This is a genomic window from Sphingomonas phyllosphaerae (assembly GCF_029623345.1).
Taxonomy (GTDB): Bacteria; Pseudomonadota; Alphaproteobacteria; order Sphingomonadales; family Sphingomonadaceae; genus Sphingomonas; species Sphingomonas phyllosphaerae_C.
Genome location: NZ_JAPYKH010000012.1, coordinates 1 through 113,542, shown reverse-complemented (window position 1 = coordinate 113,542; position 113,542 = coordinate 1). Strand labels below are relative to the sequence as shown.

General features: G+C 70.3%; 106 protein-coding genes and 1 tRNA gene (1 of these 107 cut by a window edge). 54 read left to right on the top strand and 53 right to left on the bottom strand.

All coding sequences use genetic code 11. The features are described from left to right. A protein-coding gene (gene hmgA / locus QBJ89_RS12985; protein WP_277980900.1) for a homogentisate 1,2-dioxygenase crosses the window boundary here: on the top strand, positions 1-1,147 show its 3' portion. 140 nt of this gene lie to the left of the window's left edge; only the last 1,147 of its 1,287 coding nucleotides appear in the window; the start codon falls outside the window, past its left edge; it ends in the stop codon at positions 1,145-1,147. Continuing rightward, the gene (locus QBJ89_RS12980) at positions 1,144-1,512 is read left to right on the top strand and encodes a Rieske (2Fe-2S) protein (protein ID WP_277980899.1); all 369 of its coding nucleotides are present in this window, start codon (positions 1,144-1,146) and stop codon (positions 1,510-1,512) included. The genes hmgA and QBJ89_RS12980 overlap by 4 nt, the downstream gene beginning before the upstream one ends. 248 nt (positions 1,513-1,760) lie before the next feature. On the opposite strand, the gene QBJ89_RS12975 is transcribed toward QBJ89_RS12980, so the two are convergent. The 8 genes from QBJ89_RS12975 to QBJ89_RS12940 all read right to left on the bottom strand — a co-directional run bounded on the left by QBJ89_RS12975 (position 1,761) and on the right by QBJ89_RS12940 (position 11,364). Then, the gene (locus QBJ89_RS12975; protein WP_277980898.1) at positions 1,761-3,869 is read right to left on the bottom strand and encodes a TonB-dependent receptor; all 2,109 of its coding nucleotides are present in this window, start codon (positions 3,867-3,869) and stop codon (positions 1,761-1,763) included. A 156-nt stretch (positions 3,870-4,025) separates the two neighbouring features. Continuing rightward, positions 4,026-5,933 carry a sulfate adenylyltransferase subunit CysN gene (cysN, locus tag QBJ89_RS12970; protein WP_277980897.1) on the bottom strand — a complete coding sequence of 636 codons (1,908 nt, stop codon included), beginning with the start codon at positions 5,931-5,933 and terminating at the stop codon, positions 4,026-4,028. Between the two features lie 85 nt (positions 5,934-6,018). Then, complete coding sequence (gene cysD / locus QBJ89_RS12965; protein WP_246617175.1) at positions 6,019-6,915, bottom strand: sulfate adenylyltransferase subunit CysD; 897 nt, start codon at positions 6,913-6,915, stop codon at positions 6,019-6,021. A 13-nt stretch (positions 6,916-6,928) separates the two neighbouring features. After that, positions 6,929-7,747: a 3'(2'),5'-bisphosphate nucleotidase CysQ gene (gene cysQ / locus QBJ89_RS12960; protein ID WP_277980896.1), complete on the bottom strand. Its 819-nt coding sequence runs from the start codon at positions 7,745-7,747 to the stop codon at positions 6,929-6,931. A 367-nt stretch (positions 7,748-8,114) separates the two neighbouring features. Further along, positions 8,115-8,237 (bottom strand): hypothetical protein, encoded by a 123-nt coding sequence (locus QBJ89_RS12955; RefSeq protein ID WP_277980895.1) that lies wholly within the window; start codon positions 8,235-8,237, stop codon positions 8,115-8,117. A gap of 183 nt (positions 8,238-8,420) precedes the next feature. Then, positions 8,421-8,828: a cytochrome c-type biogenesis protein gene (locus QBJ89_RS12950; RefSeq protein ID WP_277980894.1), complete on the bottom strand. Its 408-nt coding sequence runs from the start codon at positions 8,826-8,828 to the stop codon at positions 8,421-8,423. Next, positions 8,825-9,412, bottom strand: a complete 588-nt coding sequence (locus QBJ89_RS12945) for a DsbE family thiol:disulfide interchange protein (protein WP_277980893.1) — start codon at positions 9,410-9,412, stop codon at positions 8,825-8,827. The genes QBJ89_RS12950 and QBJ89_RS12945 overlap by 4 nt, the downstream gene beginning before the upstream one ends. After that, positions 9,409-11,364 carry a heme lyase CcmF/NrfE family subunit gene (locus tag QBJ89_RS12940; RefSeq protein WP_277980892.1) on the bottom strand — a complete coding sequence of 652 codons (1,956 nt, stop codon included), beginning with the start codon at positions 11,362-11,364 and terminating at the stop codon, positions 9,409-9,411. The genes QBJ89_RS12945 and QBJ89_RS12940 overlap by 4 nt, the downstream gene beginning before the upstream one ends. 228 nt (positions 11,365-11,592) lie before the next feature. Between QBJ89_RS12940 and QBJ89_RS12935 the strand changes: the two genes are divergently transcribed. Next, positions 11,593-13,911, top strand: a complete 2,319-nt coding sequence (locus QBJ89_RS12935; RefSeq protein WP_277980891.1) for a TonB-dependent receptor domain-containing protein — start codon at positions 11,593-11,595, stop codon at positions 13,909-13,911. A gap of 154 nt (positions 13,912-14,065) precedes the next feature. On the opposite strand, the gene QBJ89_RS12930 is transcribed toward QBJ89_RS12935, so the two are convergent. Next, positions 14,066-14,935 (bottom strand): S-methyl-5'-thioadenosine phosphorylase, encoded by an 870-nt coding sequence (locus tag QBJ89_RS12930; RefSeq protein WP_277980890.1) that lies wholly within the window; start codon positions 14,933-14,935, stop codon positions 14,066-14,068. Positions 14,936-14,959: 24 nt separating this feature from the next. On the opposite strand from QBJ89_RS12930, the gene QBJ89_RS12925 reads away from it, so the two are divergent. Next, a complete protein-coding gene (locus QBJ89_RS12925) occupies positions 14,960-15,388 on the top strand; it encodes a DUF2147 domain-containing protein (protein WP_277980889.1) in 429 nt (142 codons plus the stop codon). Between the two features lie 71 nt (positions 15,389-15,459). Beyond that, positions 15,460-15,765, top strand: a complete 306-nt coding sequence (locus QBJ89_RS12920; protein ID WP_277980888.1) for a hypothetical protein — start codon at positions 15,460-15,462, stop codon at positions 15,763-15,765. 16 nt (positions 15,766-15,781) lie between these two features. Here the strand turns inward: QBJ89_RS12920 and QBJ89_RS12915 are convergent, their stop codons facing one another. Together QBJ89_RS12915 and QBJ89_RS12910 are read right to left on the bottom strand one after the other, a co-directional pair. Further along, complete coding sequence (locus QBJ89_RS12915) at positions 15,782-16,621, bottom strand: DUF2306 domain-containing protein (RefSeq protein ID WP_277980887.1); 840 nt, start codon at positions 16,619-16,621, stop codon at positions 15,782-15,784. A 59-nt stretch (positions 16,622-16,680) separates the two neighbouring features. Then, positions 16,681-17,511, bottom strand: a complete 831-nt coding sequence (locus QBJ89_RS12910) for a DUF6454 family protein (protein WP_277980886.1) — start codon at positions 17,509-17,511, stop codon at positions 16,681-16,683. A gap of 351 nt (positions 17,512-17,862) precedes the next feature. Between QBJ89_RS12910 and QBJ89_RS12905 the strand changes: the two genes are divergently transcribed. Beyond that, positions 17,863-18,675: a hypothetical protein gene (locus QBJ89_RS12905; protein WP_277980885.1), complete on the top strand. Its 813-nt coding sequence runs from the start codon at positions 17,863-17,865 to the stop codon at positions 18,673-18,675. Between the two features lie 5 nt (positions 18,676-18,680). Here the strand turns inward: QBJ89_RS12905 and QBJ89_RS12900 are convergent, their stop codons facing one another. Then, entirely contained in the window at positions 18,681-19,307 is a 627-nt protein-coding gene (locus QBJ89_RS12900) for a DNA-3-methyladenine glycosylase family protein (RefSeq protein ID WP_277980884.1), read from the bottom strand. Between the two features lie 54 nt (positions 19,308-19,361). Between QBJ89_RS12900 and QBJ89_RS12895 the strand changes: the two genes are divergently transcribed. Beyond that, on the top strand, positions 19,362-19,679 hold the full coding sequence (locus tag QBJ89_RS12895) for a 2Fe-2S iron-sulfur cluster-binding protein (protein WP_277980883.1): 318 nt from the start codon (positions 19,362-19,364) through the stop codon (positions 19,677-19,679). Between the two features lie 18 nt (positions 19,680-19,697). On the opposite strand, the gene rlmB is transcribed toward QBJ89_RS12895, so the two are convergent. Then, positions 19,698-20,447 carry a 23S rRNA (guanosine(2251)-2'-O)-methyltransferase RlmB gene (rlmB, locus tag QBJ89_RS12890; RefSeq protein WP_277980882.1) on the bottom strand — a complete coding sequence of 250 codons (750 nt, stop codon included), beginning with the start codon at positions 20,445-20,447 and terminating at the stop codon, positions 19,698-19,700. Between the two features lie 212 nt (positions 20,448-20,659). Here rlmB and QBJ89_RS12885 point away from each other — a divergent pair. Continuing rightward, a tRNA-Tyr gene (locus QBJ89_RS12885) sits at positions 20,660-20,745 on the top strand. 228 nt (positions 20,746-20,973) lie between these two features. Here QBJ89_RS12885 and QBJ89_RS12880 read toward each other — a convergent pair. The 4 genes from QBJ89_RS12880 to QBJ89_RS12865 form a co-directional block, all read right to left on the bottom strand. Continuing rightward, on the bottom strand, positions 20,974-21,750 hold the full coding sequence (locus QBJ89_RS12880; protein WP_277980881.1) for a Crp/Fnr family transcriptional regulator: 777 nt from the start codon (positions 21,748-21,750) through the stop codon (positions 20,974-20,976). 35 nt (positions 21,751-21,785) lie between these two features. Further along, a complete protein-coding gene (locus QBJ89_RS12875) occupies positions 21,786-22,046 on the bottom strand; it encodes a hypothetical protein (RefSeq protein ID WP_277980880.1) in 261 nt (86 codons plus the stop codon). Positions 22,047-22,132: 86 nt separating this feature from the next. Further along, entirely contained in the window at positions 22,133-23,521 is a 1,389-nt protein-coding gene (locus QBJ89_RS12870) for a methyl-accepting chemotaxis protein (protein WP_277980879.1), read from the bottom strand. 936 nt (positions 23,522-24,457) lie between these two features. Next, positions 24,458-25,699 (bottom strand): hypothetical protein, encoded by a 1,242-nt coding sequence (locus tag QBJ89_RS12865; RefSeq protein ID WP_277980878.1) that lies wholly within the window; start codon positions 25,697-25,699, stop codon positions 24,458-24,460. A gap of 152 nt (positions 25,700-25,851) precedes the next feature. Here QBJ89_RS12865 and QBJ89_RS12860 point away from each other — a divergent pair, with 152 nt between their 5' ends. Beyond that, complete coding sequence (locus tag QBJ89_RS12860) at positions 25,852-27,657, top strand: methyl-accepting chemotaxis protein (protein ID WP_277980877.1); 1,806 nt, start codon at positions 25,852-25,854, stop codon at positions 27,655-27,657. Positions 27,658-27,772: 115 nt separating this feature from the next. Here QBJ89_RS12860 and QBJ89_RS12855 read toward each other — a convergent pair whose 3' ends face one another. The 8 genes from QBJ89_RS12855 to QBJ89_RS12820 form a co-directional block, all read right to left on the bottom strand. After that, positions 27,773-28,966: a multidrug effflux MFS transporter gene (locus QBJ89_RS12855; protein ID WP_277980914.1), complete on the bottom strand. Its 1,194-nt coding sequence runs from the start codon at positions 28,964-28,966 to the stop codon at positions 27,773-27,775. Between the two features lie 225 nt (positions 28,967-29,191). Then, positions 29,192-30,331, bottom strand: a complete 1,140-nt coding sequence (locus QBJ89_RS12850; protein WP_277980876.1) for a metallophosphoesterase — start codon at positions 30,329-30,331, stop codon at positions 29,192-29,194. Between the two features lie 49 nt (positions 30,332-30,380). Next, positions 30,381-31,367, bottom strand: coding sequence for an NAD(P)H-dependent flavin oxidoreductase (locus QBJ89_RS12845; protein WP_277980913.1), 987 nt, complete (start codon positions 31,365-31,367; stop codon positions 30,381-30,383). Positions 31,368-32,012: 645 nt separating this feature from the next. Then, on the bottom strand, positions 32,013-32,276 hold the full coding sequence (locus tag QBJ89_RS12840) for a hypothetical protein (protein WP_277980875.1): 264 nt from the start codon (positions 32,274-32,276) through the stop codon (positions 32,013-32,015). Between the two features lie 134 nt (positions 32,277-32,410). Beyond that, positions 32,411-33,448 carry a response regulator gene (locus tag QBJ89_RS12835; RefSeq protein WP_277980874.1) on the bottom strand — a complete coding sequence of 346 codons (1,038 nt, stop codon included), beginning with the start codon at positions 33,446-33,448 and terminating at the stop codon, positions 32,411-32,413. A gap of 8 nt (positions 33,449-33,456) precedes the next feature. Beyond that, positions 33,457-33,906, bottom strand: a complete 450-nt coding sequence (locus tag QBJ89_RS12830) for a response regulator (protein WP_183921667.1) — start codon at positions 33,904-33,906, stop codon at positions 33,457-33,459. Then, positions 33,903-35,426, bottom strand: coding sequence for a sensor histidine kinase (locus tag QBJ89_RS12825; RefSeq protein ID WP_277980873.1), 1,524 nt, complete (start codon positions 35,424-35,426; stop codon positions 33,903-33,905). Before QBJ89_RS12825 ends, QBJ89_RS12830 begins: the two co-directional genes overlap by 4 nt. Positions 35,427-35,481: 55 nt before the next feature. Next, complete coding sequence (locus tag QBJ89_RS12820) at positions 35,482-37,866, bottom strand: PAS domain-containing protein (protein ID WP_277980872.1); 2,385 nt, start codon at positions 37,864-37,866, stop codon at positions 35,482-35,484. 248 nt (positions 37,867-38,114) lie between these two features. Between QBJ89_RS12820 and QBJ89_RS12815 the strand changes: the two genes are divergently transcribed. From QBJ89_RS12815 to QBJ89_RS12805, 3 genes are all read left to right on the top strand, one after another. Next, positions 38,115-39,443, top strand: coding sequence for a PQQ-dependent sugar dehydrogenase (locus tag QBJ89_RS12815; protein ID WP_277980871.1), 1,329 nt, complete (start codon positions 38,115-38,117; stop codon positions 39,441-39,443). Between the two features lie 56 nt (positions 39,444-39,499). Further along, positions 39,500-39,640 (top strand): lmo0937 family membrane protein, encoded by a 141-nt coding sequence (locus tag QBJ89_RS12810; RefSeq protein WP_219756004.1) that lies wholly within the window; start codon positions 39,500-39,502, stop codon positions 39,638-39,640. A 98-nt stretch (positions 39,641-39,738) separates the two neighbouring features. Further along, a complete protein-coding gene (locus QBJ89_RS12805; RefSeq protein ID WP_183921672.1) occupies positions 39,739-39,882 on the top strand; it encodes a lmo0937 family membrane protein in 144 nt (47 codons plus the stop codon). A 149-nt stretch (positions 39,883-40,031) separates the two neighbouring features. On the opposite strand, the gene QBJ89_RS12800 is transcribed toward QBJ89_RS12805, so the two are convergent. The 4 genes from QBJ89_RS12800 to QBJ89_RS12785 form a co-directional block, all read right to left on the bottom strand. Continuing rightward, entirely contained in the window at positions 40,032-40,865 is an 834-nt protein-coding gene (locus QBJ89_RS12800) for a protein phosphatase 2C domain-containing protein (protein WP_277980870.1), read from the bottom strand. A 28-nt stretch (positions 40,866-40,893) separates the two neighbouring features. After that, a complete protein-coding gene (locus tag QBJ89_RS12795) occupies positions 40,894-42,333 on the bottom strand; it encodes a dihydrolipoamide acetyltransferase family protein (protein ID WP_277980869.1) in 1,440 nt (479 codons plus the stop codon). A 6-nt stretch (positions 42,334-42,339) separates the two neighbouring features. After that, on the bottom strand, positions 42,340-43,344 hold the full coding sequence (locus QBJ89_RS12790) for an alpha-ketoacid dehydrogenase subunit beta (RefSeq protein WP_277980912.1): 1,005 nt from the start codon (positions 43,342-43,344) through the stop codon (positions 42,340-42,342). Positions 43,345-43,543: 199 nt separating this feature from the next. After that, a complete protein-coding gene (locus QBJ89_RS12785) occupies positions 43,544-44,821 on the bottom strand; it encodes a 3-methyl-2-oxobutanoate dehydrogenase (2-methylpropanoyl-transferring) subunit alpha (RefSeq protein ID WP_277980868.1) in 1,278 nt (425 codons plus the stop codon). Between the two features lie 357 nt (positions 44,822-45,178). Between QBJ89_RS12785 and QBJ89_RS12780 the strand changes: the two genes are divergently transcribed. The 6 genes from QBJ89_RS12780 (at position 45,179) to QBJ89_RS12755 (ending at position 53,965) form a co-directional block, all read left to right on the top strand. Then, a complete protein-coding gene (locus tag QBJ89_RS12780; RefSeq protein ID WP_277980867.1) occupies positions 45,179-45,928 on the top strand; it encodes an ImuA family protein in 750 nt (249 codons plus the stop codon). Next, positions 45,843-48,359 (top strand): Y-family DNA polymerase, encoded by a 2,517-nt coding sequence (locus QBJ89_RS12775; RefSeq protein WP_277980866.1) that lies wholly within the window; start codon positions 45,843-45,845, stop codon positions 48,357-48,359. Before QBJ89_RS12780 ends, QBJ89_RS12775 begins: the two co-directional genes overlap by 86 nt. Before the next feature lie 46 nt (positions 48,360-48,405). After that, positions 48,406-52,080: an error-prone DNA polymerase gene (locus QBJ89_RS12770; RefSeq protein ID WP_277980865.1), complete on the top strand. Its 3,675-nt coding sequence runs from the start codon at positions 48,406-48,408 to the stop codon at positions 52,078-52,080. A 228-nt stretch (positions 52,081-52,308) separates the two neighbouring features. Beyond that, positions 52,309-52,461: a hypothetical protein gene (locus QBJ89_RS12765; protein ID WP_277980864.1), complete on the top strand. Its 153-nt coding sequence runs from the start codon at positions 52,309-52,311 to the stop codon at positions 52,459-52,461. Between the two features lie 183 nt (positions 52,462-52,644). Next, positions 52,645-53,538 carry a DUF535 family protein gene (locus QBJ89_RS12760; RefSeq protein ID WP_277980863.1) on the top strand — a complete coding sequence of 298 codons (894 nt, stop codon included), beginning with the start codon at positions 52,645-52,647 and terminating at the stop codon, positions 53,536-53,538. 136 nt (positions 53,539-53,674) lie between these two features. Next, a complete protein-coding gene (locus tag QBJ89_RS12755) occupies positions 53,675-53,965 on the top strand; it encodes a hypothetical protein (protein WP_277980862.1) in 291 nt (96 codons plus the stop codon). Positions 53,966-53,974: 9 nt separating this feature from the next. On the opposite strand, the gene treF is transcribed toward QBJ89_RS12755, so the two are convergent. From treF to QBJ89_RS12740, 3 genes are all read right to left on the bottom strand, one after another. Beyond that, entirely contained in the window at positions 53,975-55,549 is a 1,575-nt protein-coding gene (gene treF / locus QBJ89_RS12750; RefSeq protein WP_277980861.1) for an alpha,alpha-trehalase TreF, read from the bottom strand. A gap of 146 nt (positions 55,550-55,695) precedes the next feature. Continuing rightward, the gene (locus QBJ89_RS12745) at positions 55,696-56,697 is read right to left on the bottom strand and encodes a fumarylacetoacetate hydrolase family protein (protein WP_277980860.1); all 1,002 of its coding nucleotides are present in this window, start codon (positions 56,695-56,697) and stop codon (positions 55,696-55,698) included. Between the two features lie 65 nt (positions 56,698-56,762). Next, the gene (locus tag QBJ89_RS12740; RefSeq protein WP_277980859.1) at positions 56,763-58,874 is read right to left on the bottom strand and encodes a hybrid sensor histidine kinase/response regulator; all 2,112 of its coding nucleotides are present in this window, start codon (positions 58,872-58,874) and stop codon (positions 56,763-56,765) included. A 260-nt stretch (positions 58,875-59,134) separates the two neighbouring features. Between QBJ89_RS12740 and QBJ89_RS12735 the strand changes: the two genes are divergently transcribed. Beyond that, positions 59,135-60,532, top strand: a complete 1,398-nt coding sequence (locus QBJ89_RS12735; protein WP_277980858.1) for a DEAD/DEAH box helicase — start codon at positions 59,135-59,137, stop codon at positions 60,530-60,532. 87 nt (positions 60,533-60,619) lie between these two features. On the opposite strand, the gene ruvA is transcribed toward QBJ89_RS12735, so the two are convergent. The 3 genes from ruvA to QBJ89_RS12720 form a co-directional block, all read right to left on the bottom strand. Beyond that, complete coding sequence (gene ruvA, locus QBJ89_RS12730; RefSeq protein ID WP_277980857.1) at positions 60,620-61,216, bottom strand: Holliday junction branch migration protein RuvA; 597 nt, start codon at positions 61,214-61,216, stop codon at positions 60,620-60,622. A gap of 186 nt (positions 61,217-61,402) precedes the next feature. Continuing rightward, positions 61,403-63,880: a TonB-dependent receptor gene (locus QBJ89_RS12725; RefSeq protein WP_277980856.1), complete on the bottom strand. Its 2,478-nt coding sequence runs from the start codon at positions 63,878-63,880 to the stop codon at positions 61,403-61,405. A gap of 337 nt (positions 63,881-64,217) precedes the next feature. After that, a complete protein-coding gene (locus QBJ89_RS12720; protein WP_277980855.1) occupies positions 64,218-65,210 on the bottom strand; it encodes an adenosine kinase in 993 nt (330 codons plus the stop codon). A gap of 89 nt (positions 65,211-65,299) precedes the next feature. Here QBJ89_RS12720 and QBJ89_RS12715 point away from each other — a divergent pair, with 89 nt between their 5' ends. From QBJ89_RS12715 to QBJ89_RS12675, 9 genes are all read left to right on the top strand, one after another. Then, a complete protein-coding gene (locus QBJ89_RS12715; RefSeq protein WP_277980854.1) occupies positions 65,300-65,968 on the top strand; it encodes an EI24 domain-containing protein in 669 nt (222 codons plus the stop codon). After that, the gene (locus tag QBJ89_RS12710; protein ID WP_277980853.1) at positions 65,965-66,348 is read left to right on the top strand and encodes a hypothetical protein; all 384 of its coding nucleotides are present in this window, start codon (positions 65,965-65,967) and stop codon (positions 66,346-66,348) included. Before QBJ89_RS12715 ends, QBJ89_RS12710 begins: the two co-directional genes overlap by 4 nt. Positions 66,349-66,508: 160 nt before the next feature. After that, the gene (locus QBJ89_RS12705) at positions 66,509-67,423 is read left to right on the top strand and encodes an ABC transporter ATP-binding protein (RefSeq protein WP_277980852.1); all 915 of its coding nucleotides are present in this window, start codon (positions 66,509-66,511) and stop codon (positions 67,421-67,423) included. Beyond that, positions 67,420-68,661, top strand: a complete 1,242-nt coding sequence (locus tag QBJ89_RS12700) for an ABC transporter permease (protein ID WP_277980851.1) — start codon at positions 67,420-67,422, stop codon at positions 68,659-68,661. Before QBJ89_RS12705 ends, QBJ89_RS12700 begins: the two co-directional genes overlap by 4 nt. A 190-nt stretch (positions 68,662-68,851) precedes the next feature. Continuing rightward, a complete protein-coding gene (locus QBJ89_RS12695; protein ID WP_277980850.1) occupies positions 68,852-72,148 on the top strand; it encodes a TonB-dependent receptor in 3,297 nt (1,098 codons plus the stop codon). A gap of 99 nt (positions 72,149-72,247) precedes the next feature. Further along, entirely contained in the window at positions 72,248-73,411 is a 1,164-nt protein-coding gene (locus tag QBJ89_RS12690; protein WP_277980849.1) for a sensor histidine kinase, read from the top strand. After that, positions 73,411-74,214, top strand: a complete 804-nt coding sequence (locus QBJ89_RS12685) for a LytR/AlgR family response regulator transcription factor (protein WP_277980848.1) — start codon at positions 73,411-73,413, stop codon at positions 74,212-74,214. Before QBJ89_RS12690 ends, QBJ89_RS12685 begins: the two co-directional genes overlap by 1 nt. After that, positions 74,211-75,137, top strand: coding sequence for a rhodanese-related sulfurtransferase (locus QBJ89_RS12680; protein ID WP_277980847.1), 927 nt, complete (start codon positions 74,211-74,213; stop codon positions 75,135-75,137). Before QBJ89_RS12685 ends, QBJ89_RS12680 begins: the two co-directional genes overlap by 4 nt. Before the next feature lie 301 nt (positions 75,138-75,438). Next, entirely contained in the window at positions 75,439-77,301 is a 1,863-nt protein-coding gene (locus QBJ89_RS12675) for an ABC-F family ATP-binding cassette domain-containing protein (protein ID WP_277980846.1), read from the top strand. A gap of 174 nt (positions 77,302-77,475) precedes the next feature. Here the strand turns inward: QBJ89_RS12675 and QBJ89_RS12670 are convergent, their stop codons facing one another. From QBJ89_RS12670 to QBJ89_RS12655, 4 genes are all read right to left on the bottom strand, one after another. Continuing rightward, the gene (locus QBJ89_RS12670) at positions 77,476-77,754 is read right to left on the bottom strand and encodes a DUF3297 family protein (protein ID WP_277980845.1); all 279 of its coding nucleotides are present in this window, start codon (positions 77,752-77,754) and stop codon (positions 77,476-77,478) included. A gap of 81 nt (positions 77,755-77,835) precedes the next feature. Next, on the bottom strand, positions 77,836-78,219 hold the full coding sequence (locus QBJ89_RS12665; RefSeq protein ID WP_277980844.1) for a hypothetical protein: 384 nt from the start codon (positions 78,217-78,219) through the stop codon (positions 77,836-77,838). A 157-nt stretch (positions 78,220-78,376) separates the two neighbouring features. Continuing rightward, on the bottom strand, positions 78,377-78,832 hold the full coding sequence (locus tag QBJ89_RS12660) for a nucleoside deaminase (RefSeq protein WP_277980843.1): 456 nt from the start codon (positions 78,830-78,832) through the stop codon (positions 78,377-78,379). Between the two features lie 63 nt (positions 78,833-78,895). Continuing rightward, positions 78,896-79,123, bottom strand: coding sequence for a hypothetical protein (locus QBJ89_RS12655; protein ID WP_223011192.1), 228 nt, complete (start codon positions 79,121-79,123; stop codon positions 78,896-78,898). A gap of 175 nt (positions 79,124-79,298) precedes the next feature. Between QBJ89_RS12655 and rpmB the strand changes: the two genes are divergently transcribed. Further along, positions 79,299-79,595 (top strand): 50S ribosomal protein L28, encoded by a 297-nt coding sequence (gene rpmB, locus QBJ89_RS12650; protein ID WP_277980842.1) that lies wholly within the window; start codon positions 79,299-79,301, stop codon positions 79,593-79,595. A 69-nt stretch (positions 79,596-79,664) separates the two neighbouring features. Here rpmB and QBJ89_RS12645 read toward each other — a convergent pair whose 3' ends face one another. Further along, complete coding sequence (locus QBJ89_RS12645; RefSeq protein ID WP_277980841.1) at positions 79,665-80,630, bottom strand: esterase-like activity of phytase family protein; 966 nt, start codon at positions 80,628-80,630, stop codon at positions 79,665-79,667. A gap of 150 nt (positions 80,631-80,780) precedes the next feature. Here QBJ89_RS12645 and QBJ89_RS12640 point away from each other — a divergent pair, with 150 nt between their 5' ends. Next, on the top strand, positions 80,781-81,146 hold the full coding sequence (locus QBJ89_RS12640) for a glycine zipper 2TM domain-containing protein (RefSeq protein WP_223011195.1): 366 nt from the start codon (positions 80,781-80,783) through the stop codon (positions 81,144-81,146). 137 nt (positions 81,147-81,283) lie between these two features. Here QBJ89_RS12640 and QBJ89_RS12635 read toward each other — a convergent pair whose 3' ends face one another. Further along, positions 81,284-81,634, bottom strand: a complete 351-nt coding sequence (locus tag QBJ89_RS12635; protein ID WP_277980840.1) for a hypothetical protein — start codon at positions 81,632-81,634, stop codon at positions 81,284-81,286. After that, positions 81,634-82,077 carry a hypothetical protein gene (locus QBJ89_RS12630; RefSeq protein WP_277980839.1) on the bottom strand — a complete coding sequence of 148 codons (444 nt, stop codon included), beginning with the start codon at positions 82,075-82,077 and terminating at the stop codon, positions 81,634-81,636. Before QBJ89_RS12630 ends, QBJ89_RS12635 begins: the two co-directional genes overlap by 1 nt. Before the next feature lie 233 nt (positions 82,078-82,310). Between QBJ89_RS12630 and obgE the strand changes: the two genes are divergently transcribed. The 10 genes from obgE to lptG all read left to right on the top strand — a co-directional run bounded on the left by obgE (position 82,311) and on the right by lptG (position 92,228). Further along, on the top strand, positions 82,311-83,363 hold the full coding sequence (gene obgE, locus QBJ89_RS12625; RefSeq protein ID WP_277980838.1) for a GTPase ObgE: 1,053 nt from the start codon (positions 82,311-82,313) through the stop codon (positions 83,361-83,363). Between the two features lie 130 nt (positions 83,364-83,493). Next, on the top strand, positions 83,494-83,649 hold the full coding sequence (locus QBJ89_RS12620; RefSeq protein ID WP_277980837.1) for a hypothetical protein: 156 nt from the start codon (positions 83,494-83,496) through the stop codon (positions 83,647-83,649). Further along, the gene (locus tag QBJ89_RS12615; protein WP_277980836.1) at positions 83,631-84,056 is read left to right on the top strand and encodes a Uma2 family endonuclease; all 426 of its coding nucleotides are present in this window, start codon (positions 83,631-83,633) and stop codon (positions 84,054-84,056) included. Before QBJ89_RS12620 ends, QBJ89_RS12615 begins: the two co-directional genes overlap by 19 nt. Positions 84,057-84,091: 35 nt before the next feature. Further along, positions 84,092-85,195, top strand: a complete 1,104-nt coding sequence (gene proB / locus QBJ89_RS12610; protein ID WP_277980835.1) for a glutamate 5-kinase — start codon at positions 84,092-84,094, stop codon at positions 85,193-85,195. After that, positions 85,192-86,097 carry an NAD-dependent epimerase/dehydratase family protein gene (locus QBJ89_RS12605; RefSeq protein ID WP_277980834.1) on the top strand — a complete coding sequence of 302 codons (906 nt, stop codon included), beginning with the start codon at positions 85,192-85,194 and terminating at the stop codon, positions 86,095-86,097. The genes proB and QBJ89_RS12605 overlap by 4 nt, the downstream gene beginning before the upstream one ends. 43 nt (positions 86,098-86,140) lie before the next feature. Then, positions 86,141-86,383 (top strand): acyl carrier protein, encoded by a 243-nt coding sequence (locus tag QBJ89_RS12600; RefSeq protein ID WP_277980833.1) that lies wholly within the window; start codon positions 86,141-86,143, stop codon positions 86,381-86,383. Positions 86,384-86,388: 5 nt separating this feature from the next. Next, complete coding sequence (gene spt / locus QBJ89_RS12595) at positions 86,389-87,663, top strand: serine palmitoyltransferase (RefSeq protein WP_277980832.1); 1,275 nt, start codon at positions 86,389-86,391, stop codon at positions 87,661-87,663. Between the two features lie 49 nt (positions 87,664-87,712). After that, complete coding sequence (locus QBJ89_RS12590) at positions 87,713-89,629, top strand: ATP-binding protein (protein ID WP_277980831.1); 1,917 nt, start codon at positions 87,713-87,715, stop codon at positions 89,627-89,629. 329 nt (positions 89,630-89,958) lie between these two features. Beyond that, a complete protein-coding gene (gene lptF / locus QBJ89_RS12585; RefSeq protein WP_277980911.1) occupies positions 89,959-91,137 on the top strand; it encodes an LPS export ABC transporter permease LptF in 1,179 nt (392 codons plus the stop codon). A gap of 35 nt (positions 91,138-91,172) precedes the next feature. Continuing rightward, entirely contained in the window at positions 91,173-92,228 is a 1,056-nt protein-coding gene (lptG, locus tag QBJ89_RS12580) for an LPS export ABC transporter permease LptG (protein WP_347342832.1), read from the top strand. A 256-nt stretch (positions 92,229-92,484) separates the two neighbouring features. Here the strand turns inward: lptG and QBJ89_RS12575 are convergent, their stop codons facing one another. Further along, positions 92,485-93,576 carry a fatty acid desaturase family protein gene (locus tag QBJ89_RS12575; RefSeq protein ID WP_277980829.1) on the bottom strand — a complete coding sequence of 364 codons (1,092 nt, stop codon included), beginning with the start codon at positions 93,574-93,576 and terminating at the stop codon, positions 92,485-92,487. A 120-nt stretch (positions 93,577-93,696) separates the two neighbouring features. Between QBJ89_RS12575 and QBJ89_RS12570 the strand changes: the two genes are divergently transcribed. Next, positions 93,697-94,848 carry an N-acetyltransferase gene (locus QBJ89_RS12570; RefSeq protein WP_277980828.1) on the top strand — a complete coding sequence of 384 codons (1,152 nt, stop codon included), beginning with the start codon at positions 93,697-93,699 and terminating at the stop codon, positions 94,846-94,848. 75 nt (positions 94,849-94,923) lie between these two features. Here the strand turns inward: QBJ89_RS12570 and QBJ89_RS12565 are convergent, their stop codons facing one another. After that, a complete protein-coding gene (locus QBJ89_RS12565) occupies positions 94,924-95,187 on the bottom strand; it encodes a hypothetical protein (RefSeq protein WP_277980827.1) in 264 nt (87 codons plus the stop codon). 275 nt (positions 95,188-95,462) lie between these two features. On the opposite strand from QBJ89_RS12565, the gene QBJ89_RS12560 reads away from it, so the two are divergent. Beyond that, positions 95,463-95,639, top strand: a complete 177-nt coding sequence (locus tag QBJ89_RS12560; RefSeq protein ID WP_277980826.1) for a hypothetical protein — start codon at positions 95,463-95,465, stop codon at positions 95,637-95,639. Continuing rightward, positions 95,636-95,911 carry a hypothetical protein gene (locus QBJ89_RS12555; protein ID WP_277980825.1) on the top strand — a complete coding sequence of 92 codons (276 nt, stop codon included), beginning with the start codon at positions 95,636-95,638 and terminating at the stop codon, positions 95,909-95,911. Before QBJ89_RS12560 ends, QBJ89_RS12555 begins: the two co-directional genes overlap by 4 nt. Positions 95,912-96,069: 158 nt before the next feature. Here the strand turns inward: QBJ89_RS12555 and QBJ89_RS12550 are convergent, their stop codons facing one another. The 4 genes from QBJ89_RS12550 to QBJ89_RS12535 all read right to left on the bottom strand — a co-directional run bounded on the left by QBJ89_RS12550 (position 96,070) and on the right by QBJ89_RS12535 (position 99,474). Next, on the bottom strand, positions 96,070-96,879 hold the full coding sequence (locus QBJ89_RS12550) for a transporter (protein WP_277980824.1): 810 nt from the start codon (positions 96,877-96,879) through the stop codon (positions 96,070-96,072). After that, entirely contained in the window at positions 96,876-97,646 is a 771-nt protein-coding gene (gene xth, locus QBJ89_RS12545; RefSeq protein ID WP_277980823.1) for an exodeoxyribonuclease III, read from the bottom strand. Before xth ends, QBJ89_RS12550 begins: the two co-directional genes overlap by 4 nt. Positions 97,647-97,696: 50 nt before the next feature. Continuing rightward, positions 97,697-98,035 (bottom strand): iron-sulfur cluster insertion protein ErpA, encoded by a 339-nt coding sequence (gene erpA, locus QBJ89_RS12540; RefSeq protein WP_277980822.1) that lies wholly within the window; start codon positions 98,033-98,035, stop codon positions 97,697-97,699. Between the two features lie 305 nt (positions 98,036-98,340). Further along, positions 98,341-99,474, bottom strand: coding sequence for a M23 family metallopeptidase (locus QBJ89_RS12535; protein ID WP_277980821.1), 1,134 nt, complete (start codon positions 99,472-99,474; stop codon positions 98,341-98,343). Positions 99,475-100,118: 644 nt separating this feature from the next. On the opposite strand from QBJ89_RS12535, the gene QBJ89_RS12530 reads away from it, so the two are divergent. From QBJ89_RS12530 to tatC, 5 genes are read left to right on the top strand one after another with little or no spacing between them, the layout of a single operon-like run. Beyond that, the gene (locus tag QBJ89_RS12530; RefSeq protein WP_277980820.1) at positions 100,119-100,853 is read left to right on the top strand and encodes a segregation and condensation protein A; all 735 of its coding nucleotides are present in this window, start codon (positions 100,119-100,121) and stop codon (positions 100,851-100,853) included. Then, positions 100,850-101,431 carry an SMC-Scp complex subunit ScpB gene (gene scpB, locus QBJ89_RS12525; RefSeq protein WP_277980819.1) on the top strand — a complete coding sequence of 194 codons (582 nt, stop codon included), beginning with the start codon at positions 100,850-100,852 and terminating at the stop codon, positions 101,429-101,431. Before QBJ89_RS12530 ends, scpB begins: the two co-directional genes overlap by 4 nt. A 26-nt stretch (positions 101,432-101,457) precedes the next feature. Continuing rightward, positions 101,458-101,697: a twin-arginine translocase TatA/TatE family subunit gene (locus QBJ89_RS12520; RefSeq protein WP_277980818.1), complete on the top strand. Its 240-nt coding sequence runs from the start codon at positions 101,458-101,460 to the stop codon at positions 101,695-101,697. Between the two features lie 26 nt (positions 101,698-101,723). Beyond that, a complete protein-coding gene (gene tatB / locus QBJ89_RS12515) occupies positions 101,724-102,140 on the top strand; it encodes a Sec-independent protein translocase protein TatB (protein WP_277980817.1) in 417 nt (138 codons plus the stop codon). Beyond that, positions 102,137-102,925 carry a twin-arginine translocase subunit TatC gene (gene tatC, locus QBJ89_RS12510; protein ID WP_277980816.1) on the top strand — a complete coding sequence of 263 codons (789 nt, stop codon included), beginning with the start codon at positions 102,137-102,139 and terminating at the stop codon, positions 102,923-102,925. Before tatB ends, tatC begins: the two co-directional genes overlap by 4 nt. 278 nt (positions 102,926-103,203) lie before the next feature. Here the strand turns inward: tatC and QBJ89_RS12505 are convergent, their stop codons facing one another. The 3 genes from QBJ89_RS12505 to QBJ89_RS12495 all read right to left on the bottom strand — a co-directional run bounded on the left by QBJ89_RS12505 (position 103,204) and on the right by QBJ89_RS12495 (position 105,386). Continuing rightward, positions 103,204-103,338, bottom strand: a complete 135-nt coding sequence (locus tag QBJ89_RS12505; RefSeq protein WP_277980815.1) for an entericidin A/B family lipoprotein — start codon at positions 103,336-103,338, stop codon at positions 103,204-103,206. 273 nt (positions 103,339-103,611) lie between these two features. Next, positions 103,612-105,222 carry a sensor histidine kinase gene (locus QBJ89_RS12500; RefSeq protein WP_431522535.1) on the bottom strand — a complete coding sequence of 537 codons (1,611 nt, stop codon included), beginning with the start codon at positions 105,220-105,222 and terminating at the stop codon, positions 103,612-103,614. Positions 105,223-105,227: 5 nt separating this feature from the next. Further along, positions 105,228-105,386, bottom strand: coding sequence for a NepR family anti-sigma factor (locus QBJ89_RS12495; RefSeq protein WP_258047785.1), 159 nt, complete (start codon positions 105,384-105,386; stop codon positions 105,228-105,230). 258 nt (positions 105,387-105,644) lie between these two features. On the opposite strand from QBJ89_RS12495, the gene QBJ89_RS12490 reads away from it, so the two are divergent. From QBJ89_RS12490 to QBJ89_RS12480, 3 genes are all read left to right on the top strand, one after another. Next, the gene (locus QBJ89_RS12490; RefSeq protein ID WP_277980814.1) at positions 105,645-106,439 is read left to right on the top strand and encodes a response regulator; all 795 of its coding nucleotides are present in this window, start codon (positions 105,645-105,647) and stop codon (positions 106,437-106,439) included. Between the two features lie 380 nt (positions 106,440-106,819). Beyond that, complete coding sequence (locus QBJ89_RS12485; RefSeq protein ID WP_183945210.1) at positions 106,820-106,957, top strand: hypothetical protein; 138 nt, start codon at positions 106,820-106,822, stop codon at positions 106,955-106,957. 112 nt (positions 106,958-107,069) lie between these two features. Next, positions 107,070-107,717: a sigma-70 family RNA polymerase sigma factor gene (locus QBJ89_RS12480; RefSeq protein ID WP_277980813.1), complete on the top strand. Its 648-nt coding sequence runs from the start codon at positions 107,070-107,072 to the stop codon at positions 107,715-107,717. 276 nt (positions 107,718-107,993) lie between these two features. Here the strand turns inward: QBJ89_RS12480 and QBJ89_RS12475 are convergent, their stop codons facing one another. Further along, a complete protein-coding gene (locus tag QBJ89_RS12475; protein WP_277980812.1) occupies positions 107,994-108,167 on the bottom strand; it encodes a hypothetical protein in 174 nt (57 codons plus the stop codon). 39 nt (positions 108,168-108,206) lie between these two features. Between QBJ89_RS12475 and QBJ89_RS12470 the strand changes: the two genes are divergently transcribed. Together QBJ89_RS12470 and QBJ89_RS12465 are read left to right on the top strand one after the other, a co-directional pair. Further along, positions 108,207-110,858 carry a bifunctional [glutamine synthetase] adenylyltransferase/[glutamine synthetase]-adenylyl-L-tyrosine phosphorylase gene (locus QBJ89_RS12470; protein ID WP_277980811.1) on the top strand — a complete coding sequence of 884 codons (2,652 nt, stop codon included), beginning with the start codon at positions 108,207-108,209 and terminating at the stop codon, positions 110,856-110,858. Continuing rightward, positions 110,831-111,280 carry a peroxiredoxin gene (locus QBJ89_RS12465; protein WP_277980810.1) on the top strand — a complete coding sequence of 150 codons (450 nt, stop codon included), beginning with the start codon at positions 110,831-110,833 and terminating at the stop codon, positions 111,278-111,280. The genes QBJ89_RS12470 and QBJ89_RS12465 overlap by 28 nt, the downstream gene beginning before the upstream one ends. Positions 111,281-111,531: 251 nt before the next feature. On the opposite strand, the gene QBJ89_RS12460 is transcribed toward QBJ89_RS12465, so the two are convergent. Beyond that, positions 111,532-112,533 (bottom strand): glycoside hydrolase family 3 N-terminal domain-containing protein, encoded by a 1,002-nt coding sequence (locus QBJ89_RS12460; protein WP_277980809.1) that lies wholly within the window; start codon positions 112,531-112,533, stop codon positions 111,532-111,534. 126 nt (positions 112,534-112,659) lie between these two features. Between QBJ89_RS12460 and QBJ89_RS12455 the strand changes: the two genes are divergently transcribed. After that, positions 112,660-113,542, top strand: an 883-nt coding sequence (locus QBJ89_RS12455) for a MipA/OmpV family protein (RefSeq protein ID WP_277980808.1), incomplete at its 3' end; no start/stop codon positions are given.

The window sequence follows — 113,542 nt, the reverse complement described above, 5'->3', positions numbered from 1 at the left end:
GCCGCGCCACGAGAACCGCCGCTCCTGGTTGTACCGGCTGCGACCCACCGCGGAACACCCGCCCTACAGCCGCTACCATGGCGCGCCGCTGTTCGCCCCCGGCACCGACGTCGCGCCGCTCGCCCCCAACCGGCTGCGCTGGGATCCGCTCGCTGCGCCCGACGCGCCGACCGACCTGATCGACGGCATGGTGACGATGCTCGCCAACCGCGATCCCGCCGACCTCGAGGGGGTCGCGCTCCACGTCTATGCCGCCAATCGCGACATGACCGACCGCGTCTTCATGGATTCGGACGGCGAGCTCCTCTTCATTCCTCAGGCGGGTCGGCTGCGGCTCGACACCGAGCTCGGCCGCATCGACGTCGCGCCCGGGCAGGTCGCGCTGGTGCCGCGCGGGGTGCGGTTCCGCGCGACGCTGCCCGACGGCCACGCCAGCGGCTATGTCGCGGAGAACCACGGCGCACTGTTCCGCCTGCCCGATCTCGGCCCGATCGGCGCCAACGGGCTCGCCAACCCACGCGACTTCGAGACGCCCGTGGCGCGCTTCGAAGACGAGGACCGCCCCACCGAGGTGGTGCAGAAGTTCCTCGGCACGCTCTGGAGCACCACGCTCGACCACAGCCCGCTCGACGTGGTGGCGTGGCACGGCAACCTCGCGCCGTGGCGCTACGACCTCGCGCGCTTCATGACGATCAACACGGTCAGCTTCGACCACCCGGATCCGTCGATCTTCACATTGCTCACCAGCCCGAGCGACGTGCCCGGCCGGGCCAACGCCGATTTCGTGATCTTCCCGCCGCGCTGGATGGTGGCGGAGGACACGTTCCGCCCGCCATGGTTTCACCGCAACGTGATGAGCGAGGCGATGGGGCTGATCACCGGCGCCTATGACGCCAAGGCGGAGGGCTTCCGACCCGGCGGCGTGTCGCTCCACAATATGATGGCGGGGCACGGGCCGGACCTGGCGAGCTGGCGCGGTGCGTCCGAGGCCGAGCTCAAGCCGCACAAGATCGAGGGGACGATGGCGTTCATGCTGGAGAGCTGCTGGCCGTACCGTCCGACGTCACACGCGCTGGCGCACGCGCAGCTCGACTATGACGCGGTGTGGAAGGACTTCCCCAAGGCGCAGGTACCGCCGCGCGCGTGAGCGAGGGGGAGCCAGCGGGCGGGCGCGTCGCGGCGACGCCCCCGGGGGTGACGCTGGCGCCGCTGGCCGCAATCGCGGACGGCGCCGCGCGCAACTTCGTGCTCCAGCTGCGCGCGGGGCGGTTCCACGGCTTCGTGGTGCGGCACGGGGAGGCGGTGTTCGGCTATGTCGATCGCTGCCCGCACGCCGGGCTGCCGCTGGCGCAGCGGCTCGACGATTATTTCGCCGCGGGGCACGTGCGCTGTTCGTGGCACGGCGCGCTGTTCGGCGTGGAGGACGGGATCTGCGTCGCGGGACCGTGCGTGGGGGCGCGGCTGGCGGTTTGGCCGGTGTCGGTGCGCGATGGGATGATCGTGACGGCGTGAGGCTCCGGTCGGAGGGGTGAAGCTGCCTCTCTCTCCCCTTCAGGGGAGGGTCGGGGTGGGGCGCTTCCTCAGGCGATGCGTCCGCGGATAGGGTCCACCCCCGTCCCCTCCCCTGAAGGGGAGGGAAGCTGATGGCTGACGTTTCCCTGCTTTCAGGATTTCCCGTGCGACGCCGCGAGACGAAGGTTCTGCAACGTTCCCCTTGGGGCGACGGGGTTTACCTCCGTCTCCGATCGCCGCTCTTCCCTTCAGAGACGCGACGCTCGCCCGCCCCGGAAGCGCAGCCCCAGCCACAGCGTCCGCGGGGTGGCGCGCTCGACCACGTCGGCGCCGCTGATCCCGGCCTCGACGCGCGCGTCGAACAAATTCTCCGCGCGCGCTTCCACCGCCACCGTCCGCGTCAGCGGCAGCGCCAGGTAACCGTCGAGCGTGGTCGCCGGCGCCAGCGCGCGCAGATTCTGGTCGTCCTCGAACTGGCGCGCGACGTGGCGCAGCGTCGCCGACGCCGCCAGCCGGTCGCGCCGCCAGCCGAGCGTCGCGGAGAGCTGGTCGAGCGGCGTCTGCGCCGGGCGTAGCCCGTCGAGCGCAGCGGCCGCGCCGCTCGCCGACACGCGCGGGTCGACATGGCTCCACGAGCCTGAGGCAGTCACCGCGCCGAGCGTCCAGCGCGCGTCGAGCTCGACCCCGCGCGAGCGGATCGAGTCGAGATTCTGCCGCACGCGATACGCCCCCGCGACGAAGCCGACGCCGGGGAAGGTCCCCGGCCCGGTGCCCGCGGTGACGTTGGCGATGGCGTCGTCGAGCCGGTTCCAGAAGACCGTCGCGGTCAGCGCCACCCCGCCGAGCGGCGTCACCGTGACGCCGCCGTCGACGCCGGTCAGCGTCTCCGGCGACAGCGCGGCATTGGCCGCGGTGGCGTCGGCGCCGACGCGGAACGGTCGGTAGAGTTCGTTGAGCGTCGGCAGCCGCCAGCCGCGATAGCCCGCCGCGCGGAACGTCACCGCGCTCACCGGCGCCCAGGCCGCGCCGACGCGACCGGTCGCCTCGCTGCCGCTGCGGTCGGCGAAGCGTGCGTCGCTCAGCGCCGCGCCCGCCGCCAGCGGGGTCTCGCGCAGGAAGCCGTTGTCGATCTTCCACCAGTCGACACGCCCGCCCGCGGTCAGCGTCAGCGTGCCGAGCGTCGCACTGGCGTCGGCGAAGGCGCCGAGCGTGCGCTGGTCGCCGCCCGCGACCCGGCGCCGCGTCGGCGCGGCGTTGACGAACGTGTACAGCTCCTGCGTCCGCCCGCTGACGTCGCGCCACTCCGCGCCGAGCCGCAGCTCACGCCCCTCGCCTACCGGCGGCGCGATCTCGAGCCGCGCGCCGGTGCCGGTCGCAGGCGTATTATATTGGTCGAGTGTCTGGGTGGCGCGGGTGCGCGCGATGTCGACGCTGGCGAAGCGCGACGCGAAGGCGCGCGTCTGGAGATAGGCCAGCGCGGTGAAGCCCCAGCTGCCGCGCCCGACCAGGCGCAGGCTGGCGTCGGCGCCCTCGCTGCGATTGTCGGTGAAGGCGGTGCCGCGCTCGCGCGTGTCGGTGAAGGCGGACACATTGGCCTGGAGCTCGATCGCGGGCGCCAGCGCGATCACGCCGCGCACCGCGCCCGAGGCCTGCTCATAGGGCGCCGGCCGGTCGGCGGGGCCGCGGTCCTCGCGCACGGTGGGGGTGAAGCCGTCGCCGCGCTGGTACGCGCCCGAAATCGTGGCAAAGCCGGCCCCGCTCGTCAGCGTCGCCGAGGCATTGGCGTCGACGGAGTCGCGGCTGCCGTAAGCGACCGACGCCATCACCGGGGCGAGCTGGCGCGGGTCGGCGCTCTCCAGCTCGACCGTACCCGCCAGCGCGCCCGCGCCGAGATAGCCGCTGCCACCGCCGCGCGTCACGCGCACGCGGCCGAGCCGGTCGGTGGCATAGGCCGGGAACGGCACCCAGCCGCCGAACGGATCGGTCTGCGGCACGCCGTCGAGCAGCAGCAGCGCGCGGCTCGACGCATTGCCGCCGATGCCGCGCAGGCTGATCCCCTGGCTGGTGGGGTTGGCCGAGCGCGAGTCGGAGCGGCGGAACTGCTGCAGCCCGGCGACGTCGGCGAGCACGCTCTCGAGCCGGTCGCTGGCGTTGGCGCGGAGCCGGTCCTGATCGATCGTGACGATCGAGAAGGCGCGGTCGCCGGCGCGCTCGTCGAGCCCGCGGCCGGTGACGACCACGTCGGGGGTGGCGGCGGTGGGGGCGTCCTGCGCTGCCGCCGGAGCGTCCTGCGCTGCGGCCGGGGTGGCGGCGAGAAAGGCGACAGGGATCGCGGCGGGAATCAGGAGCTTGCGCATGTGCGGCGGGGGTAGCGGAGCGCGCGCGCGGGGGCGAGCGAGATGTGATTGATCGCGATCGTGGTGGGGACCGATCCTCCCCGCCATGCGGGGGAGGATCTCAGGAAGAACTCGCCGCCTGCCTCATCCGCTTCCGCGCGCGCCAGCCGCCCCCCCTTACCCTTCCTCGCGCTCCAGCAGCCACGCCACGATCCGCTCCGCCGCGGCGTCGGCGCTCTCCGCCGCGGTGTCGACGCGCAGCTCGGGCGCTTCGGGTGGCTCGTACGGGCTGTCGATCCCGGTGAAGTTGGCCAACTGCCCGGCGCGCGCCTTGGCGTACAGCCCCTTGACGTCGCGCGCCTCCGCCGCCTCCAACGACGTGTCGACATGCACCTCGACGAACTCGCCCTCGGGCAGCATCGCGCGCACCATGTCGCGCTCGGCGCGGAACGGCGAGATGAAGGCGGTCAGCACGATCAGCCCCGCGTCGGTCATCAGCCGCGCCACCTCGCCGATGCGGCGGACGTTCTCCACCCGGTCGGCGTCGGTGAAGCCGAGATCGCGGTTGAGCCCGTGGCGCACATTGTCGCCGTCGAGCAGGAAGGTGTGGCGGTTCATCCGCGCCAGCTTCTTCTCGACGAGATTGGCGATGGTCGACTTGCCCGCCCCCGACAAGCCGGTGAACCACAGCACCGCGGGCCGCTGATTCTTGAGCGACGCGCGCTTCTCGCGCGTCACGTCGGTCGGCTGGCGGTGGACGTTGCTGGCACGTCGCAGCGCGAACCGGATCATCCCCGCCGCGACGGTGGCGTTGGTGGCCTTGTCGATCAGGATGAAGCCGCCCAGCTCGCGGCTCTGCTCATAGGGCTGGAACACGATCGGGCGGTCGAGCGACAAGGTCGCCACGCCGATCGCGTTGAGCTCCAGCGTGCGTGCGGCGGTTTGCTCGAGCGTGTTGACGTTGACCTGATATTTCGGCTGGCGCAGCACCGCCGAGGCGGTCTGCGTAGCGAGCTGGAAGGCATAGCTACGCCCCGGCAGCATTTCCTCTTCCGCCATCCATACCAGCGTCGCCTCGAACTGGTCGGCGACTTCAGGGGGATCGTCCGCGGCGGCGATGACGTCGCCGCGCGAGCAATCGACCTCGTCGGCGAGCGTCAGCGTCACCGCCTCGCCCGCTTCCGCCGACGCGCGGTCGCTGCCGAGCGCGACGATCCGCTTGACCGTCGTGGTCCGCCCCGAGGGGACGATCCGTACCGCGTCGCCGGGGCGCACCGCGCCGCCCGCGATCGTGCCCGCGAAGCCGCGGAAGTCGAGGTCGGGGCGGTTGACCCATTGCACCGGCAGGCGGAACGGCGCGCGCGCGGCGCGATCGGCATCGACGGGCACTTGCTCGAGATGCTCGATCAGCGTCGGCCCGTCATACCAGTCCATGTGCGTGCTGCGCGTCGCGATATTGTCGCCGCCCAGGCCCGACACCGGGATGGCGCGGAAGTCGGTGATGCCGATCTCGCTGGCGAAGGCGCGATAGGACAGGCGGATACGGTCGAACGCGGCCTGGTCGTAGCTCACCAGGTCCATCTTGTTGATCGCGAGCACGATGTGGCGGATGCCGAGCAGATGCGCGAGATAGGAGTGGCGCCGCGTCTGCGTCAGCACGCCCTTGCGCGCGTCGACCAGAATCACCGCGAGATCGGCGGTGGAGGCGCCGGTGACCATGTTGCGTGTGTATTGCTCGTGGCCCGGCGTGTCGGCGACGATGAACTTGCGCGTCTCGGTGGCGAAGAAGCGGTAGGCGACGTCGATCGTGATGCCCTGCTCGCGCTCGGCGGCGAGCCCGTCGACCAGCAAGGCGAAGTCGATGTTGCCGCCCTGCGTGCCGACGCGCCTGGAATCGTCCTCGAGCGCGGCGAGCTGGTCCTCGAAGACGTGCTTGCTGTCGTAGAGCAGCCGGCCGATCAGCGTCGACTTGCCATCGTCGACCGAGCCGCAGGTGAGGAAGCGCAGCAGCGACTTCTCGTCGTGCCGCGCGAGATAGGAAGCGACGTCGGCGCGGATCAGCGCATCGGGCTGGTAGCTGGTCATGCGCGGGGTTCCGGCTGTTCTGCAATTCTACCCGTGTCGGGGAGGCTTTTAGGGACCGCTCGCGGCCAGATCTGGCTCACCCCCATCAGAAATACCCCTGCTGCTTCTTCTGCTCCATGCTCGCGCCGGCATCCTGGTCGATCGCGCGGCCCTGGCGCTCGCTGGTGGTGGTGAGCAGCATCTCGCGGATCACGTCGTGCAAGCTCGCCGCCTCGCTCTCCACCGCGCCGCTCAGCGGGTAGCAGCCGAGCGTGCGGAAGCGGATCGAGCGTTCCACCGGCACCTCTCCTGGCGCCAGCGGGAAACGCTCGTCGTCGACCATCAGCAGCAGCCCGTCGCGCTCCACCGTCGGGCGCGGCGCCGCAAAATAGAGCGGCACGATCTCGATCTTCTCGCGCGCGATATATTGCCACACGTCGAGCTCGGTCCAGTTGGAGATCGGGAAGACGCGCATGCTCTCGCCCTTGGCGTGGCGCGCATTGTACAGCTGCCACAATTCAGGGCGCTGCGCCTTGGGATCCCAGCGGTGCGTCGCGCTGCGAAACGAGAAGATGCGCTCCTTGGCGCGGCTCTTCTCCTCGTCGCGGCGCGCGCCGCCGAACGCGGCGTCGAAGCGGTGGAGGTCGAGCGCCTGCTTGAGCCCCTCGGTCTTCCACAATTCGGTGTGGAGCGCGCCGTGGTCGAAGGGGTTGATCCCGCGCGCGAGCGCCTCGGGGTTGCGGTGGACGATCAGCTCCATCCCCGCCTCGCGCGCGGCACGATCGCGCAGCGCATACATCGCCTGGAACTTCCATGTCGTGTCGACGTGGAGCAGCGGGAACGGCGGGGGCGCGGGGTAGAAGGCCTTGCGCGCGAGATGGAGCATCACCGCGCTGTCCTTGCCGATCGAGTAGAGCATCACCGGCCGCTCCGCGACCGCGACCACCTCGCGCAGGATATGGATGCTCTCGGCCTCGAGCCGGTCGAGGTGGGTCAGCGTCATCGTCGGGCGGCTCTCAGCGGAGGTAGGGGCGCAGCGGTGCGGGCTGGTACCCGCCGGTGGCGACGAAGCCGGCGTTGCGATAGCCCGGCTTGCCATAAGTGAAGGGCGCGCCGTCGACGTCGAGCGTGCGCCCGCCCGCGGCGCGCAACACCGCGTCGCCCGCGGCGGTGTCCCATTCCATCGTCGGCCCGGTGCGCGGGTAGACGTCGGCCTCGCCGCACGCCACCAGCGCGAACTTGAGGCTGGAGCCGACCGCGACGCGCTCACTCACCCCGCCCGCGTCGAGCCATTCGTCGAGCCCCGGCATGGCGTGGCTCTTCGACGCCACCGCGCAGGGTTTGCCGCCGCAGCGGCGGACGCGAATGGGCTGTGCCGCGCCGCGGTCGCCGCCCGGCGCGCGCGCGGCGGTCCAGGCGGCGCCCTGCGCGACGTCACCCCAGTAGAGCGCGTCGCGCGCGGGAGCATAGACCACGCCCATCGTCGGCACGCCATGCTCGACCAAGGCGATGTTGACGGTGAAGTCGTCGCCGCGGCGGACGAATTCCTTGGTGCCGTCGAGCGGGTCGACCAGGAAGAAGGCGTCCGCCACCGCGGGGATGTCGCCCGCCGCGGCCTGCTCCTCGGCGACCACGGGAATGGCGGGGGCGACGATCGCGAGCCCGGCGAGGATGGCTTCCTCCGCGTCGCGGTCGGCGGCGGTGACGGGGCTTTCGTCGCTCTTGTGCATCACCGCGCAGCCGGCGGTGAAGTGGCGCCACACGATGTCGCCCCCCGCCTCGGCGAGCGCGACGATCGCGGCGAGCAGCGCGGGACGGTCGGTGATCTCGGTCATGGGCGTCATATGTGGCGTGGCGGGGGCGCCGCGACCAGCAAGAATAAGCGCGATCCTCCGCAAGTTGGGGTTGGGCGCGCGCGACGGGGCGGGCGGGGTACGCCGTTTGGGAGGTCACGCGAGTGACGGCGCGCGATCTCTCTTCGCGCCAGCGCGTAAGGTCGATTGCGCCGATCTGAGAGCTATTCTCAGGAGCGCGCCGCCCCTGAACCGCGGGCCCGACCTAAAATGAAACCGAGGGAGACGAGGCACCGCCCCGCCCGCTCGATGTCACACCCTTCTCGCACGCGCTGCTGATCCCCGCGCTCGGCTTGCGCCACCCCGCTTACGCGCCGCGCACCAACGGCTGGCGGTGGGACCTCAACGGCTAGGAGCTGTCGAGCGAGCTCATCGGCCAGATCTGCTGGTCGATGTCGATCGAGATCTGCCTGATCGCGGTGCTGGCGAAGCGCTGGGGCGCGGCGCGGGCGGGGTAAAGCTCGGCGCTCACGGGCGTCATCCTGAGGTCGTTTCAGGATCCACAGTGCCGCTTGCCCAGAGGCGACGGCGGCCGCGCGACGGTGGATCCTGAGACGAGTCCAGGATGACGGCAGCAAAGGGCCGTTGCGATCGACCCTGGCGTCGCTGCCCGCACACTTTAGCGTCGGCGCCGACGCCACTACCGCCCCCGCCCTTACCGCCACCGCCGCCGCCGCCGGAACGAGCCGCGCGCCACCACCACGCCGATCGCGAGCAGAAGCAGCGGCGCCAGCCACAAGGGCAGCGTCGCGCGCGACACCGGCGGGTCGTAGCTGACGTAGTCGCCGTAGCGCGCGATCAGCCAGTCGCGCACCGCGCGCGGCGTCTCCCCCGCCGCGACGCGCTGGCGCACCAAGGCGCGCATCTCGCCCGCCATGTCGGCGTCGCTGTCCGCAATCGACTGGCCCTGGCAGACGAGGCAGCGCAGCGTCTCCATGAGCGCGCGCGCCTGGCGCTCCTGCTCGGGGTCGCGCAGCTGGGTGTAGGCGAGCGGCGGCAGCGCGGTCTGCGCCATCGCCGGCATCGCGCCCCACAGCGCCAGCAGCGCCGCGGCGCGCCTCACCGCGCCGCTCCCGCCCCGCGCGCCGCCGCGAGCGCCTGGAGCAGCTGCGGCACGTCGTCGGCGCGGATGTCGCCGACGTGCTGGAGCCGGATGATCCCCTGCCCGTCGACCACGAACGTCTCGGGCACGCCCGACGAGCCGAGCGCGAGCTGGAGCCGGCTGTGCGGGTCGCTGCCGACGCTGGCATAAGGGTCGCCGTGGCGCTGGAGGAAGGCGGCGACGTCGGCCGGCGTGTCCTTGATCGCCACCGCGTCGATCGGCACGCCCGCGGCCTTGAGCGTCAGCAGCTGCGGCGCCTCCGCGACGCAGGGCACGCACCAGCTGGCGAAGACGTTGAGCAGCCGCGGCGCGCCGCGACGGAAGTCGGCGCTGGTCACGCCCGGCTTGCCCGGCGCGATCGCGGGCAAGGTGAAGTCGGGGAGCGGCTTGCCCACCATCGCGGAATAGACGGTGCGGTCGGCCGGGCGCCACAGCCCCCATAGCACCACCGCCAGCACGATGCCGAAGGCGCAGAGCGGCAGCCACAGCAGCCAGCGCGCATGGCGCGGCCCGGCGCCCGGTGCCGATCCCCTCCCCCCACTCACGCCGCGCTCCAGGCCGCCGTCTCGGCGACCGCGTCGGCACGACGGCGCTGCTGCCACAGCCGCCACTGGTGCCCCACCAGCGCCAGCGCGCCGCCCAACGCGATCAGGAAGCCGCCGAACCAGATCAGGGTCACCATCGGCTTCCACCACAACCGCAGCTGCCAGCGCCCGTCCTCGCCCAAGGTGCCGAGCACCGCGTAGAGCTGCCCGTCCCAGCGCGTGAGGATCGCGCTCTCGTTGGTGGTGGTCACCGGCGTGGTGAAATAGCGCACCTGCGGGCGCAGCACCGCGATCGCCTCGTCGTCGAGCGTCACGTTCAGGTGGCCCTCGAGCGCGGTCCAATTGTCCCCCACCAGCGGTCGCACGCCCTCCAGCCGCACGGTGAAGCCCGCGACGCGCGCGGGGTCGCCGGTGCCGACCGCGACCAGCCGCTCCTGCGTATAGGCAGTGCTCGCCGCCATGCCGATCAGCGACACCGCGACGCCGAGATGCGCCACCACCATGCCCCACAGCTGAAGCGGTGCACGGCGCAGGTTGCGCTTCGCCAGCGGCGCGACGCTCGCCACCGCCAGCCCGACGCCGAGCGCGATCCCGAGCAAGGGCAGCGGCGCGATCGGCCCGCCTAGTACGAAGGTGCCGACGCCCGCGAACAAGGTGGCGGCGATCGCGGGGAACAGCCGCTGCGCCACCTCGCCGGGGTCGTCGCGCCGCCAGCGCATCACCGGCCCGGCGGCGAGCACCGCGACCAGCAGCAGCGCCACCGGCCCCGCGGTCGAGTCGAAGAAGGGCGGCCCGACCGAGAGCTGCACCCCCATCGCCGCGGCGACGATCGGGTAGAAGGTGCCGATCAGCACGATGCCCAGGATCACGGTGAGCAGCAGGTTGTTCGCCACCAGCGCGCCCTCGCGGCTCACGCCCTCGAACAATTTGCCCTGCCGCACCGTGCCGATTCGCAGCCCGAACAGCAGCAGCGCGCCGCCGATGTAGATCACCAGCAGCGCCAGGATGAAGGCGCCGCGGCGCGGGTCGACCGCAAAGGCGTGGACGCTGGTGAGGATGCCCGAGCGCACCAGGAAGGTGCCGATCATGCTCATCGAAAAGGCCACCACCGCGAGCATCACGGTCCAGGCGCGCAGCCCGTCGCGCGTCGCCAGCACGCTCACCGAGTGGAGCAAAGCGGTCGCGGCGAGCCACGGCATCAGGCTGGCGTTCTCGACCGGGTCCCAGAACCACCAGCCGCCCCAGCCGAGCTCGTAATAGGCCCAGTAGCTGCCCGCGGTGATGCCGAGCGTCAGGAAGATCCAGGCGCCGAGCACCCACGGGCGCATCGCGCGCGCGAAGGCGGCGCCGACGTCGCGCGTCACCAACGCGCCGACCGCGAAGGAGAAGGCCACCGACAGCCCGACATAGCCGGCGTAGAGCGTCGGCGGGTGGAAGGCGAGCCCGGGGTCCTGCAGCAGCGGGTTGAGCCCGGCGCCGTCGGCGGGCGCGGGGTCGAGCCGCGCGAACGGATTGGAGGCGAACAGCAGGAAGGCGTAAAAGCCGAGCGCGATCGCCGCCTGCGCCGCCAGCGTCGCCACCAGCGTGTCCGCGCGCAGGCGGTGCTCCAGCCGCGCCACCGCGGCGCCGGCGAGGCCGAGGATCGTCACCCACAAGAGCATCGAGCCCTCGTGGTTCCCCCACGCGCCCGCGAACTTGTAGAGCGTCGGCTTCATCGAATGGCTGTTGGCGGCCACCAGCGCGACCGACATGTCCGAGGCGAGGAACGCCGCGATCAGCGCCGCCATCGCGGCGAGTGCGAGCGCGCCCTGCACGGTAGCGACTGCCCGCACGGTCGGCGCCGCACGCGCGGCGTCGGCGCCGTTCTTGAGCGCGAGCGCGCCGAGGACGAGCTGCGCGAGCGCGAGCGCGGCGGCGAGCCACAGCGCGACGAGGCCGGTCTCGGCGGTCATGCGGGAGGGAACGCGGGCGACACGCGCACGGCTTTAGCGGCGCGGTGGCGGAGCGTCGAGGCGGAACGGGTGGGCTCGGCGGTGCCGCACAAGATCCTTCCCGGCACGGGGAGAATATCTCCCACCCATCTCCTCCATTCTGGCGACGGCCTTGTTTCCGCCACGCTTCGGCTGCGATCCGGCGCGCTTTGGCGGCTTGGCTGCGCGCGGGCGAACGGAGCAGTGCCGATGACGGGCGAGCGGATGACGATGCTGATGCTGGGCGCCGCCACGCTCGCCACCCCCGTGGTCGCGCAGGAGCGCGCGGACGAGCCGCCCGCGGGTGCCGAGCCCGACGTCGTCGTTGCGGCACGGCGACCACCCGGCTCGGCGATCGGCAGCAACGAGCCCATCGCGGTGCTCGACCAGCGCGCGCTGCGCTCGCTCGGCGTCACAGGGCTCAAGGAAGTGCTCGACCGGCTGCGCCCGCTCACCGGCGGGATCGGCGGTGTCGAGCCGGTGATCCTGCTCAACGGCCGGCGGATCAACGGCGTCGCGCAGATCCAGTCGATCCCGCCCGAAGCGATCGAGAAGGCCGAGATCCTGCCGGAGCAGGACGCCGCGCGCTTCGGCTACCCGCCCACCGCCCGCGTGCTTAACCTGATCACCGCGAAACACTTCCGCTCCACCGTAGCCCAGCAGCTCGCCGGCCCGACCACGCGCGGCGGCGGCGCGACGCAATATGCCGAGGCGACCGCGACGCGGATCGACCAGTCGCGCCGCGCGACGTTGCAGGTCTCGCACTTCCGCCAGCTGCCGGTACGCCAGTCGCAGCGCGCGATCGCGCCCGAGCCGGTGCCACTGCTCGGCGGCGGCAGCGCCGACGTCGGCGCGGGGCGCTATCTCCAGCCGCTGACCGACACGGTGAAGGTCGACGCCACCGCCGCGCGGCCGATCGCGGCCAAGCTCGACGCCGACCTCAACGTGACGATGGAGGCGACCCGCAACCTGCGCCGCAACGGCCTCGCCCCGCTGCTCGGCGAGGACGTGGCGACGCCCGGCCGCTATCTCCCCGGCACCTCGCTGCGCCAGCGCGACACCGCGCTCACGCTGCGCGGCAATGCCGGGCTGCACGGCAGCGCGGGGCGGTGGATATGGGACGCGACGGGCGGGTACGAGCGCATCCGCAGCGCCGTCACCGCCGAGCAGGCGCGCGCGCTCGACGATCCCGCGCGCGTGCTCGCCACGCGTGGCCGCTCGCTCACCGCGACCGCCAGCACCAGGCTGACCGCGAGCGGACCGCTGCTTCGCCTGCCCGCGGGCGAGCTGCAACTCACCACCAGCGCCGACCTCGCGCGCGCCACCAGTGATGGTAGCGCCGCGGCCGACGCGCCGCTGTTCGCCACGCCGGTGCCACGGCTGCGACGCACCAGCGCGGGGGCGAGCGTGGGTGCGGTGCTGCCGATCGCGGCCGCGAGCGAGGGCGTGCTGGCGCCGCTCGGCCGCCTTGCCGCCACCGCCACGCTGGGAGTGAACCGGGTGACCGGGTTCGAGCGGCTGACCAGCCTCAGCTATGGCGCGACCTGGCAGCCGGCGCGCGCGGTGGAGCTGACCGCCACGGTCAACCTCTCCCAGACCGCGCCGCCGGTGACGTCGCTGACCGGCGCGCTGGTGGCGGTGCCCAACCTCCCCGTCTTCGACTATGCCACCGGCACCAGCGCCTTCGTCGACGCCGTCTACGGCGGCAACCCCGCGCTGCCGCCCGAGCGCACCCGCCTCACCACGCTCGGCGTCGCGCTGCGGCCGTTCGCCGAGCGCAGTTTCGACCTGCGGCTCGACTATCTCGTCACGCACGCGCGCGATCGCGCCATCACCCCGGTGAGCGGCTCGTCCGCGTTCGAGGCAGCCTTCCCCGACCGCTTCGTGCGCGACGCCGCGGGGCGGCTGGTGCGGCTCGACCTGCGTCCGGCGGCGGTCGCGGCGGAGGACGAGCGCAGGCTGCGCTTCACGCTCAACCTCTTCACCGAGCTCGGCCCCAAGTCGGCCGCGCCGCCCGCCACGCCCGACCCCAAAGCGCCGCCACCTGCGCCGCCCAGGCCGCGGCCGAGCGTGTACGTGATGGGCAGCGCGACGTGGCGACTCTCGGATCGGCTGACCCTGCTGCCGGGCCAGCCAGCACTCGACCTGCTCGACGGCGCCACGCTCGACGGTAACGGCGGCCGACCGCGCTGGGAAGTCGAGGGCAATACGGGGATCAGTTACGGGCCCGCCTCGCTCGGCGTCTACGCGCGGTTGCAGGGGACGACGCGCGTGCGCGACCTGCTGCCCGCGGCCGACCTGCGCTTCTCCGGGCGCGACTGGCTGGTGCTGTACGGCAATCTCGACGCCGAGAAGCTGGTGGCACGGCCCTGGGCGAAGCGGCTGTCGCTGTCGTTCACGGTCGAGAACCTGTTCGACGACCGGATCGCGGTGCGCGACGGCCTGGGCACGACGCCGCTGCGCTTCCAGCCGGGGCTGATCGACCCGGTCGGCCGCTCGATCCGGCTGGGCGTGCGCAAGCTGTTCTGAGCCGCGCGTGGGGCCGATCCACCTCGATGAAACCGTGCTCCGGCGAACGCCGGAGCCCACAGCCTCAGGCAGGACGCTCGTGGTTCTGTACACTGCAACCGCACGAGCGCCTCGCCGCTTCACACCAGAAGGAGCTTTATTCGAGCAGGCGACCTCAGCCGAGCACGCGCGCCAGGATCGCGGCGTTGCGCTCGAGCAGCGCCGGGTCGCGCGCCGCTGCCGCGGTGAAGAGCGCGCTGTCGAGCGCGGTGTCGGCGGGGACGGCGGATCGGCCGGATGGCAGCATCGCCGCCAGCGCCGCCACCGCGGCGCGCGCCACCCGCGCGTTCGCCGCCGCCTGCGCCACCACCGTCGCGAGATCGACCGCGGCGCCCTCATCGCGCCACGAGTCATAATCGGTGACCATCCCGACCAGAGCGTAGGGCAGCTCGGCCTCGCGCGCGAGGCGCGCCTCGGGCAGCGCGGTCATGCCGATCACGTCGCAGCCCCAGTCGCGGTACAGCCGGCTCTCGGCGCGGGTGGAGAACATCGGCCCCTCCATCGCCAGATAGGTGGCGCGTTCGGCTACTCGCCCGCCCGCCGCGGTGACCGCCGCCGCCGCCAGCGCGGAGAGCCGCTGGCACACCGGGTCGGCGAAGCTGACATGCGCCACCAGCCCGCTGCCGAAGAACGAGGCGGCGCGCGCGACGGTGCGATCGACGAACTGGTCGACCAGCACGAAACTGCCCGGTGCCAGCTCGTCGCGCAGCGACCCGACCGAGGAGAGCGCGATCACGTCGGTGCAACCGGCACGCTTGAGCGCGTCAATGTTGGCGCGCGCAGGAATGTCGCCGGGCGCGAGCCGGTGGCCGCGACCGTGCCGCGGCAGGAATCGCACCGGGACGCCGCCGAGCCGACCGAACAGGAGTTGGTCGCTCGGCGCGCCCCAGGGCGTCGCGACGTCGCGCCACTCGGCCTCTTCCAGACCGTCGATCGCGTACAGGCCCGAGCCGCCGATGATCCCGATCGTCCATTGCGCGTTCATCATCGTTCCTCAATATCCCTGGCCATGCGTTTCCCCTTCCCCGCCGCGCTTGCGCTGCTCGCCCCGATCGCCTTGGCCGCTCCCGCCGTCGCCGATGCCGCGACCCCGATCACGGGCCGCTACCTCACCGAGGACGGTGCGGGCGTGATTACAGTCGGGCCGTGCGAGGGCAGCGTCTGCGGCCGGCTCACCACGATCCTCAAGAAGCGCCCCGGCGCGCCCGACACCGACGTCAACAATTCCGACGCGGCGCTGCGCTCGCGCCCGATCCTGGGTGTGCCGATCCTGTCGGGCTTCACCGACGAGGGCAAGGACTGGCGCGGCAAGATCTACGATCCGCGCAACGGCAAGACCTACAAGTCGATCGTCGCGCGCAACGCCGATGGCACGCTCAACGTCAAGGGCTGCATCGCCTTCTTCTGCCAGACGCAGGTGTGGAAGCCGGCAAAATGAACACGATTTCGAGTGCTTAGCAGCATCTCTCCGGGTTAGGATGCGTTTGGGGGGCCGTAGAGGAGAGAAACATGCGCTCCATTCTGATCGCCGCCGTGACGATGGTCCTTCCGCTCGGCGCTGCGCCAGCCTCGGCGCAATGGGCCGGCTTCGTCGATACGTCGCCGCCGATCACCGCACCGATCGTCTCGGGCAATTTCCTGCTCGGCGGCGGGCGCGACACGCCGACGATGTGGCGACAGCGGGTGCATCTCGCGGACCAGTTGCGCGCCGAGGTGCGCGACCTGCTGGCGGCGAACGACGGTGAACTCACCAACAAGCAGGTCGCGTACATTCGCAAACGGGTCCGCCGGATCAACGGCAACCGCCTGTTCTAGGCTGCCCCCCCACCGTTCAGCCGAGCAGCCCGGCGGCGATCCCCGGCCCCCAGGATCGCAGCGTGAAGAACCAGGTCGCCGCCGCCACGAAGGCGGTGGTGGCGAGCAGCACCGCCGTCGCGCCGAGCGTAGCCGCCGCGCCGGGCGTGCGACGGCGCACCCGCACGAACAGCTCCGCCACGGCGAGATTGGGCAGGTAGAAGAGGAAGGCCATCGCCTGGTCGAAGCCGCCGCGGAAGTCGGCGGTGTGGCCGTCGCGCCCGATCGCGAGGAACCAGGCGCCATATTCCATCCGGTACAGCCACGAGCCGACGGTGAGCGCGAACAGCCGGATCGCCCAGGCACGGTGCGCCTCGGTACGCCCGCCACGCGCCGCGACATAGGTCAGCGTCGCGGCCGCCGCCATCAGTGCGCCGTACAGTGCGAAGCCGGTGCTCATCACCGTGCCGCCGATCGTGCCGCGCGCGAGGATGAAGCCGAGCCCGCCCACCCCCGCCACGCCGGCGCACAGGACGTACAGCCGTCCGAGCCAGCGGTGCAGCACGGGAAGACGCCGCCGCAGCGCGCCGATCAGCTGGAGCGGACCGAGCAGAAGCAGCACACCTCCAGTGGCGAAATGCGCGCCCATCGCCAGCGTCGCCGGCGGCGCGGCGGGATCGTACAGATTGGCGAGCGACTCGTTCCAGCGCGCCGCCTCGCCGCGCAGCGCGGCAACCCCGAAGAAGGATATGATATAGGCGCCGAAGATCGCGCCGCTGCACCAGCAGCACGCCACGAGCAGCCGCGCGCTCCAGCGCAGCGCGCGCACCGCCCACGCCGCCCTTCCCTGCCCCGCCTCGGCCGCTACCGCCGCCATGCGCCGTCTCCCCTCGCGCGGCGATCGTCGCCCCGCCCCTGGCGCTTGGCAAGCCGCGCTCAGGCGGAGAGGCGGAAGTGGAACAGCCGGCTCGGCCCATCCTCGGGTAGCAGGAAGAGGTCGCGTCCCTGGATCGCCATCCCCTCGCCGGTATAGGGGCCGCCGCGTCCGAACGGTCGCACCGGACCGATCGCACCCGCGCGCAGCGTTCGGCGCAGCGCGAGCGAGGGCCAGTCGAGGAAATCGACCGTCCCGCTCCAAAGGTCGATGTTGCCGCCGGCGACCAGCGCGCCGCCGACGAATTTCATGTCCTGATAGTGCGTCGCCGAGGGGTTTGGCACGGTACGCACCGTCGCGCCGTCGGCAGGATCGATCACGTAGAGCAGCCGGCTATCCCAATTGCCCGCGACCAGCCGCCCATCGGGCGCGACCGCGACGCAGCCGAGATGATCGGCGACGCGCAGGCGGCGGCGCACGCGCAGCGTCGCGGCATCGAGCTCGATCAGCACCGCCGAGCTGTCGGGCCGCATCTCGGCGACCGGCACCCACAGGTTGCCATTGTGGAAGGAGAGTCCGCCGGGATGGTAGCGCGCGCCGTCGGTGAGCTCGACGCGGCGCAGGAAGCGGCCGGTGGCGCGATCGAACTCGTGGAGGTAGCCGCGTCGCGCGGCGCCGTTGACCGAGGTGACCCAGATGCGGTGTGCGCCGATCTCGACACCCTGGACGTGGTATAGCTCTCCGTCCAGCGACAGCGCGCCGAGCAGCCGCGCGTCCTCCACCGCGCCGTCGAAGCGCTCCGACGCGCCCGCCACCGACAGCCCCGAGAGCAGCAGCAGCGCCGCGGTGACCGCCGCCCGTCCCGCCCGCCGACCGATCGTCCGCCGCCCCATCTGCGCCCCTGCCGCCGCATCCCCGCGCCGTCCTTGGCAGGCCCGTGTGTCAGCGGCGCTGGGTTTTGGTTTCAGTTCGGCGGCAGCTAGCCGGGATGGGTCGGCGGGTACGTTCACGCCGATCTTGCGTCTTCGGTGTAGCGAGCGCGCTGCGACACTGCTCCATCCGTCGATCGAGCAGGGGTCTCGCGCAGGCAGTGAAAATCTCTCCCTGCCGCTTGTAAGGATCGCCGCGGTCGCAGCTACATCCGTCCAATCGAACGACAGCGGAAGACGATATCTTGGCCGCGCCGGGGGAGAACGGCGAGGCGCGGCAGGATCAGCGGCGGCGCGGGAGGGAAAGGGACGGTGATGCCCTATCGTCATGGCTATCGGGCAGTGCTGCTGCTGTTGCCGCTGATCCTGCTGGCCTTCTGGCCGGGCTATTTCGGCGCGTTGCGCACCGCGCCGCTCGCGCTCCACGCGCACGGGCTGAGCGCCACCGCCTGGCTGGTGCTGCTCGCGCTCCAGCTCTGGTCGATCCATGACCGTCGCGTCACGCTCCACCGCGCCGCCGGGCTGGCGCTGTTCGCGCTGGTGCCGCTGTTCGCTGGCGCCAGCCTCGCCGCGGTGCAGGGCGGGATCGCGCTCTTCGCGGCGCGCAGCGACCCCTTCCATACGAGCTTCGGCGCGCGGCTCGCGCTGGTCGACCTGCTCGCGCTGGTCACCTTCGTCGCGCTGGTGCGCCAGGCGCTGCTCGCGCGGCGACAGGTGCGCGCCCATGCCGCGGCGATGCTGGCGACCGCGCTGCTGGTGCTACCGCCCATCGTGGGGCGGCTGTTGCCTGCCATCCCTGGCTTCTTCGACTGGGACGTGGCGGGGCACAGCGGCTTCGCGCTGTCGTTCCAGCTGGCGATGCTGGTGTCGATCGTTGGCGCGCTGGCGCTGTGGCGCGGACGGCGCGACGGCGGGGCCTTCGGCGCGACGGCAGGCTCGCTCGCGCTCCAGGCGGTGGCGTTCGACACGGTCGGAGCGGGCACGGCCTGGGAGAGCGCGGCGCGCGCGCTGCTCGCGGTGCCCGCGCCGCTGCTGTTCACGCTCGGCGCGCTGGCCGCGGCGGGTGCGCTCGCCGAGGGCTGGCTGCGCGTACCGCCGCGCGCGCGGCCGCGGCTCGGCCTGGCCTAGCGGCCTCACACCGGCGCGGCGTCGGCCCCCGCGCCATAATGGTGCCAGGTGAAGATCGCCGCCGCACCGCGATGCGGGCGCCATGGCTCTGCGAGCGCGCGAGTGAGCTTCTCGCTCGGCCGTTCGGCGTGGCCGAGGATGCGGCCGGTCTCGATCTGCACCGCCAGGTCGCCCGCCGGCCAGATGTCGGGGCGTCCCTCGGCGAACAGCAGGTATACCTCGGCCGACCAGCGCCCGATGCCCTTCACGGCGACGAGCTGGGCGATCGCTTCCTCGTCGTCGGCGGGCAGCGCGGCGAGATCGAGCGCGCCGCTCGCCACCAGCCCGGCGAGGCTGCGCGCATAACCCGTCTTCTGGCGCGAGAAGCCGCAGGCGCGCAGTTCGTCGTCGCCGAGCGCGGTGACCAGCGCCGGGTCGCCGGGATCGCCGCGCTCGGCGAGCTTGCGCCACACCGAGTCGGCGGCGCGCACGCTCACCTGCTGGCCGACGATGGTGCGCAGCAGCGTGGCATAGCCAGTGGCGCGGATGCGCGGCGCGGGATAGCCGACGCGCTCGATCGCGGCGGCGAAGGCGGGCTCAATCGCGGCCAGCGCGTCGAGCCCGGCGGTGAGTGCCGCGGCGCTCAGCCCCATTGCGCGACCCGCACGCAAGCGGCATGGATCGGGCGATTTTTGGTGGAGACCAGCATGCCCAAGCTTATCGTCGAGACGCGCGCGGGGGAAGAACGCGAGATCGACGGCGCCGCCGGCCTGTCGGTGATGGAAGTGATCCGCGAGGCCGGGATCGACGAGATCCTGGCGCTGTGCGGCGGCTGCTGCAGCTGCGCGACCTGCCACGTCCACGTCGACCCCGCCTTCGTCGCGCTGCTGCCGCCGATGGGCCAGGACGAGGACGACCTGCTCGACGCCGCGAGCGACCGCGACTCGACCTCGCGGCTGTCGTGCCAGATCGAGTTCGGCCCGGCGCTCGACGGGCTGCGCGTGCGCGTCGGTGCGGACGACTGAGGCCGCGCGCCGCGCGTCTCAGCCGATCCGCGCCGCCGCGGCGTAGAGCGCGATCGCGGCGGCGTTGGAGACGTTGAGGCTCTCCACTTTGGCCGAGATCGGTAGCCGCGCCAGCTCGTCGCAATGCGCCTCGGTGTTGTGGCGCATGCCCTCGCCCTCGGCGCCGAGCACGATCGCGACGCGCTGCGCCCCCATCGCCTGTGCCAGCGTCTGCGTCGCATGACCGGTCAGCCCGATGCGCCAGAAGCCGGCCTCGCCGATTTCGTCGAGCGCGCGCGAGAGATTGACCACACGGACCCACGGAACCGTCTCGAGCGCGCCTGAGGCGGCACGCGCCAGCGCGCCTGACTCGGGCGGCGCGTGGCGGTCCTGCGTGACGATGCCGAGCGCGTCGAAGGCGGCGGCGGAGCGCAGGATCGCGCCGACATTGTGCGGGTCCGTCACCTGGTCGAGCACGACCAGCGGGCGCTGGTCCTCGCGCCCCTCTTCGAGCAGGTCGCCGAGCCACACGTCGTCGAGCGGGTCGACCTCCGCCACCAACCCTTGGTGTGGCGCGTCGGCGGGCACCAGCCGGCCGAGATCGGGCGCCTCGGCGAAGACGATCGGCAGCACCGGCGGCAGATCGAGCAGCGCCAGCGCCTCGCGCGTGCCCCAGACCTTGCGCACCGTCCGCTGCGGGTTGGCGAGCGCGGCGATCACGGGATGGCGCCCCCACAGCCGCGTGCGGTTGCCCTGTTGCTGGCTCGGCCGATGCCCGCGCCGCGCCATCAGCCGCGGCTCCGGCGCGTGGTGAAAAGAGCGAGCGAACGACGCGGCATGACGTGGGAGCTTTCCATAGGTGCGGGGAGTGCGGCGGACGCTATGCGCGCACGCGCCGGGACGCAACCGCCGTGGCGCTCACAAAAGGGCGGGACGGAAGGCGTTGACAGCGCGGTGCGGCGCGGGCATTGGGCGCCCTCGCTTTCGACAGCGCCGCTCGTGGAAGGGTGGCCGAGTGGTTAAAGGCAGCAGACTGTAAATCTGCCCACGCAAGTGTACGCTGGTTCGAATCCAGCCCCTTCCACCAAAACCCGATCTCACCTGGTCCCAGTTACCGCCAACCCGGGCCACGCTCGCGTGGCTTGACGGGTTGTTTCCGGTCCCGCTGGCGCTCGACACGACTCCCGCAGTCACGAGCGGATCGAGGGTATCGCGCGGATAACGGCGCCGACGGATTGGGGCACCGGATGCTGAGCGAGCCGGCGTGCCGTCGAGCCAGTCCCCGGGACGTGGCGTACACAGGGGATGTCCGGGGTTACGGTCGGCTTCTCTCGAGTTGTGCCTTGCGATGCCCGTCCGAGCCGGCGAACGAAGCGGGCGGGAGCCATGCCGGCTGTACCTGGAGCTGGCGCGGCGTGATGGGCGACAGCGCGCGTAGCCGGGCGAGATCCAGGATGCGCACTCTGGCGCCTTCGCGGCCGATCAGTCCAGCCTCGCGCATCTCCCGCAGCTTACGATTGACGTGCACGGCGGTGAGGCCGGCGAGGTCGCCGATGACCTCCTGGCTGAGCGGGAGTTCGAAGCCGTCGTCCTCGACCAGACCGAGCGGGGTGAGCCGCGCGTGCAGATCAAGCAGCAGGCACGCCACCTGCTGCTTCGCCGACGCGCGCCCCGTCACGGCCAGCGTATCCATCAGCGCCAGCCGCTCCGCCTGGATCGCGACGGCGAAGAGCGCCGCCAGGCGCGGCAGGCCGATATAGATCGCGCCGAGCCGCTCGAACGGCACGAATGCCACGACCGCCTCGGTGATCGCGGTCAGCGTGTCGGCGGCGCGCGCCAGCACCATGCTCGGCGTTCCCAACATGTCGCCGGGCAGATGGATCTTCTGGATGAGGCGGGCGCCGTCGGGCAGCATGATCGAGGACGCCACCCAGCCGCCGATGTGGAGATAGAAGCCCGCCACGGCGTCCCCCTGCGAGCGGATCGTGTCACGGGGCGAAAATATCAGCTCCGCATCGCCTAGCGAGAGAAGCGCTTCCTCTTCTGCCGTGGTGAGGTCCGCGAGGGAGCGGTAACGATGGAGCGGGTACACGTATCGTTGTCCCTACAAGATAAACCTCTGCTTCATCATGCTTTTACTCGGGCGATACGGCAAGACTGTCCAAGCGGACAGCGATCGGCGTGTCGCCAGAGCTTAAAGACCAACGCCCCGATTAGCAGCGTTGATCGCACGCGGCGCGCTGGCACCGGCGCATCGGTCATGTTGCGGCGCACCGCCGCCGTCGCGATGCCGAGCCCGAGCAGTGCCCCGATCACGTAGACGGGGGTCAGCTCCGCGATGATCATCTCGGCGACCTGACGGGCCATCTGGTTGTCGCTCGGCGCCATGGCTCATCTACCCTCTTCGGTGTTGCGGCGTCGTTCGGGACAGCGTTCGGTTCAGAAGCCGGCCCATTCTTTCTGCGCGGTGCTCTTCAGCGCCCGATGGGCCGGGTCGACTGCGCGCGACGCTCGGACCAGTTCCGAGGCGCCGACAGCCGGTGCACCTTGCTGCCGGTGGACTCGGGCTGCGGCGCATCGGCGTGCCCCGCGACGCGGAAGCGCGCCACCTCGCGTGCCAGCTCCTCGGCCTCGGACGCAAGGCTGCGCGTCGCCGCGGTCGCTTCCTCGACCATCGCGGCGTTCTGCTGGGTCACCCCGTCCATCTCCGCGATCGCGGTGTTGACCTGCTGGAGCCCGGTCGCCTGCTGCTCCGCCGAGGACGCGATCGACGAAACAATCGTGCTGATCGAGCCGACGCGGCCAATGATCCCCTGCAACGCCGTCCCCGTCGCGGTGACCAGCTCGACGCCGAGATCGACCTGCTCGGCCGAAGCGGTGATGCGCGTCTTCACGTCCTTGGCCGCTTCGGCCGAGCGCTGCGCCAGCGCGCGCACCTCGGAGGCGACCACGGCGAAGCCGCGACCAGCATCGCCCGCGCGCGCCGCCTCCACGCCGGCGTTGAGCGCGAGCAAATTGGTCTGGAAGGCGATGCCGTCGATCACCGAGATAATCTCGGAGATTTCTGCCGAGGAGCGCTCGATCCCCCCCATCGCGGTCATCGCGCGCTGGACCACCTCGCCGGAGCGCTGCGCCTCGGCCTGCGCGTCCGCCACAAGCGCGTTGGCCTGGGTCGCGCCGCTGGCGGTCGCGCGCACGGTGGAGGTGATCTCCTCCATTGCCGCGGCGGTCTCCTCGAGCGCGGCGGCCTGCTGCTCGGTGCGGCGCGACAGGTCGTCCGAGGCTTGGCGGATGTCGCTCGCGCCGCTGTTGATGTCGCCCGCGATGGCGGTGACCTTGCCCAGCGTCGCCGCCATCTCGCCCAGCGCGTTGTTGAAGTCGTGGCGCAAAGTTTCATAGTGGCCGGCGAATGGATCCTTGATGCTCTGCGAAAGATCCCCGGCGGCGAGCCGGCCCAAGCCGAGGCCCAGTTCCCGCACGATCGTCTCGGCCTCCGCGTTGGATCGCTGCACCGCCTCGGCGTTGGCGCGAAAGACTTCCATTGCGCGGGTCATGCGTCCAACGCAGTCGCGATAGTCGGTTCGCAGGATCGGGGACGTCAGGTCACCGGCGGCAAGCCCCTCCATGCGCACGACCGTCGCGACATAGGGATCGCTGATCACCCGCCCGCTCCACCACGTGAGCAGCACCGGCACCAGCACGAGCCCGAAGCCGCCGGCCATCACCGACCATACGCGATCGGGCGGCGTCATCGCCGCCATGTAGACCGCCGCGACGCTCAGCAGCGCGACGACGACCTGAACGACGAGGAGCACCTTGAACTTCGTGCGAACCGGCGCATGCTGTGCGAACCACGCGATCATGACTGTATCTCTCTCTGGGGCTGGAGAAGAGTATACGGTAGGACGATTAAGCGATCGCAACCGATTACGACGTCGACAGGCGCCTGCCGGTGACGTGCAGTCGGCACACAGCAAATCTTATCCGCACACCTATTTTGGCGGATTTCTGCGCTTTCTAACATATGTAAACGCTGCAAGGAGAGCCGCCGAAAGCGATAGGATCGAGGTTGCTTAAGGGAGTACTGACAAAAGCCGCAGGCATGAGCGCGATCCGGTGACGCGCGTGATTCGTTGGTGGTTGGTCTGTGATGCGCCCGCATCGACGTGTCGGGTGGAAGCGATTGGCATCGAGGGTTTCTGCCGGTAGCCTGCCCTGCAGCCTTGTTTTCCGCCGTTGCTCTCGCCGCCACCGTCATCTTCTCGCTATGATCAACGAGTCCTGACCCTAGCCACGGCTACTAAGCCCCCGCCGTTGCTCACCTGATCAGACCTATGTCTCGGTGGAGCTCGTGTCGCTGCCGTGCGGGATCGATGCGGGTACTTGCCGGGACGCTCTACAATAATCGACCAATAACACGGGGACTTGACGATGGCGCTCGCATAGAGGCGCCCTCCACCAAAGCTTTCGTGCCCGAATTGGCTTTCCGCGATGGCGCCGCCAGCAAGTCATCCCGTCGACGTACCGATGCCTTGCGAGTCTAGTATCGCGGCCCGTCGCTCGCGAAAGTTCCCCCGATCACGCGCCGACGGCGAGATGGCCGCGATGTTTCCCGAGCGCGGCGCGATGCGACGCCGAAACACTATGAAACCGTTATAGTTTAGCCGTTTACGCGTCAGTTCCCAGGCCGCGCTCATCCGTGAAGGACCGGTTGCTGCTGCGGTATCGGGAAGGGCCGGATCGGGGAAAGCCGATCTGAGCGCGGCGTTCTGCTTGCCCCCGGGCGGGCCCGCCTCCCGTCACAATGCCCAGGTGAGCTCCAGCCACAATTTGCGCGTGTCGGTGGCGAAGCTGTTCGCCCGGTAGGTGGCGTAGCGCGCCGAAACTCCGTAGCGCGCCAGCTTGGCCGAGGCGAGCAGGTCGACCTCGTCGCCGTAGCGGCGGTCGACGCGCTCGGCGTCGAAGCGGTGGTACACCGCCTGCACGCCCACCGCCTTGAACGCACCCAGCTTGGGCCAGCCCCAGCCCAGGCTGCCGTACAGATCGCGCACGCCGTCGGGCGGGGTGGTGGTGAGCTTGTCCGCCCAGCCCTGGAACTTGAAGATCGAGGCGAGCGGCGTCTGGAACGAGGTGAGCGCGGTGCCGTTGCCCGCGCCGAGCACCTCATAGCCCGCGCCGACATGCAACCCGCGCACGTCCAGTGCACCGTCAACGAGATAATAATCGGCACGATAGTCGTTCGGGTTGCGATGATAGTCGGATTGCGTGGCATAACTCAGCTGCCATGACGCCTTCACCTTGGACGCGACCGCGCGCGATCCGACCAGCCGCGCGCCGTAGCTCTGGCTCGACAGACGGTAACCCTGCACCGCGGCCTCGTCCTGATCGACCAGATAGGCGAAGCCGGTCAGCGTGCCGAGCGGCGTGTCCTGCGCCAGCAGCGCGAACACATTGTCGCCGCCGATCGCGGTCGGCTTGGCGCCGCGGCCGTTGATCCCGCTCGGTGTCCGCACGCTCCATGCGTATGTGACGTCCGCGCGCAGGTGCTTGGTGAAGCTGAGCTGGCCGCGCACGGCGTCGAACGAGCGCGAGTTCTGCCGGATCGCCGCCGCGCCGACGAAACGCTCGTCCTCCAGCCCGATCTTCTGGCGCCCGCCGATGAGCGTGAACGGCGCCGACTTATACTGCAGCTGCGCGCGGTACAGCGCGATATTCTCCGGGTCGCCGACGGTGGGATAGCTCGCGCCATTGCCGACCGTGTCGTCATAATGGTCGACGATCGCGAGATTGCCCTGCGCCTCGACCAGCGCCGACCAGGGCCCGCTGCTCGCCGCCACGCCGCTGCGCACGCGAATCGTCACCGCATCGGCGGCGCGCGCGATACCGTCCTGCTCGACATGCTCGTAACGCAGCCGAACGTCTGCGGTCGGGGCAAGGGTGATCGGGTCGGCGAGCGCAGGAGCGGCTTCGAGCGACAGCGCGGGAAGGGCGACGAGGGTGGCCGCGGCGAGGCGGCGGGTCAGCGGCAACAGATGAACCATGCCGCCCCGGTAAGCGCGCCCGCTTGCGATGTAGTTAACACGGGCCACATGGCTTATCGCGCAAATTACGCGGAATGACACGTCTTTGGTCGCAAAGTTAGTCGGCCCTTAACTCCGCGCGGCTACCACGTCACGATCGCCAGGAGAGGTTCGTGACCATTCGCAACATCGCCATCCCGCGCAAGCTCGCGCTCGCCTTCGCGGTGTTGATCGCGACCTTCTCGATCGTCAGTCTCGTGGTCTTCGCCAACGTGCGCACGCTCCACCAGGTGGCGGTGACGCGCGACGAGGCGAAGCTCGCCTCCGACCATGCCGATGACATGCTCAACGGCGTGGTCGAGGGGCAGAGCGCGGTCCGCGGCTATGTGCTGCTCGGCAAGCCCGCCTTTCTCGACACCTACAAGGAGAATGCGGCCGCGATCACCGCCGCCGCGACTGAGTTCAATCGCCATGCCGCACGGCCCGATCAGGCCGAGCGCGTCCGCCGCTTCCTCGCCGCGGTGGAGACGTGGCAGCGCACCAAGGTGGAGCCGACGCTCGCCGCCTTCGCGGACCCGGCGACACGCGAGCAGGCGCGCGAGCTCGCCGGTTCCAAGCAGCTCGGCGCGATGCGCGACTCGATCAAGGAGATTCAGGCGGCGCAGCAGGCGTGGGTCGATCAGCAGGACGCCGCGCAGCGCCACGCCGAGACGATGGTGACGCTCGCGCTCGCGCTCGGCGGCGCGATCGCGGTGGCGCTGGCGGCGGCGATGGGCATGCTGCTGTCGCGCTCAATCGCTCGGCCAGTGGTGGCGATCGCTTCGGTGATGGAGGAGCTGGCCCAGGGGCGCCACCAGGTGCCGCTGCCCAGCGGCGACCGTCGCGACGAGATCGGCACGATGGCGCGCGCAGTGACGGTGTTCCGCGACGCCGCGGTGGAGAAGGCGCGCGACGAGCAGGAGCGCCAGGCGGTGTTCGCCGAGGTGGGCGACGGGCTGGCGCGGCTCGCCGACGCCGATCTCGCCGCGCGCTTCAGCGGCTTCCCGCCGGCCTATGCCAAGCTGGAGCAGGACTTCAACGCCGCGATGGAGGCGATGGCGCAGGTGATGGGCGCGGTGACCAGTGCCACCAACGGCATCAACGACGGTGCCGCCGACATCCGCGCCGCCTCCGACGATCTGTCACAGCGCACCGAGCAGCAGGCCGCCAGCCTGGAGGAGACCGCCGCGGCGATGGAGGAGATCACCTCCACCGTGAAGGAGACGGCGGCAAGCGCGGCGCAGGCCAATCAGACGGTCGAGGCGGCGCGAGTCGAGGCCGAGAAGTCGGCCCAGGTCGTCGAGCGCGCGGTCGCGGCGATGGGCGGGATCGAGCGTGCCTCGAGCGAGATCGGCGAGATCATCGGCGTGATCGACGCGATCGCCTTCCAGACCAACCTGCTCGCGCTCAATGCCGGGGTCGAGGCGGCGCGCGCGGGCGACGCGGGCAAGGGCTTCGCCGTGGTGGCAAGCGAGGTGCGCGCGCTGGCGCAGCGCTCGGCCGAGGCGGCGCGCGACGTGAAGGGCAAGATCACCGCATCGACCGGTCAGGTCGACGCCGGAGTCACGCTCGTCAACGCCGCGGGCGACGCGCTGGCGCGGATCAACGCGCGCGTCGGCGAGCTCAGCGGGCTGGTGCGCACCATCGCCACCGCTGCCGAGCAGCAGGCGACCGGGCTCCAGCAGGTCAACACCGCGGTGGCCGAGATGGACAATGTCACCCAGCAGAACGCGGCGATGGTGGAGGAGGCCACCGCCGCCGCCCGCAGCCTGGCGGTGGAGGCCGACTCGCTGGCGCAGCAGGTAGCGCGCTTCCGCGTCGGCGCGACACCGCGCGCGGCGAGCCCGGTCCACCAGTTGCAACAGCGCGCCGCGGCCGGCGTGCGCCGCATCGCCGGCGCGCGCACGACCGCGGTGATCGACGACTGGTCGGGGTTCTGACGACCAACTCCTCCCCGCATGCGGGGGAGGGGAACCGCTCGCGCAGCCCTTCGAGCGCGCGCCCCCGTACCGGGGAGGATTGTACTCCGCCCTTCTAAGAAGATCTTAGGCCGCCTCACCCCATCCGCGCGCGGAAGAGCTGCCCTCCCTCGATCACCCACACCAGCGCCAGCACCGCGAGCCCGATGGCGAGATATCCCAGCGCCAGCGGCAGCGTCGTGCCGGCATAGGACTGGCCGATCGCGCTGCCCACCAGCACCGCACCGATGCTGGTGATGAAGCCCTGCACCGACGAGGCGGTACCCGCGATATGGCCGACCGGCTCCATCGCCATCGCGCCGAAGTTCGATCCGCACAGGCCGATGCAGGTCATGCTCAGCGCCTGGAAGACGATGTAGCTCTCCAGCCGCTCCCAACCCGCGCTAATTACCAGCAGGTGCAGCACCGACAGCGCGATCAATGCCAGCACCGCCGCCTGCGAGATCAGCCGCGTGCCGAGCCGCTCGACCAGCCGGCTATTGGCGAACGAGGCGCAACCCATCGCGCCGGCGCACAGCGCGAACAGCAACGTGAAGCGGTCGCCCGCGCCGAACTCGTCGACGAAGATCTGCTGCGCCGAGGAGACGAAGGCGATGATCCCGCCAAAGGTCAGCGACGCCGCCACGGCATAGCCGGCGGAATAGCGATTCGTCAGCGTCAGGCCATAATTGGCGCGCAGGTTGGCGAACGAGATGGCGACGCGCCGCTCGGCCGTCAGCGTCTCGGGCACGCGCAACAGCGTCCAGCTCAGTACGAAGGCGGCGAACCCGCCGAGCGCGTAGAAGATGAAGCGCCATGGCCCGAAGGCGAGCAGGCCCTGACCCAGCGTGGGTGCCATGATCGGCACGATGAAAAAAATCATCTGCGCGATCGACATGGTCCGCGCCATCTGCCGCCCCGAGGCGGTGTCGCGCACGATCGCCACCGCCAGCACGCGGGTCGAGGCCGACATCAGCCCCTGCAGCAGTCGCGCGCCAAGCAGCGCCGGGAAGGTGGCGGCGCTGGCGGCAAAGACGCTGGCGGCGACGAAGCCGGCGAGCGTCACGATCAGCACGGGGCGGCGGCCGTAACGATCGGCGAGCGGGCCGTAGAGCAGCTGCCCCAGGCCGAAGCCCATCATGTAGACGGTCACGATCCACTGGCGGTGGTTGGCAGCGCTCACCGCCAGGTCGTGCCCGATGTCGGCAAGCGCGGGCAGCATGAGGTCGACGCCGAGCGCGTTGACCCCCATCAGCGCCGCGATGAAGGCGACGAACTCGCGCGGGTGCATGCCGCGCGGCGCGGGGTGCGGGTGCGGGGCGGAAAGGGGCGTCATGCCTGCCCTATCGTCCTCCCCACGGCGGTGCACAAGCGGCTGACGGAGTTCGATTCTTGCGACGAGAACCTGATCCATCTCCGTGGCATCGTGCTCGGGTGGATGCCGGAGCCCAGGGTTGCAGGAGGGACGCTCGTGGCTCGCGGCTCCGGCGCACGCCGGCAGACCACTGCGGTCCGCCTAACCCGCGCGTCGCAGGGTGATCCGTGTCATCTCGGACGGGCGCCCCAGCCGCAGCGCGAAACCGGGCCACAGCGCGGTGCCGTTGCTGACGTAGAGCGTCATCGCGCCGACCTGGTAGCGGCGCGACACGAACCCGTCGTTACCGCGCGCCACCAGCCGGTCAAGCCCGACGATCATGCCGCCGTGAGTGTGGCCGGAGAGCTGGAGCGCCACGCCGCGCGCCGCCGCCGCGCGCGCGTTGCGCGGCTGGTGGTCGAGCAGCACCACCGGCACGCCGGCAGGCGCGCCCGCCAGCGCCGCGGCGAGGTCGGGCGTGGCATGCCCGGACCCCGCCGCCGAGGCATCGGTCACGCCGGCGAGCACCAGCTGCTCGCCGCCGCGCGCCAGCACGGTGTGCGCGTTCGGCAGCAGTCGCACGCCCAGCCCGGCGAGGTGCCGCATCCAGGCGTCATAGTCGAAGAAATATTCGTGGTTGCCCGGCACCGCCCAGACGCCATCGGGCGCGCGCAGCGCGGCGAGCGGAGTCACGTCGTCGTGGCGCATCGCCACCGAGCCGTCGATGAAGTCGCCGGTGACGACGATCAGGTCGGCGCCCGCGGCGTTGGCGCGCGCCACCATCGCCTCGGCCCAGCGCGCCGGGAACAGCTTGCTGAGGTGCAGGTCGCTGAGCTGGAGCAGCCGGTAACCGTCGAACCGCGGCGGCAGTCCGGCGATTGCCACCGTGATGTCGCGCACCGGCGGCTGGCGCATCGCATTGGCCACGCCGACCGCGGCGAGCATGGCGGCCAGCGCCGCCGCGAAGTAGCGCGCACCGTCGGGCAGCGTCGCGCCGCGGCGGACCAGCTGCGCCACCAGCAGCCCGAGGTCGAGCAGCAGCTGGAGCGCGAACAGCAGCACGATGGCGCCGAACGCCCAGTTGAACAGCACCACCACCGCGCGCGGGAACTCGGGCGCGAACACCGAGCCCGACGACAGCTTGCTCCAATAATGGAACTGCGACGCGGCGAGCAGCAGCACCGCGACGCCGCCTTTGGCCCAGAGCGGCAGCGCCAGCGGCCATAGCGTGCGGACGACGACGTAGAGGCACGGCGTCGCGAAGATCAGATGGAAGATCGTTGGTCTCCTCGCCCGCCCCAACCAGCGACACGCGCCGACGTTGCATTCACGCGACCGGCATCGCGGCGCCTCAGCCGGCGCGGCGCTCCAATGCGTGCGTCGCCTCGGCCATCAGCGCGGCGATGATGTCGGCGATCGGCTCCTCCTTGCTTACCATGCCGACCGACTGGCCCGCCATCACGCTGCCGTGCTCGACATCGCCGTCGATCACCGCCCGGCGCAGCGCGCCCGCCCAATAATGTTCGATCTGGAGCTGCGCCTCCGCCATCGCCACGCGTCCCTCGTCGAGCGACGAGGCGACCTCGCGCTGCTTGGCGGTGAACAGCTCGCCGCCCGCGTTCTTGAGCGCGCGCACCGGAATGACCGGCAGGCGCGGGTCGAGCTGCACGCTCGCCACCGCATCGCGCGCGCTCGCGCGGATGAACGCCTGCTTGAATTTCGGGTGCGCGATCGACTCGGTGGCGCAGACGAAGCGCGTGCCGAGCTGAACCCCGGCCGCGCCCATGTCGAGATAGCCCGCGATCGCCTCGCCGCGTCCGATCCCGCCCGCGACGAATACCGGCACTTGGGCGGCGATCTCGGGCAGCATCTCCTGCGCCAGCACGCTGGTCGAGACCGGTCCTATATGGCCGCCCGCCTCCATCCCCTCGATCACCAGTGCGTCGACGCCCGAGCGGATCAGCTTCTTCGCCAGCGCCAGCGTCGGCGCGAAGCAGATCACCTTGGCGCCGCCGGCCTTGATCGCCTCGAGCGCCCCCTTGGGCGGCAGCCCGCCGGCGAGCACGACATGGCCGACGCCGTGGCGCGCGCACACCGCGATCAGCTCGTCAAGCGCGGGGTGCATCGTGATGAGATTGACGCCGAACGGCTTGTCGGTGAGCGACGTGGTGCCCGCGATCTCGGCGTCGAGCAGCTCGGGCGTCATCGCACCGCAGGCGATCACGCCGAAGCCGCCAGCGTTGGACATCGCCGCGACGAGGTGCCGCTCGCTCACCCACGACATCGCCCCGGCCATGATCGCCACCTCGCTGCCGAGGAAAGCGGCGCCGCGCGCCATGCGGCGGGCGAGGCGCGCGGCGCCGCTCGCGGCGTCGGTGGCGGGAGCGGCGGCGGCGGGAGCGAGCGTGTCGGTCATGCCCTGCCCTAATCACACGGCGCGGCAACGGCAATCACTCGCGCCGCGAGGAGGAAAAACCGGAAGGTGGTCGCCCGATTTTCCGCGTCTTCGCCACGCCGATCGGCGCAATCGCCCTACGAGAGGAGGCAGTAAGAGGCGAGCAAGGGTATGGCGATGGCGGACGGGAAATGGCCGCGGCGGCGGCGCGCGGCGCTGCTGGTCGTGCTGGTCGCGGCGAGCTGGGCGCTGCTCGCCGGATCGATCGCGCTGGCGCTCACATTGCTTCGCTGACACACCAGGAAGGCACTGAACCAAAGCGGGAAAATTTTAAAAATATGTCAGTGCGACTCGCTTTTAGCGGCGCGACCCATCGCTTAATCTTGGCAGACAACATCGGGAGGGGATGATGATGAACGGCATGATGTCGACGCGTCGGCGTTACTCGGTGCTCGCGACGTTGACCGCGGCGAGCTGGGCCACGGTCTTGGTGGCGGCCGAGCTGGTGTTGCAGTTGGCGCGCTGAGCCGCGCCGCAGACGGGTCGGCGCGGTACCCGGGGGGGGGCGCCGCGCCGGCCGATCTTCGATCAATTACTATCGCTGTTATCGTCACCATTGTCGGCGACGAGCAGCACGATACCGGTCAGCGCGGCGAGGATGCCGATGCTGATCAGCGTGGTGGTCGGCACCTCCGCGCCGATCTTGCTGGCGTTGCCGCTGCCGCTGGCGGCGCGGGCGGAATGCGCGACCGAGAGCGACGACGCCGGGTTGGCGGCGGGCGTGGCAATCGCGGCGGCGGGCAGCGCGAGCATCGCGGCGACACCCGCGACCAAGTTGATGAGACGCGACATTCGGTGATCTCCCTGACGGCGCCACCTCTGCGCGCGGCGCGTGGGGCTTCCTAGAACAGGCTGTTGTTGCAGTCATTTGACAATTGCGGCGGGTGGCGGCGCAAGATCCTCCCCGCTTGGGGGAGCGTTGCTTCCTACCGGATCGCCGCCGCCAGCACCGCGCGCGTGCCGGGGTGCGCGGCGTCATAGTCGAGCGCGGCGTCGAGGCTCTGCGCCATGGCGCGGATCAGCCGCGAGCCCACGCCGGTGCCCTTCGGTCCGTCGTCGCCGATGCCGATGCCGTCGTCTTCCACCACCAGGCGGAAGCGCAGTTCGCCGTCGCGCGCCAGCGCGATGCGCACCTCGCCGTCGCCGTTGGGATAGGCGTATTTGCACGCGTTGCTCACCAGTTCGGTGACGATCACGCCGAGTGACACCGCCCGGTCGGTTGGCAGTCGCAACGGCTCGGCGGCGAGGCTCAGCCGGCGCGGCGCCTCGCTGGTCGACCAGGTCGCGCCCAGCTCCTCGATCAGCTGCGCGAGATAGTCGCGCATCTCGACGTGCTCGACATCGTCGCCGGTGTAGAGCCGGCGGTGGACCTGCGCGATCGCGCTGATGCGGCGCTGCGTGTCCTCCAGCGCAGCGCGCGCGCCCGGATCCTCCAGTGCGGACGACTGCATCCGCACCATCGCCGACACCAGCTGGAGCGAGTTGGCGACGCGGTGGTTGACCTCGGCGAGCAGCGCCTCCAGCCGCGCGTTGCTGGCGCGCAGCTCGGCCTCGGCGCGGGTTTTGAGCGCCTCCACCTCGGCGCGTGCCAGCACTTGGCGGAAGGTGGCGTCGAGCAGGTCGAAGAAGTCGTCGCCCGGCGTCTTCACCACATAGTCAGCCGCGCCCGCGCGCAAGGCCGCCACCGCGACGCGCGTGTCCTCCGAGCCGCTGACATAGACCACCGCCGGCGGCATGGGCAGCGCGTGGAGCCGCTCGAGCGTCTCCAGCCCGTCGATCCCCGGCATGTAATGATCGACCGCAACCAGATCGAAATGCTCGGCCGCCGCCGCCGCCACGCCCGCCTCGCCGCCATCGGCGGTGGTGACCTGATAGCCGCGCCGCTCGAGCGCGCGCGCCACCAACCGGCGGATACCGGCATCGTCGTCGACGTAGAGGATGCGGGTGCCCGCGGCGATGGTCACGGCGGCGCTCAGTTCGCCCCGTCGAGGTCGGGCACCTGGATCACCGACAGGAACAGCCCGAGCTGGCGGATCGCCTGGGCGAAGCTCTCATAGTTCACCGGCTTGGTGATGTAGACGTTGGCGCCGAGATCGTAGCAGCGCTGGATCTCGCGCGAATCGTCCGTGGTGGTCAGCACCACCACGGGGGTGCGTTTCACCGGGCCGTCGCTGTTCTTGATCCGCGTCAGGATGTCGGTGCCGCTCATGTCGGGCAGGTTCAGATCGAGCAGGATCAGCGCCGGGCCGCTGAGTGCGGGCCCGACCGGATCGTTGAAGATATAGTCGAGCGCGCTGGTGCCGTCGGTGAAGTGACGAATCTCGTTGAGGATCCCGGCGCGCCGGATGTTCTTCTCGATGAGGCGCGCGTGGCCCTCGTCGTCCTCGATCATGACGATGCCGACCGACTGATGCGCGTTCATTCGTTTTTACCCTGCCCTTCAGGACGTTGCGATTCCAGCGTCAGTGGTAGTGATAGCGTGAAGGTCGCGCCCTGTCCCAGGTTGGACTCGACGCTGATCGTGCCGCCCAATCGAAACACCAGCGCGCGCACCGTGGCGAGCCCGATCCCCTCGCCCGGCTTGTCCTGCGCGCCCGAGCGGCGGAACAGGTCGAACACGCGCGCATGGTCGCGCGGGTCGATGCCGCGGCCGTTGTCGGCGACGGCGTAGATCACGCGCTGCGCCTCGCGCCGCCCGCTCACCGTGATTCGCCCGGGCACGCCGGGTCGAAGATATTTCACCGCATTCTCGATCAGGTTGGAGAACACCTGGTCGAGCGAGAAGCGGTCGCTGATCACCACGGGCAGCGCGCCGTCCACCTCCAACGTGGCGTCGGCGTCGGCGAGGCGGTGGGTGAGCGTGTCGCGGATCTGCCCGACGAGCTGCGCCACGTCGATCCGCTCGGGCGCGAGCTGGCGCCGGCCCTGCCGCGAGAGCTGAAGGATCGCGTTGATCAGCCGGTCCATCTTCTGCGTCGAGGCGCGGATGAAGCCGATCGCCTCGGGCAGGTCCTCGCGCGCCGACAGTTTCGCGTCCTCGCTGAGCAGCTGCGGCGCCTCGGCCTCGACCGCGTCGACCAGCGCGCCGAGCTGTCCCGTCGCCGCCTCGAGCTCGGCGGTAAAGCCCATCACGTTGACCAACGGCGAGCGCAGGTCGTGGCTGACGATATAGGCGAAGCGTTGGATCTCCTCGTTGGCGCGGGTGAGATCCTCGGTGCGCTCGGCCACCATTTCCTCAAGGCTGTCCGCCAACCCCTGGGTGGCGTCGCGCGAGCGCGCCAGGTCGCGCGTATAGGCGAGCACGGTGAGCAGCGCGATTACCGCGAGCGCGGCGAGCAGCACCGCGGCGAGCACCAGCACCGCGTAGAAGGCGCGCTCGGTGACGCGCAGGTCCTGATCGCGGAGGGCGAGCAGGCGGCGTTCCTCACGCGCCATGCGGTTCATCAGGAAGCGCACCGCGCGCATGCTGCTCGCCTCGGTGTCGGCGCGGAAGGCGCTGAGGGCAGCGCGCTGGTCGCCGCGCTCGATCAGCGCCATCGTCTCGGCGCGACGCTGCGACAGCGCGCCGAGCTGAAGCTGAAGCCCGGCGAGATTGTCGCGCTGGCGCGGATTGTCGGCGGTGAGCCGCGCCAGCGTCACCAGTCGCTGCGGCAGCTCGGCGGTGGCGCGGTGGTAGCCGTCGCGATAGGCCGCGGTGGCGGGGGCGAGCAGTGCCCCGCGCCGCGTCGCCTCGACCTCCTCGATCACGCGGCGCACTTCCAGCACCGCCTTCTCGACCTCGTAGGTATGGACCACGGCGCGGGTATGGACCTGGTTCTGCCGCGTCACCCAGGCGGCGCCGCCGCCGGCGGCGAGCAGCGCGAGGAAGCCCGGCACCAGCAGCGCGGTGAGCCGGGGGGCAATCTTGCCTTCGGGCGGCAGAAGGAATCGGGGCGTGGCCACGGCGCCGGCGGTTAGCGCGCGCGCGCGGCTTAGGCCAGCCGGGACGCGCGCCGGCTCATCCCTCGCCGGAACTCGCCGAGACCGGGAGGGCGATCATGCAATGCGCGCCGTCGGGCTCGAGCGTCAGCGCGGTGCGTGCGCCGAGCTGATAGGGCAGCGCCTGCTCGATCAGCTCGCGCCCCTGCCCGCCCCCGCTCGTCGCCGCACTCGCCGCGGGCATCGCCACGCCGCGCTCGCGCCAGTCGATGTACAGCCACGGCCGCGTGCCCGGCGCGGCCGGCTCCGGCTGCCCCGGTTCCAGCCGCCCCGGTTCCAGCCGCCACGTCACCGTAAGGCGCCCGCCCGGCTGCCCCAGCGCGCCATATTTCACCGCGTTGGTGGCGAGCTCGTGCAGCGCCATGGCCAGGGTCTGCACCGTCGAGGAGCGCAGCCGGACCCCGGCAGGGCCCTCGAGCGTTGTCCGGTCGATGCCGCCCATCGCGACCAGTTCGTTCCGCAGCAGGTCGTCGAAGGTGACCCGGTCGACGTCGTTGAGCCGCGACAGCAATGCCTGCACGCGCGCCAACGCGTCGAGCCGGTCGGTGAAGCGCGCGCGGAAGTCGGCGAGGTCGGTGCTGGTGCGCGCCATGTTGTCCGCGATCGAGCGCACCACCCCCATCAGGTTGCGCGTGCGATGCTGGAGCTCGGCGATCAGCACCGCCTGGCGCTCCTCCCACTCGCGCCGGTCGGTGACGTCGACCATCGCCCCCACCATCCGGGTCGCGCCGTCAGCGTCGTAGAAGAAGCGACCGCGCGCGTCGTGCCAGCGCACGGTGCCGTCACGCCGGACAATGCGGAACTCGCGGCTATACTCGCCGTGCCCGTCCATCGCCGCGCGGAGCGCCGCCTCGACGCCGGCGCGATCCTCCGGGTGAAGCCGGTCACGCCAGGCCTCGTAGCTGGGCCGGATCTCGCCGACTTCGTAACCCTGCATGCGGAAATGCTCGTCGGACCAGTGCACCTCCCCGGTGCGGACGTCCCAGTCCCACAGGCCCAGCCGGCCGACCTCGACCGCGCTGCGCAACCGCTCCTCGCTGCGCCGCACCGCCTCGGCCGCCTGGCGCACCTCGGTGATATCCTCGCCGATGCCGCCGATCAGCGTCACCGCGCCGCCGCCGTCGCGGATCGGGAAGGCGGTGTCGCGGATCCACCGCGTCGCGCCGTCGACGGGACGGTGGAGGCGATAGTCGAAGCCGACATGCTCGCCGCCGCGCACGCGCGCCATCGCCGCCTCAGCCAGGGCGCGATCCTCGGGGTGGACGAGATCGAGCCAGCTCTGCGCCGCATCACCCGCGATCGCGCGATCGCGGCTCAACCCGTAGACGGTCTCGAACGCCGGGGTGAGATATTCCCAGCGCAGCGTCGCCGCGTCGCGGATCCACAGCACGTCGTGCGAGGCCTCGCCGAACTGACGCAGCCGCTCCTCGCTCTGGCGCACCTTGTCCTGCGCCGCCGCGTCGCGCAGCCGCAGCAGTTCCTCCTGGGCGTTCTTCCAGGCGCCGATGTCCTTGGTGGTGGTGGCAATGCCGTCGTCGAGCTTGACCACGGTCTGGAGAAACCAGCTATCGAACTGCTCGTGGACATAGTGGCGCTCATCCTGGCGCGGCTCGCCCGTTTCGGTGACGTGCTTGAAGGTGGCGAAAATGCCCTCCTCGATCACGCCGGGATTGCGCTCCAGCAGGCTCTGGCCGCGCACCTCGCCATAGTTGCTCTCGGAGGTGTGGTTGTTGAGCAGCCAGCGAAAGTCGACGATCTCGCCATGCTCGTCGCGCACCGCCTCGAACACCTGGATCATGTCGGTCGAGGCATCCATCGTCGCCTGCAACAGGTCGCGCCCGCGCGCCAGCTCGGCGGTGCGCTGGCGCAGTACCAGCGCGCTCGCGGCGAACTGCGCGAGGCTGGCGAGCAAGCGCGCGTCCTCGCGGTCGAAGGCGCGGTCGTGTTCATGGGCCAGCAGCCACAAGGTGCCGGCGGCGCGGCCCTGGCGGTGGAACGGCACCAGCAGCAGCTCGCGTACCGGCGGGTTGAGCGCGGGACCGGCGAACAGCTCCTGCGGTTGCTCGAACAGCAGCGCCGCATCGCGCGCGATCGCGACGCCGCACGGGCTCGCGTCAAGCGGCATGCCACCGCCACGATAGCCTGCCCAGGCGCCCGACAGCGCATCCCAGCGGAAGCCGTGTGGCTCGCGCAGGCTGACACCGGCCGAGCCGGCCATCCCATGCGCGACGATCAGGTCGGTCAGCCGCTGGAGCAGCTCGCCGGGATGGTCGGCCAGGTCGTGCGCGAGTGCCGAGAGGATCGCCGCCTCGGTGCCATGGTCGGGCGCGCGCCCTGGGCGCGCCGCGAGCGCGTCCGCCCCTGCTGCCCCGAGCGTGACGGCGCTGACCGATCCACCGTGCATAAAGCTCCTCATCGTCGGGCAATGACAAAGCTTACACAGGCGTCGGCGCGACGTCACGCCGAGCTATGTTCAGGCCGGCGCGATCATGGCCGCGGCGCGACGCCGGCGCCGCAGCATCGTCCCGACCAACCATCTTCCGGTGACATCAGGTCGCCGACGTGCTTGCTCGCCTACCGAGCGCCTCCGGCGACGCGGGGTGAGACACGCGACGGTGGCGAAGCCCGCGGCTTGGCCCTACATCTGCCACCATGCGCAGACACATCCTCGCCGTGCTCGGCCTCCTCGTTCTCGCCGCGGTCGGCGTTGTCGCCTATCTCGCCTGGCCTGACAGCGCGCGGCTCGACCTTGCCGCGGTGAGCGGCGCGAGGCCGACGATCACGCCGCCGCGCGAGCAGATGCTGCCCACGGTCAAGACCGCCGACCCGGTCGGCTGGAAGGCGGGCGAGGCGCCGACCCCGGCGGCGGGGCTGCGCGTCGCCGCTTTCGCGACCGGGCTCGACCATCCGCGCTGGCTTTACCGCCTGCCCAACGGTGACGTGCTGGTGGCCGAGACCAATTCGCCGCCGCGCGAGGGCGGCGGGATCCAGGGTTGGGTGATGCGTCACCTGCTCGGCAAGGTCGGGGCGGGCGGCCCCTCGGCCAATCGCATCACTTTGCTGCGCGATGCCGACGGCGACGGCCGCGCAGAGACTCGCACCGTGTTCATGACGGGGCTCAACTCGCCGACCGGTATGGCGCTGTTCGGCGGCCAGCTCTACGTCGCCAACACCGACTCGCTGGTGCGCGTGCCCTATACCGAGGGCGCGACCAGCATCACCGCCAAGCCCGAGCTGGTGGTGAAGCTGCCCGGCGGCGGCAACCACTGGGCGCGCAACGTCATTCCGGCCGAGGACGGGCGCACCTTGTACGTCTCGGTCGGCTCGTCCTCGAACGTCGCCGAGGGCGGGTTAGAGCGCGAGAAATTCCGCGCCGCGATCCTCCAGGTTTATCCCAAGGAGAAGACCTTCCGCGTCTTCGTTACCGGGCTGCGCAACCCCCAAGGCATGGCGCTGGTGCCGGGCACCAACCGGCTGTGGACCGTGGTGAACGAGCGCGATATGCTCGGCTCCGATCTCGTTCCCGACTATCTCACCGCGGTGGAGCTCGGCGACCAGTTCGGCTGGCCCTGGTATTATTGGGGCGGCTACATCGACACACGGGTCGAGCCGAAGAACCTCGAGCTGCAGCAATATGTGAAGCGCCCCGATTATGCGCTGGGCCCGCACGTCGCCGCGCTCGGGCTGAGCTTTGCGGGCGACGCCAAGCTCGGCGGCCAGTTCGCGCAGGGTGCTTTCGTCGGCGAGCATGGCTCGTGGAACCGCAAGCCACTGTCGGGCTACAAGGTCGTGTTCGTTCCCTTCGACGCGGCGGGCTGGCCGGTGAAAGCAGCCAAGCCGGTCGACGTGCTGACCGGCTTCGTCACGCCTGACGGTGACGCGCACGGCCGGCCGGTCGGCGTGATCACCGATCGCACCGGTGCGCTGCTGGTGGCGGACGATGTCGGCAACGCGATCTGGCGAGTCACCGCGGCGCGCTGATCCGAACCGCGCCCCACCCGCGCTATAATGAGTGCGGGCGGAGCGCGGAGTGAGCGATGCTGTGGACGATCGTCGTCATCCTGGTGATCCTGTGGCTGCTCGGCTTCAGTTTCCACCTGACCCATGGGTTGATCCACCTGCTGCTGGTGATCGCGCTCATCGTCGGGCTGGTGCAGCTGTTCACCGGCCGCCGCTGAGGAAGGCACCCGCACCCGCCTGTAACGAAATGTTGCCCGGGCATGGAACAGCGCCGGACAGCGAGTGTTTTCCTCTTCCTACTGGGGAGGTTACCTCGATGCTCTGGACGATTGCCGTTATTCTCCTGGTGCTCTGGCTGCTGGGCTTCAGCCTTCACGTCGCCGGCGGGTTGATCCACATCCTGCTCGTGGTGGCGATCATCGTCGGGCTGGTGCAGCTGTTCAGCGGCCGCCGGGTATAGGCGCTACACTCACGGCAACGGAATCCCTTGTTATCCCGGGCTTGACCCGGGATTTATCCTGACCCGCACACCTCGCTCGGCGCCACGGATCCCGTCTTAAAGCGGGGCGACGGTAATGGTATGAGTCGCCTCGTTCCTATCGCCCTTCCTTATGAGTAAGGGCGCGGCCCCACCTTCATCCATAAGGCGGTGGCATCGTCACTGCACTTGAAGCGCGGAAAACGCCGGCAAAGCGCGTCGCCGCGCTCGATCGCGCGCAGTTCCTCGGCCAGCGCCGCCACGCCCCGCTCGCCCACCGCCGCCATCAGCCCTTGCGCGTCATACGCGTCGTAGCTGTCGACCAGCGCGGCGAAGCCGTCGCTCATCAGCAGCAATCGATCACCTGGCGCGACCATAACGCGGGCATGGTCGGTCGCCACCGATGACGCTGCCGCATCCACGCCGAGCACGCGCCGACCCGGCCGCTCACGCGCGGCGCGACGATCCGCGATCACCGCTGGCGTCCGCAGGCCGCCGAGCGCGTCACCCAGCGCCGCCGCCTCGGCGCTCTCCCCCGCGCGGTCGGGCGCAGGGGTGAGCCAGTCGACCGCGCCGTCGGCACCCACGCGCAGGATCGCGCAGTCGCCCGCCCAGGCCACCTCGAGCGCGGTGCCGACCAGCTGAACCGCCGCGAACGAGGCGCTCGGCAGCTCCCACGCGCCCGCGGGATCGCGCCGCCGCTCGGCCGCGAACCGTGCCGCCACCGTCTCAAACACGGACGCGCAGGTGGCGCGCAGGTCGGCGGCCTCGCCGAACCCGAAAGCGGCGTCGGCGGTCGCGGCAAGCCAAGCCGCACCGCCGCGATCGCCGAGCAAGCTTGGCGGGGCGAGGTCGGTGGCGCCATCGATCACCCAGGCACAGCGCGCGCTCGCGCCGGCGCGGTCGTCGTTGGGCGTGGCGAGATCGCCGCACAGGCTGAGCGACTGGAGCAGGTCGAGGTGCATGGCCCCGCCCCTAGCCGCCCCGCGCGGCTCAGTCGACGAAGAGCAGCGCCGGCGCCTCGATCAGCCCCTTCAACGCTTGCACGAAGCTGGCCGCGTCATGCCCGTCGACCACGCGGTGATCGCAGCTGATCGAGAGATTCATCAGCTTGGCCCGACGGATCGCGTCGCCACGCCCGGCCTCCTCCGGCGCGACGAAGACGGGGCGCTCGACGATCTTGTTGGGGCCGATGATCGCCACCTCGGGTCGGTTGATCACCGGCGTGGTCGCGATGCCGCCAAGCGGGCCGAGCGAGGTGAGCGTGATCGTGCCGTTGCCGAGCTCGTCGGGGCGCAGCTTGCCCGCGCGCGCCGCCGCGGCGAGTCGCGCGATCTCGGTGGCGAGCTGCCAGACGTTGCGGTCCTGCGCGTCGCGGATCACCGGCACCGTCAGCCCGGCGTCGGTCTGCGCCGCCATGCCGAGGTGCACCCGGCCGTGCCGCGTCACCACGCCGGCCTCGTCGTCGTAGCGCGCGTTGAGCATCGGGAAGTCGGGCAAGGTGCGGCACAGCGCGACGATCAGCAGCGGGAGCAGGGTCACCTTGGGCCGCTCGCCGCGGCGTGCGTTGAGCTGCGCGCGCAGCGCTTCGAGCGCGGTGACCTCGATCTCCTCGACATAGGTGAAATGCGGAATGTGGCGCTTCGCCGCGGCCATGTTCTCGGCGATGCGGCGACGCATGCCGATGACGCGGACCTGCTCGTCCTCGCGCGCGCGGCTGGCATGCGGCGGGTGGTAACCCTCGCCGCCGCCGTAGCGGAGGAAGGCGTCGAGATCGGCGTGACGGACGCGGTCGCCCTCGGCGACGCGAACCTGCGCGAGGTCGACGCCGAGATCGCGCGCGCGGGCCCGGACCGCGGGAGAGGCGAGGACTCTGAGCTCCTCCCCGGCACGGAGCATCGGGTCGGATCGTCCCCCGGACGATCCTTGACCATGCGAGGCGTGGTCAACCCGGTGCTGGGGACTGCCCGGCGCAGCCGGGTGGTGGAGGGGGGGCTCCGCGGGCGGAGCGGCAGCTGCAAGGAGCTCCTCCGCCGGCAGCGTTCGCGGCGCCCCACCTCCACCACCGGCTCCGCCCTCGCGCCCCTTCCCCATCTCGGGAAGGATCTGAGTCTCCTCCACGCCGGGGTTCTCCGCCCCGAGCGTGTCCTCCTCGACCGGCGGCGGCACGTCAGCAGTACCGCCCCGCTCCTCCTCGGTCTCGATCACCACCAGTGGCGCGCCGATCGAGACCTGGTCGCCGACCTCGCCCGCGCGCTCGACCACCACGCCGGCGACCGGGCTCTCCATCTCGACCGTGGCCTTGTCGGTCATCATGTCGGCGAGTTGCTGGTCTTCTTCGACGCGGTCGCCGACCTGGACGTGCCAGGCGACGATCTCGGCCTCGGATATGCCCTCACCGATGTCGGGCAGCTTGAAGGTGAAGCGCGCCATGTGCGTCTAGTCCTTGAGAATCTTCTTGAGCGCCTGGCCGATCCGCACCGGGCCGGGAAAATAGGCCCATTCCAGGCTGTGCGGATAGGGCGTGTCGAAGCCGGTGACTCGCTCGACCGGCGCTTCGAGGTGGTAGAAGCAACGCTCCTGCACCAGCGCGGCGAGCTCGGCGCCGAAACCGCCGGTGCGAGTCGCCTCGTGCACCACCATGCAGCGCCCGGTCTTCTTCACCGAGCGCTCGATCGCTTCGATGTCGAGCGGGACGAGTGTGCGCAGGTCGATGATCTCGGCGTCGACGCCGGTGTCCGCCACCACCTGCGCGCAGACGTGCACCATCGTGCCATAGGCGAGCATCGTCACCGCCTCGCCCTCGCGCACCACCTTCGCCTGGCCGAGCGGCACGGTGTAATGGCCGGTCGGTACCTCGCCGCCGGGATGCTTCGACCAATTTTCCGCGGGGCGGTCCCAGTGGCCGTTGAACGGGCCATTGTAGATGCGCTTGGGCTCGAGGAAGAGCACCGGGTCATTGTCCTCGATCGCGGCGATCAGCAGCCCCTTGGCGTCATACGGGGTGGACGGGATCACCGTCTTGATCCCCGAGACATGGGTGAAGATGCCCTCGGGCGACTGCGAGTGAGTCTGCCCGCCAAAGATGCCGCCGCCATAGGGCGAGCGCACCGTGATCGGCGCGGTGAAGTCGCCCGCCGAGCGGTAGCGCAGCCGCGCCGCCTCGGAGACGAGCTGGTCGAGCGCGGGGTAGATATAGTCGGCGAACTGGATCTCGGGCACCGGGCGCAGGCCATAAGCGCCCATGCCGACCGCGACGCCGATGATCCCGCACTCGGTGATCGGCGTGTCGAACACGCGGGTCTTGCCGTATTTCGCCTGCAATCCCGCGGTGGCGCGGAAGACGCCGCCGAAATAGCCGACGTCCTCCCCCATCACGATCACATCGGGGTCGCGCGCCATCGTCGCGTCCATCGCCGAATTGATCGCCTGGATCATGTTCATGCGGGTGGTGGAGGGGGTGTCGATCACGTCGGTCATAGTCGCGTCCATCATTCCTCCCCGGCACGGGGAGGGAGACCGCCACGCGTCAGCGTGGTGGTGGAGGAGGCTCTCCGCGGGCGACAGCACTGGTGGAGAGCCCCCTCCACCAGCCTGCGGCTGGTTCCCCTCCCCGTTCCGGGGAGGATCTCGAAAGCCATCGTCACTTCCGATCCCAGGGGCGGCCGCTCGCCGCTTCCTCGTCGATCATCATCTGGCGCTGCTCGCGCAGGTGCCAGGGCATCTCCTCGAACACGCCGTCGAACAGCGAGTCGAGCGGCTGCGCCAGGCCGTGGCCGAGAATGCCGTTGGCCTCCGCCGCCTTCTGCGCGGCGCGGACTTCCTCGGCGACCGCGCGGTCCATCGCCTCCTGCCGCGCCTCGTCCCATTCGTCGATCGCCACCAGATGGTCCTTGAGCCGTCGCACCGGGTCGCCTAGCGGCCAGGCCGTCGGCTCGCCCGTTGAACGGTATTGCGACGGATCGTCCGACGTCGAGTGACCCTCGGCGCGGTAGGTGAAATGCTCGATCAGCGTCGGCCCGACGTTGGTGCGCGCGCGTTCCGCCGCCCACAACGTCGCGGCGTAGACCGCGAGCGGATCGTTGCCGTCCACCCGCAGCCCGGCAATGCCATAGCCGATCGCGCGCGCCGCGAAGGTGGTGGCCTCCGCCCCGGCGAAGCCCGAGAAGCTCGAGATCGCCCATTGGTTGTTGACGACGTTGAAGATCACCGGCGCGCGATAGACGGTGGCGAAGGTCAAAGCGGAGTGAAAGTCGCCCTCGGCGGTGCTGCCCTCGCCGCACCAGGTGGCGGCGATGCGCGTGTCGCCCTTGGAGGCCGAGGCCATCGCCCAACCCACCGCCTGGGGATATTGCGTGGTGAGATTGCCCGAGATCGAGAAGAAGCCGAAGCGCTTCTCCGAATACATGATCGGCAACTGCTTGCCCTGCAGCTTGTCGCCGGTGTTCGAGTAGATCTGGTTCATCATGTCGACCAGCGGGCAGCCGCGCGCGATCAGCAGGCCTTGCTGACGATAGGACGGAAAGCACATGTCCTCGGCGTCGAGCGCGTGTGCCGCGGCCACCGCCACCGCTTCCTCGCCGAGCGACTTCATGTAGAAGCTGGTCTTACCCTGGCGCTGCGCACGGAACATGCGCTCGTCGAAGGCACGCACCGTGGCCATGTGGCGCAGCATCCGGCGCAGCGTGTCGGGGCTGAGTCGCGGGTTCCACGGGCCGACCGCCTGGTGCTGCTCGTCGAGTACGCGCACCATCGTATAGGCCAGATCGGTGAAGTCGCGCGGGTGCGCGGCCGTGTCGGGGCGCGGCGCGGCGCCGGCGGGGGGCACCTCGAGATCGCCGAAATCGGCCGCGTCGCCGGGGCGGAAGCGCGGCTCGGGGACGTGCAGCGTCAGCGGCTTCAGGTTGCGGGCGTCGCCCAAGGTCCACTCTCCTCGCCGCCCGATTGGCTTGGGACGACTTTGGGTCGGCTTGTAATTATATTTCAAGCGAAGCGGAAGCCCCTTGGTGATGACGAGGACGCAAGCCTTCGTGTCACTGCTACGGAAATGACGTGCGCGTTCTCATCCCGCTCCGGTGAACGCCGGGGGTTGAAGTGGGAAAGCCGTCATCAGACTCACTTACGTCACCCAACTGGACCCCGGCGTCCGCTGGGGTGGCGGCTTGGGCTGGCGCCAGTGGAGAGCAGCTATCGCTGTGCCGCGCGCCAGTCGCATACCGACTCGACTCAACCTATAAGAACAAACTAAGAACGTCACTTCACCAGCGAGTCGTCCCCTGTGTCCGAGTCGAGCGTCCTCCAGTCCCTGCGCGACACGCTCAGCGCGATCGAGGGAGACGGCCATCGCCGTCGCCCGGTGCTGCCGTTCGGTGTGCCGGCGGTCGACGAGCGGCTCGCCAATGGCGGGCTGCGGCTCGACGCGCTGCACGAGGTCGCCGCCGCCACGCCAGCGCTGGGCGACGATGCCTCGGCCACGCTGTTCCTCGCCGGAGTCGCCGCGCGCGCCTGGGGACCGGTGCTGTGGGTGGTGCGGCGGCGCGACCTGTTCGCGCCCGGCCTCTACCAGTCGGGGCTCGCGCCCGATCGCGTGCTTTACGCCGAGGCGAGCGACGATGCCGAGGTGCTCGCGCTGATGGAGGAGGGCCTGCGCCACCGCGCGCTCGGCGCGGTGATCGGCGAGACCCGCCGCGCGGCGATGGCCTCGACGCGCCGGCTCCAGCTCGCCGCCGAGGGCGGGCGCACCATTGCCTTGCTGCTCAAGCGCCACGCGCGCGAGGGGGCGGACCCGCTCGCAGTGCCCTCCGCGGCGGTGACGCGCTGGCGCGTCGGCTCCGCCCCCTCGGCGCCGCTGCCGGTCGCGGGCGTGGGCCGCGCGCGCTGGGACCTCGCGCTGGTGCGGCAACGCAACGGCGAACCTTTTCAGACAATCGTGGAGGCATGCGATGAAACGGGTCGCATCGCTCTACCTGCCCGACTGGTCGATCGACCGGCTGCGGCGGGCAGAGCCGGCGCTCGCGCCGCCGCCTGAGCGCGCAGCGCTCAACCTTGCCGCGCTCAAGGCGGCGGGCGATGCCGAGCAGGGCGGCAAGCAGTGCGACGCACCCAGGAACTCGGGCTGGCGCCCGGGCGCGCGCTGGGCGCGCGACGACGGCGACTATCTGCCCGGTCCGCTCCGCGGCGTCGATGACGCGACTGGCGGCGCGGATGCGTGCTGGGCGGGCGAGACCCGCGCCGACGTCGCGCGCCGCGTCGCCGCGATCGCGCCGCACCAACGCCCGCCGATGCGCGAAATGGGACGCCGCAGCGAGGCGGCGGAGCATCCGTTCAAGCGGCTGCCCGGCGACGATGGGGGGAAATCCAGCGGCTGGCCCGAACCGGTGATGGCGCCGGTGCGCACCGGCGGCGAGGGCGTACGGCCGACGTCGCGGCAGCGCGAGCGCGGCGGGGGTGCGGCCCGGCCGCAAGGTCGTGGTGACGAGGCGCGCGCCTCTGCCCTACCCCCACTCTCATCCCGAACCAGTTCGGGGGTCCAGGGTGCCGTGCACGCGGCGGCGGAAGGCCGGATCCCTCAACACGGGAGGGGCCGAGAAGGGGCGAGCCCCACCGTTCGCCTCGTCGTACCCGGCTCCACCGCAGCCGGCGGCCCTTCGGCTTCCACCACGGACGCCCTCACCGCGCCCGAGCAGCGCCACCCCCCCCATGTCTCCCCCGCGCTGAGCGGCGCGTGGAACGCGATGCCCGCGATCCGCTACCCCGGCGACGGGCCGCACCCGGACAAGACCGACGCCAAGGAGCGCCGCCCCGGCTCCAACGACCCCGGCGCCGCAGTGAAGGAGGTTGCCGCCTTCTTCGACACCGGCCGCACCACCGCGGGCACGGTCGCGCGCGTCTGCCGCGACCCCGCCGCGACTGCCTCGACCGGCGTCGCTCCCGGCCCAGCCCGCGACACCGCGGCGCCGCTCGTCACCGTGCAGAAGGTGGGCAGTCGGGTCGAGATCGCCGCCGCCTCGTCCGCGGCGCGCGCGATCGGGGTCGAGCCCGGCATGGCGCTGACCCAGGTGCGCGCCGCCACCCCCGAGATTGTTGTCCGCGACGCCGACCCAGCGGGCGACCAGCGCGCGCTGCATCGGCTCGCGGTCGCGCTGGCGCGGCGCTGGACCCCGGTGGTGGCGATCGAGGACTCGCAGTCGCTGCTGCTCGACCTCACCGGCGTGGCGCATCTCCACGGCGGCGAGTCGCGGCTGGCGCAGCGGCTGGTGCGGCTGCTCGCGCGGATCGGCATCACCGCGCGCGTCGCGATCGCCGATACCGCGGGCGCGGCCTGGGCCTGTGCGCACCACGCCGAGCCCGAGCAGGGCGGCGTGACGATCCTGCCGCCGGGCGAGACGCTGGACGCGCTCGCGCCGCTTCCCGTGGCGTCGCTCCGCGTCGACGAGCGTGCGCTCGAGCTGCTGCGCCGGCTCGGCGTCGACACCGTCGGCCAGCTCGCCGCGCTGCCGCGCGCGCCGCTGGCGCGACGGTTCGGCACCGCGCTGGCGCAGCGGCTCGACCAGGCGAGCGGGCGCGCGCCCGAGCCGCTCGCGCCGGTGGTGCCGCCGGTAGCGATCACGGTGGAACAGCGCTTCGCCGAGCCCTTGCTCACTGCCGAGCCGATCGCGCATTGGATCGGGCAATTGGTCGACCGGCTCGCCGCCGAGCTGGCGCGAACGGGCCGCGGCGCGCGCGCGCTGCTGCTGGCGGCCACCCGCGTGGATGCCGCTGTGCAGACGCTGCGCGTCGGCTTCGCGCGGCCGACGCGCGCGCGTGATCATCTGCTGCGACTGCTGGTGCGGCGGGTCGAACGGATCGATCCCGGCTTCGGAATCGAGGCGCTGACGCTCCACGTCCAGCGCGCCGATCCGCTCGCGCCCGAATATTGCGACGGCGACCTGGCGGACGGCGAACGCCCCGACCTCGCGCCCTTGGTAGACGCGATCGTCAACCGCATCGGCGCGGCGCGGCTGTGGCGCGCGCGCGCGGTGGAGAGCGAGGTGCCGGAGCGCTCGGTGACGGGCGCCGCGCCGCTCGATCCACCCGAGCGCACCGCTCCTGCGCTGCGCCGCGACGACGTGCGCCGGCTCGACACGCGCGACGCGGACCATCCGTGGCACCCGCGCTGGCCGCGCCCGACGCGGCTGCTGCGCCGCCCCGAGCCGCTCGACCATGTCCTGGCCGAGCTGCCCGACCAGCCGCCCAAGCGCTTCACCTGGCGCGGCGAGTCGCATGTGGTGGTGCGCGGCGACGGGCCCGAGCGGATCGCTGGCGAGTGGTGGCGGCGCCGCGGCGAGCGCGACGCGGTGCGCGATTATTACCAGGTCGAGGACGAGGCGGGGCGACGCTATTGGCTGTTCCGCCGCGGCGACGGCGAGCGCGGTGAGACCGGCGACCTCAGCTGGTACATGCACGGGACGTTCGGGTGAGCGGGACGATGCCACCTCGCTCCCTGCGACACGGGCGCGCGGCCCCGTGACGTACAGCGAGCTCCAGGTCACCACGCATTTCTCGTTCCTGCGCGGCGCCTCGTCGTGCGAGCATTTGTTCGCCATGGCGGCGGCGATGGGCATGCCCGCGCTCGGCGTGGTCGACCGCAACTCGGTCGCGGGCGTGGTGCGCGCGCTTTACGCCTGCGACCAGGTGCGCCGCGACAGCGGGCTCGAGGTGCGCTCGATCCCTGGCTGTCGGCTCGATCTGGTCGACGGCGCCTCGCTGCTGGTCTGGCCCGAGGACCGCGCGGGCTGGTCGCGGCTCACCTCGCTGCTCAGCCGCGGCAAGGCGCGCGCGGACGCGCAGCGCGGCGAGAAGGGGCGCTGCTTCCTCCACTGGGAGGACGTCGCGGCGCACGCGCAGGGACTGGTCGCCGCGCTCGTCCCCGGCCATGAGCCCGACCCCGAGCAGATGCGCTGGATGGCCGACCTGTTCGGCGACGCCGGCCATGTTTGCCTCACCCACTACCGCCGCCCCGGCGAGCAGCTGCGGCTCCACCGGCTGAGCGAGGCGGCGCGCACGCACGGGCTCACCCCGCTCGCCACCGGCGACGTGCTGTACCACGCGCCCGAGCAGCGCATGCTCCAGGACGTGGTCACCGCGATCCGCGAGAAATGCACGATCGACGAACTCGGCCTCCGCCGCGAGCGCAGCGCCGACCGTCACCTCAAGCCGCCGGGGGCGATGGCGCGACTGTTCCGCGACCGGCCCGACGCGCTCGCCGCGACGGAGGCGATTGCCGAACGCTGCACCTTCTCGTTGCGCGAGCTGCAGTATCAATATCCCGACGAGCTGGTGATGAGCGGGCGCAGCGCGCAGGAGGCGCTCGCTCGGCTGTCGCGCGACGCGCTGGCGCGACTGTTCGACGGCGCACCCCCGCCACGCTATGCCGAGCAGCTCGCGCACGAGCTGACCCTGGTCGAGCGGATGGGCTACGCGCCCTATTTCCTCACGGTCAATTCGATCGTCAGCTTCGCGCGCGGGCAGCAGATCCTGTGCCAGGGGCGCGGCAGCGCGGCCAATTCGATCATCTGCTTCGTGCTCGGCATCACCTCGATCGACCCGATCAAGCACCAATTGCTGTTCGAGCGCTTCATCTCGGAGGAGCGCAGCGAGCCGCCCGACATCGACATCGACTTCGAGCACGAGCGGCGCGAGGAAGTGATCCAGTGGATCTACGAAAGCTATGGCCACGACCATGCCGCGCTGACCGCGGTGGTCAGCCGCTTCCGCACCCGCGGCGCGATCCGCGAGGTGGGCAAGGTGCTCGGTCTGCCCGAGGACATGACCGGCGCGCTCGCCAGCCAGGTCTGGGGCTGGTCGAACGAGGGCGTGCCGACCCAGCATGTCGAAGCGCTCCACCTCGACGCCGCCGAGCCGCGGCTGGCGCTCGCGCTCGATCTCGCCAAGCAGCTGATCGGCACGCCGCGCCACCTGTCGCAACACCCCGGCGGCTTCGTGCTGACGCGCGAGCCGCTCCACCAGCTCGTCCCGATCGAGCCTGCCGCGATGGTCGACCGGCGCGTGATCGAGTGGGAGAAGGCCGATATCGAGGAGCTCGGCTTCATGAAGGTCGACATCCTCGGGCTCGGCATGCTGGGCTGCATGCGCCGCGCTTTCGACCTGCTCGCCGCGCACAAGGGCATCGCCATGGACCTCGCCAGCCCGGCGCTGCAGGGCGACGACGCGGCGACCTACAAGATGATCCAGCAGGCCGACACGCTCGGCGTATTCCAGATCGAGAGCCGCGCGCAGATGAGCATGCTGCCGCGGATGAAGCCCCGGACCTTCTACGACATCGCGATCCAGGTCGCGATCGTGCGGCCGGGGCCGATCCAGGGCAACATGGTCCACCCCTATCTCAAGCGCCGCGAGGGCCGCGAGACGGTGGAATATCCCAACGAGGCGCTGCGCGCGGTGCTGGAGAAGACGCTGGGCGTGCCGCTGTTCCAGGAGCAGGCGATGCAGGTGGCGATCATCGGCGGCGGCTTCACCCCGGGCGAGGCGGACGAGCTGCGCCGCGCGATGGCCACGTTCAAGCTGACCGGCGGGGTCGGGCGCTTCCGCGAGCGGCTGATCGCGGGGATGCGCGGCAACGGCATCAGCGAGGCCTTCGCCGAGCGGCTGGTGGCGCAGATCGAGGGCTTCGGCAGCTACGGCTTCCCCGAGAGCCACGCCGCCAGCTTCGCCAAGATCGCCTATGCCTCGTCGTGGATGAAATGCCACCATCCCGACGTGTTCTGCGCGGCGCTGCTCAATGCGCAGCCGATGGGCTTCTACGCGCCCGCCCAGATCGTCCGCGACGCGCGCGCGCACGGCGTGGCAGTGCGCCCGCCCTGCGTGCTGGAGAGCGAGTGGGACACGGCGCTGGTGGAGGGGGAGCCGTCGGCGGCGCGCGGGGGGAGCGTGCGGTGTGGGGCGAACTCGGACGGCCGGAGAACGGCGCCCTCATCACCACCCGCTCCTCCGTCATCCCGGACTTGTTCCGGGGGCCAGGGTGCCGCGCACGCAGTGATCGAGGCACCTGCTGAGGGCTGGCTTCCGGAACGAGTCCGGGACGGCGGCTGGGGGAGAATGACGCTAGCGCCGCAACGGCCTTCGCTACCGGACCACGGTCTGCACCGCAGTGACGCGGATGCAGGGTCTGCCCCGTCAGGGCGCGATCGTGCCCCGGCCGACGCCGCAGCCCAGGGCCATGAGCGTGACCCGCGCGGCACGGGGCTCCTGCGTGCGCAGGAGCACGGCCGCTCGAACGAATTGGATCATACGTCATCGCCCACCGGCAACCCGCCACGACGCGTCGTCGCACCACTCGCCCCATTACGCCTCGGGCTGCGCGTGATCCACGGCCTCTCGGGCGAGGACGCCGGGCGGATCCTCACCGCACGCGCGCACGCGCCCTTCACCTCGGTCGAGGACCTGTGGCGCCGCTCGGGCGTGCCGCTGGCGACGCTTGAGAAACTGGCGCGCGCCGACGCCTTCCACGCGCTCGGGCTCGACCGGCGCCAGGCGCTGTGGGCGATCCGCGGGCTGGGCGAGACGCCGCTGCCGCTGCTCGCCGGGATCGAGCGGCGCGAGGAGCCGGTGACGCTCGCCCGGCTCACCCAGGGGCGCGAGGTGGTGGAAGACTATCGCGCCACGCAGATGTCGCTGCGCGCGCACCCGCTCGAATTCCTGCGCCCGCGGCTCACCGACGCGCGCGTGACTCGCTGCGGCGACCTCGCCGGGCGAGACGGCAAGATGGTCGAGGTCGCCGGCATCATCCTGGTGCGCCAGCGCCCCGGCTCGGCCAAGGGCGTCCTGTTCATCACCATCGAGGACGAGACCGGGATCGCCAACGGCATCCTCTGGCCCGACCGCTTCGAGGCGCAGCGCCGCACCGTGATGTCCTCGGCGATGGTCAGCCTGAAGGGGCGCGTGCAGCAGGAAGGCGCGGTGATCCACGTCATCGTCGATCGCGTCACCGATCTCACCGCGATGCTGCGCTCGGTCGGTGACGTCGACCTGCCGCGGCTGGTGGCACGCGGCGACGGCGCCACCTATCCCGGCGCGCCCGACCGCGGCGATAAGGGATGGCAGCCGCGCCCGCGCTCCGACTATCACTTTCGCGAGCGGCGCGACGACGTGATCCCGATCGCCAGCCACGACTTCCACTAGAGGTTGAATCGTCAGTGCGCGATCGTGCTCCGACGAACGCCGGAGCCCAGGGGCACGCGGATGACACACGCGACGCTGGGCTCCTACCTGCGTAGGAGCACGGCGGCTCGGATCAGGGCATCACGCTAAGTCACGCCATCGCTGCAACAATCTACAATCCATCGTCAGCATTTGCCGCGATCTTGCCGTCGGCCGACGCGCGCTGCCCTCTCGCTGGACGACTCGCTAATGACCGCTTCCCTGCACCAGATCGTCTATATCAGCCGTGCCACCGCGCCGCTCTCCGACGACACAGCGGCGGCGCTGTGCCGTTCCGCCGCCGAGCGTAACCGCGGCGCCCGCTTCACCGGCCTGCTGCTCCGCGGCTTTGTCCCGCGCTGAGACGGCGGTGCGTGCCGCTTCCGGACGACCGTTCCAACCCACAGCAATTTAGCTTGAACTTTCCGGTGCTTTGCAACATCGCCCGGCGGCGCGACCCCGGCCCGTGGCCGCCGCGGACGCAATCGCAGCCGGAACGCAGGACAACAGAACGGATGAGCACGGGCTCCGATCGTCGAGGCACGCATGCTGGCACTTAAGCCATCGCGTCGCGCGCGGCAGCTGCTCGGCCTGCTGCGTCACCCGATCGAGCAGGTGCGGCTGCGGCGCGCCATGGCGCGTGCGCGTCGCGCCGGCGTCGCCGCGGCACGGGGTCCTGGCACGCGACATGGGTCGTTCAAATATGTCGGCGCCTATCTCGCCGCCCCGCTCAGCCGCCGCCAGCGGCTCGCCGCGCTGATCCACCACCATGACTTTGTTGCGCGCCACGCCGCCGCGCACGGCGACACGCTGTGGCGGGCGCCGTTCACTTTGTGGGAGCGGCACGACGAGGAGGGTCGCCACCACGCGCTGTTGCTCACCCCCGCGCGGCTGGCGCCGATGGAGGGCGAGGCGGAACTCGCCTTCCTGCTCGACGGGCAGCGGCTGTTCACGCTGACCTTCGCGCTGGTGAGCGGCGCGCTGATCGGCGCGGCGGATGTGCCGGTGCTGCTCGTCGGTGGGTTGCAGGGCGGCTATCAGGTGCGCGAAGAGCTGCGCTACGCCGCGCGCGCCAATGGCGAGATCGCCGCGCCGACGCTGCTGCTGCTTGCCGCGGCGACGCTGGCGGAGGCGCTCGGCGCCGCGCTGCTGGCGGGGCCATCGAACCGGACCCAGGTGGCAGCGGGCTATGTCGTCGACGGGCGGTCGAGCACGCTCGACTATGACGAGCTCTGGGCCAAGCTCGACGGCGAGCTCACCGCCGCCGACTTCTACCTCGTCGACCCGCGCCGCGAGGAAGCCGAGGAGGGCGAGGTTTCAGGCAAGCACCGTTCGCGCACGCGGCGCCGCCGGCGCATGCGCGTCGCGCTGCGCGCCGACATGCTCGCCGCGATTGCGACGGCGACGGGTCGACCGAATTTTGTCACAACACCTTTGTAGAAAAGTACCGCGCTCAGCTTTGGCGGCGCAGTATAGTGTAAGATTTACCGGCCGATCCAACGGATTTTGCTGATTGACTCGCCTTATCTGAAAGCGCAGCGTCATGCTCGTTCCAGCGTCAACACTGGAGGCGATCATGACCGAACAGCGTCAACACGAACTCGATGATGCCGAATCGGCGCGGGTCACGCGTTTGTCGAGTGAGATCAAGGAGCGGCTCGACGAATTGGCCACGATCTTCCGCGGCGCCGTCGGGCTCGGCGAACTGCCCGAAGGCGCGCTCAAGTTCGAGGCCAAGACGGTGAAGCATGGCGAGCGCCGGCTCCAGACCGTCGAGCTGATCTGTGACGGCAGCGAGTGCGGCTGCATCACCACTTTCCCGAACGGCCGGGTCTTGGTCGAATGGCCCTGCGGGACTGCGGGCTGAGGCCGACGCCTATCGCGTAACCTGCCCGTAGCGCTGCTGCAGCGCACGCGTGACGCCATTGGTCCAGCCGAAGCCGTCCTGAGTCGGATATTCGCCGCCGCCGCCGGCGCGGCTCTCCTCGACGTCATATTTCTCGAGCAGCTTGCCCGAGGCGCGATACTCGCGCTCCACGGTGGCGAGGAAGCGCGTGCCGATCTGCCGCGCCACGCGCTCGGCGCCGTAGCGACGCAGCCCCTCGACAGCAACCCATTGCAGCGGCGCCCAGCCGTTGGGCTTGTCCCACTGCTGCCCGGTAGCCGCCGCGGTGGTGCGCAGTCCGTTGGCGGCGAGCAGGTCTCGCTCGATCGTCAAGGCGACGCGCGTGCCGCGCGACCGCGACGCCACCTCGGTGAACAGCGGATAAGCGGTCGCCGCGGTGACGCCAGCGCGCAGTCGCGCAGCGGCAAGGTCATAGTCGCCGTAGCGGCCGTCGCCTTCGCTCCACAGCCAGCGCTCGATCGCCTGGCGGCGGGTCGTCGCGGCGCGCTCGAACGTCGCCGCACAGGGCCGCGCGAGCGTCCGACAGCGCGCGGCGATCGCGCGCTCCATGCCGTAGAGCAGGCTGTTAAGGTCAGCGGGAATGATCTTCGTCGTGTCGATCGTCGCCAGCGTCCGCCCGTCGGCGAACCAGCGCGAGCTATAGTCCCAGCCGCTCTCCGCGCCGGCGCGCAGGTCGTTGTAGACTCGCGCGTCGCCCTTTCCGGTCTCGACGTCCTCGCGATAGCTCTCGTCGCGCGGGGTCGACTTGCCGTCACCGTAATGCTGGAGGCGCGCGCCGTCGGGCATGGTCGCGGAGCGCTGCTCGACCCAGAAACGATGCTCGGCGAGCAAGGCGTCGAGCCAGCGCGCCTGGGTGGCGCGATCGACGTCGCGCACCAGACCCATCATGAGATAGAGGAACGGCGGCTGCGAGCGGCTGACGTAATAGGTCCGCGTGCCGTTGGGAACATGGCCGAAGCGCTCGACCAGCGAGACGAAGTTCTCGATCATGTCGCGGGTGAGTGGCCGCTGGCCGTCCGCCTCCAGGCCCAGCATCGTGAAATAGCTGTCCCAGTAATACATCTCGCGGAAACGCCCGCCGGGCACGACGTAGCGCCGCGGCAGCGCGAGCGCGGAGGAGCCCGGCGGCGGGCTCAGCGGCGGCCGGGTGAGCTGCGGCCAAAGCGCGCGGATGTGATCGGAGAGCGGCGGCCGCGCCGTGCTGGGAGGCGCGGTGCGGGCCGGCTCGGGCACGTCGAAATTGGCGAGCACGAAGGCGCGCAGCCCGGCATCGTCGAGCGCCCCGGCGCGGGCATAGTCGGCCATGATCGCGGCGGGGCTGCGCTTGGGAGTGGCGTCGGCGAAGGTCTTCCCGTCAGGGAAGAGCCGGCGGCGCTGCACCTGGTCGAACAACGCGCCGAACAGCTCGACGGGCGAGGCGGGGTAGGCGCGCGCGGTCGCGGTGGGAGCGGCGGGCTCGGAGATCGCGGCAACCGTCTGGGCCGCAGCACCGGCGGGCAGCAGCGCGAGCAGCAGCACCGTGGCCCCCATTGTGATCCCGCGCACGCGGGAGTCCGGGCGATCCGCCCGTCGCGGCGCGCGGCACTGTTCGGCCCGGGCCTCCTGCCTTCGCAGGAGCACGGCGCCGGCAGGGGGAACGTCGGCGCTCCGGCGGGAACCGCGCACCGCCGACGCGCCAACGTTCGGACCGCTCACTCCACCACCTGCTCGATCGCGCCGAAGATCGTGTGGTGGCGATCGTCCTCGGCCCAGATCCGCACCGTGTCGCCGCGGCGCAGGAAGGGCGTGCTCGCCTCTCCGCCGCGCAGCGTCTCGACCGCGCGCTGCTCCGCGATGCAGGAATAGCCCAGCCCGCCCTCGCCGATGGGTCGGCCGGGGCCGCCATCGGGGTCGCGATTGGAGACGGTGCCCGAGCCGATGATCGTGCCTGCGCCGAGCCGGCGCGTCCGCGCCGCGTGCGCAATCAGCGCACCGAAGTCGAAGGTCATATCCGTGCCCGCATCGGCGCGGCCGAACGGCTGGCCGTTCCGCTCGACCGCCAGGCGGCGGTGCAGCTTGCCGTCGCGCCACCACGCGCCGAGCGACTCGGGCGTGACGAACACCGGCGAGAAGGACGAGGCGGGCTTGGACTGGAAGAAGCCGAATCCCTTCGCTACCTCGTCCGCGATCAGCCCGCGCAGCGACACGTCGTTGGTCAGCCCGACCAGCCGGATCAGCCCGAGCGCGTCGTCACGCGTCGTGCCCTGCGGCACGTCGCCGGTCACGACCACCACCTCGGCCTCGAAGTCGGCGTCCCAACCCTCCTCCGCGAGCGCGATCGGGTCGCGTGCGCCGAGGAACGAGTCCGAGCCGCCCTGGTAGAGCAAGGGATCGTGCCAATAGCTCTCGGGCAGCTCGGCGCCGCGCGCCTGCCGCACCAGCGCGACATGGTTCACATAGGCCGAGCCGTCGGCCCATTGGTACGCGCGCGGCAACGGCGCGGCGGCATCATGCTCGTGGAAGCGCGCGCGCGGGATCGCCTCGTTGCGCAGGTCGGTGGCGAGCAGCTCGAGCGTGGGCGCGATGCGCTCCCAATCGTCGAGCGCGGCCTGGAGCGTGGGGCAGAGATGCGCCGCATCGGCGTACCAGGCGAGGTCGTCCGAGACCACGACGAGGCGACCGTCGCGCCCCTCTTTCAGGCTGGCGAGTTTCATGCGCTGCTCCTCTCCGCGTCAGGCGTAACGCGGAAGCGCGCGGCGCGCCACCCTGCCGCCGCCCCTCAGCCCGCCAGCAACGCGCGTACCTTGCCCGCCAGTGCCTCCATCGCGAAGGGCTTGGTGAGCAGCCCCATATGAGGCGCGAGCTGGCCGCCGCCGATCACCGCATTCTCGGCAAAGCCGGTGATGAACAGCACCTTCAGCGCGGGGATCAGCGCCAGCGCGGCGTCGGCGACCTGGCGGCCGTTCATCTGCCCTGGCAGGCCGACGTCGGTCACCAGCAGGTCGGGCCGCGCCCCCGCGCCGAGCAGTCGTAGCGCCGCCGCACCGTCGCCCGCCTCCAGCGTGGCATAGCCCAGCCCGGCGAGCACCTCGACCACCAGCATCCGGATCGTCGGCTCGTCGTCTACGACCAGCACCACCGACGTCCCCTGCGCCGCCGGCGCCTGGTCGAGCGGCAGCGCCGCCTCCTCGTCGCCGCCTGCCGCGCCATAATGGCGCGGCAGGTAGATGCACAATGTCGTCCCCTGCCCGACCTCGCTGTAGATCCGCGCCTGCCCGCCCGACTGACGCGCGAAACCGTAGATCATCGACAGGCCCAGCCCGGTCCCCTCGCCGAGCGGCTTGGTGGTATAGAAAGGATCAAAGGCGCGCGCCTGCACCTCAGGCGTCATGCCCGTGCCGGTGTCGCTGACGCACAGCGAGAGATATTGGCCGGGCGGCAGGTCGCGCTCGCGCGCGGCGCGCTCGTCGAGCCAGCGGTTGGCGGTCTCGATCGTGATACGGCCGCCTTCGGGCATCGCGTCGCGCGCATTGATGCACAGGTTGAGCAGCGCGTTCTCGAGCTGGTTGGGATCGACGAGCGCCTCCCACAGCCCGCCCGCCCCGACCACCTCCAGCGTGATCGCCGGCCCGACGGTGCGGCGGACCAGATCCTCCATGTCGCTGACCAGCCGGTTGACGTCGGTCGGGCGCGGGTCGAGCGTCTGCCGGCGCGAGAAGGCGAGCAGCCGGTGCGTCAGCGCCGCGGCGCGGCGCGTCGCGCCCTGCGCCGCGGTGACGTAGCGATCGAGCTCGGCGACGCGGCCCTGCGCCACGCGCACCTGGATCATCTCCAGCGCGCCCGAGATGCCGGTCAGCAGATTGTTGAAATCGTGCGCGAGGCCGCCGGTGAGCTGGCCCACCGCCTCCATCTTGTGCGCCTGGCGCAGCTGCTCCTCGGCGCGCATCAGTTCGGTGGTGCGCGCCTCCACCTCCTGCTCGAGATGCGCGGTGAGATCGGCCAGCTCGCGCTCGGCGCGGCGGCGCTCGACCGCGTCGCGCGTCCGCTCGGCCACCTCGCGGACGAATCCCTGTTCCTCGTCGGTCCACCGACGCGGCTGGGCGTGGTTGAGGTACAGCAAAGCGACAAAGCCGCCCTGCTCGGTCACCGGCATGTTGATGAAGGACATGGCGGCGAGCTGGCGCAGGCCCTCGGCGGTGTCGCGCGTGCGCGGGTCGAGCCGCACGTCCTCGATCGCGACGGTGACGCCGCGCTTCAGATCCTCGATGTACGAGCCATAGTCGCGGAAGTGCAGCACCGCCGGCAGCGGGTCGATGCCCGGCCCGCAGAAGGCGCGCTCGGTGGTGATCGTCTCCGCCGCGGCATCGACGATGCCATAGCCGGCGCGGCTGACGTCGAGCGCGCGCCCCAGTACCCTGGCGGCGGCGAGCGCGAGGTCGCCGGCGTCGCCGGGCTCGCGCAGCCGGTCGCCCAGCTCGACCAGCGCGGCAAGGCGCAACTCGGCGCGCTTGCGCTGGTCGATGTCGAAACTGACGCCGGGGAAGTTGACGGCCGCACCCTCGGCGTCGCGGTCGACCCGCCCCTGCGCCGCGACCCAGCGCGTGCGCCCCTCCGCGTCGACGAGGCGGTACTCGGAATCGAACGGCGCACCGCTGACGATGCTGTGATCGATCGCCTCGCGCACGCGCGGCAGGTCATCGGGATGGATGCCGCCGAAGAAGTCGGTGATCGGCGCGCCGTCGCGCGCCAACTCGGGGTCTACGCCATATAGCGCGGCGAAGCCCGTGTCGGAGGTGACCCGATCGGCGCGAATGTCCCAGTTCCAGCGCCCGATACTGGGCGCGTCGGCGGACGCGCGCGGGCGCGGCGTCGGAGCGGACGGTTCGGTCATGTCAGAGAGGCTGCTCGGAGAATGTCACCCCGTCCAAACACCATCATGGGCCAGGGGTTCAACGCCGCGACCTTGACTTTTTGCTGCACTTGCGCCATCTGCGCCGCATCGAGACGTATGCAGCGTGATCGGGCCCTCGCGGGCTCAGGCTCCGTTTCGGTTGTTGTTTCAGGGCTTCCCAAGTCACGCGGGGCGTCATTCTCCCCCGCCACCCGTGCGTCCTCGCGGCGCGCGGTGGGCCTGTTTCGCAGGATTTTCACATGTCATTCTCTCATCTCGGCCTCGCCGAGCCGCTCGTCCGTGCGCTCGAGGCCAAAGGCTATAGCGAGCCGACCCCGATCCAGCGCGACAGCATTCCGCTGCTGCTCGAGGGCAAGGATCTGCTCGGCATCGCGCAGACCGGCACCGGCAAGACCGCGGCGTTCGTGCTGCCGTCGATCCAGCGCCTGTCCGAGGCGAACAAGCGCGTGCTGCCGACGCATTGCCGCATGCTGGTACTGGCGCCGACGCGCGAGCTCGCCAGCCAGATCGCCGAATCGGCGCGCGGCTACGGCCAATTCTCCAAGATGTCGGTCGCGACCGTGTTCGGCGGCACCAGCATCGCCAAGAACCGCAACGACGTCGCGCGCGGCGTCGATATCCTGGTCGCCACGCCGGGTCGCCTGATCGACGTGATCGAGCAGGGCTTCCTCAACCTGTCGATGCTCGAGATCCTGGTGCTCGACGAGGCCGACCAGATGCTCGACCTCGGCTTCATCCACGCGCTGAAGAAGATCGTGCGCATGCTGCCGCGCAAGCGTCAGTCGCTGTTCTTCTCGGCGACGATGCCGCCGTCGATCCGCCAGCTCGCCGACCAGTTCCTCACCGATCCGGCGACCGTCTCGGTGGTGCCGCAGGCGACCACCGCGGAGCGCGTCGATCAGTCGGTCATCTTCTGCAACCAGAGTGAGAAGCAGGCGCTGCTGACGATCCTGTTGCAAGAGACCAAGATCGACCGCGCGCTGGTGTTCACGCGCACCAAGCACGGCGCCGATCGCGTCGTGAAGCTGCTCGCGGGCAATGGCATCGCGTCGAACGCGATCCACGGCAACAAGTCGCAGCCGCAGCGCGAACGCGCGCTGGCGGCGTTCAAGGCGGGCGAAGTGCCGATCCTGGTCGCCACCGACATCGCCGCGCGCGGCATCGATGTGTCGGGGGTGAGCCACGTGTTCAACTTCGAGCTGCCCAACGTGCCCGAGCAATATGTCCATCGTATCGGCCGCACCGCGCGCGCCGGGCGCAGCGGCGAGGCGATCGCCTTCTGCGCGGACGACGAGCGGCCGTACCTCAAGGATATCGAGAAGCTGACGCGCCAGAAGGTGGCGCAGCATGAGCTGCCCGAGGATTTCCTGCGCCGCGCCGAGCAGCTCAAGAGCGAGCGGGTGAAGGCGATCGGTGCGGACCCCGCGCCGCGCGAGGACCGTCCGCGCGGCGCCCGCCCGCCGGCGCGTCCCAAGGCGACGCACGCGCCGCGCCCGAGCGCTGGCTCGCCGCAGAGCCGCAACTACGCCAATGCGAGCGCCGGGGCGGCCGGCGGCAACGGTGGCGGCAACCGCCGCCGTCGCGGCGGCCGCGGCCGCGGTGCCGGCGGCGGTGCGGGAGCGCCCGCCGGCCGCTGAGCCGGTGAGAGTGCGATCGACGGTCTGAGAGGTGGGTCGATCCTCCCCCGAGAGGGGAGGATCGACGAGCGCCGCATCCCGCTCCCGCTACTTCGCCGCCTTGCGCAGCGCGAGCCGCACCAGCGCGTCGAGCCCGACACCCGTGCCCAGCTCCTCCTCCGCCGCGGCGACCGCGGCGCTCGCCTCGGCGGGACGGAAGCCGAGGTTGAGCAGCGCCGACACCGCGTCCGCGCTCGCCCCCGCGGGCACCACCTGCGCCGCCGCAGCCGGCCCGAGCGCCACCCCGCCGACCTTGTCCTTGAGCTCGCGCACGATCCGCTCGGCCAGCTTCGGGCCGACCCCATTGGCGCGCGCCACCGTCGCCTTGTCCTGCGCCATCACCGCGCGGCTCAGATCGTTGGGCTCGAGCGCGGAGAGGATCGCCAGCGCGACGCGGGCGCCCACCCCTTGCACCCCGGTGAGCAGCCGGAACCAGTCGCGCTCCGCGGCATTCGCGAAGCCGACCAGCCGCAGGAAATCCTCGCCGACCAGCAGCTCGGTGTGAACGAGGCAGGCCTCGCCCGCGGGCGGCAGCGCGGCCAGCGTGCGCGCCGAGGCGCCGACGAGATAGCCGACGCCGGCGACCTCGATCACCGCGTGATCGATCCCGGTCGACGCGACCAGCCCCTTGAGATGCGCGATCATGCGCGCGGCGTTAGGCGATGCCGGGCCGGCCGTCGATGGGGCGCTTCAGTGATCCCATCTTGTCCCGTCATCCCGGCCTCGCGCCGGGATCCATGGTGTCGCGCAAACATCGCGCGGAGCGTGCGCGGCACGAAGGATCCCGGGTCAATCCGGGGTGACGGAGGGTCCGGACGCAGTCGCTACGCCTCAGAACCCCGCGCTGATCGTTGCGAACACCTGGCGCGGCGCGACCGGGAAGAAGTTGTAGGTCCCGCTCGCCGCGGCGATGCTGATCGTGCTGGCGCCGCGCTGGCCCGTTAGATTGGTGACATTCAGGCTCACGCCCAGCTTCTTCGCCAGCCCTTCGCCCGACAGCGGCATGTCGAAACCGATGCGGCCGGAGAGCGTGAAATAGCCCTTGACGCTCAAGTCGTTGGTATAAGTGGCGTAGCGCTTGCCGATATAGTCGCCGATCAACTGCAGTTCGACGCCGTCAGTGCGCAGCGTGGCCACCGTCTTGTTGAGCCACTCGGGCGAACCGGGCACCTTCTTGCCCGCGGTCGGCACCACGGTCTGCGCCGCGCCGACGGTATAATCGTCGTCGTAACGTGAATTGTTGTATGACAGCGCGTTGTACAGCGAGAAGGTGTCGCCGAAGCGGAGTGTGCCGGCGACGTCGACACCATCGGTGGTCACGCTGCCGACGTTCGCCAGGATCGACGCGCCGCTCACCACCGCGCTGATCGTCTGCGTCGGGCTGACGCCGAGCAGCCGGTTCGAGAAGTCGACGTGGTAGTAGCTGATCTGCCCCTCGAAGCCGGTAATCGGGCCGAGATCGAGCGCGCGGCGCGTACGCACGCCGCCCTCATAGGTCCAGCTCGTCTCAGGCTTGGTCTGATCCTTGAACGCCTCGAACAGCGTCTGGCTGCCCAGCGCGAAGGGCGACAGGCCTGCCGCCGCGCTCGTCTGGAACTGGCGAATGTTCTTCTGCGCGTTGACGAACACCTGCTCGCTCGCGGTCATGTCCCAGAGCACACCGGCCTGGGGCAGGAACCATTCGTCGGTGTTGAGCCGGCCGACCGGCAACTCGCGCGAGCCGGTGAACGAGCCCGGGATCGGCTGCACCGGCACCGCCTGGCGCGCCTTCTGGAACGTGCTCTTGAAGCCGGCTTGCACCAGCAACGTCGGTACGACCTGCCACGCGTCCTGGATATGCGTCTGGATCTCCTCAACGCGCACCTCACTGCCATATTGCGTGATCAGCGGGTCGGCGTAGCTGTTGGGGCGGCGGTAGACCGAGCTGGGGTCGTTGATGTCGAAGGCGTACCAACGGCGATAGCTCGACGAGCTCTGCCGCTCGTACCAGCCGCCCAGCTCGATCTGGTGATTGCCCAGCTCGACCTTGAGCGTCGACAGGCCGCCGTAGCGGTCGATGCGATATTCGGTGGTGCGCGTCGCCAGCCCCGAGTTGCCGAAGATCGTCGACAGCCGCGCGAGGTTGGTCGGCGACGTGGGGCTGCTGCCGGCGGCGCCCGGGTAATAATAAGAGAACAGCAGCGGCAGGCCGGCGGCGGTGATCGGGCCGGCGATGATGCCGACACCGTCATTGTGGTGGAAATACACCTGGTTCGACCAGGTCACCCGGTCGGTCGCGCGCCAGTCGTATTTGGCATAGCCGAGATAGTCGGTGCGCAGCGCGCCGCCGTAATAGTTGCTGTAGTTACTGCCTGCCGCGGCATAGCTCGGCGCGCCGTTGTACGCATATTGATTGTTGAAATACTTCAGCGTGTTGGCGAGGTCGGAATAGAGGAAGGGGCGAATGTAGGGCTGATAGGTCTGCGTCGCGGAGACCACCGTCGCGTCCTCGTTGGGCTCGGTCTTGTCCGAATAAGCGAAATAGACGCTCAGCTTGCCGCGGCTGTCCTCGTGCACCAGCTTGGCATTGCCCTGCCAGCCGTTCTGATAGCCGTTGAAGTCCCACGCCCGCGCACGCTGGCGCACGCCCGAGACATAGAGCCGCGTGTTCTGCCCGATGTCGCCGCTGTCGAGGCGAAGATAGGAGCGCGTCGCCTGATAGCTGCCGACGGTCTGCGCCGCGGTGAGGCCGAAGTCGGCGCGCGGATCGCTCGAGAAGGTGTCGATCGTGCCGCCGAGATTGCTGGTCGAGGCGGTGCCGAGGTCGCCCGCGCCCGAGGCCAGGGTGACGCGGCCGACATTCTCCGAGATGATCGCGCGCTGCGGGCTTAGCCCGTTGTAATTGCCATATTGCTGGTCGCCGAGCGGGACGCCGTCGAGCGTGTAGCCGAGCTGCTGCGCGTTGAAGCCGTGGATGAAGAGCGAAATGTTCTGCTCGTTGTTGCCCCACGGATCGGCGGTGAGATAGGTCACGCCGGGCAACGTCTGCAGCGCCTTGAGCGGGCTGATGCCGGGCAGGATCTTCTGGATCTCGACGTTGCCGACCTGCGTGACCGAGCGGGTCACCGCGCCGGTGACGACGACGTCGGTGGCGGCGGTGTCGTCGGTCGTCGCCGGGTCGGCGCCGGGTGCGGGATCCGCGGGCGCGGCGGCGGCGGTCGCAGACGCGGCGCCGGTGCCGTCGCGCACGATCTGCGAGTCCTGCGCCGCGGCGGGCGCCACCGGGAGGGCGAGTGCGGCCGCGCCGGCGAGCAGCATCCTACGGTTCATGTGATCGTTCCCCAGCGGGCGCTGATCCGCCCGTCTGCGCTGCGCTGTGCGAGCGCGATCTTGCGGCGCGATGACGTTACTGGGTCAGTTCAATGACATGCGGTGGAAGGTGCGCTGGGTGGTGGTGAAGGCTGCGTCATCACGTCCAAGATGCGCCGCCCCGACGTCACCGGAGCGGGCCGCCGCAAACCTTCGTCATCCGGGACTGGTCCGGGATCCACCGTTCCGCGCGAGCAACGCTCTCGGCAACAGCGGCACCGTGGATCCCGGAACAAGTCCGGGATGACGGAAGAAGCTAAGGGAAGGCCCGCGCAGGCCGCGGCCCACGAACCCCCTTTCACACCGTCGCGGTGATCGCCTTCAGGTCGACGATCGGGCGCGCGCCGAAATGCTGGATCACCTCGGCGGCGCAGATCGCGCCGAGCGTCAGCGATGCCTGAAGCGACTTGCCGCGCGCCTGGCCGAACAGGAAGCCCGCCGCGAACAGGTCGCCCGCGCCGGTGGTGTCGACCACCTTGTCGATCGGCTGTGCCGGCGCCGTCACGCGCTCGTCGCCCGCAATCGCGGTGGCGCCGCGCTCGCTCAGCGTGACGACGACCAGCGGCACCTTGTCCTTCACCGCCGCGATCGCCGCCTCGACGTCGCCCGTCTCGGTCAGCGACATCACTTCCGCCTCGTTGGCGAACAGCAGATCGATCAGCCCGGCGTCGATCAGGTCGTGGAAGGCGGCGCGGTGGCGGTCGATCACGAACTCGGCGGAGAGCGTGAAGACCACCTTGCGGCCCGCCGCGCGCGCGACATCGATCGCGGCGCGCATCGCCGCACGCGGCTCCTCCGGATCCCACAGATAGCCCTCGAGATAGAGGTAGCGCGCGTCCGCGATCAGCGCGCGGTCTAGCGCCGCCTCGGGCAGATAGTGCGAGGCGCCGAGGAAGGTGTTCATCGTGCGCTGCCCGTCGGGGGTGACGAAGATCAGGCAGCGGCCGGTGGTCGGCGCGCCGGCGCGCGCGGGCGTGTCGAAGCGGATGCCCGCCGCGCGGATGTCGTGCGCGAAGACGTCGCCGAGCTGGTCGTCGGCGACCTGGCCGATGAAGGCGCAGGACGCGCCCAGCGCCGCCATGCCCGCGATCGTGTTCGCCGCCGAGCCGCCCGACACTTCCTGCCCCGGCCCCATCTTGGCGTAGAGCGTGTCCGCCTCCTCCGGCGAGAAGACCAACGCCATCGCCCCCTTGGTCATGCCGTTCTCGGCGACGAAAGCGTCGCTCGCGGGCGAGAGGATGTCGACGATGGCGTTGCCGATCGCGACGACGTCGTAGCGGGGTTCGGTCAAGGGGTTGGTCCTGCTGTCCGGGAAAGCGCCCGCCTATCCGCCGCCCGCGGCTTGCGCAACCGCGGCGCAGGGCGCATCGCTGCGCGACGATGCTGCGCGCGCTGCTGCTCTCGATCGGTCAGCTCGGCGACCCTCCGGTGCTCCGCGTGCTGGCGCAGTCGCTCGCGGTGACGCTGGCGCTGTTCGCCGCGCTGGCGCTCGGCTTGTGGTGGCTGGTCGACGCCGCGTTGGCGGGCTGGGCCTATCACGGCGCGATGGCGGGGCTGGCGGCGGTGATGGTGACCGCGCTCGCCTTCTGGCTGCTGTTCCGCGCCATCGCGATCCTGGTGGTCGGGCTGTTCGCCGACCGCATCGTCGCGGCGGTCGAGCGACGCCACTATCCCGACGCGGCAGCAAGCGCGCGCGAGGTGCCGCCGGCGCGCGGGCTGGCGATGGGGCTCGGCTCCGCGGCGCGCTTCGTCCTGGTCAACCTGTTGCTGCTGCCCGTCTATCTCGCGCTGCTCGTCACCGGCGTCGGCACTGCGGCATTGTTCTTCCTCGTCAACGCCTGGCTGCTCGGGCGCGATCTCGGCGACATGGTGGCGGCGCGCCACCTGCCACGCGCGGCGATGCGAGACTGGCGCGCGGCGACCGCGGGGCGGCGCTTCGCGCTGGGGCTTGCCGGCACCGCTTTGTTCGTGGTTCCGCTGCTCAACGTCCTCGCCCCCGTGCTCGGCGCGGCGATGGCGACCCACCTGTATCACGGAGCCCGTCGATGATCCCGTCCCGCCGTGTCGCCGCGCTGCTCCCCGTCTTCGCGATCGCGGGCTGTACCGCCGCCACCGCACCGACCACCGCGGCGCGTCCGCAACCCGTCGCGGCGGCGCTGCCGAGCCTCGGGCTGCAAAGCGTGATCGGGCAAGATGCCGCCGCGTTGGTGCGCAGCTTCGGTCCGCCCGACGCCGACGTGCGCGAGGGGACGGCGCGCAAGCTGCAATTCTCCAGTGCGATCTGCATCCTCGACGCCTATCTCTACCCACCCAGCGGGGGCAGCGGCGAGGCCAAGGTGACCTGGGTCGACTCGCGCCAGCGCGACGGCCGCTCGATCGATCGCGCCAGCTGCGTGGCGGCGCTGGCACGGCGCGACGGGGGGAAATAACAGGGATTGGCGGTCTGGCGCGACAGCAACGGCTTACCAGCCGTTCCGACTCACGCAGATCCTCCCCGCTCGGCGGGGAGGATTGAGATGGGCCCAGCCATCCCGCGCTAGCCCCGGCGCGCGCGCTCGCCTAGGCTCGGCCAGGACAAGGGGGCGTCGGGTGGCGGATAACGGGATCGCGGTCAGCGCCGAGGCGCTGGTGAAACGCTACGGCGAGCGGCGCGTCGTCGACGGGGTCGACCTCGTGGTGCCCGCGGGCGCGATCTACGGCGTGCTCGGTCCCAATGGCGCCGGCAAGACCACGACGCTGCGCATGCTGCTTGGCATCATCGAGCCCGACTCAGGCAAGCGTCGCCTGCTCGGCAGCGACGCCCCGCGCGACGTCGGCGACCGTGTCGGCTACCTGCCCGAGGAGCGCGGGCTCTACCCTTCAATGACCGCGCGCGAGGCGATCGCGTTCATGGGCGCGCTGCGCGGGCTGGAGTGGCGCACCGGCCGCGCGCGCGCCGCCGAGCTGCTCGAGGCGGCCGGGCTGGGCGACGCGATCGACGGCAAGATCCGCAAGCTCTCCAAAGGCATGGCGCAGCTGGTCCAGCTGCTCGGCGCGGTCGTCCACCGCCCCGACCTGCTGGTGCTCGACGAGCCCTTCTCCGGGCTCGACCCGGTCAACCAGGAGCGGTTGGAAGCGCTGATCCGCGCCGAGCAGGCGCGCGGCGCCACCATCCTCTTCTCCACCCATGTCATGCAGCACGCGCAGCGGCTGTGCGACCGGCTCGCGATCATCGCGCGCGGGCAGCGCCGCTTCGAGGGCACGGTCGACGAGGCGCGCGCGCTGCTGCCGCAGCACGTCCATTACGTGCCGCACCGCGCCGACCCGGCGATCGCCGCGCTGCTCCCCGCCGACGCGCGCGGCGACGGCGAGGGCTGGCGCTTCCAGCTGCCGAGCGACGGGATCGAGGCGGTGCTCACCCGGCTGATCGCGGCCGGGCACGGTATCGCCGGCCTGTCGATCGAGCGACCCGGCCTGCACGAGGCGTTCGTGCGAGTCGTCGGCGAGCAGGAGGCGCGCGCGTGACCCAGCTTCGCCGCCATCTCCGCCAGACGCTGACGATCGCGCGCCGCGACTTCGTCGCCACCGTCTTCACCCCGATCTTCCTGCTGTTTCTGTTCGCGCCGTTGATCATGGCGTCGTTCGGCGCGGTCGGCGGCATGGGGGCGGCGAGCGCGTCGGACAGTTCGGCCGCGCGCACCCGGCTGGTGGTGCTGCTGCCCGCGGCGGCGGCGCGGCGCGTGCTCGACGCGGACGCGCGCTGGCGGCCGCTGCTCGCAGGCGACTCGCGCCAGCCGCGCGTCGAGGCGCGCACCCCCGCGTCCGACCCCGCGCGCCAGGCTGCCGCGACGCTCGCCGCGGGCGCGCACGGCCACGATTCGGTCGACGTCGCCGCGGTGCTCTACGGCCCGCTCGATCGCCCGGCGGTGCTCTATGCCGCGGGCGACCGCGGCGGCGCGCGCTACCTCGCCGGCCTCGCGCGCGATGCCGCACTGGCCGAGCGCGCCGGCGCCGCACCGGCGGCGGCGCGGCTCACCGCGGTGCAGACCAGCGCGCCGTCGCAGGGCGTGCGCAAGGCGACCGGCTTCTTCGCGGTCTTCGGCATCTTCTTTCTCACGCTGTTCCTCTCCGGCCAGGTCGCCGGGACGATGGCGGAGGAGCGCAACAACAAGGTGATCGAGGTGCTCGCCGCGGCGGTGCCGCTGGAGAGCGTGTTTCTGGGCAAGTTGGTCGGCATGTTCGGGGTGGCGGTGCTGTTCGTCACGTTCTGGGGCGTGGTGATCAGCCAGCTCGGCGCGCTGCTGCCCGGCGACGTCGGCGATTCGCTGCGGACGCTCGCGCCGGCGGTCGGCGGCGGCTGGTTCGCGCTGCTGTTCGGCGGCTACTTCACCATGGCCTATCTGCTGCTCGGCTCGGTCTTCCTCGGCGTCGGCGCGCAGGCGGCGACGATGCGCGAGATCCAGATGCTGTCGTTGCCGATCACGATCATCCAGGTGGCGATGTTCGCGCTCTCCTCGGCGGCGGTGTCGCATTCGGACAGCTGGGTGGCGACGTTCGCCGAGCTGTTCCCGCTGTCTTCGCCGTTCGCGATGGCGGGGCGCGCGGCGAGCGACGCGGCACTGTGGCCGCACGCCGCCGCGCTGGCGTGGCAGGCCTTGTGGGTGGCGATCTTCATCACCGTCGGCGCGCGGCTGTTCCGTCGCGGCGTGCTCCAGTCGGGCAGCCCGACACCGGTGTGGAAGCGGCTGTTCAGACGCCGCTGAGAAGCGTCAAGCGGCACCGTATACGGCATCCTCGCTGTCGCTTTTTTGCAACGCTCGGCGACTGTGTTGCAGTGCAGGACGAAAGCGCTTTCCGCTGTCATGTAAGAGACATAATCGGACGTCATCGGCGCGCCCAACGACGACGAATTCCGTCGCGCACCAGGCCAGGCGCCATAGGGGACATCATCCGATGCGAAACAACCTTCTCGTAGGCGCGGCGCTGGTCGCACTCGTCGCGCCTGCCGCCGCCATGGCGCAGGAAACCACCTCGACGATCCGCGGCACCGTCACGGCCGAGGGCGCACCGGTGGCCGGCGCGTCGGTTGAGGTCGTCAACGTCCCCTCGGGCACGCGCTCGACCGCCACGACCGACTCGCGCGGCAGCTTCAACGCCACCGGCCTGCGGCCGGGCGGCCCCTATTCCGTCACGGTTCGCGCGACCGGTTATGCCGACACCACCGTCACCGACGTGACCACGATCGTGGCGCAGACCTTCGACCTGCCGATCGAGCTGGCCGCCGAAGGCACCGACATCGTCGTCACCGCAGCCTCGATCCCGAGCGCGCGCACCGTCAGCCAGGGCCCGGCCACCGTGCTCAACGCCGAGAAGATCGGCACCATCGCCTCGGTCAACCGCGACATCCGCGATCTGATGCGCCGCGACCCGCTGGCGCGTCTCGACGACACGCCCAGCGGCGGCCGCGCCGTCAGCTTCGCCGGCCAGAACGCGCGCTTCAACCGCTTCACCGTCGACGGCGTGCCGATCACCGACAATTTCGGCCTCAACCCGGACGGCCTGCCGAGCCGCCGCTCGCCGATCCCGCTCGACGCGATCGGCCAATTCCAGACCAAGGTCGCGCCCTATGACGTGCGCGAGGGCAATTTCCAGGGCGGCGTCGTCAACGTCATCCTGAAGTCCGGCACCAACGAGTTCCACGGCACCGGCTTCTACTCCTATTCGGCGGACGAGCTGAGCGGCACCAAGACCAAGGCGGGCCCGGGTGTGCCCACCGGCGAGGTGATCCTGCCCAATTACAAGTACGAGAATTACGGCGCCGAACTCTCCGGCCCGATCATTAAGGACAGGTTGTTCTTCATGGTCGCCGGCGAGCGCCTGCGCGCGCCGCGCCCGATCGCCGAGGGTCCCAGCGACAACAATGCCGGTACCTCGATCCCCAACCTGTCGCTCGCCGACATCAACAACGTCTCGGCGATCGCGCAGTCGCGCTACGGCTATGACACCGGCGGTGTCGTCAGCAGCAACCAGGACAAGGACGACCGCCTCGTCGCCCGCATCGACGCCAATCTCTCGGACACGCAACGGCTGGCGCTGACCTACAGCTACGCCGAGGACTCGATCGTCCTCACCAACAACACCAGCGCCAACCCCAGCTCGCCCAGCCTCGGACTCGCGTCCAACGCCTATCTCCAGGGCAACAAGCTGCACACCGGTGTGATCCAGCTGAACTCGGACTGGTCGGACAGCTTCTCGACCGAGGCGCGCGGCTTCTACAAGAAGTACACGCGCATCCAGGACCCGCTGCAGGGCCGCGGCTTCGCCGAGATGCGCGTCTGCACCGCACCGACCTCGGACCGCACCAACCCCGGCGCCGCCGGCGCCGGCGCCTCGCTCAACTGCGCGCCGGGCTATGCCACGGTCTCGTTCGGTCCGGACGTGTCGCGCCAGTTCAACGCGCTCAGCACCGAGACCTGGGGCGGCACGCTGCAGGCCCGCGTGACCCGCGAGGGCCATGACCTGCGCATCTTCACCGACATCCAGCATGTCGACGTGTTCAACGCCTTCCTCAGCTCGTCCAACCCGCGCGCCGGCACCACCGGCTCTTATTATTTCGATTCGCTGGCGGACTTCCAGGCGGGCAACGCGCAGCGCTTCGGCTACACCAACGCGGTACCGACGCTTGACCCGAACAACGCCGCGGCGCAGTTCAACTACTGGCAATATGCGTTCGGCGTGCAGGATGTCTGGAGCATCACCCCGACGCTGAACTTCGCCTATGGCATGCGCTACGACCTGTACGGCAGCCACAGCCGCCCGCCGCTCAACCCGGCCTTCACCCAGCGCTACGGCTTCACCAACCGCGAATTCATGTCCGGCCGCGGGCTGTTCCAGCCGCGCTTCGGGTTCGACTGGAAGCCGGTGCGTGAGATCAGCCTGCGCGGCGGCATCGGCATCTTCGGCGGCGGCGCGCCCGACGTCTACACGTCGAACAGCTTCTCCAACACCGGCATCGCGTCGAACGTGATCGACGTGCGCCAGATCAATAACGGCACGTACGAGGGGACCGGTCTGCCGTCGCAGGCGGTCGGCCAGGCGATCCTGAGCAACGTCAACGGCGGCACCATCCCGACCGCGGCCAACACCTATCTGGCCGGCGGCGTCTCGGCCGCGGCGACCAACGCAGTGGCGCCGAACTTCCGCCTGCCGTCGCAGTGGCGCGGCACGCTGTCGCTCGACTATACGCCGCAGTTCCTCGGTGGCGGCTGGACCTTCGGTGGCGACTTCTTCTGGTCGGACGTGCGCGACCAGGTGTTCTGGACCGACATCCGCTCGGTCCCGACCGCGGCGCGCACCCCGGACGGCCGCATCCGCTACACCTCGCTGACGACGTCGTCGGACACGCTCAACGACATCCTGCTGACCAACACCGGGCGCGGCCGCAGCTACGTCGGCGTCGCGCGGATCAACAAGCAGTTCGACTTCGGGCTCTACCTGGGCGCGAGCTACACCTACCAGAACATCAAGGATCGCACCCCGGCGACCTCGTCGACCGCTGGCTCGAACTATGCCAACGGCGCCTTCCTCGACGCCAATGGCGCGGCCTATGGCACGTCGAACGACGAGGTGAAGCATAACTTCAAATATGACGTGACGTTCGATCACGCCTTCGTCGGCGACTACAAGACGCGCCTGTCGCTGTTCGGCGAGACCCGCATCGGTCGCCCGTACAGCTACACGATGCAGGACACGTCGAGCGGGCGCAGCGCGATCTTCGGCACCACCGGTTCGAACACGCGCTACCTGATGTACGTGCCGACCGGGATCGACGATCCGCTCGTCACCTACGACAACCCGACCACCGCGGCGACGCTCAACCAGTTCTTCGAGGACTCGGGGCTGGCCAAGTACCGCGGCAAGATCGCGCCGCGCAACGCGTTCAATTCGAAGTGGTTCACCCGGATCGACCTGCACGTCGGTCAGGAGATCCCGACCTTCGTGGGCAACTCGCGCTTTGAGGTGTTCGCGGATATCGAGAACTTCACCAACCTGCTCAACAAGAACTGGGGTCAGATCCGCGAATACCAGTTCCCCTACACCGCGGTGGCGGCGCGGGTGAGCTGCGTGACCGTGGGCAGCAACACCTGCGCCCAGTATCGCTACTCGCTGCCCAACGCGACGCCGAGCGACACGATCTACGCGTCGCAGTCGCTCTACACGATCCGCGTCGGCGCGCGCTTCACCTTCTAAGCGCGTCGCCCGATCTGACCTGACCAGGCCGTCGTCCCACCCCGGGGGCGGCGGCCTTCCTTTTGCGCCAAGCGGTTCGCGGGTGTAGAGGGGGCCGCGATGGCGACCTCCGCGACCCACGCGCCTTCCGCGCCCACCGCCCCCGTCCCGACCGCGACCAGCGTCGCCTCCCCGGCGCGCCAGCTGTTCGTGCGCCCCTTCTTCGAGGACAAGGGCGCCGCCTTCTGGAAGCTGCAGGCGGCGGGCTGGACCGGCTACATGCTGCTGCGCTCGGTCTCGTCGCTGTCGGTCAGCTTCACGCTCAAGTCGATCGTGCCGGTGATCATCGAGTCGATCGTGGGCTATTGCATCACGCTGCTGCTCTCGACGCTGTACGGCTTCTACCGCCGGCTGCCGCGCGTGACGGGCATCATGCTCTCGATCTTCACGCTCTCGGCCGCGACCTTCCTCTACGCCACGCTCGACGCCTTCTCGTTCAGCCTGATCAAGCTCGCCGCGCCCGGCATCGACCTGTCGGTGCTGCTGGCCACGCTGTTCCTCAACTTCACCGTGCTGGCGGGCTGGTCCGCGCTGTATTTCGGGATCAACTTCTACCTGATCGTCGAGGACCAGATCGATCAGATGGAGCATCTCGAAAACCAGGCCTCGAGCGCGCAGCTGGCGATGCTGCGCTACCAGCTCAACCCGCACTTCCTGTTCAACACGCTCAACTCGATCTCGACACTGGTGCTGCTCAAGCAGACCGAGCGCGCCAACGCGATGCTGTCGCGGCTCGCCTCGTTCCTGCGCTACACGCTCGCCAACGAGCCGACCGCGCACGTCACCGTCGCGCAGGAGGTCGAGACGCTCAAGCTGTACCTCGAAATCGAGAAGATGCGCTTCGAGGAGCGGCTCCGCCCCAAATTCGAGGTCGATCCGGGGGTCGAGAAGGCGCGATTGCCGTCGCTGCTGCTCCAGCCGCTGGTCGAGAATGCGATCAAATATGCGGTCACGCCGCAGGAGGATGGCGCCGAGATCTGCGTCACCGCGCGGCTCGTCGGCGACAGGGTGCTGCTCGGCGTATCCGACACCGGTCCGGGCTTGATGCCGACCAAATCGCGTCCAAGCCTTTCCACCGGCGTCGGCATCGCCAATATCAGGGAGCGGCTGGCACAGGCCTACGGGCCTGACCACCGCTTCGATGTGCGGGCCATGCCGACGGGCGGATTCGGGGTCGAGATTGAGATCCCGTATCAGCGCGAAGTACCGAATAGAGAGGTGTGATGAGCATTCGTACCATCCTCGTCGACGACGAGCCGCTCGCGATCCAGGGGCTCGAGCTCCGCCTCGCGGCGCACGACGACGTCGAGATCATCGCCAAGTGCCAGAACGGGCGCGAGGCGATCAGCGCGATCAAGACCCACAAGCCCGACCTCGTCTTCCTCGACATCCAGATGCCGGGCTTCGACGGTTTCTCGGTGGTGCAGGGGCTGATGGACGTCGAGCCGCCGCTCTTCGTGTTCGTCACGGCTTACTCCGACCACGCGATCCGCGCTTTCGAGGCGCAGGCGACCGACTATTTGATGAAGCCGGTCGAGGAGGCCCGCCTGGCCGACACGCTCGACCGCGTGCGCCAGCGCCTGTCGGAGCGGCAGAGCGCGGGTGAGGCGGAGAAGCTCAAGGAGGTGCTCGCCGAGCATGCCCCGCAGGCGGCCGCCGACATGGCCGACGGCAGCGGCGACTCGGTCAATGCCAGCCGCTTTGAGAAGATGATCAACATCAAGGATCGCGGCCAGATCTTCCGCGTCGACGTGGACACGATCGAGCGGATCGACGCCGCGGGCGATTACATGTGCATCTACACCGGCGACAATACGCTGATCCTGCGCGAGACGATGAAGGACCTGGAGAAGCGGCTCGACCCGCGTCGGTTCCAGCGCATTCACCGCTCGACGATCGTCAATCTCGATCTCGTCAAGCAGGTCAAGCCGCACACCAACGGCGAGTGTTTCCTGGTGCTCGACTCGGGCGCCAGCGTGAAGGTGAGCCGCAGCTACCGCGACGTGGTGGCGCGCTTCGTCCATTGAGCAACGCGCCCGTCCGCGTCGACGCGCTCTACCGCTTCGCGCGGCTCGACGACCCGCACGCGCTGCGCGGACCGCTGCTGGAGATCGCGCGTGCGGGCGGCGTGCGCGGTACCTTGCTGCTCGCGAGCGAGGGGGTGAACGGCACCGTCGCCGGCGCACCTGACGCGCTCGATCGGCTGCTCGCGCCTATTCGCGCGCTGCCCGGGGGGGCGCTGTCGCTCAAGCACAGCTGGGCCGCCGCCTCGCCGTTCCATCGGCTCAAAGTGAAGGTGAAGCGCGAGATCGTCACGATGGGCGAGGAGGTCGATCCGCTCACCGGGGCGGGCAGCTATGTCGCGCCGGCCGAGTGGAACGCGCTGATCGACGATCCCGCCACGCTCGTGATCGACACGCGCAACGCTTATGAGGTGCGCGTCGGCAGCTTCGCCGGCGCGGTCGACCCCGGCACCGCGAGCTTCGCCGACTTCCCCGCCTGGTTCCGCGCCCACCGCGACTCGCTGCTGGCGGGCAAGACGCGCGTGGCGATGTTCTGCACCGGCGGGATCCGCTGCGAGAAGTCGACCGCCTTGTTGAAGCGCGAGGGCATCGAGCAGGTCCACCACCTCGACGGCGGCATCCTGCGTTACCTCGAGGAGGTGCCGGCGGCGGAGAGCCGCTGGTCGGGCGAGTGTTTCGTGTTCGACCAGCGCGTCGCGGTCGGCCATGGTCTCGCGCCGGGAACGCACCATTTGTGCCACGCCTGCCGCATGCCGGTGAGTGCCGCGGATCGCACCTCCCCGCTGTACGTGGAAGGGGTAAGTTGCCCCGCCTGCCACGACTCGCGCGACGACGCGCAGCGTGCCGGCTACGCCGAGCGCCACCGCCAGCAGCGGCTCGCCGAGGCGCGCGGCGAGGAGCATGTCGGGCGGCAGTTCGAGGGCTAGCCGTGTTCCTGCGGACGCAGGAACCCAGGGTGATGTAGCGACCCGCCCTCGGCCCTGAGCTTCTGCGTGCGCAGGAGCAAGGTGCCGCTCCGCTCCGCCCCCCCCACTCGCCTCCGTCATCCCGGCGCAGGCCGGGACCCACCGTGCCGCATTCCCCGCGCGGGAGGCGCCTGCGGGACAGTGGAGCCAGGCCGTCGCCGGGAAGACGGCAGAAGGAGGTGCGCCGCGGCTCACGCACCGCACCACCCGACACCACCAACCCACCTTCCCGCCCGCGCTGCGATGCGGTAGACGCGCGCGCATGCTCAACCTCAACGGCATCACCGTGCGCCTCGGCGGGCGCACGATCCTCGACGGCGCGACCGCGGCGCTGCCGCCCGGCAGCCGCGTCGGCCTGATCGGACGCAACGGCGCGGGCAAGTCGACTTTGGTGCGTGTCATCGCGGGCCAGCTCGAGCCCGACGACGGCTCGGCGGACATGCCCAAAGGCGCGCGGCTCGGCTATATCGCGCAGGAAGCGCCCGCCGGCGACGCCACGCCGTTCGACACGGTGATCGCCGCCGATCTCGAACGCGCCGCGCTGATGATCGAGAGCGAGACCTGCGAGGATCCCGACCGGCTCGGCGACGTCTACGAGCGGCTGATCGCGATCGACGCCTATACCGCCCCAGCGCGCGCGGCACAGATCCTGATCGGGCTCGGCTTCGACGAGGACATGCAGCAGCGCCCGCTCGACAGCTTCTCGGGCGGGTGGAAGATGCGCGTCGCGCTCGCCGCCCTGCTCTTCTCGCAGCCCGACCTTCTGCTGCTCGACGAACCCTCGAACCACCTCGATCTAGAGGCGGTGATGTGGCTGGAGGACTTCCTCAAGAGCTATCCGGCGACGATCGTCGTGGTGAGCCACGAGCGCGACTTCCTCAACAATGTCGTCGACCACATCCTCCATCTCCAGGGCGGCAAGATCACGCTCTACCCGGGCGGGTATGACGCGTTCGAGCGCCAGCGCGCCGAGCGCATGGCGCAGATCGAGGCGGCGCGCGCCAACCAGGCGGCGCAGCGCGAGAAATTGCAGTCGTACATCGCCAAGAACTCGGCCCGCGCCTCGACCGCCAAGCAGGCGCAGAGCCGGCAGAAGATGCTCGCCAAGATGCAGCCGATCGCGGAGATGGCGAACGACCCGACCTTGTCGTTCGGCTTCCCCGACCCGACCGAGCTGCGCCCGCCGCTGATCACGCTCGATCTCGCCAGCGTCGGCTATAACGCCACGCCGATCCTCAAGCGGCTCAATCTGCGGCTCGATCCCGACGATCGCATCGCGCTGCTCGGGCGCAACGGTAACGGCAAGACCACGCTGGCGCGGCTGCTCGCGGCACAGCTGACCCCGCTGGATGGCGCGATGAACGCGACCCCCAAGATGAAGGTCGGCTATTTCACGCAGTACCAGGTGGAAGAACTCGACACCGACGATACGCCGCTCGAACATATGACCCGGATCATGAAGGGCGCCACGCCCGCGGCGGTACGTGCGCAGCTCGGCCGCTTCGGCTTCTCGGGCGACAAGGCGACCACCAAGGTGGGCAAGCTCTCGGGCGGCGAGCGCGCGCGGCTGGCGCTGGCGCTGATCACGCGCGAGGCGCCGCACCTGCTGATCCTCGACGAACCGACCAACCACCTCGACGTCGACGCCCGCGAGGCGCTGGTGCAGGCGCTCAACGCATATTCGGGCGCGGTGGTGCTGGTCAGCCACGATCGCCACATGCTGGAGCTCACCGCCGACCGGCTGGTGCTAGTCGACGACGGTACCGCGCGCGAGTTCGACGGCAGCCTCGACGATTACATCGCCTTCGTGCTCAAGGGCGATCCCGCCAAGCCGGGGATGAGCAAGGCCGAGCGCAAGGCCGACAAGAAGGCGGCGGCCGAGCGGCGCGACCGCGACGCCGCGCTGCGCAAGACCGTGCGCGAGCTGGAGGCGGAGATGGCACGGCTCACCGCGGAGCGCTCCGGCATCGAGCGCGCGATGGCCGACCCGGGCGGCGCCGACCCGCGCTGGCGCGGCAAGCCGATGGGCGAGCTGAGCCGGATGCGCGGCGACGTGCAGGCGGTGCTCGACACGGTCGAGCTGCGCTGGATGGAGGCGAGCGAGACGCTGGAGAGCGCCAACTGAGCGACTTCAATCCTCCCCTTGCGGGGAGGTGACAGGCCTCAGGCCTGACGGAGGGGTGACCCGGGTGGTGAGTGTCGCTCGGCTCACCGCGGGAGACACCCCTCCACCACGCCCTTCGGCGCGGTCCCCCTCCCCTTATAGGGGAGGATTTAAGAGGGCCGAGCGGCCGTAGCCCTACTCGTCCGCGCCCGCGTCCTCCGCACCCTCGGCCTCCCCGCCGCGCTCGAACCATGCCTCGACCGGGCCAGTGAGCTTGATCGTCAGCGGGCGGCCGTGGCGATCGACCTTCTTGCCGAGCGCGACGCGGATCCAGCCCTCGGAGATGCTGTATTCCTCGACGTCGCGGCGCTCCACGCCCTTGAAGCGGATGCCGACCCCGCGCTGGAGCGCGGCCTGGTCGAAATGCGGGCTCGACGGATCGATCGAGAGGTGGTCGGGAGGCGTGTCGGTCATGGCGCGGCGCCATGCCGCAGAACACGCGCGCAGGCCAACAAAAAAGCGGCGCGGGATCGCTCCCGCGCCGCGCGCGATGGGTCAGTAGCCGTAGCCGTAATAGCCGGGCGCCCGGTAATCGCGATAATAGCCGCGCGGCTCGTAGTAATACGCCCGGGGCGGCGGCGCATATTCGCGGTAATAGACGCGCGGCGGCGGCGCCGGGTAATAACCGCGATCGTAATAGCCACGATCGGCGTAATAGCCGCGGTCATAGCGGTCATAGTACCGATCGCGGTTGTTGCTCGACGCGATCGCCGCGCCCAGCCCCAGTCCGATCACGCCGCCGATCAGCGCGCCCGCGGCGGTGTCGCCGCCGCGATCGCGATGGCGCCAGTAGCGCTGCGCCTCGGCCGGCGCGGCGCTGGTCAGCGCGGTCGCCGCTAAAACGGTGGCGAGTCCCGCCTTCTTCCACAGTCCCGACATCTCAAGACCTCCTCAACTCGGTTCGCATGATGGGTCCAACGCAGAGTGATGCGAGCCTGTTGCGGTAGTTAGCCGAGTCGCGGTGAACCGTGCCGGAATGTGGCATTCATCGGACGTCTAGGTGGCGAGCGCGCTTGGGCGGTCCACGCCCGATCGCTCAGCCCGCGCGCCGCGCCGAGAAGAAGCCGCGGAGCAGTGCCGCCGACTCACCCGCGCCGATACCCGTGTAGACCTCCGGGCGATGGTGACAGGTCGGCTGCGCGAAGAAGCGCGCCCCGTGCTCCACCGCGCCGCCCTTGGCGTCATCCGCGCCATAATAGAGCCGCGCGATACGCGCATGCGCGATCGCACCGGCGCACATGGCGCAGGGCTCGAGCGTCACCCACAAGTCGCAATCCTCCAGCCGCTCGCGGCCGAGCGCGCGCGCGGCAGCGCGGATCGCGAGCATCTCGGCGTGGGCCGTGGGGTCGCACAAAGCGCGCGGCGCGTTGGCCGCCACGGCGACGACCTGGTCGCCGCGCACCACCACCGCACCCACCGGCACCTCGCCGTGCGCCGCGGCGTCGCGCGCGGCATCGAGCGCCTGACGCATAGCGGGGGGCAGCGGAAACATGCCGGCGCGCCTAGCGTGCTGCGCGCACCTCCGCCAGCCCGAGCGGCCTGACGCCGCTAAACCTCAATGCTGTTCGCCGGGCTTCTGGATGTCGACCTTGGGCACCTCGACCGTCTTGTTCTCGGTTCCGACGCTGACCTTGGCGACGTCCGCCTCGAACTTGGGTGCCTGCCCACCCTCAAGCCGCGGCAGCTGCGCGGTCTGCGTCTGATCGAACTTGACGAAACCCAGCATCATCGCGGCGAGCAGCACCAGGGCCGCGATCCCCACCAGAGCGAGCAACATGCGCATGTAATATCCTCCCGGTCGGTACGTTACCGCAACAACGTTCTTGCCGCTACAACGCTCCGTCGGGAGCGAGGTTGCCGCTGGCCCGGGATGGCCGATCGCGTGATCGCTTGACCGATCGGCCGCCGCGGGCTATCGCGCCCCACTTTCCGGGCAACCGATATTCAGGATCGATCACATGTCGCGCATCTGCGAGCTGACCGGCAAGGGCCGGCAGGTGGGACACAACGTCTCCCACGCCAACAACAAGACCAAGCGCACGTTCCTGCCTAACCTGCAGAACGTCACGCTGCTGTCGGACGCGCTGGAGCGTTCGGTGTCGCTGCGCGTCTCGACCCACGGGCTGCGCTCGGTCGAGCACAACGGCGGGCTGGACAATTGGCTGGTCAAGACCTCGGACGACAAGTTGTCGCTCAAGGCGCGCCGCCTCAAGCGCGATGTCGTGAAGAAGCTCGCCGCCGCCGTCGCGGCCTAATCCGCTTCTCCGGTCCGATCGATCGCGGCCCGCCGTACCCGTGACGGCGGGCCGCTTCGCGTGCGCGGCTCAGCCGAGCCAGCGGAACTTGGCGAGCACGGTCGGGCGCCAGCGATTGGTGTCGTTGTCGGTCACCAGCCACAGCATCGTCACGCCTTGCTCGACCGTGGCGGCGATCCCTTCCGCATTCTCGTGCGCCATCACTGCGCTGATATCGGCCACTACGGGTCCGCTGAGCAGCGCGCCCGGCCGGATCGACTCCCGCGCGATCCGCACCAGCACCGAGTCGAATCGCAGCGGCGGGAAGTGCCACCGCCGGTTGAGCACAAGCAGGTCGCCGTTCGGCAGCACCGTCGCGTCGCTCGGCGCGAAGCCCGCGGGGGGTTGATAACGCAGCGCCGCACCGACGGCGCCGGGCGCGGTGGGATCACCGTCGAACAGCAGCGCGCCGCGCGGCTCGCGCATGTTGCGCCAGCCCTCCTGGATCACGAGGAAGCGACCGTCGTTCAGCCGGACGAGCGACTCGGGACCGGTATTGTCCCCCCAGTGCCGCATCGCTGTCGGCGCCACGGTCGCGGTGGCATGCTCGAGGTCGGGGGCGTAGCGCCAGATCGCATTGACTCGCTCGTATCCCACCCAGGCGACCGCGGTGGCTCGATCGAGCACCAGCGACTCGGTATCGCGGTCGAGCTTCATCCAACCGGTGCCGGGCCCGTCGCGGAGCGAGATGATCGCGCGCCGCTCGATCCGGCGACCGGCGATGCTGAGGCGCAGGAACTGGCCGCCATCGCTGAGCAACACCGCCTCGTCGCCGCGCAGCGCCAGAGCGGAGAAGCCGCCGAAATCGCGATCGTCCGACTCGAGCGACAGTGCCCCGATCGGTGCCAAGAGACCGACTCGGCGCGGTAACCCGCCGGCGGGGACGATCGCCCGGGCGCGCAGCGTGGCGCCGGGCGCGATCAGCGGCAGCCGCGCCTCGCCGGCCCAGCCCGGCACCAGCAGCAGCACCGCCAGCAGGGAGAGAAACCAGCGCATCGCGGCGCTCTACGGGACGCACGCCGCCGGGGAAAGGAGGATGAACCTTCGATAACGGACGCATTCAGGGTCGGCTCAATGCGACTCGAGCATAACCACATCATCGACGGGGAGCCCCGCCGACCGGAACAAGCAAACGGGAGATGACAGATGTTCAAGAATCTCGCTCTGGCTGGCGCCGCGCTCGCGATGGGTACCGCCGCGATCGCGCCAACTGCCGCCGATGCACAGCGTTACTATGGCAGCCGTTATGATCGCGACTATCGGGACAATCGTTACGAACGCAGCAGCTACCGCGACTATGACCGCCGCGGTGACTCGCGTCGGTACAATTACAACCAGCGCTGCTCGGGCGGCACCACCGGGACGGTGGTCGGTGCGATTGCGGGCGGACTGCTCGGTCGGGTGATCGACTCGCGCGGTGACCGCACGCTGGGCACGGTGCTGGGTGGCGTCGGCGGCGCGGTCGCGGGCAATGCGATCGAGAAGTCGAACAACCCGCGGTACTGCCGTTAACTTCTTGCGGTTATTGGGGCGGGCGTGGCCGAGCGGCCTCGCCGTCCAGACCGCCACGAGTTCCCTCGCGTAGAGTAGGAGGGCGCGGGTCCGGTACCTTCGGGTGCCGGACCCGTAGTCTTATGGTGGCGGCCACCTTATTGATAATGACCGAGCCGCTCGAACCCCGTGTTGGCCTTCGCCATCCTCATCAGCTTGCGGATCTGCCCGCGCGCGTGACGGTCGAACTTGCGATCGTCGTAGACGCCGCGCCAGATGAACTCGTCCTTGTCCTGCAGTGCCTTGAGCGCGGCGGTCAGCGAGTCCTGGGTGTCGCTCGCCGCGCCGCGCAGCAGCGCTGCGCACACCATCTCCTCGGCCGCGGCCTGGTCGCAATCGTCATGGCCAACGCGGCCGTGGCGCTCGGCGGTGACCTGGTCGGCGCGTGCCGCCGCGACTCGGCGCTCGAGCCAGGTGCGCACCGCCGCGCCGTCCCACGCCGCCGCCATCACGCCACCTCCGTGTTCGCGACGAGCACGCGCGCGATCTCGTCCTCACTCAGGCCGAACACGGCGGCCAGACCGGCGACGCTCGCACCGCGCGCCGCGAGCGTGCGAATCCGCTCGCCGTCGACCAGCGTGGCATAGCCGCTGACGTCGCGGTCCTGCCGCACCACGTCGCGCCGCCCCGAACCGCGCTTGCGCTCGGCCGCGGCGCGATGCGGGTCGCGCTCGGCCAGCGCCGCCGCGGCGTCGGAGCGCGTGCGGCGCGCCGCCTCGCGCTCCTGCGCCTGCGCCGCGCGCGTGGCAGCGCGCGACTCGAGCCGCGCCGACATCGCTTCCGCCCGCTCGGCCGCGCGCGCCTCGCTCGACCCCGCGCGCTCGTCGGCGCGGGTGGCGGCGTCGCGGCGTCCGCCCGCTGCTCCGCCGAGGTTCCAGCTGCTGTCGACCAATACTCGCTCCACCGGCGCCTCGCGCGCCGCGGTCCGCTCGTACGGCAGGACGCCGCTCGTTTGAACCCCGCCGTGCTCCTGCGCACGCCGGCGCCCGGCGCCGCGAGCACCTTCTTGGCGGCACCGGGCTCCGGCGTTCGCCGGAGTACGGCTCAGCCTGGACGAGTCGCCGCCACCGCGCCGCTGCCACGCGACTGTCGCTTTAGCCGGCGCGACGCGGTACGGAGCGCGCCATGCATTTCCTCGATCAGGCAAAGATCTTCGTGCGCTCGGGCGCGGGCGGCCCCGGCGCGGTCAGCTTCCGGCGCGAGAAGTACATCGAATATGGCGGCCCCGACGGCGGCGACGGCGGCAAGGGCGGTGACATCATCTTCGAGGCGGTTGCCGGGCTGAACACGCTGATCGACTTCCGCTACACCCAGCATTTCCGCGCCCCGCGCGGCACCGGCGGCTCGGGCAGCAACCGCACCGGCGGCGGCGGCAAGGACCTCGTCATCAAGGTGCCGGTCGGCACGCAGGTGCTCGCCGACGACGAGGAGCGCACGCTGCTGGCCGATCTCACCAAGGTGGGCGAGCGAATTGTGTTCCTGCGCGGCGGCGACGGCGGTCGCGGCAACGCCAGCTACAAGACCTCCACCAACCGCGCGCCGCACCAGCACGGCACCGGCTGGCCGAGCGACGAGGCGTGGGTATGGCTGCGGCTCAAGCTGCTCGCCGATGCCGGGCTGGTCGGGCTGCCCAATGCGGGCAAATCGACCTTCATCAACCAGGTCACCAACGCCCAGGCGAAGGTGGGCGCCTATGCCTTCACCACGACTCGCCCGCAGCTCGGCGTGGTACGCCACAAGCAGCGCGAATTCGTCGTCGCCGATATCCCTGGGCTGATCGAAGGCGCTGCCGAGGGCGCGGGCGTCGGCGACCGCTTTCTCGGCCATATCGAGCGCTGCCGCGTGCTGCTCCATCTCGTCGACGCTAATGACGACGACGTGGCGGAGAGCTATCGCATCGTGCGCGACGAGCTCGCGGCCTATGGCGGCGGGCTCGAGGACAAGCCGGTGGTGGTCGCGCTCAACAAGATCGACACGCTCGATGACGAGCTGATCGCGGCGCTGGCGGCGGAGCTGGAAGAAGCGAGCGGCGCCGAGGTGATCCCGCTCTCGGGCGCGAGCGGCGTTGGCGTCGACTGGGCGCTCGACAAATTGCTCGAGGCGATCCCGACGAGCGAGTCGCCGGTCGATGACGACGGCGAGGAGGAAACGCTGGAATGGTCGCCGCTGCGGGGGTGAGGCTGGAACGTTAGCGGTCATCGTCCGCCTCCCTGCCGTCATCCCGAATTAAGCCCGGGATGACGGCAGTGGTGGGTCGATTGTTCGTGAGGATAACGCGCCGCGTTTATGCCGCTATGATGGGGAAGGTATGTCCCCGCGCATCATGCCGATCTACGCCTCGCTCACCGCCGAGCGCTTCCTCGCGATCGAATTCGGCGAGGAAAAGACGGAACTGGCCGCGGCGTCATCCGGATCATCACCGGCGCGACCAAGCGCCACGTCGAGGTGGCGGGAAACGTCCTGACCCATCTCGCGACCAGCCTACGCGGTTCGGGCTTTACGGCCTGTTCCTCGCAGCTGGCAACGCGCACCGGCGACCTTTCGGTACGCCGGCCGGATGTCGCGATCTTCCCCGGCAAAAGTGGCCAAGCCTACGACAACGAACGCGCCTTCACCGACCCGCGCGTTCTGTTCGAGGTGCTCTCCGGCAGCACCGCGCGCACCGATCTCACCGTCAAGCTGGAGGAGTACAGAGCCTTGCCGAGCGTCGACACGATCGTGTTCGTCGACATCGCGGCCGAGCGCCGGCGCGTGCTCCAGCGCACCGGGCCGCGCGCGTGGAGCGACGTCGCGCACGACGCGCCCGCCGACCTCGCGCTGCCCGCGCTCAACCTCACCCTTCCCCACCCCGAGATCTTCGCGCGCGATTGAGCCCGGCGCACGCGCGCGCTACCGCTCGCCGCGCCATGTCGCTGTTCCCGCCCGCCACCTGCCCGCGCCTGATCGTCAAGATCGGCTCGGCGCTGCTCGTCGACGACGTCGGCGGGGTGCGCCGCGCCTGGCTCGAGACGATCGCCGTCGCCATCGCCGAGCGCGTCGCGGCGGGACAGCAGGTGGCGGTGGTCTCGTCAGGCGCGATCGCGCTCGGTGCACGCCGGCTCGGGCTCGCCAAGGGCGGACGCGCCAGCCTGGAGGACGCGCAGGCCGCCGCCGCCACCGGGCAGATCGCGCTCGCCGGCGTGTGGGCCGCGGTGCTGGGCGCGCGCGGGCTGACTGCGGCGCAGATGCTGGTGACGCTCGGCGACCTGGAGGAGCGGCGCCGCTACCTCAACGCCGCCGCGACGCTCAACCGCTTGCTCCAGCTCGGCGTCGTGCCCGTGATCAACGAGAACGACTCGGTTGCCACCGAGGAGATCCGCTTCGGCGACAACGACCGGCTCGCCGCGCGCGTCGCGCAGGCGGCGGGTGCGCAAGGCGTGGTGCTGCTGTCCGACGTCGATGGCTTGTACGACCGCAACCCCGCGCTGCCCGGCGCGCAGCACATCGCGCGGGTCGAGCGGATCGATGCCGCGATCGAGGCGATGGCGGATCGCGGCTCGGCCTCGGGCATGGGCTCGGGCGGGATGGTCTCGAAGATCGCCGCGGCGCGGATCGCCAATGCCGCGGGCGCGGCGCTCGCGATCGCCTCGGGCCGCGCCGACTCGCCGCTGTCGGCCGCGGCGCGCCACACGCTCTTCGTTGCCGAGCGCGCCGCACCCGCGCGCAAAGCCTGGCTCGCCGGCGGGCTGACCGCGCGCGGCGCGCTCCACGTCGACGCCGGCGCCGTGCGCGCGCTGAGCGAGGGCCGCAGCCTGCTCGCCGCCGGCGTTACGCGGGTGGAAGGAGAGTTCGCGCGCGGCGATCTCGTCACCATCGAGGGACCCGCGGGGACGATCGCGCGCGGCCTCGCCGAATATGACGCGAGCGAGGCAACGCGGCTGCTCGGTCGGCGCAGCGACGAGCAGGCGGCGATCCTCGGCTACGCCCCGCGCGCCGCGCTGGTACACCGCAACCACATGGCGCTGCTGTGATCCTGGCGCTTACCGGGGCGACCGGCTTCGTCGGGGGGGCGCTGTTGGAGCAGGCGCTCGCCGCGGGGCACCAGGTACGCGCGCTGGCGCGGCGGACACAGCCGGAGCGCGAGGGCGTGACCTGGGTGGCCGGCGCGCTCGACGAGGCGGCGGCGCTCTCGGCGCTGGTCTCGACCGCGGACGCGGTGGTCCATGTCGCCGGGGCGGTGAACGCGCCCGATCGCGCCGGTTTCGCCGCCGCGAACGTTGAGGGCACCCGTGCCGTCGTGGAGGCCGCCAAGGTCTGGGGTGTCGCCCGCTTCGTCCACGTTTCCTCGCTCGCCGCGCGCGAGCCGACGCTCTCGAACTATGGCTGGTCCAAGGCCGGCGCCGAGGCCGAAGTCGCCGCCAGCGGGCTAGACTGGACGATCGTCCGGCCGCCCGGCGTCTATGGCCCCGGCGACATGGAGCAGCGTGACCTCTTTCGCGCCGCCCGTCGCGGCGTGGTGCCGCTGCCGCCAAACGGGCGGCTCTCGATCATCCACGTCGACGACCTCGCGCGACTGCTGCTGACGCTTGCCGAGCAGCCGGGCGCGGGCGCGCACGCCATCTACGAGCCCGCCAGTCCCGACGGCGCGCTGCGCTACACCGATTTCGCGCGCGCGATCGCCGCCGCGGTCGGCCGCCGCGCGCTGCCGCTGCCGCTGCCCGCCGCGCTGCTCCGGCTCGCCGCGCGCGGCGACGCGCTGGTCCGCGGCGTGAGGGCCAAGCTCACCGCCGACCGCGTCGCCTATATGGTCCACCCCGACTGGACCGCCGATCCCGCCAAGGCACCTCCGTGGGAGCTGTGGCAGGCGCGGATCGGCGCGGCGGACGGGCTGGCCGCCACGGCGCGATGGTATCGTGCCCAGGGCCTGCTATAGCGCGGCCCGACATCCGCCGCATTTCAAGGCCACAGCCGAGCCCATGACCGACCGCAGCACGATCCTCGACACGCTCCGCACGCAGATCGAACCCTTCAACAAGAAGGGCATCGGGATCACCGAGGCGACCACCTTCCAGGGCGATCTGGAGTGGGACTCGCTCACCGTGATGGACTTCGTCGCCGCGATCGAGGACGAGTTCGACATCATTATCACGATGAACATGCAGGCCGAGATCGAGACCGTCGGGCAGCTCGCTGACGCGGTCGAGAAGCTGCGGGGCTGATCGCGATGACCGAGACCGGCCTCCAGCCCGAGGCATTGCCCGAAACCGTCGCGCCCGCACCCACCGCGCACGATCTGTTCGCCAAGTTCGATCCGCTGATCGCCGAGCGCGACAAGCTGATGTCTTCGGGCGTTCGCGATCCCTTCGGCATCGTCATGGAAGAGGTGCGCTCGCCCACCACCGCGGTGATCCGCGGGCAGGAGACGATCCTGCTCGGCACCTACAATTACATGGGCATGACGTTCGACCCCGACGTGATCGCGGCGGGCAAGCGCGCGCTGGAGCAGTTCGGCAGCGGCACCAACGGCAGCCGCATGCTCAACGGCACCTTCCGCGACCATGTCGACGCCGAGGACGCGCTGCGCGAGTTCTACGACGCCGAGCACGCCATGGTCTTCTCGACCGGTTATCAGGCCAATCTTGGCGTGATCTCGACGATCGCGGGGCGTGGCGAATATGTCATCCTCGACGCCGACAGCCACGCCTCGATCTACGACGGCTGCAAGATGGGCGACGCCGAGATCGTCCGCTTCCGCCACAATTCGGTCGAGGATCTCGACAAGCGCCTCGGCCGCCTGCCCGCGGCGCCGGGGAAGCTGGTGGTGCTCGAGGGCGTCTATTCGATGCTGGGTGACATCGCGCCGCTGCGCGAGATGGTCGCGGTGGCGAGGAAGCACGGCTGCATGGTGCTGGTCGACGAGGCGCACTCCATGGGCTTCTTCGGCGAACACGGCCGCGGCGTGTACGAGGAGCTGGGCCTCGCGCTCGGCGACGACGTCGATTTCGTGATCGGCACCTTCTCCAAGTCGGTCGGCACCGTCGGCGGCTTCTGCATCTCGAACCATCCCAAGTTCGAGGCGCTGCGCCTGTCGTGCCGGCCTTATATCTTCACTGCCTCGCTGCCCCCCTCGGTGGTAGCAACCGCCGCCACCTCCGTGCGCAAGCTGATGCACGCGCACGACAAGCGCGCGCGGCTATGGGACAATGCGCGGCGACTGCACGGCGGCCTGAAGACGCTGGGCTTCCGGCTCGGCACCGAGGCGCCTGATTCGGCGATCGTCGCGGTGATCCTGGAGGATCAGGAGCAGGCGGTGGCGATGTGGCAGGGCCTGCTTGAGGCCGGGCTGTACGTCAACGTCGCGCGACCGCCGGCGACGCCTGCGGGCACCTTCCTGCTGCGCTGCTCGATCTGCGCCGAGCATAGCGCGGAGCAGATCGAACGTGTGATCGCGATGTTCGCCGCCGCGGGTCAGCAGGTGGGGGCGATCGCGGCGGCCTGAACGAGGTGCTTTAACCTTTGGTAAGGTAAACGGCGGTAAATAGCCGCCGGTGACCGACGACGACGCCGAGCGCGGGGGCCCGACCTCCACCTGGGGCACGATCGCCCTGTGGGTGATGGGGCTGCTGGGCGTCGCGGTGCTCGCCGCCCTGCTGCTGACGTTGCGCGAGGCCAATCACCGCCGCGACGACGCGCTGGCGGCGCAGCGCCACAGCTACGACGTGATGATCCTGGTCCGCACGCTGCAGGGCACGATCGCGCGCTCCGAGGCGTCGCTCGGCCGCTACGTCATCTCGGGCGATCAGCAGCTCGGCCGGCTCTACTTCGAGGACTGGCGCCGCGCCGCCGAGACGATCGACCGGATCGAGAAGCTGACGCACGACAATGCCATCCAGTCGCGTCACCTCGCCGAAATCCGCAACGCCTTCGGCGAACGCGGCGACGAGCTCGCGCTGATCGCGCTCAACACCAACTATCGCAAGAACAACCAGGCGCTCGCGCGCTATTATCGCAGCAGCAAGGCCGACTCGTTGACGCGGATCAACGAGGGGCTCGATTCGCTGGTGGCGCAGGAGCGCGCGTTGCTCGAGGCGCGCACCAGCCACGCCCAGGCCTCGGTGAGGCGATCGAGCATCATCGCCAAGGTGCTCGCTGCCTTCGGGCTGCTGCTGGTGGTCGGGGTGATCTGGCTCGGCTGGGCGGTCGTCTTGGCGCTGTCCGAGCATGCGGTGGCTCGCGCCGAGGCCGACGCGCAGCGCGACCGTGCGGAGGAACTCGCCAGCGCGGTGGCGCAGGCCACCGAGGAGCTGCGCGTGCAGGAGGCGCGCCTGCGCCAGATTCAGAAGATGGAGGCGGTAGGCCAGCTGACCGGCGGCATCGCGCACGATTTCAACAATATGCTCGCGGTAGTGCTGGGCGGGATCGAGCTGGCGCAGCGCGCCGTGACGATCGATCCGAAGACCGCCGCGCGCCATCTCTCGAGCGCGCACGACGGCGCGCAGCGCGCCGCCGCGCTCACCCAGCAGCTGCTCGCCTTCGCCCGCGAGACCGCGATCAATCCCGAGCCGATCACCGCCGCGCCGCTGTTCGAAGGGCTCGCCGACCTGATCGGGCGCACGCTGGGCGACGGCGTCACCGTCCGCTTCGGCGACGAAAGCGACGGCTGGTGCACGCGCGCCGACCGGGTTCAGCTCGAGAATTCGCTGGTCAACCTCGCGGTCAACGCGCGCGACGCGATGGAGGGGCGCGGCACGCTCACCGTGCGCGCGCTGCGCCGCACCGTCGCCGGCGAGGATTATCTCGCGTTGGCGGTGAGCGACACCGGCTGCGGCATGACGCCCGCGGTGGTCGAGCGCGTGTTCGAGCCCTTCTTCACCACCAAGCCGGTGGGCAAGGGCACCGGGCTGGGGCTGAGCCAGGTCTTCTCCTTCGCGCGCGGGCTCGGCGGCGACGTGTCGGTCGATTCGGTGGTGGGGCTCGGCACCACCGTGACGCTGCTGCTGCCGCGCGAGCGCGCGTCGACCGCGGCGGCGGCGCCGTCCACCCCCGTCGCCGTGCCGCCGGTGGCGCCCATGCAGAACCCGGCCGGCCTGCACATCCTGGTGGTGGAGGACGACCCCCGCGTGCTGCCCGCGACGATGGATGCGCTCAGCGAGCTGGGGCATCATCCCCGCGCGTGCGACGACCCGACCCGCGCCGCCGCGCTGCTCGCCGGGATGGACCAGGTCGACCTGATCCTCTCGGACGTGCTGATGCCGACGCTGACCGGCCCCGAGATGGTCGCCGAGCTGGCGGCGACCCACGCGCGCGTGCCGGTGCTGTTCGTCACCGGCTTCGCGGGAGGCGCCGACGAGGCGATTGACCTCGGCGGCCGCCCGGTACTGCGCAAGCCGTTCACCCTTGCGGGGTTGGAGCGCGCGGTGGCGCAAGCCGCCGTCGCACGGAGGGAAACGCTCGCGGCGGCGTGAATCGGCAAGATCCTCCCCGCTCAGCGGGGAGGGGACCAGCCGAAGGCTGGTGGAGAGGGCTCTCCGCAGACGCCATGCTGCTTCTAGGTGACCCAAACGGAAGCCTCCCTGCGCGGAGCGCCCTCCACCACCGGCTTCGCCGGTGGCACCCCTCCCCGCCATGCGGGGAGGATCTTACGGTTAGCCCCGCCCCACATTCCCGTGCACCGCCACGCTTTTCGAGGCTGACGCGCGCGCCGCGGGCCCGTATAGCCGCAGCCTCACCAGGGCCTTCACCGCCCGACGCCACGGGGCAGCGCCGCACCTTGTTCACCTCGATCGACCGCTACATGGCCCGGCTGATCGCGCTCCCGCTGTTCGCCACGCTGCTGATCGCCTCGATGCTGCTGATCCTCGACCGGATCGGCCGCCTGTTCGACTTCGTCATCACGCAGGGCGGCCCGGTCAGCGTCGTCTGGAAGATGCTGGCCAACCTGCTGCCCGAATATCTCGGCCTGGGTATCCCGATCGGGCTGATGCTGGGCGTACTGCTCGCCTTCCGCCGCATCGCCACCTCGAGCGAACTCGACGTGATGCGCGGCGTCGGCATGAGCTACTCGCGGCTGCTGCGCGTGCCCTATATGTACGCGATCATTCTCGCCGCGCTGAACATCGCGATCGTCGGCTATGTCCAGCCGTTGGCGCGCTACAATTACGAGAAGCTGCGCTTCGAGCTACGCACCGGCGCGCTCGGCGCCTCGATCAAGGTCGGCGAGTTCACTCATCTCGGCGATCGCATCACGCTCCGCATCGAGCGCAGCCAGGACAGCGGGCGTCGGCTCTCGGGCATCTTCCTCCACGCGCTGACTCCGCGCAACGACTGGGCCGGCGTCACCGCCGAGACCGGGCAGTTCCTCGCCACCGACGATCCCAACGTGATCATCTTTCGGCTCACCGACGGCACGCTGATCCACAACCGTCCCGATTTCCCGACGCCGCGCGTGCTGACCTTCAGCTCGCACGACCTGCCGATCGACCTGCCGCGCTTCGAGAGCTTCCGCACCCGCGGTGGCAAGAACCTGGAATATACGCTGCCCCAGCTCGCCCAGCTCGGCCATGCGCGCAACGCCAGCGAGGCGCAGCGCGACGGCAGCCGGGCCGAGTTCCACTTCCGCGTCGTCGAGGTGGCGATGATGTTCCTGCTGCCGCTGCTCGCGGTGTCGCTCGGCGTGCCGCCGAAGCGCTCCAGCTCGGCGCTGGGCGTGTTCCTGTCGATCGTGATGGTGGTGACCTATCACAAGATCAACCAATATGCCGCCGCGGTGGGCGAGCGCGGCGCGGTCGACCCGCTGATCGCGCTCTGGGCGCCATTCCTGCTGTTCGGCGCGCTGATCCTGTGGATGTATTACACGCTCGCTTATGTCCCGGGCGGCCAGCCGATCGGCGCGCTCGAGCGCTTCTTCGGCAAGGGCTGGGCGATGATCGCGCGCTACCTGCCCGGTCGCCGTCGCAAGGAGGCACGCGCGTGAGCGCCTTCTTTCCCTCGCGCACCGTCGCCGTCTACATGGCGCGGCTGTTCCTCACGCGCACCTTCGGCATCCTGTTCGGGCTGGTACTGGTGCTGCAGACGCTCGATCTGCTGAGCGAGAGCGGCCGCATCCTCGCCACCACGGGGAACGGCGATGCCGAGGTGTGGCGCTACGTCTCGTTGCGCGCACCGCAGATCATCTCGACCTTCCTGCCCTTCTCGGTGCTGCTCGGCACCGTGCTGACGCTGATCACGATGAACGCCAACAGCGAGGTGGTGGCGCTCAAGGCCTCGGGCCTCTCGGCGCACCAGGTGCTGGCGCCGCTGGTGATCGCCAGCGTCGGCATCGCGCTCGTCACCTTCGCCTTCAATGATCGCATCGTCAGCCGCGCCACCGCCGAGCTGAGCGCGTGGCAGAAGGTCAATTACGGCGCGATGCCGCTCGACCGTGGCGACCGCGCCAACGTCTGGGTTCGCGCCGACAACAACCTGATCTCGGCGGACCGGATCAGCGGACGCGGCGAGGCGGCGCGGCTGGGTGGCGTCACCGTCTACGAGCGCAACCCCGATGGCGGGCTGCGCGGGCTGATCACCGCGCCCAACGGCCTGCGCCAGGGCGACGGCTGGAAGGTGTGGCCGGCCAAGCGCTTCGACGTCGCCTCGGGCGCGCTCACCCCGCTCGGGACAATGGTGGTGGCGCGCGGCGTCACGCCCGACCAGTTCACGCTCGCCAACGTCGATGGTGACGCTTTGTCCTTCACCGGGCTGCGCGCTGCCATTTCCGACCTGGAGGAGGCGGGGCGGCCGACCAAGTCGCTCGAAGGCGTGCTGTGGCACAAGCTCTCGGGGCCGCTGTCCTCGGTGCTGATGCCGCTGCTCGGCGCGGTGGCGGCGTTCGGTATCGCGCGATCGGGCGCGCTGTTCGTCCGCGCGGTGATCGGCATGGCGCTCGGCTTCGCCTATTTCATGGCGGACAAGTTCGCGCTGGCAATGGGCAACCTCGGGGCCTACCCGCCCTTTCTCGCCGCCTGGGCGCCGTTCCTGCTGTTCCTGCTGATCGGCGAGGCGGTGTTGTTGAGGACGGAGGAGTAGGAGGCGCGGTCGCTTGCCAGTGCTCCCGCGAAGGCAGGAGCCTAGGGCGGCGAACGATGGGCTCCGTGGGCCTGCGCCCCGCGTCGCAGGGACGCGCGATCAAGATGGCGCTCTTACCTCTCCACTGGCGTCATCCTGAACTCGTTTCAGGATCCGCAGGCGCCGGGGCCGTTGAGTACGGGAGTGGGTGGACCCTGAAACAAGTTCAGGGTGCCGGAAGAAAGAAGGCGGCAGGTCGCGCTGCCGCCCGCTTTCCTCACCGCCCCCGCATCGTCGCCGCGGCCAACTTGCCCACAAGTCCCGGCAAGCCGGCGTAATTCGCTTTGTGAAAGGGCGAATCCTGCTCGAGGACCTTGGAGATGCGCCGGTGCGCCTCCGCCAGAGCGTGATACGGCAGGCCCGGCAGCAGGTGGTGCAGCGCGTGGTAGCGCAGCCCCACCGGCGCCCACAGCACCGGCAGCAGCGCGGGCGGCGGCACGTTGACCGTATCAAGATACTGGGCGGTGACGCTCATCGGCTCGCCCTCATTCTCCCACAGATGCGCGACCAAAGTACGCACCTGGTTGATCAGCGCGACGCCCGAGCCGACCGCCAGGAAGATCGCGAACGCCTTGAGTGACACCACGCCGGTCGCGGTCAACGCGAGCAACGCGATCGCCCAGAGGCTGGTGACGATCTCCCAGCGGGTCCAGCGCGCCCTCTCCTCGCCCTGCGGCGCACGGCGACGGAAATGCGGGTTGATCGACAGCGCCGAGTAGCGCGCCACCACTGCCTCGCGCAGCCGCGGCAACAAAGCCGACAGCGGCGCGAGCAGCGCGTAGCGGATCAGCAGACCAATCGGCGCCAGCGCCGACACCAGGATGAAGACCGGCAGGGTCCACGGCCGCATCAGCGCCAGCGGAAGATACTCGGGATCCTCCGAGGTGCCGTAGCGCGTCTTGGCGTGGTGCAAGTTGTGGACGCCCTCGTACATGAAGGACGGGATCATCATCGGCACCCCGACCAACGCGTTCCAGCCGGCGCGGAAGCCCGGCACCGCGGCGTGCTTGATGTGGCTGATCTCGTGGATCATGCTCATGCCGCGATACAAGGCGAGCACCGCGACGACCCCGGCCAGCACCGCCAGGCCGGCCGACGCGACGGTCGTCGCGACCGCGAGCGCGGCGTAGCCGACCACCGCGGAGCCGATCAGGTCGGCCCAGTAGATTGCGGGACGCGGCTGCACGAGGTCCCGGGTGAGCTCGGCGGCGGCACGCAGCATCGCCTTGTCGTCCGCGATTGCCGCGCGTGGCGCGACGGGCGCGGCAGCCGCGCTCTCGCCCCGGCTCTCGAAGGTCATCGTGTCCATGGCGCTGTTCATTGCCCCAACATAGTGGCGACAGCGTGACCTTTACAGGACGCGCGCACTCCCCGTTGCCAGTAAAAGCTCGCTCGCTATGATCGGTTTCTCCGTTTACGGGCGAGCGCCATGTCCGATCTCTCCATCACCCCGGTCACCACCAAGAGCGAGCGCAAGGCGTTCGTCGACCTTCCCTTCCGCCTCTACGCCGACGACCCTCACTGGGTGCCGCCGCTGAAAGGCGAGGCGCTGGGGCTGATCACGCCGGAGAAGAACGGCTGGTTCAGCCATGCCAAGACGCAGCTCTTCCTGGCGCGGCGCGACGGCCGCGTTGTCGGGCGCATCTCGGCGCATATCGACACGCTCGCGCTCGAGATGCCTGCTGCGCAGGGCTTCGGCCCCGGTGTCGGGCAGTGGGGCCTGATGGACGCGGAGGACGAGGACATCTTCCGCGCGCTGCTGCAACGTGCCGAGGCGTGGCTGCGCGAACAGGGCATGGTGCGCGCGCTCGGTCCTATCAGCATGTCGATCTGGGAGGAGCCGGGACTGCTGATCCAGGGCTTCGACCAGGCGCCGACGGTGATGATGGGGCATCACAAGCCGGCGTACCGCGAGTGGATCGAGCGCGCCGGCTACCAGCCGGTCAAGCAGCTGGTCACCTACGAGCTCGACATCACCCAGGAGTTCCCGCCGATCGTGAAGCGGATCATCCGCTCGGGCGAGAACAACAAGAGCATCGTCGTGCGCGAGGTCAACAAGAAGCGGTTCGACGAGGAAGCCGCGATCATCCTCGAGATCCTCAACGACGCCTGGTCGGACAATTGGGGGTTCGTGCCGCTCACCCCGCCCGAAATCAAGGACGTTGGCGTCAAGCTCAAGCCGATCGTGTTCAACGACCTGATCCGCATCGCCGAGGTCGACGGCCGGCCGGTGGCGTTCATGATCACCTTGCCCGACCTGAACGAGGCAATCCGCCCGCTGAACGGCAGCCTGCTCCCGTTCGGCTGGGCCAAGTTGCTCCTGTGGCTGCGCAAGCCGCGCGTGCGCACGATGCGTGTGCCGCTGATGGGGGTGCGCAAAGAGCTGCAATCCTCGCGGCTGGCCAGCCAACTAGCCTTCATGATGATCGAGGCGATCCGCAAGGCGTCGGTGGCGAACTACGGCGCCTCGCGCGGCGAGATCGGCTGGATCCTTGACGACAACCAGGGAATGAACTCGATCGCCACGGCGATCGATAGCCGCGTCAACAAGGTCTATCAGGTCTACGAGCGGACGCTCTGATTCGACGCGAGCCGGCGGCGCCGCGCGCCTCAGCCGGCGCGGCGCCGCCCCCTCCCGTCCGCCCGTTGGCGGCGGTCACAGCTTCTCGGGAACCTTGACGCCCAGCTCCTTCCACTCGGCGCGCGTGTGGCAGACGCGCTGGATGATGTGCGAGCCGGTCGCCTCGGTGTTGTAGCAGTAGCGCGTGTTGGGGTTGCGCACCTTGACGCCGCCCTCGCCCTGGGTCGCGACCGTGGCGGCGCTCGTGGTGGTGGCGACTGCGGCCGGGCTGGTCGGCTCGGCCTGCGCGGGGGCGACGAGGGTCAGGCTGGTGAGAGCGGCGACGATCGTGACGTTCATGGCGGTGTCTCCCTGCCCCGTTGATCGGGGACGCCCAATGCTTTGCAGACACCGTGCCATTCGGTTTTTTTGCCGCTTTATCAACGGCTTACTTGTTTCGCTCGGGCTGCGGCGCGAGGGCCGCCGCCGACATCCGGCGGATTACGCCAGAAAATGGCGAGCCCTTGTGAATAGGCGCGTCGACCCCATCTCATATGCACTATTCAGATCTGACCATGCGAGCCTGGATAGCTGAGAGACCGAACGCGCTCCCGCTTGCACGCAGGGAGACCGACATGGACCTTAACGAACTCTACTCACATCATCAGATATCGATCGCGCGTGCGTCGGACACCGGCAGCGCAAACGGTCGCGACGCCTATCGGATCTGCGCCAAAGGCTATGCCGCGCGGATCGCCGACGTGCAGTGGCTCGCCGGCGTGGTCCGCCCGACCGTGGTGGTCGGCGCGTGAGCGACCAGCCGCAGCCCGCCCCGCGCCCGCCGCGCCGCCCCTATTTTCGGCCCGCCAGCAGCGTCCCGAAGCTGTCGCCCGAGAGCGCGGCGCGCGAGAGCCAAGTGGTCCGCGCGGCGACCGAGCGGCTCGGCCTCGCCGGCGCGATGGCCTTTCTCAACGCCGATGTCGGACTGGGTGCTCGCCCGCTCAAGCTCGCCGCGGCGAGCGACGAGGGTGCGCGGCAGGTGCTCGACCTGATCGCGGTGCAGGAGCCTGACGCGGCGGCATAGCTTCGGCGACGTAGGCGTTTCCATTTCCCGGCGTCACCCTGAACTCGTTTCAGGGTCCACCGTGCGGATCACCACTCAGAGGCCGCGATGGAGGCAGATCGGTGGATCCTGAGACAAGCTCAGGATAACGCCGAAAAAAAGAGAGAGGTCGCCCCTGCTCAGAACAGGAACGCGCCGCCCAGTACCAGTCGTACGTCGGGCGAGTCATGGTTCAGCCCCGCGACCGCGAGCAGGTCAATCTGCGTCCGCTTGGTCGGCTGCCACGCCAGCGACCCCGCCGCGAGCGTCTGCGTGACATGGCCCGAGGGATCGTCGTCGCGCTCGACCGAGAACTCCGCCACCGTGGTGAGACTGTCGGTGAGCGCATAGCCCAGGCCGACGACGCCGCTCGCGTCGAAATGCCGGCCTCCGCCCTCCTCGTTGGCGGCCGCGGTGGCGCGGCCGGTGAAGTCGAGGCTCCATTTCTCGTTCATCTGCCAGAACACCGGCGCAATCACCCCTGCCGACCAGTCGCCGTCGCCGATGCCGCTGCGGCCGGTCGGGAGAGTCACATAGGGCTGGATCGCGGACGATAGCGCGCGCCCGTCAGGGTGGCTCAGCGCGTAGCGATAGCCGATCGTCGTGTCGCCAGCCCCCCATTTTCGTGAGACGGCGCCGGTGACCTTGTCGCGCGTGCGCAGCGTGCCCAGCGGCGTGAACTCGACCTGCAGCTCGCTGTCGCGCGTCACGCCGATCCGTGCCGTGACGTCGCCGAAGAGCGTGAGGTCCTCGCGTGCGTCACCACTGTCGTCGCGCTGCCAGTCCACGCCCGATAGCTCCACCTGCACCTGCCCCGGCATGGTGACACAGCCGCTCGCGCCGAGGGACGGCCGGTTGGGGCAGAACCGCTCGGTGACCGGCTCGTCCTGCGCGGACGCAGGAGCGGCCACGAGCAGCAGCCCGGCGGCGAGCAGGCCCGCGCGGATCATCGCAGCCGCACCCAGGTGGGCGCGTGGTCGCTCGCTTTCTCGCGCCCGCGATATTCCTTGTCGACACCGGCCTCGACCAGCCGGTCGGCCACCGCCGGGCTAAGCAGCAGGTGATCGATGCGGAAGCCCGCGTCGCGTTGCCACGCGCCCGCCTGATAGTCCCAGAAGGTCCAGACGCCGCCGCGAGGATGGCGCGCGCGCAACGCGTCGGTCCAGCCCTGCGCGACCAGCGCGCGATAACCCTGGCGGCTCTCGGGCTGCATCAGCGCGTCGCTTGCCATCGCGCGCACGGAGAAGACGTCGTCGTCATTGGGTATGACATTATAGTCGCCCGCCAACACCGCGGGAACTTCGCTGGCGAGAAGCTGCGCCGCGCGCGCGCGCAGCCGCTCGATCCAGCGCAGCTTGTAGTCGAACTTGGGACCGGGCTGCGGATTGCCGTTGGGCAGATAGATCGACGCGACGGTCAGCCCGGCGACGTCGCACTCGAGGTAGCGGCTGTGCTCGTCCTCGGGCTCGCCCTCCAGCCCGCGCTGGCGCTCGACCGGGTCGGCACCGCGCGCGAGCACCGCGACGCCGTTGAACCCCTTTTGCCCGTGCCACACCGCGCCATACCCGGCGCCGCGCACCTCCGCCTCGGGGAAGGTCTCGTCGCTCGACTTGAGCTCCTGAAGGCACACCACGTCGGGCTGCGCCTCCTCGAGATACTCGAGCAGCCGCGGCAGCCGCGCCTTGATGCCGTTGACGTTGTAAGTGACGATCTTCACCCGCGACGATCTATCGCGCCGCGATCGCTTTGTCTCGCCCCGCGCGTGCCTTAGACCGAGAAGCTGGTGCCGCAGCCGCAACCGCTCGCAGCCTGCGGATTCTCCACCTTGAACGAGGCGCCGCCGAGCGACTCGATATAGTCGACGCTGGCGCCGCGGACGAGATCGAGGCTGACGTCGTCGACCACCAGCCGCACCCCGTCCGTCTCCACCACCAGGTCGCTCGCCTCCGGCACGTCGGCGAAGCCGAAGCGGTACTGGAACCCCGAGCAGCCGCCGCCCTCGACCGCGAGGCGCAGGATCGCGGGCTTGTTCTGCCGCGCCGCGATCGCCGCGACGCGCGCGGCAGCGGCGGAGGTGAGCGCAATATCGGGTGCAAGCGTGGCCATGCGCATAAGATAGGCGTGGGCAGCGGCGGGGGGAAGGGGCGCGGCGGACGACGTCTTCCCGACCTCGCTTCGGGCGTCGTCGCCACGCTCACGTCGCAACGCCCACACGCGTCATCCCCGCCCTGCGCCCGGATCCATGATCCCGCGAAAACAACGCCTTCAGCAGGGGCGGGGCGTTGGCTTCCGGATAAAGCCCCGGCTGACGGGAATTTGCCTCGGTGGAAAGGCTCTCCGCCGCCACACCACGACAAAGGGCCGGCCCGCGTGGCGCGGCGCCGGCCCCCCTCCCCTCTCAAGCGAGGCGATTAGTCCTGCGGCACGGGACCCGAGGTCGACACGGGGATCTGGCCGACGGCGCGGTCCTGCGCGGCCATCAGATAGTCGGCGGTGGTCAGGAACGGCACGGGGTTCACCGCATGACCGTCGATCCGTACCTCGTAATGGAGGTGCGGGCCGGTCGAGCGCCCGGTCGAGCCCATCAGCGCGATCAGCTGGCCGCGCTTCACGCGCGTATTGTCAGAGACGAGGATCTTCGACAGATGGCCGTAACGCGTGGCGATGCCCTTGCCGTGGTTGATCTCGACCATGTTACCATAGCCGCCCTGGCGGCCGGCGTGGCTGATCACGCCGTCGGCGGTGGCGTAGATCGGCGTGCCGCTCGGCCCGGGGATGTCGACCCCGGCGTGCATCGCCGCGGTGCCGCGGAACGGATCGCTGCGGATCCCGAAATTGCTGGTGAACTGCAGCTTCTGCACCGGCTGCACCGACGGAATCGCGATCACGCCCTGCTCGAGCCGGTCAAGCTTCTTCCAGCTCATGAACAAAGAGCGGAACTGTTGGTCGGCGGCGAGATCGGCACGGGCCTCGGCGCTGCTGGCGTCGACCAGCGGGCCGCCCATCGCACTGCCCCTCTTCGCAAGGCGCGCGGTGGAGATGCCCAGCTTGCGGACTGTCTTGGCAGTCGCGGCGTAGCGCTGGTCAAGCTCACGCTGCGCTACCGCGGCGAGCTCGGCCTGGCGCGTCTCGACCCGGAGGAAGGGCTTGATCGTGTCGGCAGCGAGGCGAGTGGCGTCGGGGTCGATCGCCAGCGTCGCGCGCGCCAGCTCGCGGCTCTCGCCCTCGCCGGTCAGCGCGGCGGCGAGCAGCGCCTGGCGCTGCTCGATGCGGCTGGCGTGAAGCTCGGCGGTACGGCGGATCGTGGCGACACGGCTCTGGAGCTGGGTGACCTTCTGCTCCATCTTGGCCAGCTTGTGCTCACTGGTCGGCACCGGCTTGAGCCCGGTCGCGACCGCGACCTGCTGACTGGCGGCGACGGCGCCGTAGCCGGCGAGGCCCAGGACCATCGCGGCGCCACCGCGTACCATCAGGCGGCGTGTGCCATCAGCGACGCGCAGGCGATCGAGCGGGCGCGCGGCCGGCGTGAGAGCGGTGTCGTTCATCGAACCCCAGATCAAAGACTGCGACCGGGCGGCGGGCTGCCGCGCGGCCTTCCCCTTTTCTCGTACTGCCACCCCGGAGACGAAGCCTCCCAGGCACAAAGGTTTGTGACCTGAGCAGGGTTAATCGGGCAAGAGCAGCGGCGTCAGAGCGCGCCCGATCGACGGAGAGACGCGGCGAGTCGTTGTAATTCGCCGAGTCGAGTAGGGAGCGATCGCGTGATTTACGTGGGTTGCGAGTGATTCTTGGTGGCGGATCGGCGCGAGTGACTGGCGCACGACGGCGGGTTTGCTCCAATGTGGAGCGGTAGCGCGCCTTCGGATGCTGCGGTGATCGGACGCGGCAGAGGCATGACAATTCTTGTTGTTATCCCGAACGTGTCTCAAGGCGGCTGCGGTTGTCATCTGGCTCCCGCAAGTTCGCGGGAAGGTGTGTCTGGATTCGTCGATGCGATGGCAGAGGGCTCGCCATAGCTCACCCGTCATTCCGGACTAGGTCCGGGATCCACCGTCCCGCCTGCTCAGCAAGCGTGTTGATAGGGCAGCCCGAGCCACCGCCACCCCTAGCCCCACCAGGCGCCACGTGCCACGGTGCGTCCCATGTGCCGCGTCAGCACCTTGCCCTCTCGCGCTCGGGGCCGCGCCCGATGAGCGACGCGCCCGAGCAGCTGACGCTCGATCTCGAGGGCTGGGAAGGTCCGCTCGACCTGCTGCTGTCGCTCGCGCGCGCGCAGAAGGTCGATCTGCGCGAGATATCGATCCTCGCGCTGGTCGAGCAATATCTCCGCTACGTCGAGCGCGCGCGCGTGCTCCAGCTCGAGCTCGCCGCCGATTATCTCGTGATGGCGGCGTGGCTGGCCTATCTCAAGTCGGCGTTGCTTCTGCCGCGCGACCCCGAGGTGGAGCCCGACGCCGACGAGCTGGCGATGCGGTTGCAGCTGCGGCTCGAGCGGCTCGACGCCATGCGCGACGCCGGCGCGCGGCTGATGGCGCGCGACCGGCTCGGGCGCGACGTGTTCCGACGCGCCGCGCCCGAAGGACTGCGGGTGGTGCGCAAGGCGCAGTGGACGGCCGATCTCTACGAGCTGATGACCGCCTATGGCCGCGTGTCGGCGCGGTCGCGCCCGGTGATGCATGTCGTCCACGACCGCGAAGTGATGACGCTGGAGGCGGCGATCGCGCGCGTCGCGGCGCTGGTCGGCAGCGCGATCGACTGGCGCTCGATCGAGGCTTTTCTGCCGGAGCAGGCGAGCGTCGCGCTGCGTCGTTCGGCGCTGGCGTCGAGCTTCCTCGCTGCGCTCGAGCTGGCGCGCCAGGGGCGCGTCGAGCTGCGGCAGGAGGCGCCGTTTGCCCCGCTGTACTTGCGGCGGCCGGCGGCGTGAGCGCCGCGATCGAGCGCGCGGTCGAAGCGGTGCTGTTCGCCAGCGCCGAGCCGCTCTCGCTCGACTCGCTGCGCGCCTATGTCGGCAACGGTGACGGCAGCAGCGACGTACGGGCCGCGATAGCCGCCGTCGCCGAGCGCTACCGCGGCCGCGGCGTCGAGCTCGTGGAGCGCGGCGGACGCTGGCATTTCCAGACCGCGCCCGATCTCGCGCATCTGCTGCGCCGCGATCGCGAGGAGGTGCGCCGGCTCAGCCGCGCCGGGATCGAGACGCTCGCGATCATCGCCTATCACGAACCGGTCAGCCGCGCCGAGATCGAAGCGATCCGCGGCGTCCAGGTCGCCAAGGGGACGCTTGACGTACTAATGGAGGCGGGCTGGGTCCGACCCGCCGGGCGGCGCGACGTGCCCGGTCGCCCGCTCACCTACGCAACGACCCCCGAGTTCCTGTCCCATTTCGGGCTGACGAGCCGGCGGGACCTGCCCGGCCTCGACGATCTGCGCGCCGCCGGGCTGCTTGATCCGGTCGATCTCGCCTTCGAGCAACTCGCGGTGGAAAAAGACGCCGACGACGACTAGATGACACACAATTAGGAGATTCCACCATGGGCAGCTTCAGTCTTCCGCATATCCTCATTCTCGCGATCGTCGCGGTCCTGCTGCTCGGTGGCGGGCGTTTCTCGAATCTGATGGGCGACGTCGCCAAGGGCGTGAAGAACTTCAAGAAGGGCATGGCCGAGGAGGATGCCGAGGATCGCACGCCCAAGCCGCGCATCGAGGCGCAGTCGAGCGCCGAGCCCGCGTTCGATCGCGACGCCGACCGAGTCCGCGAGGAGCGGCGCTGATCCCTCGCATCCGGCCGGCACGCTGAATGTTCAACATCGACTCGTCCGAGTTCCTGCTGGTCGCGCTGGTCGCGCTGGTGGTGATCGGCCCCAAGGACCTGCCCAAGGCGATGCGGGTGGTCGGCTATTGGGTCGGCCGCGCGCGCGCGGTCGGGCGCCAGTTCCGTGCCGGCTTCGACGAGATGGTGCGCGAGGCCGAGCTGGAGGAAATGGAAAAGAAGTGGAAGGCGGAGAACGAGCGGATCATGCGTGAGCACCCGATGATCCCGCCGCCGCCGCCCGAGCCACCCTCGGGCGAGCACGCGCCCGCTGACTCGTCGCTCGCGCCTTCGCACGATGACACGTCGCACGCGGAACACGCGCCGGTGATGGTGGAGCAGCCGCGCGTTGTGCCGGGCGCGCCGCACGAGATGCCCGCGGCCGATAACAAGGCACCGTCGTGAGCGAGGTCGTCGACGAGCTGGAGGACAGCCGCGCGCCGCTGCTCGACCATCTGCTCGAGCTGCGCCGCCGCCTGCTCTACTGCATCGCTGCGGTGGTGCTGTCGTTCGGCGTGTGCTGGTATTTCGCCGAGAATATCTTCGCGTTCCTGGTCCAGCCGCTGCTCAGCGCGGGGCAGAAGACGCTCATCTACACGCAGCTGTTCGAGGCCTTCTTCGTCCAGGTGAAGGTCGCCTTCTTCGCGGCGATGATGATCTCCTTCCCCGTGATCGCGATGCAGCTGTGGCAGTTCGTCGCGCCCGGCCTGTACCGCAAGGAGAAGCGCGCGCTGCTGCCGTTCCTGTTGGCGACGCCGCTGCTGTTTCTGCTCGGCGCATCCATGGCCTATTATGTCGCCATCCCGATGGCGCTGCACTTTTTGCTCGGCTTCTCGGGTGACGTCGGCGGCGTGCACCAGCAGGCGCTGCCGGCAATGGGCTATTATCTCAGCTTCGTCATGCAGTTCCTGTTCGGCTTCGGCGCGGCCTTCCTGCTGCCGGTGCTGCTGATGTTGCTTGAGCGCGCCGGAATCGTGACGCGCAAGCAGCTGATCGGCGCGCGGCGCTACGCGATCGTCGGCGCCTTCGCCATCGCCGCGGTGCTGACGCCCCCCGACGTCGGCTCGCAGCTGCTGCTGGCGATCCCGTTGGTAATCCTCTACGAGCTGGCGATCGTCGGCATCTGGTTCACCGAGCGCAAGCGCGCGCGCGAGACCGCCGCAGCGGTCGAGGCAGCCGAGGCGGAATAGGGCGGGACGACGTTCGATCCTCGCTTTTGAGGGATCGTTACGAGTCTCCCCCTCTGAGTTCTGCGGAGGCAGGAGCCTGGGCCGCGATTATCGTGAGACGTTGTTTTTTGCTTGGCCTTGGATGCCGGCGTTTGCCGGAGCAGGGTCGCGAAACGCGCGGGTCGGGCGATTTCGTGCCGATCGACCGCGCGATGGTTCACCCATTCGCGTCCGCCTCATAGCAAAAGGCGGGCCGCGTCGCCGCGACCCGCCTCCCGTGCGACCCCGAAGGGATTAGATTACTTCGACTTGTCCGCCGCGGTGCTGACTGCGTCGCCTGCGGAGGACACGTCCTTGCCGACGCCACCGACCGTGTTGCACGCCGCCACCAGCATCGCGCCGGCCAGTGCCGCAACCATCATAACCTTACGCATCGAACCGCCTCCTCGAAGATCATGCCAACAATGCGCGGCGGCCCTGATCGTTCCGCCACTGCAATAGCTTGCGGAGCGTCATCGGCGATGCGGTTGAAATGGTAAAGGCCCGGAAGCGTCACCGGGGGGGGGGAGGGGTGGACGCTTCCGGGCCTATGTCGCGGACAGCGAGAGCGGGGGGCATAAGGTCGCTGTCCGAATGGGTGAACGGGCCTTCCCGCGATCAGTTCCGCTGCAGCGTCATTATTTTCCAAAGCCCTGAAAAGGATGTTTTCACTCGCTGCCGGTCACCGCCACCGCGATCTCATAGGCGCCCGAGAGCGGGTCGTGCTGCAGTGACGAACGCAGCTGCCGGGTCAGTCCCTCGATCACGCGACCGTAGCGATGGCCGAGCCCGTCGCGCAGGATGTCGCTGTCGACAAGCGCGCGCGAGGACAATCGCAGCATCGCCTTCTCCGCCGTGCCCGCGACCGGCTTGAGCGAGATGCGCAGCTGTGCCTCGGGCGCGCAGGTCATCGCCAGCTCGACCAGCTCGGTGACGAGGAAGGCGACCGCCACCGCGACGTCCTGCGTGACGTAGAAGGGGTCGATGTCGAGCACGATGCCGATCCGCGTGCCCTCGGGTGCGGTGGCGCGGATGCTCGAGGCCAATTCGCCCAGCACCGAGCGCAATCCGACGCCGCGATTTTCCTCCATCTCGGCGAAGTGATAGCGGTGCACCACCGCGAGCGCGTCGACGCGGCGCTGGATCGAGGCATAGGCCTGGGTCGCCTCCACGCTGCGCGCGCCGCGCGCGTGAAAGTTGATCAGGCTCGAGATCACCTGGAGATTGTTCTTGACGCGATGGTGCACCTCGCGCGTCAGCTTGGTCTGGCGCACCAGCCCCTCGGCGAGGCCCGCCTCGTGCAGCGCGACGGTGCGGCTGAGCGCGCGGAACGTGTCGCCCAGATCGCGGATCTCCTGCGCGGGCAGCGCGCGCAGCATCGCGGGGTCGGGTTGGTCGCCGGGGGCGTAAGCGGCGATGCTGCCGCGCAACGCGCGCAGCGGCGCAATCAGTAGGCGATCGACCACGAACCAGCTGATCGCCGCGGCCAGCGCCCACATCAGCAGCGGCAGCGCCAGCGCGATCAGCAGCGGCGAGCTGATCGGGGCGCTGCGCACCTGCATCTCCAGCGCCAGCCCTGCGACGACGAGATCGTTGCGCGCCGCCTCACGCCGCTCGAACGCACTCTCGCGCTTCAGCGGGTCGAGCTCGAGCCGCTGGTTGCCGAGCGTCAGCGTCGAGCCATAATCGACCGCGAAGCCGCTCGGCCGGCTCAGCTGCTGGAGGAAGGCGGCGGGAAAATACGCCGCCGCGCTCACGCCGTTGCTGCGCCCGGCGATACGCAGCATCAGCCCGCGTCGACCGCCCGCCGCACCCTCGATGAGCCGCGCGCTGACCACCGCGGGGTCGGACTGGCGCGCAAAGGCGGCAGCGCCCGGGAAGGGCTCACCGCAGATCGGCTGGCCATGGCGATCGAGGATGACAAAGCTGGTGCCCGCGGCCGACTGCTGCGCGAACACGCCCTGCGCGCGCGCGCAGCTCGGCGCGTCGCCGCGGTCGGCGGTCAGCGCGTCGACCGCGACGCGCAGCGCCGTCATGTCGCCGACCAGCTCGATGGCGATGGCGCGGCTCGACTCGGCCGCGGCGACGCGCAGGTGCGAGCGAAGCTCGGTGTCGGCGATCTGGGTGACGCGCAGCGTGGCGAAGATCGCGATCAACGCCAGCGGCAGCAGCGCGATGCTGAGAATGAGGAAGAGTTTGGCGCCCGTCGGCCAATGACCGACGAACTCGCCCGGCCCCGCGGGCGAACGCGGGACGTCAGCGGCCGCGGACGCCGCCACGTCGATCAGTCAAGCTTGCCGAGAAGGGAGAGCAGATCGTCCGGCACGCTTTCCTCGACGGTCTTCTGATAGACGGAGCGCAGCGCCGAACCCATATCCCGATTCTTCGAGTGCGCGACGGTGCCCTTCTTCGGCTTTTCCGGCGCTTTCTTGTCCGACGTCAACGCTTACCCCCCAAGACAACCCGGCCCTAGCGACCGCTGGGCGGGTCGAGCGGGAACACGATGGAACATCCATATGCTGCTGGCACGGTTGGCCGCGCTCGCTGGATGAAACCAAATAGCTCTTCGATGGTTCCCCCGCCGTGCGACGAAATCGGCGGCCGGGGGGAACTTATTGCCACGGTTGCGCACCGTCCACGATCGGTTTCACGACGCACGGCGGCGCACTCGCGCGGGGCCGTGAGGGAGGGCTTTCTACACATGTCGCTCGGACAACAACTCGCGCCGCATCTTCCGTTCCTGCGGCGCTACGGCCGCGCGCTGACCGGGAGCCAGGCGCAGGGCGACCGCTACGTTCGCGCGACGCTGGAGGCGATCGTCGCGGCGCCTGACCAGTTCCCGCGCGACGTCGATCCGCGGCTGGGGCTGTATCGCACCTTTCAGGCGATCTGGAACTCGGCCAATTTCGACGAGGTCGAGAGCACCGAGCCCGCCGAGGAGCAGGAAGCGGTGGCGCGCGCGCGGTTATCGCGGATGACGCCGCTGTCACGCCAGGCGCTGCTGCTCACCGCGATGGAGGGCTTCACGCCGGAAGATGCGGCCTATCTGATCGAGGTTGATTCGTCCGAGGTCGACTCGCTGGTGGCCGAGGCGCTCGCCGAGATCGAGAAGCAGACACGAGCGCGCGTGCTGATCATCGAGGACGAGCCGATCATCGCGATGGACATCGAGTCGATCGTGCGCGACCTCGGCCATGAGGTCACCGGCGTGGCGGTGACGCGCGACGAGGCGGTAGCGCTGGCGATGGAGGATCGCCCCGGGCTCGTGCTGGCCGACATCCAGCTTGCCGACGACAGCTCGGGCATCGATGCGGTGAAGGACATCCTCGCCGAGTTCAACGTGCCCGTTATCTTCATCACGGCCTTCCCGGAGCGGCTGCTCACCGGCGAGCGGCCCGAGCCGACCTTTCTGATCACCAAGCCGTTCCAGCGCTCGACGGTAAAGGCGGCGATCAGCCAGGCACTGTTCTTCGACGAGACCACCGTACCGGCGTAAGGGTGAAGGCGGCCGGGGGGCGTTGCGTGTGCGAGGCCGCGCTCCCCGTCGGCATGCCGGTGTCCGCAACGATCGTGGCGCGTGGGGGTACCGACAGCTTCACCCCTCCACCAAGGTCCGTGCGAAGGCAAGGATCCAGCGGCGCGGACGTGTCGACCCCATTGCTGACGTCAGTGCGTCTGGCCTCCGGCTTTGCGGGAGTGATAGGCATGGGACGCCGGCATAGAACCTACGACAAACGTTCGTCGTCGACGCATTGCCGGTGGAGGACGAAAGGCACTAACGGCCGGTCGCGGCGCAACGCCTGACAAAACCGCACCGTCCCCGCGACTTGTTCCCATCCTTACGGACCCAAAACGGTCGAGCCGCGTTGGAGCCTCATGGCAGACGACAACGATCGAGTTCATCTCGAGACCGACGAGGCTCGCGCCGGCAGCACGCCGGGCATGACTCGCTATATTCTCGCGGCGTCGCTGGTGCTCATCGTCGTGGCCTTCGCCGCCATCCTCCTGTCCTGACGCGATGCTCGAACAAGTGGTGCGTGACGGGCTGGCCAACCGGCCGGCCGATACCTATCTTCCAGCTTCGGACGAGCGCCAAGATGGCGCCGCGCCAGCACGACGGAGCGGCATGACCCAATCAACCTCGCATGCGGACGAGGCGTCGGCCCCGGCGCCGACGGAATATGTCGCGCTGTCGGATCCCGAGTTCAAGAAACAGCTCGCGCTCGTCATCCCGCACCTGCGTGCGTTCGGCCGCTCCCTCTCAGGCAACCGCGACCTTGCCGATGATCTGGTGCAGGAGACGCTGCTCAAGGCCTGGGCGGCGCGCAAGCGCTTCCAGGCGGGCACCAACATGCGCGCCTGGACCTTCATCATCCTGCGCAATCTATTCCTCAGCCAGATGCGCCGCGCGCGCTTCAAGGGCGAGTGGGACGATCTGGTCGCCGACCGCGTGCTCGCCGCGCCTGCCAGCCAGGACAAGCACGTCGAGCTCGCGGACATGCAACGCGCGCTGATGCATTTGCCGCAGCCGCAGCGCGAGGCGCTGATCCTGGTCGGCGCGGGTGGCTTCGCTTATGAGGAAGCCGCCGAGATCTGCGGCGTGGCCGTGGGGACGATCAAAAGCCGTGTCGCGCGCGGCCGCGTCGCGCTCGAGGCGCTGATGACCGACGGCGCGCTGTCGTCCCGCCGCGACCATGAAGTGAGCGGCGATCGCACGACGCTCGATTCGATCATGAACGAAGTCGACGAGCTGAGCCGCGACCGCGACGCGTGAAAGCGGAGTTGAGGGTGGCGGGGTGACGCGTCAGCCTACCACGCCGTCATCCTGAGCTCGTCTCAGGATCCACCGTGCCGCGCGAGCGAGATGGCGTACCGTGGTGATCGGCACGCGCCCCTTCTTGCTCGCGCGGAGCGATCCGCGAAGGTTTGCATGCGACGCGTCCGGGCGCTTTGTCGCCTCAAGCCTCCATCCTGAAACGAGTTCGGGATGATGCCGTGCTTCAGGTCAGCACTTTCGTCGTCAACGCATGGCGACGGCGAACGCGGACCGTCAGTGCCCGCCGCGGCCCAACTTCGCTAGCAGCCCTGCCATGTCGCTCGGCAGCGCCTTGTCGCGCCGGTACGCCGCCCGCAGCGATCCCGCGAGCACATCCCCCGCCTGCGGCGCCTGGACGACATAACCGCCGCGCGGGCCGCCAGAAGAAGAGGGATGATCTGCTACCATGTTGCGGCAACGTGTGACCTCGGCTTAGGTTTCGCCATGATGACCCACCGGTTCGACGAGGCGCGCCGGCGGGCGGAACAATTCGCTCCGTTCTTGAACACCTTGCTTCAACGTGAGGCGGCGACCGCGAGCGCCCTGGACAGGCCCGACCTGCCGCTCGCGCGGCAGCTTCGGCTGGAGCGGCGCGCGCTCGCGCTCGAGGTGGCGCTCGGCGACCTCGCCGGCGCGCTCGACCTTACCGCGGTCACCGCCCGACTCACCGACTTCGCCGACTCAGCGCTCGACCGCGCCATCGCCGGCGCGATCGCCGAGCGCACGCCGGACGCCACGCCGCGCGGCTTCGTCGCGATCGCGCTGGGCAAGCAGGGCAGCCGCGAGCTCAACTACTCGTCCGACATCGACCCGATCCTCCTCTACGATCCCGCCACGCTGCCGCGCCGGGCGCGCGAGGACGTCGCCGACGCGGCGGTGCGGATCGGCCGCCGCGTGCTCGAGCTGCTGCAGGCGCGTGACGCCGACGGCTATGTGCTGCGCGTCGACTTGCGGCTGCGCCCCTCGCCCGAGGCGACGCCGATCGTGATCCCCGTCGACGCCGCGATCAGTTACTACGAGTCGCAGGCGCTGCCGTGGGAACGCGCCGCCTTCATCCGCGCGCGCGTCGCGGCGGGCGATCGTGCGCTGGGCGCGCGTTTCCTCGAGGCGGTGCGGCCGTTCGTGTGGCGCCGCAGCCTTGATTTCGGCGCGGTCGGCGAGATCCTCGACATCACCCGCCGTATCCGCGACCATTACGCGCAGGGCCAGGCGTTCGGCCCCGGCTACGATCTTAAGCGCGGCCGCGGCGGCATCCGCGAGATCGAGTTCTTCGCGCAAGTCCATCAGCTGATCCACGGCGGCCGTGATGCGTCCCTGCGCGCGCCCGCGACGCGCGACGCACTCGCCGCGCTCGCCGCCGCGGGGCGGATCGACGCCGCCGACGCCGCCGCGCTGGCGGAGGCCTATACGCTGCTGCGCACGATCGAGCACCGCGTGCAGATGATCGACGACCGCCAGACCCACGCGCTGCCCGCGGGCGAGGAGCTCGACCGGGTCGCGCGGCTGCACGGAGTTGACGACGGCGCGGCGCTGCTCGCGCTGCTCGCGCCGCAGGTCGAGCGCGTCGCGGCGGCGTTCGATCGGCTCGCCCCCGTCGCCGCCGCGGGCTTGCCGTTCGACTCCGCGCGGCTCGGCCAGACCCTGGCCGAGAGCGGTTTCGCCGACGCCGAGGATGCGGTGCGCCGTGTCGGCGCCTGGCGCGAGGCGCGTTACCCCGCGCTGCGCTCCGCGGCGGCACAGAGCGCGCTCGAGGCGGTGCTGCCCGTGCTGCTCGGCGCACTGGCGCAGGCGCCGGTGCCTGCGGTCGCGCTCAACCGGCTCGACCGGCTGTTCGAGCGCCTGCCAAGCGCCGTCAATGTCTTCCGCCTGCTCGAGGCGCGCCCCGCGCTGACCGCGCTGCTCGCCGAGCTGCTCAGCCATGCGCCGACCTTGGCCGACGAGCTGGCGCGCCGACCCGACCTGCTCGACGGTCTGATTGACGCCAGCGCCTTCGCGCCCGTTGGCGGGATCGCGGCGCTGGTCGCGGAGATGCGCGCGATGGAACAGGGAGCCGATTATCAAGCGCTGCTCGATCACGTCCGCCGGGTCGTGGGCGACAAGCGGTTCGCGCTCGGCGCGCAGATCGTCGCCGGCGCGGCCGACTCGCTTGACGTGGCGGCGGGCTACGCGCGTGTCGCCGAGGCCGCGATCGAGACGCTGGCGAGTGCCGCCGCGGCCGAGTTCGAGCGCACACACGGCCGCGTTCCCGGCGGTGAGCTGGTCATCCTCGCGCTCGGCCGGATGGGCGGGATGGCGCTGACCCACGCCTCCGACCTCGACCTGATCTACCTGTTCACCGGCGACTTCACCGCCGAGTCGGACGGCGCCAAGCCGCTCGGCGCGACGCTCTACTTCACCCGGCTGGCGCAGCGAGTCACCGCGGCTTTGTCGGTTCCGACCGCGGCGGGACCGCTCTATCCCGTCGACACGCGGTTGCGGCCCTCGGGCGCGCAGGGGCCGCTGGTGGTCAGCCTCGACAGTTTCTCGCGCTACCAGCGTGAGGAAGCGTGGACTTGGGAGCATATGGCGCTGACCCGCGCGCGTGCGGTCTTCGGCTCGGCCGAGGCGCGGGCCGCGTTGGAGGCGATCGTCGCCGCGGTGCTGGCAGGCGAGCGGCCGGCGCGCAACGTCCCCGCCGAAGCGGCCGAGATGCGCGCCGAGATGGCGCGGCACAAGCCGCCGCACGGTCGGCTCGACGCCAAGCTGCTGCCCGGCGGGCTGGTCGACCTGGAATTCGCGGTGCACGTCACTCAGCTGACGCGGCGGTGCGGCTTCGACCCGCGGCTGAACGTCGCGATCGACGCGCTGGTGGCGGAGGGTGCGCTCGCGCCGGCGATGCGCGACGCCTACGCGCTGCTCGCCCGGCTGCTGGTGACCGGGCGGTTGGTCGCGCCCGACGCGCAGGAGCCCGGCGCGGCGGCGACTCGAGCGCTGATCGCGCGCGCGGTGATGCTGCCCGACTGGGAAACGCTGCTTGCCACGCTGGACCGGGTGCGCGAGAGCGTCGCCGCCCAGTGGCAGGAGAGTATCGCGTGGACACCATCCCCGACGTCACCGTGACCGGCACCGACGGCGCGCCGCTGCGGCTGCGCGAGCTGCCGCGCCCGCTGATCGTCTATTTCTATCCCAAGGACGACACGCCCGGCTGCACCCATGAGGCGCTCGATTTCTCCGCGCTGGCCAGCCGCTTCGCCGCCGCGGGCGCGACGATCATCGGCGTCTCGCGCGATACCGTGGCCAAGCACAACAAGTTCATCGCACGCCACGGGCTCGGCATCCCGCTCGGCAGCGACCTCGACGGCAGCGTCACCGCGGCGTTCGGCGTGTGGGGCGAGCGGCAGATGTACGGCCGCACTTATATGGGGATCGAGCGCGCGACCTTCCTCTACGGCACCGACGGCCGGCTGGTGCGCGCGTGGCGCAAGGTGAAGGTGCCGGGCCACGCCGAAGAGGTGCTGGAGGCGGCGCGCGCGCTAGGATGACGGCGGCGCGGCGGAGCGGACGAGCGTCGCAGCGGGCTTAGCGCTCTGCCGCGTGCGCGACCCTCGCGACCGCCCACACCGTCATCCCGGACTCGGTCCGGATCCACTCCTCCGAATGCGCAAGCTGTTCCCCGGCGAAAGTCGGGGAACAGGTGGGGAATGGTCGTGAGATCCACGACAGCCTTCCCTCCTGGACCCCGGCTTTCGCCCGGGAACAGCGTCGTTCGAGCGGCTCGACCGGGCTCGATCGCCTATACCAGCGCCAGCAACCGGTCGCGCGTATCCAGCAGCGCCGCCATGTCGCCGGCGGGCGGGGTCAGCGTCGCCATCGCGCGCTCGAGTCGCGCCAGCGACGCCGGCGCGATGTCGTCGAGCCGCGCGGCGATCTCCTCCATCTCGGGCATCCGCGCCCAGCAGTCGAGTACCAGGTCGCAGCCCGCCGCGATCGCATCCGCTGCCTTCTCGCCCGCGGTCCCCGACAGCGCCTTCATGTCGATGTCGTCGGTCATCAGCAGCCCGTCGAAGCCGATTGCGCCGCGGATCACCTGCTCGATCACCACCGGCGAGAGCGTAGCGGGCCGCTCGCGGTCCCATGCCTCGAAGACGATATGGCTCGTCATCCCCATCGGCGCGTACGCCAGCGCGCGGAACGGAGCGAGATCCTCTTCCAGCTCCTCGGCCGAGGCGGTGACGGTCGGCAGGTGATAGTGCGTGTCGAGCAGCGCGCGGCCGTGCCCCGGCATGTGCTTGACCACCCCGACGACGCCGCCCGCGGCCAGCCCCTCCAGCGTGGCGCGGCCCAGAGCGGCGACCCGCATCGGCTCGCCGCCGAAGGCGCGCGACGCGATCGCCTCGGTGGTGTCGGCACGAGCGACGTCGAGGATCGGGTGACAGTCGACCGTGATCCCCACCTCGGCGAGCATCAGCGCCAGCGCGTGCGCGTTGGCGCGCGACGCCTCGATCGCGGAGATGGGGGCGAGATCGTACAGCCGGTCGAACACGGGGCCGGCCGGAAAGGCGGGCCATTCGGGCGGCCCCAGGCGCGCGACGCGCCCGCCCTCCTGGTCGACCAGGATCGGCACGTCGTCGCGCCCTTCGAGCGCGCGCAGCGAGTCGGTCAGCGCGCGCAGCTGCGCGCGATCCGCGACGTTGCGCTTAAATAGGATATAGCCAGCGGGGCGCGCGGCGCGGAAGAAGGCGCGCTCGGACGCGCTGAGCTCAAGGCCGGACAGGCCGAAGATGACGGGCTTCATGCGCGGCTTGTAGAGCGCGCGGGCGGACGGGGGAAATCCTCTATGATAGGCAGGCGCGGCAGGCGCCGGAGCCGGCGCGCCGATCGCGCGTTGACGTGGGTCCACCGCGGCGCTGAGGGGAGTCGCATGTCGTACCGCATTCTGGCCGGGCTCGTTCTCGCTACGATCGTCGGGGGCGTCTCCGCGCCGCCCGCCGTCGCGCAGCAGCCCGCCGGTCCGCCGGACGCTGCCGCGCCCAAGGAGGCCGCGCCCGACGTCCTCGCCGGCCAGCCGCTGATCCCGACCGAACCGGGGCAGGAGAAGCGGCGCGAGCCGCTGCGCGTGCGCGTCGGCCTCGGGCCGCAACTGGTGCCCGGCTTCCCCGGCAACGATGCGCTGCGGCTCACCCCGATGATCAGCGTCGCGCGCGCGCGCGGCGACACGCCATTCGGCTATGGCGCGCCCGACGACGGCACGACGATCGCGCTGATCCGCCACGGCCGCATCGAGTTCGGCCCAACGGTGGAGCTGCAGGGCCGGCGCCGCACCGACGACATCGTTCCCGGCCTGCCCGCGGTCGGCCGCACCGTCGAGCTGGGCGGCTATGCGCAGACCTGGAGCGACGACCGCTGGCGCTGGCACGGCGAGGTGCGCAAGGGCCTGGGCGGGCACGAGGGCTGGATCAGCCAGCTCGGCGTCGACTATGTCCGCCGCGACCGCGACGCCTGGCTCGTCTCGCTCGGCCCACGCGTGGTGGTGACCGACTCGCGCTACCAGCGCGCCTGGTTCGGTGTCTCGCCCGAAGCGGCGGCGCGAACCGGGCTGGCGGCCTATTCGCCCGGCGGCGGGATCCAGTCGCTCGGTGCGACCAGCCGCGTGATCTACGCGCTGACGCCGCGCTGGGGCGTGCAGGCGCAGGCGGTGTACCAGCGGCTGATCGACGACGCCGCACGCTCACCGGTGATCCGGCGGGTGAACTCGCAGGACCAACTGTCGGCGGGAATCGCACTGACCTATACTTTCTCGATCC

Coding starts and splice junctions, on each gene's coding strand:
- QBJ89_RS12675 (WP_277980846.1), top strand. CDS start 75,439: ATGCTCAACCTCAACGGCATCACCGTGCGCCTCGGCGGGCGCACGATC.
- QBJ89_RS12715 (WP_277980854.1), top strand. CDS start 65,300: ATGCTGCGCGCGCTGCTGCTCTCGATCGGTCAGCTCGGCGACCCTCCG.
- QBJ89_RS12535 (WP_277980821.1), bottom strand. CDS start 99,474: ATGAACGACACCGCTCTCACGCCGGCCGCGCGCCCGCTCGATCGCCTG.
- QBJ89_RS12655 (WP_223011192.1), bottom strand. CDS start 79,123: ATGCGCATGTTGCTCGCTCTGGTGGGGATCGCGGCCCTGGTGCTGCTC.
- QBJ89_RS12795 (WP_277980869.1), bottom strand. CDS start 42,333: ATGGCGCGCTTCACCTTCAAGCTGCCCGACATCGGTGAGGGCATATCC.
- QBJ89_RS12740 (WP_277980859.1), bottom strand. CDS start 58,874: ATGACCGAACCGTCCGCTCCGACGCCGCGCCCGCGCGCGTCCGCCGAC.
- QBJ89_RS12790 (WP_277980912.1), bottom strand. CDS start 43,344: ATGAACATGATCCAGGCGATCAATTCGGCGATGGACGCGACGATGGCG.
- QBJ89_RS12765 (WP_277980864.1), top strand. CDS start 52,309: ATGACCGCTTCCCTGCACCAGATCGTCTATATCAGCCGTGCCACCGCG.
- QBJ89_RS12470 (WP_277980811.1), top strand. CDS start 108,207: ATGACCCACCGGTTCGACGAGGCGCGCCGGCGGGCGGAACAATTCGCT.
- QBJ89_RS12940 (WP_277980892.1), bottom strand. CDS start 11,364: ATGACCGCCGAGACCGGCCTCGTCGCGCTGTGGCTCGCCGCCGCGCTC.
- obgE (WP_277980838.1), top strand. CDS start 82,311: ATGCATTTCCTCGATCAGGCAAAGATCTTCGTGCGCTCGGGCGCGGGC.
- cysD (WP_246617175.1), bottom strand. CDS start 6,915: ATGACGCTGACCCACCTCGACCGGCTCGAGGCCGAGAGCATCCATATC.
- QBJ89_RS12565 (WP_277980827.1), bottom strand. CDS start 95,187: ATGAACGTCACGATCGTCGCCGCTCTCACCAGCCTGACCCTCGTCGCC.
- QBJ89_RS12550 (WP_277980824.1), bottom strand. CDS start 96,879: ATGATCCGCGCGGGCCTGCTCGCCGCCGGGCTGCTGCTCGTGGCCGCT.
- rlmB (WP_277980882.1), bottom strand. CDS start 20,447: ATGGCGCGGCGCGGGCATCGGCCGAGCCAGCAACAGGGCAACCGCACG.
- QBJ89_RS12475 (WP_277980812.1), bottom strand. CDS start 108,167: ATGGTAGCAGATCATCCCTCTTCTTCTGGCGGCCCGCGCGGCGGTTAT.
- QBJ89_RS12520 (WP_277980818.1), top strand. CDS start 101,458: ATGGGCAGCTTCAGTCTTCCGCATATCCTCATTCTCGCGATCGTCGCG.
- QBJ89_RS12920 (WP_277980888.1), top strand. CDS start 15,460: ATGCGCTCCATTCTGATCGCCGCCGTGACGATGGTCCTTCCGCTCGGC.
- QBJ89_RS12745 (WP_277980860.1), bottom strand. CDS start 56,697: ATGAAACTCGCCAGCCTGAAAGAGGGGCGCGACGGTCGCCTCGTCGTG.
- QBJ89_RS12685 (WP_277980848.1), top strand. CDS start 73,411: ATGAGCATTCGTACCATCCTCGTCGACGACGAGCCGCTCGCGATCCAG.
- QBJ89_RS12930 (WP_277980890.1), bottom strand. CDS start 14,935: ATGAACGCGCAATGGACGATCGGGATCATCGGCGGCTCGGGCCTGTAC.
- QBJ89_RS12505 (WP_277980815.1), bottom strand. CDS start 103,338: ATGCGTAAGGTTATGATGGTTGCGGCACTGGCCGGCGCGATGCTGGTG.
- QBJ89_RS12600 (WP_277980833.1), top strand. CDS start 86,141: ATGACCGACCGCAGCACGATCCTCGACACGCTCCGCACGCAGATCGAA.
- lptF (WP_277980911.1), top strand. CDS start 89,959: ATGGCCCGGCTGATCGCGCTCCCGCTGTTCGCCACGCTGCTGATCGCC.
- QBJ89_RS12820 (WP_277980872.1), bottom strand. CDS start 37,866: ATGCACGGTGGATCGGTCAGCGCCGTCACGCTCGGGGCAGCAGGGGCG.
- QBJ89_RS12775 (WP_277980866.1), top strand. CDS start 45,843: ATGAAACGGGTCGCATCGCTCTACCTGCCCGACTGGTCGATCGACCGG.
- tatB (WP_277980817.1), top strand. CDS start 101,724: ATGTTCAACATCGACTCGTCCGAGTTCCTGCTGGTCGCGCTGGTCGCG.
- cysN (WP_277980897.1), bottom strand. CDS start 5,933: ATGACCAGCTACCAGCCCGATGCGCTGATCCGCGCCGACGTCGCTTCC.
- rpmB (WP_277980842.1), top strand. CDS start 79,299: ATGTCGCGCATCTGCGAGCTGACCGGCAAGGGCCGGCAGGTGGGACAC.
- QBJ89_RS12735 (WP_277980858.1), top strand. CDS start 59,135: ATGTCATTCTCTCATCTCGGCCTCGCCGAGCCGCTCGTCCGTGCGCTC.
- erpA (WP_277980822.1), bottom strand. CDS start 98,035: ATGGCCACGCTTGCACCCGATATTGCGCTCACCTCCGCCGCTGCCGCG.
- QBJ89_RS12755 (WP_277980862.1), top strand. CDS start 53,675: ATGACCGAACAGCGTCAACACGAACTCGATGATGCCGAATCGGCGCGG.
- QBJ89_RS12870 (WP_277980879.1), bottom strand. CDS start 23,521: ATGATCGCGTGGTTCGCACAGCATGCGCCGGTTCGCACGAAGTTCAAG.
- QBJ89_RS12855 (WP_277980914.1), bottom strand. CDS start 28,966: ATGCACCCGCGCGAGTTCGTCGCCTTCATCGCGGCGCTGATGGGGGTC.
- spt (WP_277980832.1), top strand. CDS start 86,389: ATGACCGAGACCGGCCTCCAGCCCGAGGCATTGCCCGAAACCGTCGCG.
- QBJ89_RS12690 (WP_277980849.1), top strand. CDS start 72,248: ATGGCGACCTCCGCGACCCACGCGCCTTCCGCGCCCACCGCCCCCGTC.
- QBJ89_RS12760 (WP_277980863.1), top strand. CDS start 52,645: ATGCTGGCACTTAAGCCATCGCGTCGCGCGCGGCAGCTGCTCGGCCTG.
- QBJ89_RS12915 (WP_277980887.1), bottom strand. CDS start 16,621: ATGGCGGCGGTAGCGGCCGAGGCGGGGCAGGGAAGGGCGGCGTGGGCG.
- QBJ89_RS12975 (WP_277980898.1), bottom strand. CDS start 3,869: ATGCGCAAGCTCCTGATTCCCGCCGCGATCCCTGTCGCCTTTCTCGCC.
- QBJ89_RS12830 (WP_183921667.1), bottom strand. CDS start 33,906: ATGAACGCGCATCAGTCGGTCGGCATCGTCATGATCGAGGACGACGAG.
- QBJ89_RS12480 (WP_277980813.1), top strand. CDS start 107,070: ATGACCCAATCAACCTCGCATGCGGACGAGGCGTCGGCCCCGGCGCCG.
- QBJ89_RS12460 (WP_277980809.1), bottom strand. CDS start 112,533: ATGAAGCCCGTCATCTTCGGCCTGTCCGGCCTTGAGCTCAGCGCGTCC.
- cysQ (WP_277980896.1), bottom strand. CDS start 7,747: ATGACCGAGATCACCGACCGTCCCGCGCTGCTCGCCGCGATCGTCGCG.
- QBJ89_RS12620 (WP_277980837.1), top strand. CDS start 83,494: ATGTCCCCGCGCATCATGCCGATCTACGCCTCGCTCACCGCCGAGCGC.
- QBJ89_RS12840 (WP_277980875.1), bottom strand. CDS start 32,276: ATGTCGCGTCTCATCAACTTGGTCGCGGGTGTCGCCGCGATGCTCGCG.
- QBJ89_RS12490 (WP_277980814.1), top strand. CDS start 105,645: ATGTCGCTCGGACAACAACTCGCGCCGCATCTTCCGTTCCTGCGGCGC.
- QBJ89_RS12570 (WP_277980828.1), top strand. CDS start 93,697: ATGTCCGATCTCTCCATCACCCCGGTCACCACCAAGAGCGAGCGCAAG.
- QBJ89_RS12935 (WP_277980891.1), top strand. CDS start 11,593: ATGACGGGCGAGCGGATGACGATGCTGATGCTGGGCGCCGCCACGCTC.
- QBJ89_RS12725 (WP_277980856.1), bottom strand. CDS start 63,880: ATGAACCGTAGGATGCTGCTCGCCGGCGCGGCCGCACTCGCCCTCCCG.
- QBJ89_RS12575 (WP_277980829.1), bottom strand. CDS start 93,576: ATGGACACGATGACCTTCGAGAGCCGGGGCGAGAGCGCGGCTGCCGCG.
- QBJ89_RS12645 (WP_277980841.1), bottom strand. CDS start 80,630: ATGCGCTGGTTTCTCTCCCTGCTGGCGGTGCTGCTGCTGGTGCCGGGC.
- QBJ89_RS12845 (WP_277980913.1), bottom strand. CDS start 31,367: ATGGCGCGCGGCGCCGCTTTCCTCGGCAGCGAGGTGGCGATCATGGCC.
- QBJ89_RS12665 (WP_277980844.1), bottom strand. CDS start 78,219: ATGTCGGGACTGTGGAAGAAGGCGGGACTCGCCACCGTTTTAGCGGCG.
- QBJ89_RS12900 (WP_277980884.1), bottom strand. CDS start 19,307: ATGGGGCTGAGCGCCGCGGCACTCACCGCCGGGCTCGACGCGCTGGCC.
- QBJ89_RS12560 (WP_277980826.1), top strand. CDS start 95,463: ATGGACCTTAACGAACTCTACTCACATCATCAGATATCGATCGCGCGT.
- QBJ89_RS12925 (WP_277980889.1), top strand. CDS start 14,960: ATGCGTTTCCCCTTCCCCGCCGCGCTTGCGCTGCTCGCCCCGATCGCC.
- QBJ89_RS12710 (WP_277980853.1), top strand. CDS start 65,965: ATGATCCCGTCCCGCCGTGTCGCCGCGCTGCTCCCCGTCTTCGCGATC.
- QBJ89_RS12895 (WP_277980883.1), top strand. CDS start 19,362: ATGCCCAAGCTTATCGTCGAGACGCGCGCGGGGGAAGAACGCGAGATC.
- QBJ89_RS12905 (WP_277980885.1), top strand. CDS start 17,863: ATGCCCTATCGTCATGGCTATCGGGCAGTGCTGCTGCTGTTGCCGCTG.
- QBJ89_RS12640 (WP_223011195.1), top strand. CDS start 80,781: ATGTTCAAGAATCTCGCTCTGGCTGGCGCCGCGCTCGCGATGGGTACC.
- QBJ89_RS12810 (WP_219756004.1), top strand. CDS start 39,500: ATGCTGTGGACGATCGTCGTCATCCTGGTGATCCTGTGGCTGCTCGGC.
- lptG (WP_347342832.1), top strand. CDS start 91,173: ATGGCGCGGCTGTTCCTCACGCGCACCTTCGGCATCCTGTTCGGGCTG.
- QBJ89_RS12815 (WP_277980871.1), top strand. CDS start 38,115: ATGCGCAGACACATCCTCGCCGTGCTCGGCCTCCTCGTTCTCGCCGCG.
- QBJ89_RS12875 (WP_277980880.1), bottom strand. CDS start 22,046: ATGGCGCCGAGCGACAACCAGATGGCCCGTCAGGTCGCCGAGATGATC.
- QBJ89_RS12670 (WP_277980845.1), bottom strand. CDS start 77,754: ATGACCGACACGCCTCCCGACCACCTCTCGATCGATCCGTCGAGCCCG.
- QBJ89_RS12865 (WP_277980878.1), bottom strand. CDS start 25,699: ATGGTTCATCTGTTGCCGCTGACCCGCCGCCTCGCCGCGGCCACCCTC.
- QBJ89_RS12800 (WP_277980870.1), bottom strand. CDS start 40,865: ATGCACCTCGACCTGCTCCAGTCGCTCAGCCTGTGCGGCGATCTCGCC.
- QBJ89_RS12910 (WP_277980886.1), bottom strand. CDS start 17,511: ATGGGGCGGCGGACGATCGGTCGGCGGGCGGGACGGGCGGCGGTCACC.
- QBJ89_RS12660 (WP_277980843.1), bottom strand. CDS start 78,832: ATGTTTCCGCTGCCCCCCGCTATGCGTCAGGCGCTCGATGCCGCGCGC.
- QBJ89_RS12635 (WP_277980840.1), bottom strand. CDS start 81,634: ATGGCGGCGGCGTGGGACGGCGCGGCGGTGCGCACCTGGCTCGAGCGC.
- QBJ89_RS12485 (WP_183945210.1), top strand. CDS start 106,820: ATGGCAGACGACAACGATCGAGTTCATCTCGAGACCGACGAGGCTCGC.
- QBJ89_RS12805 (WP_183921672.1), top strand. CDS start 39,739: ATGCTCTGGACGATTGCCGTTATTCTCCTGGTGCTCTGGCTGCTGGGC.
- QBJ89_RS12695 (WP_277980850.1), top strand. CDS start 68,852: ATGCGAAACAACCTTCTCGTAGGCGCGGCGCTGGTCGCACTCGTCGCG.
- proB (WP_277980835.1), top strand. CDS start 84,092: ATGTCGCTGTTCCCGCCCGCCACCTGCCCGCGCCTGATCGTCAAGATC.
- ruvA (WP_277980857.1), bottom strand. CDS start 61,216: ATGATCGCGCATCTCAAGGGGCTGGTCGCGTCGACCGGGATCGATCAC.
- QBJ89_RS12530 (WP_277980820.1), top strand. CDS start 100,119: ATGAGCGACGCGCCCGAGCAGCTGACGCTCGATCTCGAGGGCTGGGAA.